Annotated in this window: 102 protein-coding genes, 1 rRNA gene and 2 pseudogenes (1 of these 105 cut by a window edge); 46 read left to right on the top strand and 59 right to left on the bottom strand. The window is 65.6% G+C overall.

What is annotated here, in order from left to right:
• On the bottom strand, positions 1–406 hold the 5' portion of the coding sequence (locus tag G6R19_RS15490; RefSeq protein WP_163166540.1) for an oxygenase MpaB family protein. Its footprint begins 515 nt before the window's first position; 406 of the gene's 921 nt are visible here — the first part of the coding sequence; its start codon is at positions 404–406; the stop codon falls past the left edge of the window.
• A 2-nt stretch (positions 407–408) separates the two neighbouring features.
• Between G6R19_RS15490 and G6R19_RS20600 the strand changes: the two are divergent.
• Positions 409–1,284: pseudogene (locus tag G6R19_RS20600) on the top strand (M23 family metallopeptidase); the annotation flags it as partial.
• A 239-nt stretch (positions 1,285–1,523) separates the two neighbouring features.
• Here G6R19_RS20600 and G6R19_RS20475 read toward each other — a convergent pair.
• Positions 1,524–1,763, bottom strand: a complete 240-nt coding sequence (locus G6R19_RS20475; protein WP_240341912.1) for a hypothetical protein — start codon at positions 1,761–1,763, stop codon at positions 1,524–1,526.
• A gap of 587 nt (positions 1,764–2,350) precedes the next feature.
• Between G6R19_RS20475 and G6R19_RS15480 the strand changes: the two genes are divergently transcribed.
• From G6R19_RS15480 to G6R19_RS15470, 3 genes are all read left to right on the top strand, one after another.
• Positions 2,351–4,282, top strand: a complete 1,932-nt coding sequence (locus G6R19_RS15480; RefSeq protein ID WP_346010086.1) for a peptidoglycan DD-metalloendopeptidase family protein — start codon at positions 2,351–2,353, stop codon at positions 4,280–4,282.
• Between the two features lie 102 nt (positions 4,283–4,384).
• Positions 4,385–4,870: a glutathione peroxidase gene (locus G6R19_RS15475; RefSeq protein WP_163166536.1), complete on the top strand. Its 486-nt coding sequence runs from the start codon at positions 4,385–4,387 to the stop codon at positions 4,868–4,870.
• A gap of 164 nt (positions 4,871–5,034) precedes the next feature.
• The gene (locus G6R19_RS15470; RefSeq protein WP_163166534.1) at positions 5,035–5,964 is read left to right on the top strand and encodes a phosphodiesterase; all 930 of its coding nucleotides are present in this window, start codon (positions 5,035–5,037) and stop codon (positions 5,962–5,964) included.
• Between the two features lie 58 nt (positions 5,965–6,022).
• On the opposite strand, the gene G6R19_RS15465 is transcribed toward G6R19_RS15470, so the two are convergent.
• Complete coding sequence (locus G6R19_RS15465) at positions 6,023–7,660, bottom strand: stealth family protein (RefSeq protein ID WP_163166532.1); 1,638 nt, start codon at positions 7,658–7,660, stop codon at positions 6,023–6,025.
• 59 nt (positions 7,661–7,719) lie between these two features.
• A complete protein-coding gene (locus G6R19_RS15460) occupies positions 7,720–8,649 on the bottom strand; it encodes a hypothetical protein (RefSeq protein ID WP_163166530.1) in 930 nt (309 codons plus the stop codon).
• Positions 8,650–8,810: 161 nt separating this feature from the next.
• On the opposite strand from G6R19_RS15460, the gene G6R19_RS15455 reads away from it, so the two are divergent.
• Positions 8,811–9,110 carry a type II toxin-antitoxin system VapB family antitoxin gene (locus tag G6R19_RS15455; RefSeq protein WP_170850843.1) on the top strand — a complete coding sequence of 100 codons (300 nt, stop codon included), beginning with the start codon at positions 8,811–8,813 and terminating at the stop codon, positions 9,108–9,110.
• Positions 9,103–9,777 carry a LytR C-terminal domain-containing protein gene (locus tag G6R19_RS15450; RefSeq protein ID WP_163166527.1) on the top strand — a complete coding sequence of 225 codons (675 nt, stop codon included), beginning with the start codon at positions 9,103–9,105 and terminating at the stop codon, positions 9,775–9,777. Before G6R19_RS15455 ends, G6R19_RS15450 begins: the two co-directional genes overlap by 8 nt.
• A gap of 70 nt (positions 9,778–9,847) precedes the next feature.
• Here the strand turns inward: G6R19_RS15450 and G6R19_RS15445 are convergent, their stop codons facing one another.
• Both G6R19_RS15445 and G6R19_RS15440 read right to left on the bottom strand, forming a co-directional pair.
• Positions 9,848–10,498: a TetR/AcrR family transcriptional regulator gene (locus G6R19_RS15445; protein WP_163166525.1), complete on the bottom strand. Its 651-nt coding sequence runs from the start codon at positions 10,496–10,498 to the stop codon at positions 9,848–9,850.
• Between the two features lie 36 nt (positions 10,499–10,534).
• A complete protein-coding gene (locus G6R19_RS15440) occupies positions 10,535–11,239 on the bottom strand; it encodes a DsbA family oxidoreductase (RefSeq protein WP_163166523.1) in 705 nt (234 codons plus the stop codon).
• Positions 11,240–11,462: 223 nt separating this feature from the next.
• On the opposite strand from G6R19_RS15440, the gene G6R19_RS15435 reads away from it, so the two are divergent.
• Entirely contained in the window at positions 11,463–12,524 is a 1,062-nt protein-coding gene (locus tag G6R19_RS15435; protein ID WP_163166521.1) for a glycosyltransferase family 4 protein, read from the top strand.
• A 54-nt stretch (positions 12,525–12,578) separates the two neighbouring features.
• The gene (locus G6R19_RS15430) at positions 12,579–14,726 is read left to right on the top strand and encodes an amylo-alpha-1,6-glucosidase (RefSeq protein ID WP_163166519.1); all 2,148 of its coding nucleotides are present in this window, start codon (positions 12,579–12,581) and stop codon (positions 14,724–14,726) included.
• 38 nt (positions 14,727–14,764) lie between these two features.
• Here G6R19_RS15430 and G6R19_RS15425 read toward each other — a convergent pair whose 3' ends face one another.
• From G6R19_RS15425 to G6R19_RS15405, 5 genes are all read right to left on the bottom strand, one after another.
• The gene (locus G6R19_RS15425) at positions 14,765–15,298 is read right to left on the bottom strand and encodes a GNAT family N-acetyltransferase (protein ID WP_163166517.1); all 534 of its coding nucleotides are present in this window, start codon (positions 15,296–15,298) and stop codon (positions 14,765–14,767) included.
• 96 nt (positions 15,299–15,394) lie between these two features.
• Positions 15,395–16,390, bottom strand: a complete 996-nt coding sequence (locus tag G6R19_RS15420; protein WP_163166515.1) for a sugar phosphate isomerase/epimerase family protein — start codon at positions 16,388–16,390, stop codon at positions 15,395–15,397.
• 1 nt (position 16,391) lies between these two features.
• On the bottom strand, positions 16,392–17,579 hold the full coding sequence (locus tag G6R19_RS15415; protein ID WP_163166513.1) for a Gfo/Idh/MocA family oxidoreductase: 1,188 nt from the start codon (positions 17,577–17,579) through the stop codon (positions 16,392–16,394).
• Entirely contained in the window at positions 17,576–18,721 is a 1,146-nt protein-coding gene (locus tag G6R19_RS15410; protein WP_163166511.1) for a Gfo/Idh/MocA family oxidoreductase, read from the bottom strand. The genes G6R19_RS15415 and G6R19_RS15410 overlap by 4 nt, the downstream gene beginning before the upstream one ends.
• Entirely contained in the window at positions 18,718–19,473 is a 756-nt protein-coding gene (locus G6R19_RS15405; protein ID WP_163166509.1) for a sugar phosphate isomerase/epimerase, read from the bottom strand. The genes G6R19_RS15410 and G6R19_RS15405 overlap by 4 nt, the downstream gene beginning before the upstream one ends.
• A gap of 152 nt (positions 19,474–19,625) precedes the next feature.
• On the opposite strand from G6R19_RS15405, the gene G6R19_RS15400 reads away from it, so the two are divergent.
• Complete coding sequence (locus tag G6R19_RS15400; RefSeq protein WP_163166507.1) at positions 19,626–20,837, top strand: ROK family transcriptional regulator; 1,212 nt, start codon at positions 19,626–19,628, stop codon at positions 20,835–20,837.
• Between the two features lie 42 nt (positions 20,838–20,879).
• On the opposite strand, the gene G6R19_RS15395 is transcribed toward G6R19_RS15400, so the two are convergent.
• Positions 20,880–21,839 carry a D-2-hydroxyacid dehydrogenase family protein gene (locus G6R19_RS15395; RefSeq protein WP_163166505.1) on the bottom strand — a complete coding sequence of 320 codons (960 nt, stop codon included), beginning with the start codon at positions 21,837–21,839 and terminating at the stop codon, positions 20,880–20,882.
• Positions 21,840–21,983: 144 nt separating this feature from the next.
• On the opposite strand from G6R19_RS15395, the gene G6R19_RS15390 reads away from it, so the two are divergent.
• Positions 21,984–23,177 carry an MFS transporter gene (locus G6R19_RS15390; protein ID WP_163166504.1) on the top strand — a complete coding sequence of 398 codons (1,194 nt, stop codon included), beginning with the start codon at positions 21,984–21,986 and terminating at the stop codon, positions 23,175–23,177.
• A gap of 342 nt (positions 23,178–23,519) precedes the next feature.
• Here G6R19_RS15390 and aceB read toward each other — a convergent pair whose 3' ends face one another.
• Together aceB and aceA are read right to left on the bottom strand one after the other, a co-directional pair.
• Positions 23,520–25,172, bottom strand: a complete 1,653-nt coding sequence (aceB, locus tag G6R19_RS15385) for a malate synthase A (protein ID WP_163166502.1) — start codon at positions 25,170–25,172, stop codon at positions 23,520–23,522.
• Positions 25,173–25,396: 224 nt separating this feature from the next.
• Positions 25,397–26,740 carry an isocitrate lyase gene (gene aceA, locus G6R19_RS15380; RefSeq protein ID WP_163166500.1) on the bottom strand — a complete coding sequence of 448 codons (1,344 nt, stop codon included), beginning with the start codon at positions 26,738–26,740 and terminating at the stop codon, positions 25,397–25,399.
• 147 nt (positions 26,741–26,887) lie between these two features.
• Between aceA and G6R19_RS15375 the strand changes: the two genes are divergently transcribed.
• Positions 26,888–28,402 carry an XRE family transcriptional regulator gene (locus G6R19_RS15375; RefSeq protein WP_163166498.1) on the top strand — a complete coding sequence of 505 codons (1,515 nt, stop codon included), beginning with the start codon at positions 26,888–26,890 and terminating at the stop codon, positions 28,400–28,402.
• A 223-nt stretch (positions 28,403–28,625) separates the two neighbouring features.
• Here the strand turns inward: G6R19_RS15375 and G6R19_RS15370 are convergent, their stop codons facing one another.
• Genes G6R19_RS15370 through G6R19_RS15360 form a run of 3 tightly spaced genes read right to left on the bottom strand, consistent with a single transcriptional unit; the run spans position 28,626 to position 31,751 of the window.
• A complete protein-coding gene (locus tag G6R19_RS15370; protein WP_163166496.1) occupies positions 28,626–29,639 on the bottom strand; it encodes a TAXI family TRAP transporter solute-binding subunit in 1,014 nt (337 codons plus the stop codon).
• Complete coding sequence (locus tag G6R19_RS15365; protein WP_163166494.1) at positions 29,632–31,086, bottom strand: HAMP domain-containing sensor histidine kinase; 1,455 nt, start codon at positions 31,084–31,086, stop codon at positions 29,632–29,634. Before G6R19_RS15365 ends, G6R19_RS15370 begins: the two co-directional genes overlap by 8 nt.
• Positions 31,083–31,751, bottom strand: a complete 669-nt coding sequence (locus tag G6R19_RS15360) for a response regulator transcription factor (protein ID WP_163166492.1) — start codon at positions 31,749–31,751, stop codon at positions 31,083–31,085. Before G6R19_RS15360 ends, G6R19_RS15365 begins: the two co-directional genes overlap by 4 nt.
• Positions 31,752–32,059: 308 nt before the next feature.
• Between G6R19_RS15360 and G6R19_RS15355 the strand changes: the two genes are divergently transcribed.
• Both G6R19_RS15355 and G6R19_RS15350 read left to right on the top strand, forming a co-directional pair.
• The gene (locus G6R19_RS15355) at positions 32,060–33,454 is read left to right on the top strand and encodes an MFS transporter (protein WP_163166490.1); all 1,395 of its coding nucleotides are present in this window, start codon (positions 32,060–32,062) and stop codon (positions 33,452–33,454) included.
• Positions 33,455–33,835: 381 nt separating this feature from the next.
• Complete coding sequence (locus G6R19_RS15350) at positions 33,836–35,113, top strand: serpin family protein (protein WP_163166639.1); 1,278 nt, start codon at positions 33,836–33,838, stop codon at positions 35,111–35,113.
• A 149-nt stretch (positions 35,114–35,262) separates the two neighbouring features.
• Here the strand turns inward: G6R19_RS15350 and G6R19_RS15345 are convergent, their stop codons facing one another.
• The 3 genes from G6R19_RS15345 to G6R19_RS15335 all read right to left on the bottom strand — a co-directional run bounded on the left by G6R19_RS15345 (position 35,263) and on the right by G6R19_RS15335 (position 37,841).
• Positions 35,263–36,120: a hydroxymethylpyrimidine/phosphomethylpyrimidine kinase gene (locus G6R19_RS15345; protein ID WP_163166488.1), complete on the bottom strand. Its 858-nt coding sequence runs from the start codon at positions 36,118–36,120 to the stop codon at positions 35,263–35,265.
• 124 nt (positions 36,121–36,244) lie between these two features.
• On the bottom strand, positions 36,245–37,162 hold the full coding sequence (locus G6R19_RS15340; protein ID WP_163166486.1) for a TIGR01777 family oxidoreductase: 918 nt from the start codon (positions 37,160–37,162) through the stop codon (positions 36,245–36,247).
• A 25-nt stretch (positions 37,163–37,187) separates the two neighbouring features.
• Positions 37,188–37,841 (bottom strand): TetR family transcriptional regulator, encoded by a 654-nt coding sequence (locus G6R19_RS15335; protein WP_275898070.1) that lies wholly within the window; start codon positions 37,839–37,841, stop codon positions 37,188–37,190.
• A gap of 175 nt (positions 37,842–38,016) precedes the next feature.
• Between G6R19_RS15335 and G6R19_RS15330 the strand changes: the two genes are divergently transcribed.
• Entirely contained in the window at positions 38,017–38,760 is a 744-nt protein-coding gene (locus G6R19_RS15330; RefSeq protein WP_163166484.1) for a queuosine precursor transporter, read from the top strand.
• A gap of 124 nt (positions 38,761–38,884) precedes the next feature.
• Here the strand turns inward: G6R19_RS15330 and G6R19_RS15325 are convergent, their stop codons facing one another.
• The 7 genes and pseudogenes from G6R19_RS15325 to G6R19_RS15300 all read right to left on the bottom strand — a co-directional run bounded on the left by G6R19_RS15325 (position 38,885) and on the right by G6R19_RS15300 (position 44,530).
• Complete coding sequence (locus G6R19_RS15325) at positions 38,885–39,556, bottom strand: hypothetical protein (protein ID WP_346010088.1); 672 nt, start codon at positions 39,554–39,556, stop codon at positions 38,885–38,887.
• 138 nt (positions 39,557–39,694) lie between these two features.
• Positions 39,695–39,823: pseudogene (locus G6R19_RS20595) on the bottom strand (type IV toxin-antitoxin system AbiEi family antitoxin domain-containing protein); the annotation flags it as partial.
• Positions 39,824–39,970: 147 nt separating this feature from the next.
• Positions 39,971–41,233: a tRNA guanosine(34) transglycosylase Tgt gene (gene tgt, locus G6R19_RS15320; protein WP_163166635.1), complete on the bottom strand. Its 1,263-nt coding sequence runs from the start codon at positions 41,231–41,233 to the stop codon at positions 39,971–39,973.
• 110 nt (positions 41,234–41,343) lie between these two features.
• Positions 41,344–42,069 (bottom strand): SRPBCC domain-containing protein, encoded by a 726-nt coding sequence (locus G6R19_RS15315; RefSeq protein WP_163166480.1) that lies wholly within the window; start codon positions 42,067–42,069, stop codon positions 41,344–41,346.
• A gap of 88 nt (positions 42,070–42,157) precedes the next feature.
• Positions 42,158–43,156 (bottom strand): DUF6707 family protein, encoded by a 999-nt coding sequence (locus G6R19_RS15310; RefSeq protein WP_163166478.1) that lies wholly within the window; start codon positions 43,154–43,156, stop codon positions 42,158–42,160.
• A gap of 87 nt (positions 43,157–43,243) precedes the next feature.
• Complete coding sequence (locus tag G6R19_RS15305; protein WP_104043177.1) at positions 43,244–43,783, bottom strand: NUDIX hydrolase family protein; 540 nt, start codon at positions 43,781–43,783, stop codon at positions 43,244–43,246.
• A 9-nt stretch (positions 43,784–43,792) separates the two neighbouring features.
• Positions 43,793–44,530, bottom strand: a complete 738-nt coding sequence (locus G6R19_RS15300; RefSeq protein ID WP_163166476.1) for a VOC family protein — start codon at positions 44,528–44,530, stop codon at positions 43,793–43,795.
• A 105-nt stretch (positions 44,531–44,635) separates the two neighbouring features.
• Here G6R19_RS15300 and G6R19_RS15295 point away from each other — a divergent pair, with 105 nt between their 5' ends.
• Positions 44,636–45,241, top strand: coding sequence for a YdeI/OmpD-associated family protein (locus tag G6R19_RS15295; protein ID WP_163166475.1), 606 nt, complete (start codon positions 44,636–44,638; stop codon positions 45,239–45,241).
• Here the strand turns inward: G6R19_RS15295 and G6R19_RS15290 are convergent, their stop codons facing one another.
• Positions 45,242–46,468, bottom strand: a complete 1,227-nt coding sequence (locus G6R19_RS15290; protein ID WP_163166473.1) for a glycoside hydrolase family 76 protein — start codon at positions 46,466–46,468, stop codon at positions 45,242–45,244.
• A gap of 136 nt (positions 46,469–46,604) precedes the next feature.
• Here G6R19_RS15290 and G6R19_RS15285 point away from each other — a divergent pair, with 136 nt between their 5' ends.
• Positions 46,605–47,444 (top strand): SDR family NAD(P)-dependent oxidoreductase, encoded by an 840-nt coding sequence (locus tag G6R19_RS15285; protein WP_163166471.1) that lies wholly within the window; start codon positions 46,605–46,607, stop codon positions 47,442–47,444.
• Complete coding sequence (locus tag G6R19_RS15280; protein ID WP_163166469.1) at positions 47,441–48,664, top strand: acyl-CoA dehydrogenase family protein; 1,224 nt, start codon at positions 47,441–47,443, stop codon at positions 48,662–48,664. The genes G6R19_RS15285 and G6R19_RS15280 overlap by 4 nt, the downstream gene beginning before the upstream one ends.
• Before the next feature lie 11 nt (positions 48,665–48,675).
• Here the strand turns inward: G6R19_RS15280 and G6R19_RS15275 are convergent, their stop codons facing one another.
• Positions 48,676–49,512: a DUF1684 domain-containing protein gene (locus G6R19_RS15275; RefSeq protein ID WP_163166467.1), complete on the bottom strand. Its 837-nt coding sequence runs from the start codon at positions 49,510–49,512 to the stop codon at positions 48,676–48,678.
• Positions 49,513–49,605: 93 nt separating this feature from the next.
• Here G6R19_RS15275 and G6R19_RS15270 point away from each other — a divergent pair, with 93 nt between their 5' ends.
• The 3 genes from G6R19_RS15270 (at position 49,606) to G6R19_RS15260 (ending at position 53,664) form a co-directional block, all read left to right on the top strand.
• Positions 49,606–50,154 (top strand): hypothetical protein, encoded by a 549-nt coding sequence (locus tag G6R19_RS15270; RefSeq protein ID WP_163166465.1) that lies wholly within the window; start codon positions 49,606–49,608, stop codon positions 50,152–50,154.
• Between the two features lie 112 nt (positions 50,155–50,266).
• Entirely contained in the window at positions 50,267–53,098 is a 2,832-nt protein-coding gene (ppc, locus tag G6R19_RS15265; protein ID WP_163166463.1) for a phosphoenolpyruvate carboxylase, read from the top strand.
• Between the two features lie 260 nt (positions 53,099–53,358).
• The gene (locus tag G6R19_RS15260) at positions 53,359–53,664 is read left to right on the top strand and encodes a hypothetical protein (RefSeq protein ID WP_163166461.1); all 306 of its coding nucleotides are present in this window, start codon (positions 53,359–53,361) and stop codon (positions 53,662–53,664) included.
• A gap of 4 nt (positions 53,665–53,668) precedes the next feature.
• On the opposite strand, the gene G6R19_RS15255 is transcribed toward G6R19_RS15260, so the two are convergent.
• The 3 genes from G6R19_RS15255 to G6R19_RS15245 form a co-directional block, all read right to left on the bottom strand.
• Positions 53,669–54,289: a VTT domain-containing protein gene (locus tag G6R19_RS15255; protein WP_163166459.1), complete on the bottom strand. Its 621-nt coding sequence runs from the start codon at positions 54,287–54,289 to the stop codon at positions 53,669–53,671.
• Positions 54,290–54,363: 74 nt separating this feature from the next.
• Positions 54,364–55,332: an RluA family pseudouridine synthase gene (locus G6R19_RS15250; protein ID WP_163166633.1), complete on the bottom strand. Its 969-nt coding sequence runs from the start codon at positions 55,330–55,332 to the stop codon at positions 54,364–54,366.
• A 98-nt stretch (positions 55,333–55,430) separates the two neighbouring features.
• A complete protein-coding gene (locus tag G6R19_RS15245) occupies positions 55,431–56,006 on the bottom strand; it encodes a TetR/AcrR family transcriptional regulator (RefSeq protein ID WP_240341908.1) in 576 nt (191 codons plus the stop codon).
• Between the two features lie 79 nt (positions 56,007–56,085).
• Here G6R19_RS15245 and G6R19_RS15240 point away from each other — a divergent pair, with 79 nt between their 5' ends.
• A complete protein-coding gene (locus G6R19_RS15240) occupies positions 56,086–56,619 on the top strand; it encodes a DUF4188 domain-containing protein (protein ID WP_163166457.1) in 534 nt (177 codons plus the stop codon).
• A 25-nt stretch (positions 56,620–56,644) separates the two neighbouring features.
• On the opposite strand, the gene G6R19_RS15235 is transcribed toward G6R19_RS15240, so the two are convergent.
• Positions 56,645–58,189 (bottom strand): PLP-dependent aminotransferase family protein, encoded by a 1,545-nt coding sequence (locus G6R19_RS15235; protein ID WP_163166455.1) that lies wholly within the window; start codon positions 58,187–58,189, stop codon positions 56,645–56,647.
• Between the two features lie 61 nt (positions 58,190–58,250).
• Between G6R19_RS15235 and G6R19_RS15230 the strand changes: the two genes are divergently transcribed.
• The gene (locus tag G6R19_RS15230; protein WP_163166453.1) at positions 58,251–58,907 is read left to right on the top strand and encodes a hypothetical protein; all 657 of its coding nucleotides are present in this window, start codon (positions 58,251–58,253) and stop codon (positions 58,905–58,907) included.
• A gap of 94 nt (positions 58,908–59,001) precedes the next feature.
• Here the strand turns inward: G6R19_RS15230 and G6R19_RS15225 are convergent, their stop codons facing one another.
• The 3 genes from G6R19_RS15225 to G6R19_RS15215 form a co-directional block, all read right to left on the bottom strand.
• Positions 59,002–59,832 carry an Fpg/Nei family DNA glycosylase gene (locus G6R19_RS15225; protein WP_163166451.1) on the bottom strand — a complete coding sequence of 277 codons (831 nt, stop codon included), beginning with the start codon at positions 59,830–59,832 and terminating at the stop codon, positions 59,002–59,004.
• Positions 59,825–64,948: a DEAD/DEAH box helicase gene (locus G6R19_RS15220; protein WP_163166449.1), complete on the bottom strand. Its 5,124-nt coding sequence runs from the start codon at positions 64,946–64,948 to the stop codon at positions 59,825–59,827. The genes G6R19_RS15225 and G6R19_RS15220 overlap by 8 nt, the downstream gene beginning before the upstream one ends.
• Before the next feature lie 74 nt (positions 64,949–65,022).
• Positions 65,023–66,549, bottom strand: a complete 1,527-nt coding sequence (locus G6R19_RS15215) for an FAD-dependent oxidoreductase (RefSeq protein WP_163166447.1) — start codon at positions 66,547–66,549, stop codon at positions 65,023–65,025.
• Positions 66,550–66,740: 191 nt separating this feature from the next.
• Between G6R19_RS15215 and G6R19_RS15210 the strand changes: the two genes are divergently transcribed.
• Positions 66,741–67,202 carry a DUF4383 domain-containing protein gene (locus G6R19_RS15210; protein ID WP_163166629.1) on the top strand — a complete coding sequence of 154 codons (462 nt, stop codon included), beginning with the start codon at positions 66,741–66,743 and terminating at the stop codon, positions 67,200–67,202.
• A 158-nt stretch (positions 67,203–67,360) separates the two neighbouring features.
• On the opposite strand, the gene G6R19_RS15205 is transcribed toward G6R19_RS15210, so the two are convergent.
• The 5 genes from G6R19_RS15205 to G6R19_RS15185 all read right to left on the bottom strand — a co-directional run bounded on the left by G6R19_RS15205 (position 67,361) and on the right by G6R19_RS15185 (position 71,138).
• Complete coding sequence (locus G6R19_RS15205; protein ID WP_163166445.1) at positions 67,361–68,005, bottom strand: DUF4232 domain-containing protein; 645 nt, start codon at positions 68,003–68,005, stop codon at positions 67,361–67,363.
• Positions 68,006–68,106: 101 nt separating this feature from the next.
• Complete coding sequence (locus G6R19_RS15200) at positions 68,107–68,865, bottom strand: YcnI family protein (protein ID WP_163166443.1); 759 nt, start codon at positions 68,863–68,865, stop codon at positions 68,107–68,109.
• An 87-nt stretch (positions 68,866–68,952) separates the two neighbouring features.
• Entirely contained in the window at positions 68,953–69,579 is a 627-nt protein-coding gene (locus G6R19_RS15195) for a hypothetical protein (protein ID WP_163166441.1), read from the bottom strand.
• Between the two features lie 154 nt (positions 69,580–69,733).
• Positions 69,734–70,807: a nitronate monooxygenase gene (locus G6R19_RS15190; RefSeq protein WP_163166439.1), complete on the bottom strand. Its 1,074-nt coding sequence runs from the start codon at positions 70,805–70,807 to the stop codon at positions 69,734–69,736.
• A gap of 121 nt (positions 70,808–70,928) precedes the next feature.
• Entirely contained in the window at positions 70,929–71,138 is a 210-nt protein-coding gene (locus G6R19_RS15185) for a hypothetical protein (protein ID WP_163166627.1), read from the bottom strand.
• Between the two features lie 236 nt (positions 71,139–71,374).
• On the opposite strand from G6R19_RS15185, the gene G6R19_RS15180 reads away from it, so the two are divergent.
• From G6R19_RS15180 to G6R19_RS15170, 3 genes are all read left to right on the top strand, one after another.
• Positions 71,375–71,719 carry a hypothetical protein gene (locus G6R19_RS15180; protein ID WP_163166438.1) on the top strand — a complete coding sequence of 115 codons (345 nt, stop codon included), beginning with the start codon at positions 71,375–71,377 and terminating at the stop codon, positions 71,717–71,719.
• Positions 71,720–71,791: 72 nt separating this feature from the next.
• Positions 71,792–72,262: a MarR family winged helix-turn-helix transcriptional regulator gene (locus G6R19_RS15175; protein ID WP_163166435.1), complete on the top strand. Its 471-nt coding sequence runs from the start codon at positions 71,792–71,794 to the stop codon at positions 72,260–72,262.
• 76 nt (positions 72,263–72,338) lie between these two features.
• Positions 72,339–73,796: an MFS transporter gene (locus G6R19_RS15170; RefSeq protein ID WP_163166433.1), complete on the top strand. Its 1,458-nt coding sequence runs from the start codon at positions 72,339–72,341 to the stop codon at positions 73,794–73,796.
• A gap of 409 nt (positions 73,797–74,205) precedes the next feature.
• On the opposite strand, the gene G6R19_RS15165 is transcribed toward G6R19_RS15170, so the two are convergent.
• The 5 genes from G6R19_RS15165 to G6R19_RS15145 all read right to left on the bottom strand — a co-directional run bounded on the left by G6R19_RS15165 (position 74,206) and on the right by G6R19_RS15145 (position 80,784).
• Positions 74,206–75,954 (bottom strand): thiamine pyrophosphate-dependent enzyme, encoded by a 1,749-nt coding sequence (locus tag G6R19_RS15165; protein WP_163166431.1) that lies wholly within the window; start codon positions 75,952–75,954, stop codon positions 74,206–74,208.
• 68 nt (positions 75,955–76,022) lie between these two features.
• On the bottom strand, positions 76,023–77,531 hold the full coding sequence (locus G6R19_RS15160) for an amino acid permease (RefSeq protein ID WP_163166429.1): 1,509 nt from the start codon (positions 77,529–77,531) through the stop codon (positions 76,023–76,025).
• Between the two features lie 11 nt (positions 77,532–77,542).
• On the bottom strand, positions 77,543–78,988 hold the full coding sequence (locus G6R19_RS15155; protein WP_163166427.1) for an aspartate ammonia-lyase: 1,446 nt from the start codon (positions 78,986–78,988) through the stop codon (positions 77,543–77,545).
• Between the two features lie 7 nt (positions 78,989–78,995).
• On the bottom strand, positions 78,996–80,051 hold the full coding sequence (locus tag G6R19_RS15150) for an asparaginase (RefSeq protein WP_163166425.1): 1,056 nt from the start codon (positions 80,049–80,051) through the stop codon (positions 78,996–78,998).
• A gap of 25 nt (positions 80,052–80,076) precedes the next feature.
• Positions 80,077–80,784, bottom strand: a complete 708-nt coding sequence (locus tag G6R19_RS15145) for a FadR/GntR family transcriptional regulator (protein ID WP_163166423.1) — start codon at positions 80,782–80,784, stop codon at positions 80,077–80,079.
• A 182-nt stretch (positions 80,785–80,966) separates the two neighbouring features.
• On the opposite strand from G6R19_RS15145, the gene G6R19_RS15140 reads away from it, so the two are divergent.
• Both G6R19_RS15140 and G6R19_RS15135 read left to right on the top strand, forming a co-directional pair.
• The gene (locus G6R19_RS15140; RefSeq protein ID WP_240341907.1) at positions 80,967–81,266 is read left to right on the top strand and encodes a type II toxin-antitoxin system Y4mF family antitoxin; all 300 of its coding nucleotides are present in this window, start codon (positions 80,967–80,969) and stop codon (positions 81,264–81,266) included.
• The gene (locus G6R19_RS15135; RefSeq protein ID WP_163166421.1) at positions 81,263–82,513 is read left to right on the top strand and encodes a HipA domain-containing protein; all 1,251 of its coding nucleotides are present in this window, start codon (positions 81,263–81,265) and stop codon (positions 82,511–82,513) included. Before G6R19_RS15140 ends, G6R19_RS15135 begins: the two co-directional genes overlap by 4 nt.
• A gap of 18 nt (positions 82,514–82,531) precedes the next feature.
• Here G6R19_RS15135 and G6R19_RS15130 read toward each other — a convergent pair whose 3' ends face one another.
• The 3 genes from G6R19_RS15130 to G6R19_RS15120 all read right to left on the bottom strand — a co-directional run bounded on the left by G6R19_RS15130 (position 82,532) and on the right by G6R19_RS15120 (position 85,559).
• Entirely contained in the window at positions 82,532–83,464 is a 933-nt protein-coding gene (locus tag G6R19_RS15130; protein ID WP_163166419.1) for a hypothetical protein, read from the bottom strand.
• 4 nt (positions 83,465–83,468) lie between these two features.
• Positions 83,469–84,086, bottom strand: coding sequence for a uracil-DNA glycosylase (locus tag G6R19_RS15125; protein ID WP_163166417.1), 618 nt, complete (start codon positions 84,084–84,086; stop codon positions 83,469–83,471).
• Between the two features lie 102 nt (positions 84,087–84,188).
• Positions 84,189–85,559: a DUF222 domain-containing protein gene (locus G6R19_RS15120; protein ID WP_240341910.1), complete on the bottom strand. Its 1,371-nt coding sequence runs from the start codon at positions 85,557–85,559 to the stop codon at positions 84,189–84,191.
• A 249-nt stretch (positions 85,560–85,808) separates the two neighbouring features.
• Here G6R19_RS15120 and G6R19_RS15115 point away from each other — a divergent pair, with 249 nt between their 5' ends.
• Positions 85,809–86,315 (top strand): hypothetical protein, encoded by a 507-nt coding sequence (locus G6R19_RS15115; RefSeq protein WP_163166623.1) that lies wholly within the window; start codon positions 85,809–85,811, stop codon positions 86,313–86,315.
• 34 nt (positions 86,316–86,349) lie between these two features.
• Here G6R19_RS15115 and G6R19_RS15110 read toward each other — a convergent pair whose 3' ends face one another.
• The 5 genes from G6R19_RS15110 to G6R19_RS15090 form a co-directional block, all read right to left on the bottom strand.
• Complete coding sequence (locus tag G6R19_RS15110) at positions 86,350–86,730, bottom strand: RNA-binding S4 domain-containing protein (RefSeq protein WP_163166413.1); 381 nt, start codon at positions 86,728–86,730, stop codon at positions 86,350–86,352.
• Between the two features lie 94 nt (positions 86,731–86,824).
• Positions 86,825–87,952, bottom strand: a complete 1,128-nt coding sequence (locus G6R19_RS15105; RefSeq protein ID WP_163166411.1) for a sulfite oxidase — start codon at positions 87,950–87,952, stop codon at positions 86,825–86,827.
• Positions 87,953–88,086: 134 nt separating this feature from the next.
• Positions 88,087–88,947 (bottom strand): SDR family oxidoreductase, encoded by an 861-nt coding sequence (locus G6R19_RS15100; RefSeq protein ID WP_163166409.1) that lies wholly within the window; start codon positions 88,945–88,947, stop codon positions 88,087–88,089.
• A 3-nt stretch (positions 88,948–88,950) separates the two neighbouring features.
• Positions 88,951–89,955 (bottom strand): aldo/keto reductase family protein, encoded by a 1,005-nt coding sequence (locus G6R19_RS15095; protein ID WP_163166407.1) that lies wholly within the window; start codon positions 89,953–89,955, stop codon positions 88,951–88,953.
• A gap of 27 nt (positions 89,956–89,982) precedes the next feature.
• Complete coding sequence (locus G6R19_RS15090; RefSeq protein ID WP_240341906.1) at positions 89,983–90,774, bottom strand: hypothetical protein; 792 nt, start codon at positions 90,772–90,774, stop codon at positions 89,983–89,985.
• Between the two features lie 226 nt (positions 90,775–91,000).
• Between G6R19_RS15090 and G6R19_RS15085 the strand changes: the two genes are divergently transcribed.
• Positions 91,001–91,399 (top strand): YchJ family protein, encoded by a 399-nt coding sequence (locus G6R19_RS15085; RefSeq protein WP_240341905.1) that lies wholly within the window; start codon positions 91,001–91,003, stop codon positions 91,397–91,399.
• Here the strand turns inward: G6R19_RS15085 and G6R19_RS15080 are convergent, their stop codons facing one another.
• The 3 genes from G6R19_RS15080 to G6R19_RS15070 all read right to left on the bottom strand — a co-directional run bounded on the left by G6R19_RS15080 (position 91,400) and on the right by G6R19_RS15070 (position 94,701).
• Positions 91,400–92,236, bottom strand: a complete 837-nt coding sequence (locus G6R19_RS15080) for a hypothetical protein (RefSeq protein ID WP_163166405.1) — start codon at positions 92,234–92,236, stop codon at positions 91,400–91,402.
• Between the two features lie 64 nt (positions 92,237–92,300).
• On the bottom strand, positions 92,301–94,340 hold the full coding sequence (locus G6R19_RS15075) for an acyl-CoA dehydrogenase family protein (protein ID WP_163166403.1): 2,040 nt from the start codon (positions 94,338–94,340) through the stop codon (positions 92,301–92,303).
• Between the two features lie 58 nt (positions 94,341–94,398).
• Positions 94,399–94,701 (bottom strand): hypothetical protein, encoded by a 303-nt coding sequence (locus G6R19_RS15070; RefSeq protein WP_163166401.1) that lies wholly within the window; start codon positions 94,699–94,701, stop codon positions 94,399–94,401.
• A 230-nt stretch (positions 94,702–94,931) separates the two neighbouring features.
• On the opposite strand from G6R19_RS15070, the gene G6R19_RS15065 reads away from it, so the two are divergent.
• From G6R19_RS15065 to G6R19_RS15050, 4 genes are all read left to right on the top strand, one after another.
• On the top strand, positions 94,932–96,389 hold the full coding sequence (locus G6R19_RS15065; RefSeq protein WP_163166399.1) for a DUF3375 family protein: 1,458 nt from the start codon (positions 94,932–94,934) through the stop codon (positions 96,387–96,389).
• A complete protein-coding gene (locus G6R19_RS15060; protein ID WP_240341904.1) occupies positions 96,382–97,254 on the top strand; it encodes a DUF4194 domain-containing protein in 873 nt (290 codons plus the stop codon). Before G6R19_RS15065 ends, G6R19_RS15060 begins: the two co-directional genes overlap by 8 nt.
• The gene (locus G6R19_RS15055; RefSeq protein WP_163166383.1) at positions 97,251–100,730 is read left to right on the top strand and encodes an ATP-binding protein; all 3,480 of its coding nucleotides are present in this window, start codon (positions 97,251–97,253) and stop codon (positions 100,728–100,730) included. Before G6R19_RS15060 ends, G6R19_RS15055 begins: the two co-directional genes overlap by 4 nt.
• Before the next feature lie 249 nt (positions 100,731–100,979).
• A complete protein-coding gene (locus G6R19_RS15050) occupies positions 100,980–101,666 on the top strand; it encodes a hypothetical protein (RefSeq protein ID WP_163166381.1) in 687 nt (228 codons plus the stop codon).
• Positions 101,667–101,714: 48 nt separating this feature from the next.
• Here G6R19_RS15050 and G6R19_RS15045 read toward each other — a convergent pair whose 3' ends face one another.
• Entirely contained in the window at positions 101,715–102,209 is a 495-nt protein-coding gene (locus tag G6R19_RS15045; protein WP_163166379.1) for an FBP domain-containing protein, read from the bottom strand.
• A gap of 197 nt (positions 102,210–102,406) precedes the next feature.
• Between G6R19_RS15045 and G6R19_RS15040 the strand changes: the two genes are divergently transcribed.
• The 6 genes from G6R19_RS15040 to G6R19_RS15015 all read left to right on the top strand — a co-directional run bounded on the left by G6R19_RS15040 (position 102,407) and on the right by G6R19_RS15015 (position 108,615).
• The gene (locus G6R19_RS15040) at positions 102,407–103,510 is read left to right on the top strand and encodes an iron-siderophore ABC transporter substrate-binding protein (RefSeq protein ID WP_163166377.1); all 1,104 of its coding nucleotides are present in this window, start codon (positions 102,407–102,409) and stop codon (positions 103,508–103,510) included.
• 10 nt (positions 103,511–103,520) lie between these two features.
• Positions 103,521–104,612 (top strand): iron chelate uptake ABC transporter family permease subunit, encoded by a 1,092-nt coding sequence (locus G6R19_RS15035; RefSeq protein WP_163166375.1) that lies wholly within the window; start codon positions 103,521–103,523, stop codon positions 104,610–104,612.
• A gap of 56 nt (positions 104,613–104,668) precedes the next feature.
• Positions 104,669–105,715 carry an iron chelate uptake ABC transporter family permease subunit gene (locus G6R19_RS15030; protein WP_240341903.1) on the top strand — a complete coding sequence of 349 codons (1,047 nt, stop codon included), beginning with the start codon at positions 104,669–104,671 and terminating at the stop codon, positions 105,713–105,715.
• 1 nt (position 105,716) lies between these two features.
• A complete protein-coding gene (locus G6R19_RS15025; protein WP_240341902.1) occupies positions 105,717–106,532 on the top strand; it encodes an ABC transporter ATP-binding protein in 816 nt (271 codons plus the stop codon).
• A complete protein-coding gene (locus tag G6R19_RS15020; protein ID WP_163166371.1) occupies positions 106,529–107,575 on the top strand; it encodes a siderophore-interacting protein in 1,047 nt (348 codons plus the stop codon). Before G6R19_RS15025 ends, G6R19_RS15020 begins: the two co-directional genes overlap by 4 nt.
• Before the next feature lie 194 nt (positions 107,576–107,769).
• A complete protein-coding gene (locus tag G6R19_RS15015) occupies positions 107,770–108,615 on the top strand; it encodes an SGNH/GDSL hydrolase family protein (RefSeq protein ID WP_163166615.1) in 846 nt (281 codons plus the stop codon).
• Here G6R19_RS15015 and G6R19_RS15010 read toward each other — a convergent pair.
• The gene (locus G6R19_RS15010; RefSeq protein WP_163166369.1) at positions 108,612–108,899 is read right to left on the bottom strand and encodes a YciI family protein; all 288 of its coding nucleotides are present in this window, start codon (positions 108,897–108,899) and stop codon (positions 108,612–108,614) included. The two genes, G6R19_RS15015 and G6R19_RS15010, sit on opposite strands and share 4 nt — an antisense overlap.
• Positions 108,900–108,969: 70 nt before the next feature.
• Between G6R19_RS15010 and G6R19_RS15005 the strand changes: the two genes are divergently transcribed.
• From G6R19_RS15005 to G6R19_RS14980, 6 genes are all read left to right on the top strand, one after another.
• Positions 108,970–109,449: a MarR family transcriptional regulator gene (locus G6R19_RS15005; RefSeq protein WP_163166367.1), complete on the top strand. Its 480-nt coding sequence runs from the start codon at positions 108,970–108,972 to the stop codon at positions 109,447–109,449.
• A gap of 50 nt (positions 109,450–109,499) precedes the next feature.
• Complete coding sequence (locus G6R19_RS15000) at positions 109,500–110,261, top strand: SGNH/GDSL hydrolase family protein (RefSeq protein ID WP_163166365.1); 762 nt, start codon at positions 109,500–109,502, stop codon at positions 110,259–110,261.
• Between the two features lie 254 nt (positions 110,262–110,515).
• Complete coding sequence (rpmB, locus tag G6R19_RS14995) at positions 110,516–110,752, top strand: 50S ribosomal protein L28 (RefSeq protein ID WP_003798559.1); 237 nt, start codon at positions 110,516–110,518, stop codon at positions 110,750–110,752.
• Positions 110,752–110,919 carry a 50S ribosomal protein L33 gene (gene rpmG / locus G6R19_RS14990; RefSeq protein WP_013602737.1) on the top strand — a complete coding sequence of 56 codons (168 nt, stop codon included), beginning with the start codon at positions 110,752–110,754 and terminating at the stop codon, positions 110,917–110,919. Before rpmB ends, rpmG begins: the two co-directional genes overlap by 1 nt.
• A gap of 3 nt (positions 110,920–110,922) precedes the next feature.
• Complete coding sequence (gene rpsN, locus G6R19_RS14985) at positions 110,923–111,228, top strand: 30S ribosomal protein S14 (RefSeq protein WP_163166363.1); 306 nt, start codon at positions 110,923–110,925, stop codon at positions 111,226–111,228.
• 639 nt (positions 111,229–111,867) lie between these two features.
• Positions 111,868–112,069 (top strand): 16S ribosomal RNA (locus G6R19_RS14980); the annotation flags it as partial.

The raw sequence follows: 112,069 nt of genomic DNA, 5'->3' as shown, positions 1-112,069 counted from the left end.
TGTAGTCGCGTTGCGCCCCAAGGTTGTCGCTGTAACTGCCCTGGACCGCTTCATGCAGCCGGCGCACCCTGCGCGAGGCGATTTCGGCAGCCTCAGTGGACCCGTATGTCACAGTGAAAATCCAGCGGATGGTGTTAGCCAACCTGATCAATGGATCCTCGCGGAAGTTTGAATGTTCGTGGACGCCGGCAAGTGCCCCGGGATGGAGGGCCTGCATCAACAGTGTGCGGATTCCGGCCACGATGGGCGACATGGAACCGTGGACAGCCCATACTGCCGAGCCGGGAAGGTGGTAACCGGGGTCATTGCCTTCAGCCAGCTTCGGCACCCAGTCGGGCACCTCGTCGGCTCTGCCCGTAAAGGTTTTTTTGACTTCGTCCTGCCATTTTCGAAGAAAACTCCGCATATATGATTGTCGCCCAAAGGGAGCCTGGCGGGGCAGGTGGTCCGTACCGCAAGGTTTTCTCAAGTAGTTACCTGCACGATAGGACGAGGTTCACAGGCTACCGGCGCTTGGTCCCGCGCCGGGTCATTAAGTTATGGAGACACACATTGGGGAATCGTCGAACTTCGGGTAAGCGAACGGATGTGCGCCGTCCACATGTTTCTGTTCTGCGCGCTCTGACTGCCACTGGTGCTGTTGCCTTATCCATCTGGTCCCTGAACCTTGCAGGCAGCGCAGGGGAGCGGGAGGCCTTAAGAGCCGCGGCTGCTGGATTTGGTCCGGAGACAACCACGTCAAGCAGCAGAGGCTCGGACGCGCTGGCTTCGGACAGTGTTGGCGCAGGGATGTTGCAGGCAACGGCCTTTACGAATCCAGGGCCACTTGTCACCTTTCCCCATGCGGCAATAGGCGGTTACCGCGGGGAGAACTCTCCGCCGCTGACGGTGGGAACGACAGGCTTCGGCAGGCCGCCGGCGGGCTTCCTGATGGCGCCGCTGACTCTGCTCAATGCCAGCTCGCCCTTCGGTTTCCGGGTGAGCCCGTTGTCCGGGGCCGCCGGCGACTTCCATCTGGGGCAGGACTACGCAGCCCCTTGTGGAACAGGCGTTTATGCGGCGGACTCAGGACTGGTGCGTGCTGCAGGCTGGCACCCTTGGGGCGGCGGCAACAGGGTGGAAATCGACCACGGCAACGGGCTGATCACAACGTACAACCACCTTGAGGCCATCTCTGTCCGTACGGGAGAAGAGATCAGCGCCGGCCAAATCCTCGGCCGGGTGGGGAGTACCGGTTGGTCGACGGGATGCCACCTGCACTTTGAGACCATCCTCGATGGCCGCCATACGAGTCCGATGAAGTGGACTCTCATGCCCGCCCGGCCCGTGGCTGGCAGCGGATCCGGTGACATGCGGAGTTACCTGCCCGGGTTTGGCTCTCCCTCCCAGGGGACAATCAGTTGGGCGTTGCCGTTGAGCCACGATCACGACGACCCTCATGAAAGTGAAGTCCGGGCAGGAACGCTTGTAAAGCCGGCCTCCCCACTTTTGCTGTGGCCTGCCGCGGCGATTGGTGCAGGTACTCAACCGACGCCGCCCAGTGCGTCTTCCCCGGCGGGAACGCCGAGTGCGTCGTCCCCGACGGCGCTACCGACCCAGCCGCCGACGTCGTCACCGACGCCCACGCCGACACCCACGCCCTCGCCGACCCCGACGCCCACGCCGTCACCAACGCCTACGCCTACGCCTACGCCGTCACCGACGCCGCCGCCGGTTGAAGTCACGCCGGTCCCGACACCCACGCCGCCGCCGGTTGAAGTCACACCGGTCCCGACACCGACACTTCTTGAAGTCATTGCGGGGCCGAGCGAACCTATGCAACCACCGTCCCCTGCCTCGGTTGAACCATCCCCGACACTGACGCCGATCCCCATCGACCCTACGGACCCGGCCGAACCTGCTGTGGTGCCTACGCCGTCGTCTGTAAATGCCACATCCCCAGCGCCCGAAATCTGTCCTGCAGAGCCGACTCCGGAAACACTAAACCTGCCCCTTGATGTATCAGCAACGGATTCGGGCAGTGGACAACTTCCTGACGGCACAACGTGTGAAAACCTTGTACGCGATCCGGCAGACCCTGCATGACGGCCCCAAAAATGCCTGAAAACCAACTCGTTTGACACATAGCAACGGCGAAAGTGGCGATGGCGAACGTCGTAGCCCGGGCACCGGAACACCTCACTCGGGAGGAAGGGACTTTTCGCCCCGAGCCCAGGTTCGGGGCTGATCACAAGCACGAAGCGGGCTGTCCACGTGCAGGCTTGGGTAGGCTACGGGCGGAAACAATTCGGCGGGCATCCACAAAAAAACCGCATTGTCCCGTTACGGGGTTCACAGGGGCCTAGCATGTATGTTCACATGGGAGTTACCGTCAAGACAGGGGCGGTCGCCACGTCCTGGAGTCAGTCTTATGGGCACTCACGCGGTTTCCGGCAAGGACGCCAAAAACCCCGGAGGGTTATGCCTGCCCGCTGCCCGTGCTGTGGCGGCCACCGGGGTCCTCGCCATTTCTGTCTGCGCTTTGAACCTTTCCGCGAGCACCCCCGAATCTAGGACTGCTACTGCCTCTGTCGTCCGCCCCGTCCCAGGAATGGGTGCCGTGGGGATTCCCCCGGGATCGAGTACTGGTTCCAGTACCGGTTTCAGCACCGGAACCAGTACTGGAACTGGAACAGGAACAGTGGTGCACGGCAGTACGGACGTGGGCGTGCCGCCGTCGGATGGCCTCGTAGCCAGCCCCGTGACTGCAAACATTCTGACCGCTCCAGACGTGGAAATTACCTTCCCGCGCCCCCTGGTAAGCAGCTCCAGCGAGAGCACACCGTCCCCGCTGGCGGTCGAGCTGACCGGGCTTGGCAGACCGCCGGCGGGTTACCTCATGGCGCCCCTCAAACTGCTGTATCCCTCATCACCCTTCGGATTCCGCGTAAGCCCACTGTCCGGGGCAGGCGGGGATTTCCATCTCGGCCAGGACTACGCTGCTCCGTGCGGCACGCAGGTTTACGCCGCTGATTCAGGAGTGGTACGCGCTGCCGGGTGGCATCCTTGGGGCGGCGGTAACCGGGTAGAGATAGATCACGGCAACGGACTCATCAGCACCTACAACCACCTTGAATCCATCGCCGTCCGCAGCGGAGACTCCATCAACGTTGGCCAGGCTATTGCGCGGGTAGGCTCGACCGGGTGGTCGACGGGATGCCACCTGCACTTCGAGACGATCCTCAACGGGCACCACGTCAGTCCCTTGAAGTGGGGCCTGATACCGGTTCGATCCGTCGGCGCCGGACCGGCTGACCTGCGGACGTACCTGCCGGGCTTTGGTGCTCCGTCACCTGGGCCGGTAACTTGGACCATCCCGGTGGGGCAGGGCAACGAACCTCCTCCGGCTCCTCGTTGGGTAAGTTCGCCGACGACGGTTGCCGGATCACCTTCTTGGACAGCATCCCCGCTGTCGCAGCTTAGGCCCGCAGACTCTGGAACACTATCGCCGAACGAGCCGGCTGCTTCGGGGACGCCGTCGCCGACGCCGAGTGAGCCTTCTGGTCCGGGTTCGCCGTCGCCGACGCCGAGTGAGCCTTCTGGTCCGGGAACGGCGTCGCCGACGCCGAGTGAGCCGGCTGATGCGGGAACACCGACGCCGACGCCGAGTGAGCCGGCTGATGCGGGAACACCGACGCCGACGCCGAGTGAGCCGGCTGATGCGGGAACACCGTCGCCGACGCCGAGTGAGCCGGCTGATCCGGGTTCGCCGTCGCCGACTCCGAGCGAGCCCGCGCCTGCCCCGATCCAACCCGCGCCGACGCCGAGTGAGCCCGCGCCTGCCCCGATCCAACCCGCGCCGACGCCGAGTGAGCCTTCTGGTCCGGGTTCGCCGTCGCCGACTCCGAGCGAGCCCGCGCCTGCCCCGATCCAACCCGCGCCGACTCCGAGCGAGCCCGCGCCTGCCCCGATCCAACCCGCGCCGACTCCGAGCGAGCCCGCGCCAACTACACCGCCACCGCCACCACCTCCACCGGCCGCACCCGCTCCGCCACCGGCCGTACCGGTACCTCCACCTCCGCCACCGCCTGCGCCGATCACGCAGCCCCCGATCGAACCTTCACCGGCACCAAGCCAGGCGCCGGCGCCGGCACCTCCGCCTCCTCCACCGCCGGCACCTGCACCTCCGCCACCGCCTGCGCCGGCACCGATCCAGCCTGCGCCGACCGAACCTGCGCCGATTCAGCCTGCGCCGACCGAACCTGCACCGCCAACGAGTCCGTCCGCGTCACCGGAACCGTGAAAGCCCAACGGGAGTTGCACCCAGGAAGTCCCAGCCCGGACCAGTACAGTGGTCCACTGGCAACGAATTCCACGCATGGACAACTTTCCGAGGACGCAGCCTGTGACCCCCTTGTACGCGATTCCACTGACCCTCAACGACGGTACCGCCACTGATTTCGGCAGATTCAAAGGCAAAGTGGTTATGGTGGTGAACGTTGCCTCCAACTGCGGGTTTACGCCCCAGTACGCGGGCCTGGAAGCACTCTATGAAAAGTTCCGGGACCGCGGCTTTGAGATCCTCGGCGTCCCATGCAACCAATTCGCCGGGCAGGAGCCCGGCAGTGACAGCGAAATTGCCGAGTTTTGCCAGCGGAACTTCGGAGTGACGTTTCCGCTAACGGTCAAGGCGGACGTCCGCGGCAGGGACCGGCACCCGCTTTACACGGAGCTCACCAAGTTTAAGACCGGACTGCTGCCCGGATTGGTGAAGTGGAACTTTGAGAAGTTCCTCGTCAGCCGGGAGGGCGAAGTGGTGAACCGCTTTGCGCCCACAGTGGAGCCCGATTCGGCGGTGGTTATTGACGCCGTCGAGGAAGCCCTCGGTTAAAAAATGCCGCTTTGGCCGAATGTGGCAGCGCAAAAGCGCAGTTCTTCTACCTTTTTCCACATCAGCTACGGCGATTTACCCAAAGTTAGCCAAATGTCTGATTGGATAAACCTTACTGAAGGGTACAAGGGAAACGCCGTTTCCCACCGACCACAGAGGCAGCAATGGAGCACATCGAGGCCGAACACCCCCGGCCACGCCACTTCCTACTCCACCTGAGCGATCCCCACTTGATGGGAGGGCCGGATCCCCTTTACGGCGTCGTTGACAGCGAAGCGCGGCTTATCCAACTCTTTGAAGAGGTGAAGGCGTCGGGGGCGCGGCCGGAGGCTGTGATTTTCACCGGCGACCTTGCAGACAAGGGCGATCCGGAAGCCTACGTGAAACTCCGGGCCATCGTGGAGCCGGCGTGCCAGGAGCTGGATGCAGAAGTCATCTGGGCGATGGGAAACCACGACAACCGGGCGAACTTCCGGAAGGGCCTGCTGGACCAGCCCGGCAGTGACGCTCCCGTGGACCACAGCTATTTCATCAACGGGCTGCGGGTCATCACCCTGGACACGTCCGTGCCGGGCTTCCACCACGGCGAACTTAGCGACTCCCAGTTGGACTGGCTGGCGCTCGAGCTGGAGACACCCGCTCCGGACGGCACCATCCTTGCGCTTCACCACCCGCCCGTCCCATCCGTCCTCGACCTCTCGGTCCTGGTTGAGCTGCGGGACCAGGCATCCCTCGCCGCGGTGGTCCGCAACTCGGACGTCCGGACCATCCTGGCAGGCCACCTGCACTATTCCACTACGGCGAGCTTTGCGGGGGTTCCAGTCTCCGTCGCCTCCGCCAGCTGTTACACCCAGGACCTTAACGTTCCTGTTGGCGGCACCCGGGGACAGGACAACGGACAGTCATTCAACCTCGTCCATGTGTACGAGCACACGATTGTGCATTCGGTGGTTCCCTTGGGCAGGTCCACGACGGTGGGGGAGTACGTTCCGCCCGAAGAGACAGCCCGCCGGCTGGAGGCCGCCGGAGTCCGTATCCCTGAAACCACCAAACAGCGGAGCAGTGCCAGGGCGGGTCTGCCCACAAGCCGTTAGGGCGCGCCCCAAGGCGCTGCAGGGTCCGTGCCGCCGGCACGGACCCTGGCTCGGCGTCCTACTTTTCCCAGGGCGCCTTGATGGGGAAGTACTTCTCCAGGAAGTCGGTCACCAGTTCGGCGCGCTCGTCGGCCTCCACCTCAGGGAAGCTGCCGTCATTCAAGCAGAAAAAGTCCATGTTGCGCTTGGACAGCAGCTTGGGCAGGTAGTTGAGCCCGGCCCGCATGGTGGTGTCCACGTACCGGACCTTCGCCGCTGTCTGGGTTACTGCGCGGCCCGTGAGCAGGGCGTAGTAGTGGTAGAAGGAGTTGGTGACGGAAATGTTGTCCGCCGCCCGGAACCGGCTCGCCGCCGTCTTCCGGAACTCCTCCGGGAACTCGCGTTCCATCCTGGCCACAACGCTGCGGCGCAGCGGGGCGGCACTGTGTTCCAGGTGCCGGGTGGTGATCCGCCCGAACCGGTTCCACAGCAGTTTGCGGTTGACACGGGCCGCGTTCTCAAAGCCGCTGCGCTCTGCAGCGTTCTCGCCCAATCCAATCCGGGTTTCCGCCTCGATGAACTTGGTGATGCCGCCCGGCGTGAAAAACAGGTCGGGACTGACCGGCCGGCCGAAGAACATGTCGTCGTTGGAGTACAGGAAGTGCTCCGAGAGACCCTCGATGTTGTGGAGCTGGCACTCCACCGCCTGGGAGTTGTGAGTGGGAAGCACCGAGGGGTCCGAGAAGAACTCCTCACTGCGCACGATGGTCACCGACGGGTGTTCCGCCAGCCATTCAGGTGCCGCTGAATCCGTGGCAATGAAGATGCGGCGGATCCAGGGAGCGAACATGTAAACGGACCTGAGTGCGTACTTGAGTTCGTTGACCTGCCGGAAGCGGGCCTCGTGGTCGTCGCCTTCGCCGAGGACCACATCTTTCTGCTGTTCCCGGCGCGCTGCAATGTACTCAGGGGAGCTGCCGTCCACCCAGGAGAACACCAGATCGATGTCGAAGCTGATATCGCTGGCGTGGTCGGCGAACATGTTCTCGATGGTCGGCCACGTGTGGCCGTAACGCTCCACGGTGCCGCGGACGGCGTCCTGCCGGAGCAGGGTCCTGCGCGTGAGGGAGTTCTCGATCGGCAGTGTGATCTCATCAGCCTTGAAGGACCAAAGTTCGATCTGTACACCTGCGGAAGCACCGAACTCGAAGCCGCCGGCCGGCTCCACCCGCGGGCGGTACAGGCGGAAGATGCGAGCCTGCCGATTGGAGGAGAGCTCCCCGTCCGCCACCAGCAGTGAGATCTTTTTCTTGGCATCCACGGTCATGGAATAGAAAGGCTCGTCCCGGCAGGCTTCCACCAGGGCGGCCCGCAGTTTCTTCCTGTCTTTCCAGTCCAAGGCAATGACGGGCCGGTCATTGTTGCCCCTGACCAGCAGGTACGCCAGGTCAGCGTTGGCCAGCACATTGCGTACGAACAGCAGGTCCTCCACCATTGCCTGGTAGGGAGTCCTGTTGTGGTTGATCAGCGCGATGCGGCCCTTATGCGTGATGACATCAGGGCGGGGGTTAAGCCGCTGCTCTGCTTCGGCTGAAGTGATCTCCGCGTGAAATTGTTCCTCTACGGATGCCTGGCCGCCGTAGTAGACCTCGTCTTGAACCGGTGCTTCTGTAATGGTCGTCTCCGTGCTCGTCAAAGTAAGCGTTTCTACCTGCATGATAGCCGCGCGGTGGAAACAGCAGGTTTCAGGCGGGGCTGCCCGGGTGCGGAACCCGGTTACGCGCCCAGTTCTTCCAGCCAGCTGCGCAGGAAAGCGCCGCCGGCGTCGTCGTGGATGACGGTGGCCTCGAGTCCCAGGTCCGAGGCGGTGAGGACAGGGTAGGGCTTGTCCGGAACGCCATCGGCAGGCCGGACATCCACATGCTTTACCGCGTGGTCGTTGTGGTGAAGCCAGTCAGCCATGGCGTAATCCGTGCGGGAATCTCCCACTGTACGCCAGGCCTGCGGCGTGATGCCTTGGGCGGCGAGCAGTTCCACCGCCCGGCTGGCGCCGAGATCCTTGCCAAGCCGCACCGACTCAATGTCTGTGGAAATGATGGTGGGATCCACCCGGTAGTCCACTTCGTCGTCGGAATTGGGGGCATGGTGGTCCAGCCTGACCACCCCCAGCCCGTGGCGGCCCATCAGGTCCATGGCGTCAGCGTCGAAAAGTTTCTGTTCGGCCAGGTAGTCGGTATCGGCCACGCCGATGTGCTGTTCCACGGACACCATGGCCCGCTTGGTCTCATCGAAGAACATGTGCGCCGCGTAGTCCTCCGCCACCAGCCGCCTGACGTCGTCACCATAGGCTGCGGGCACCGCCAGGTCCCGGTCCACGTGGATGGGACCGGGACCTGCTGACGTATAGCTGAACCACACCGCGCCTTTTTCGCAGATGGCGTGGATGACGGTACCGGCCGGAATGCCCGCAGCGATCATCGGCTCCATGACCTGCTCACGGATGAAGGCATCGGAGCGGCCGGTGTTGAAAATGACGGGAATGCCGGCAGAGGCCAGGGCAACGAGATCCCGGATGATGTCCTGTTTCACATCGCGCGTAACGGGGCTTGCAATTGGCCCGTCCACATCCAGCAGCAGCGCGAGGGAAGGCGTGGCCGGGTGGTGTACGCCTGAGGTGGAGGCGGCAGGGAACTCGGATGCTGTCATGCCTCCATTCTGTCAGCAGCACCGTTATGTCAGCACCGTGAACTCCCGGTGCCGCCCCGCATGGACCACCGCGTGTAACACTTGGTCACTGTTTGGCTACAACCTGCCCGACGGCGTGCTGGCTACTTTCGCTGGGACCATCCGGTGCCTAGGGTGGCATGGTGATATTCAAAGCTGTGGGCGAGGGACGCCCTTACCCTGACCATGGTTACAACACCCCCAAGGAATGGGCTGCGCTGCCCCCGCGTCCGGTCAGGCTGGACGAGCTGGTGACCACCAAGCGCACCCTGGACCTGGAGGCGCTCCTGGCCGAGGATTCCACTTTCTTCGGAGACCTTTTTCCGCATGTGGTGCAGTACCAGGGAACCCTTTACCTGGAGGATGGTCTGCACCGCGCCGTCCGGACCGCCCTGCACCAGCGCACGGCGATCCATGCCCGTGTACTGGTCATAGATGGCTAGGAAGAAGCAGCAGGACGTCAGCGTCCTCCACGGCCACCATGTTGTTACCGGCCCTGAGTTGCGGGCCGCATTCGAAGCGGACAGCGGCGCCGACGACACGGCGCGGGTGCGCCGCCGCGTGCTGCATGCGGTGGTGCTTGTGGTCCTCATCGGACTGATCGTGGCCGCAATTATCATCGCGCTGGCCATCATCAACGGGCGCCTGAAGATTCCTGCCGCCGAGCCTGCGCAGGAGACAGTCTCCACCTGCCCTGCGGCGACCTTCGACTACACCCCCAACGACAAGATCAACCTCAACGTCTACAACTCCACGAGCAGGCCGGGCCTGGCGCGGTCAGTGGCGGACGAGTTCCTGGCACGGAAGTTCGTTGTAGGGGCGGTGTCCAATGTCGAGGCCAGCTACCGTGGCGTCGCCGCCGTGGTGTCCGGGGCTGCCGGCCAGTCAGCGGCGTTCAGCGTCCAGCGCAACCTGCCGGGCTCGGATTACTTCCAGGACGGCAGGACAGATGGCAGCGTGGACGTGATCCTTGCCCAGGACTACGCTGCGCTGGCCCCGCCGGAGCTCGTCGACCAGACGCCAGGCACCCTTAGCTGCCCCCGCGAAAGCCGCCGGATCGCGGACGACGACAAGACGCCCGTCATCCCCTCGGCGGCACCCGCGCCCTGAGCCGAAACCGCAGATGCGCTAAAGGACCGGGTTGCTACGCCGGCCTGGCGGGACCAAAGGTGACAGGCGCTCAGCTGGCCACGGCGGGAAGGGAAGCAAGGCGGACGGGGCGGCCGGCGTCGTCGAACCTCGCTCCCGCGCCCAGCTGGATGAAGCGCACGGTCCTGGCCACCCTGGCTTCCAGTTCCGCGGGCTCGTCACTGCCCCTTGCCGCGCTGGAGGAGAGCGTGCCAAGGATCAGCTGCGCCTGCTGGCCGATGTCCGCCGTCGGCAGGTACCCCTGCTCCATCCCGTCGCGCAGGATGCCCTGCAGCAGGACGCTCAGCTCGCCCACGTGGTCCGCGAGTTTGGCAAAGGACGACGGCGACAGCACGGCTCCCATCGCCGGCCCGGGCGGCAGGTGGCGGCGGCTGAGGTCCACCACCTGGGCGCGCACGTACAGTGCCAGCCGTTCCACCGGGTTGTCCAGGCGGCCAAGGGCTTCGCGGAGCTCGGACAGGAACTTCTCCGTCTCCTCAAGGGCGTAGGAGATCAGGAGCTCTTCGATGTCCGCATAGTAGTTGTAGACGGCGGTCCGGCCCACCCCTGCATGCCGGGCCACATCCGTCATGGTCAGCCCGGGAAGGCCGTGGGAAAAGAGGAGCTCGCCGAAGGCGGTGAGGATGCGGCGCTGCGTTTCCGCGCGCTGCTCGGCGTTGCTGGCCGCTGTAATCCTAGGCATGTAGACACTTTACCGCGAAGTGTCACCAAACCGCGGTTATAGCTGCACGGAGCAGCCGTCCGGGCCGCAGGCTTCGCCGTCGGTGGAGTTCACCAGCACCAGCGGGTTGGCATCCTGCCAGGCCTGCGTCAGCGCCGCGGTGAACGTTTCGACGGGCTGGGCGCCGGAGAGACCGAACTTGCGGTCTATGACGAAGAACGGGACTCCGCTGATGCCCAGGGCGCGGCCTTCCTCGAAATCGAGCCGGACGTCGTCGGCGTACTTGTCCGTGGTGAACAGCTCTTCAGCTTTATCGGCGCTGATGCCCAGGTCGAGGGCGAGCGACGTCAGGTATCCGCGGTTGCCGATGTCCCTGCCGTGCTCGAAGTGGTCGCTGAGCAGGCGTTCCTTGGCTTCGTCCTGCTTGCCGTGGGCGGCGGCAAGATGAATCAGGCGGTGTGCGGTGAAGCTGTTCGCCACCACCACCGAATCGAACCGGTAGTCGAGGCCCTCGCCCTTGGCCTGCTGCGTGACGTGGTCAAACATCTGCGAAACCTGCTGCCGGGGCATGCCCTTGCGGCTGCTGAGGTAGTCCAGCTCGGTCCCGTCGTAGTGGTCGGGGAGGGTGGGATCCAGCTGGTAGCTGCGCCACTTCACGTCCACCGCTTCCTTGTGCGGGAAGGCAGCCAGGGCTGCCTCAAAGCGGCGTTTTCCGATGTAGCACCACGGGCACGCGACGTCCGACCAGATCTCAATCTTCATATTGGGGCCAACAGTGGATTCCCGGCCACCATTCCGAAAACCGTTGTTAGATACCGCACACAGGGTCTTGTCCGCCGGGTGGTCTTGGGCAATAGTCAGACTGTGGGTTACACGGACGCCCCGGGGTGTTGCTGTCTCCACAACTGCGGAAACCGAAGCAGGTTCCGCAGATAAAATTGCTTGGCCAGCTGGGGAGCCCGGCCTGTTCTAGGCGAGGCCACGAATGCGGATAGGACTGGTTGCAGGACCATGGATTCCGGTTCCACCGGTGACATATGGCGGCACCGAAAGGGTAGTGGACAGCCTGGCACGCGGGTTCCGCGGGGCTGGACATGAGGTACTGCTGGCAGCGTCCCCGGAAAGCAGCTGCCCCGTGCCGAGGGTTCCCGGAATGCGGCCTGCAGAACAGGGCGGGTTGAACTGCACCCTCTCGGAGCTGAGCCATGTGGTCAGGGCCTACAAGGGGCTGCAGGACGCGGACGTCATCCATGACCATACGATTGCCGGACCGCTGTACCTGCACCGCCCTGACAGGGTTCCTATGGTGACAACCATGCATGGACCGCTCACGGCTGACTCTGCTGACATCTACCGTGCCATTGCACGCAGGGGAGCAGTCATCGCCATCTCAAGGGACCAGACCTCGCATGTCCCGGACGTTCCAGTGACCAGGGTGATCCATCACGGCATGAACGTCTCCTCAGTACCGGTGGGCTCCGGTACAGGAGGCTACCTGTGCTTCGTGGGGCGGGCCTGCCCCGACAAAGGCCTGCTGGAAGCCATCATGATTGCCCGCGAGGCGGGCATGCCTTTGCGGATCGCGGTCAAGATGCGCGAGTCAGAGGAGTTGCGCTACTTCCATGAGGTCATTGAACCCCTGCTGGGACCCAACGAAGACTTTGTGGGGGAGGTCGATGACGCAGCCAAATACAAGCTGATGGGTGAAGCGCTGGCCTTCCTGAACCCCATCCAATGGTCGGAGCCCTTCGGACTGGTCATGATTGAGGCGCTTGCCACCGGTACCCCGGTGGTAGGCACGGCCGTGGGGTCCGCGCCCGAGATCATTGATCATGGCCGGACCGGATTCTTGGGGCGCATCCAGCAACTGGCGGGCTTTGTGCAGGAAGCGGAAGGCCTCAGCCGGGCAGCCTGCCGGAAGGTTGCGGAGGATCGGTTCAGCGAGGAGCGGATGGTGAATGAGCACCTATGGCTTTTCGAGAGGCTGGTTGCAGGGGAGCCGCCGGCAGGGGTTCCGGATACGGCCAGGTTGCACCAGAATCTTTAAGGGATGGTCTTGGGGATCCGCGAAAAGCCCGCCGCCTAGCGAAGGAGTGCCTTCATGACCGCATGGAACGCCGATACCGAAGCCGGCGCATCCGAATCAGGGTCGGTCACGATCGTGGAAGGGTCCTCGTTCTGCATCTCATCTGAAACGGGTGACATTAGTGCTGACGCCGGCGCAAACGGGGCATTTTTCCAGGACACCCGCATCATCTCCCGCTGGATCCTGCGGATCAACGGCGCGCTTCGTGAGCCCCTCGTCGCCCAGAAGCCCCAGCCCTTCGGAGCCACCTTTGTTGGCCGGGCAAAGTGGCCCGACGGCAGGTTCGACAGCCCCCTGGTGGTCCGGCAGGCCCGTCACGTCGGGCCAGGCCTGCAGGACGACATCACCCTGGAAAACTTCTCGGCCGAGCCGGTGGATTGCGAGATCGAGCTGCTCCTGGATGCCGACCAGGCCGATCTCTTCGACGTCAAGGGCGGCCGGACAACGCAGGGCGCTGAGGCCACGCGCGAAGTAGTTGACGGCAGCCTCGTCATCGAGGCCGGCCGCCACGGACAGCGGCGGGGAACCTCAATCAGGGCAGCAGGTGCCGACGTCGGCACCGACGGACTCCGCTTCCACGCTACGGTGCCTGCCAGGGGCAAGTGGGCCACCAGCGTTATTGTGGTGCCACTCGTCAACGGACAGCCACCGGCCGATCCTTTCACCGAGGAGCGGCTTCCACGCCACCGCGAAGGGGTACGCCGGCACCGGGCCTGGGAGGAAAACGTCCCCCAGGTCACAGTGACGGACAGCAACCTGCAGCAGGTGCTTAACCGCAGCCAGAGCGACCTGGGCTCCTTGCGGATCTTCGACGAGCACCATCCCGGCCGGGTGGCGGTGGCAGCTGGGGCGCCGTGGTTTATGGCCCTGTTCGGCCGGGACTCGCTGCTCTCCTCCTACATGAGCCTGCTGGTGAGTCCGAAACTGGCCGCCGGAACGCTGCAGACCCTGGCCGGGCTGCAGGGAACCAAGGTGGATCCGGACTCGGAAGAAGAACCGGGACGCATTCCGCACGAGGTGAGGCTGGGTGTGACTGCCGGGCTGTCGCTGGGAGGCATAGCCTATTACGGCACAGCAGACGCCACCCCGTTGTTCGTAGGCCTCCTGGGCGAGCTGAGCCGCTGGGGCCTCTCGCGCGAGATCATCCACCCCCTGCTTCCGCATGCGGACCGTGCCCTGGACTGGATTGAGAAATACGGTGACCGCGACGGCGACGGATTCGTTGAGTACAAGAGGCCCAATGACCACGGGCTGGTCAACCAGGGCTGGAAGGACTCCTGGGACGGTATCAACTTTGCTGACGGCACCATGGCAGAAGCTCCTATTGCCCTGTGCGAAGTTCAGGCGTACGTCTACTCCGCTTATATCGGCAGGTCGCTGCTTGCGCGCTGGGACGGCGATGTGGCTCTGGAACAGCATTGGGCCGACAAGGCCGCTACCCTCAAGGCTGCCTTCAATGAAAAGTTCTGGCTGCCGGACAAGGGTTATTTCGCGGTGGCGCTGGACAAGGACAAACGGGCAGTGGATGCCTGTACCTCGAACATGGGCCATTGCCTCTGGACGGGCATCGTGGACGAGGACAAGGCGCCGTCCGTGGTGGAGCATCTGATGTCGCCCCAGATGTTCTCAGGCTGGGGCATCCGCACCCTGGGCTCGGACATGGGCGCCTACAATCCCGTGAGTTACCACAACGGTTCGGTCTGGCCGCACGACTCTGCGCTGGTGGCCACAGGGCTAATGCGATACGGCTTCGTGGAGGAGGCGCGGCGGGTTGCTTCCGGCCTCATTGACGCCGCCGAACACTTTGACGGACGGCTGCCGGAACTGTTTTGCGGTTTTGACCGCGGCGAGTTCGCAGGACCTGTGCCCTACCCCACCGCGTGCTCACCCCAGGCCTGGGCTGCGGCGGCACCGGTGCAGCTGATGCGCGTGCTGCTCCGCTTCGACCCTGTCTACACCCACGGAGTGGTGCACTTGGCGCCGATCCTCCCCGAGGACATGGGCGATTTCGAGGCTGCGAACGTCCTGATCGACACCTCCCGAATCACCATCAGGGCCCACGGGACCGGCGGCAGCATTGATGGGCTCCCGCCGGGCCTGAAGCTCTTATCGGAGCCACGTCCGCCCCTGGCCTACCCGCCAAAGGCTCATCAGCACGCCTGAAGGCACCAGCATTGATGGCACCGAGGCTGGTGCAGCCGTCAGGGGACTGCGCGCTCCAGCACGAAGTCATGCTCCACGGTGCTGCCCAGTCTGAACGACTTGGTGCCGACCTTGCGGAATCCGGATTTTTCGTAGAAGCGGATGGCCTTGGCGTTCTGGCTGTTGACACCCAGCCAGACGCCCCGCCCTCCTGCGTCCGCCGCCGCGTTGAGGCTGGCGTTCATCAGTTCCGCAGCGGCACCGAGCCCGTGGTGTTCGGGGTGCACGTAGCACTTGCTGAGTTCCACCGATGGCAGGATTTCCAGCGCTGAAACCACGTCCGGGTCTGCCGCCGGCCGGTTCACCAGCAGGCTGTAGCCGCGCAGGGCGCCGCCGGCATCGATCACCAGGATGGTGACGTCCGGGTCGGCGAGGTACGCCTGGAAGTGCCGTTCGCTGAGCGTGTTGGCAAGGTGCGCCGCGATGTCCTGAGGCGACGACGACGGCGGGCACGCCAGCGGAAAGGTGACGGCCGCCAGCGAAGCCAGCGGGCCGGCGTCGTCCGTTGTTGCCTTTCGGATGGTAGGGGTCATGCAGGGATTGTACTTGGCCCGCCTTCCGAGTTTTTGTCCATGTATGCAGGGCTCCAGGCCTCCTAAGCCTGCATACCTGGACAAAAACTCTTCGGGTTACTGCTTGAAGGCGGCGTCGAAGGAGGTGTTCGACGGCGGGAAGTCGAACTTCTTCAGGGCGGCGAGGGCTTCGGGGGCGCCGTGCAGGCGGTCCATGCCGGCGTCTTCCCACTCGACGGAGATGGGGCCGTTGTAGCCGATCGCGGTCAGGGCCCGGAAGGAGGCTTCCCAGGGGACGTCGCCGCGGCCGGCGGAGACGAAGTCCCAGCCGCGGCGGGGGTCGCCCCAGGCGAGGTGGGAGCCCAGGACGGTGTTCCGGCCGGTCTGGCGAACCTTGGTGTCCTTGCAGTCCACGTGGTAGATCCGGTCCTTGAAGTCCCAGATGAAGGACACGGGGTCGATGCCCTGCCACATCATGTGCGACGGATCCCAGTTCAGCCCGAACGCGGGACGGTGGCCGATCGCTTCGAGGGTGCGGACGGTGGTCCAGTAGTCGTAGGCGATCTCGGAGGGGTGGACTTCGTGGGCGAAGCGGACGCCGCATTCGTCGAAGACGTCCAGGATGGGGTTCCAGCGGTCGGCGAAGTCCTGGTAGCCGGCGTCGATGACTTTTTCGGGGACGGGCGGGAACATGGCGACGTACTGCCAGATGGAGGAGCCGGTGAAGCCGACGACGGTGTCCACGCCGAGTGCCTTGGCGAGCCGTGCAGTGTGCTTCATTTCCTCGGCGGCACGCTGGCGGACGCCTTCGGGGTCGCCGTCGCCCCAGACCTTGGACCCCACGATGGCTTCGTGGCGGAAATCGATGGGGTCATCGCAGACGGCCTGGCCCTTGAGGTGGTTGGAGATGGCCCAGACCTTCAGGTTGTACTTCTCCAGCACGGCGAGCTTGGACTCGACGTAGCCGGGCTCGTCCCACCGCCAGGCGTCCAGGTGGTCGCCGGAGACGGCGATCTCGAGTCCGTCGTACCCCCAGCCGGAGGCCAGCCGCGCGACTTCCTCGAAGGGCAGGTCGGCCCACTGGCCAGTGAACAGGGTGTAGGGGCGGGGCATGTCAGGCTCCTTCGGTGGTGGTTGCGGCAGGCCGGGCGGCGGGAGTGAGCTGGATGGTCGAGCTTTTTGCGGCGGCCGACTCCTCGACGGCGTTCAGGATGCGCTGGACTTCCAGCCCGTCCTCGAACGACGGCGAAGGTTCAGTGCCGCCGTCGATGGCGAGCAGGAAGTCGCGGACTTCGTGGGTGAAGGTGTGCTCCCAGCCGATGATGTGGCCTTGCGGCCACCAGGCGTCCAGGTAGGGGTGTTCGGGTTCGCTCACCAGGATCCGGCGGAAGCCCTGCTCGCGGGCGGGCGCTGTGGCGTCAAGGAACCGGAGCTCGTTCAGGTTCTCCAGGTCGAACATGATGGCGCCCTTGTCGCCGTAGACCTCCAGCTGCAGGGAGTTCTTCCGGCCGGTGGCCACCCGGGAGGCCTCCACTGAGGCGACCACCCCGGAGGCCAGGGTCAGCGTTGCCCAGGCGGCGTCGTCGACAGTTACGTCTTCAAGTCCCTGGGCGCCGGGCCGGCGGCGCACGAAGGTCTGCAGGCGGCCCGAGACCTCCGTGACCTGGTCATCGAGCAGGAAGAGGACCTGGTCGATGGCGTGGGAGGCGATGTCCCCCAGCGCACCGGAGCCTGCGGTGTCCTTCGTCAGCCGCCAGGTCATGGGCGCGGACTCGTCGGCGAGCCAGTCCTGCAGGTAGGCTGCGCGGACCTGGCGGACGGTACCGAGCCTGCCTTCGGCGATCAGCTCCTTCGCAAGGCCCAGGGCGGGAACGCGGCGGTAGTTGAACCCCACCATCGACTGCACACCCCTGGTCCTGGCTGCCTGGCCTGCGGCGGTGATGGCCTCAGCTTCGGCCAGGGTGTTGGCCAGCGGCTTTTCCAGCAGCACGTGCTTGCCGGCTTCGAGGGCAGCGATGGCAATCTCGGCGTGCATCCAGCCCGGGGCGCAGATGTCCACGATATGGATGTCGTCCCGGCCCAGCACGGAGCGCCAGTCGGTGGCCGTTTCGTTCCACCCGTACTTTGCAGCGGCTTCCGAGACTGCTGCGGCGTCCCTGCCCACGAGGATTTTCTGTTCGAACGCGGGGACGTCGAAGTAGCTTGCCACGTTCCGCCACGCGTTGGAATGTGCCTTGCCCATAAAGGCGTAACCGATCATCGCTACGCCCAGCGGGCCCTTGTTGCCTGGTTCCTGGCTCATGCGGAAGCCCGAAGTGTCAGGGTTTCCGGGGCCCAGTCTTCGGGGAGCGCCGGCGACGGGGACGCCGAGCTGGCCACGTCCACGAACGTCCCGGATTCCACGGATTCATTGATGGAGACCATGGCATCCAGGACATGGTAGGCCAGCTCACCTGTCGCGCGGTGCGGGACACCTGCGCGGATCGACCTTGCCATATCCAGCACACCCATGCCGCGGCCGTTCGCCGGGCCGGTGGCGGGGATGGTGGTCCAGTCCTCGTCGCCTGCGCGCCAGAGCTTGATGTCGCCGTCGAAATAGTTGGGATCCGGCAGTGAGATAGTGGCCTCGGTGCCGGTGATCTCCACGAAGCCCATCCGCACGCGCGGAGACTCGAACGAGAACACGCTGTGCGAGGAAGCGCCGCTTTCGAACTGGGCCATGGCGGACACGTGGGTGGGGACCTCCACGGTGAACTCTTCGCCGGCTTTGGGCCCCGAACCGATCACGCGGACTTCTTTGGCCTTGGACCCGACGGCGGCCACTTTGCGGATGGAGCCGAAGGCCTGGATCAGCGTGGTGAGGTAGTAGGGACCCATGTCGAACAGGGGGCCGGCGCCGTGCTGGAAGAGGAATGCCGGGTTGGGATGCCATGATTCCGGGCCAGGGGTCTGGAACGTGGTCATGGCGGTGAGGGGGGTTCCGATATCGCCGCGCCCGATCAGCCGCAGTGCGGTCTGCAGGCCGGCGCCGAGGAACGTGTCCGGAGCGCAGCCGAGGCGGATTCCTGCGGCGTCAGCGGTTTTGAGCAGGCCCAGGCCGGATTCGCGGTCCAGCGAGAAGGGCTTCTCGGTCCAGACGTGCTTGCCGGCATTTACGGCGGCCGTGGCAACTTCCACGTGGGCGGCCGGGATGGTCAGGTTGACGATGATTTCGACGTCGGAGTGGTTCAGCGCCTTTTCCACTCCGCCCCACTCGGGGATGCCGTATTCCTTGGCGCGGGCTTCCGCCGCTTCCTCGAAGAGGTCCGCGATGACGTGCACCTTGAGGTCCGGGAAAACGGTGAGGTTGTCCAGGTACTGCTTGCTGATGTTCCCGGCGCCGATGACGGCAACGCCTACGGGACCGCGCCCGGTTGCGGCGCTCAGGGGCGATGCGGCGCTCATGCTTCTGCTCCTGCCGTGGCGGTGCCGGACTCCTGCAGGAACTTCAGGCTCTGGGCGATGCCGTCGAAGATGTCGCCGTCGTAGTCATCAAACTCCACCACTCCCGCTTCGAGCGACTTTGCTGCTGCGATGACGTCCAGGACCGCCACCTTGCCCTTGCCCGCCGGCAGTTGGGCCTTGGTGTCGGTGGTCAATGGCCCGTCCTTGATGTGGATGAACTTCACGCGGTTCCCGAGCTTGGTGAGGATGTCCACGGGGTCCTGGCCGCCGACGGCTACCCAGTAGGTGTCTACCTCCAGAACCAGCTCGGGGTCCAGCAGGTCAGCGAAGTATTCAAGGGCGGTCCGGCCCTCGATGATGGACTCCAGCTCCCACTGGTGGTTGTGGTAACCCACCCGAACGCCGTATTCGGCACCCTTTTTGGCTGCTTCGTTCAGCTGGGCGGCAGTCGCCTGGACGTCCTCCGCGGTCTGCCAGCGGTCTGCGGGAATGAACGGATCGATCACTGTGCTGATGCCCAGTTCCTTCGCTGCAGCGAAGATCTCGTCCTGGTCCTGGCTCAGCAGCGGTGCATGGCCGGAAGGTGCGGTGAGGCCGTTTTCCCGCAAAGCCGCGCCAAGCTCGTTGGCAGTGGCCACAAAGTTGTAGGGCTCAACCTGGGTGAAGCCGAGCTGCGCCACTTTTTTGATGGTGCCGGAAAGATCCTCACGGATAGCGTTCCGCACGGTATAGAGCTGGAGGGAGTAGGACATGTGCTCTCCTGAGTTTGTACTCGGTTCCGGGTTGCAGGGAGTGGTCTCGGCCACAGCCCATAGGTCTACTGCAAAGCTAGGGCTACTTTTGCTTTGCGTCAAGCAAAAGTTGACCGCGTGACATGCAGAAGTAGCCGTGCTATCTATTTCCTATGACCAAGACAGCAGGCAGCAGTACCGCAGCGTCTGAGCCTGCCACAGCCCAGGGCGGGGCGGGCGACCTGTTCCAGCTCCTCCGCGACGGTAAAGCGCGGACGCGGGCCGAACTGGCGCTGACCACCGGCCTGGCGCGCTCCACCGTGGCAGCGCGCATTGACGCGCTCATCGCATCAGGACTGGTTGGCCCTGCCGGTGAGGCGAACTCGAGCGGCGGAAGGCCGCCGTCGCGCTTTGCCTTTAACCCCGCGGTGCGCGTGGTGCTGGCGGTGGATGTTGGGGCCACGCACATGATCGTCGCCGTCACGGACCTCAACAGCAATGTCCTCGCCGAACAGCGCCTGGCGCAGGATGTCGCGGACGGCCCGGAGGCCGTCCTGGCCCGGGCGGTCAAGGAGGGATTGTCGCTGCTGGCCGTGGCCGGGCGGGATGCGGCTGACCTGGCAGGTGTCGGGATCGGCTTGCCGGGGCCGGTGGAGCACTCCACCGGCCAGCCCGTCAAGCCGCCCATCATGCCGGGCTGGGACGGGTTCGACGTCGTCTCCTACGTCCAGCGCTCCCTGCCGGTCCCGGTGCTGGTGGACAATGACGTGAACATTATGGCGCTGGGGGAGCGGACCGCGCACTGGCCCGAGGACGACAACTTCCTGTTCATCAAGGTGGCCACCGGAATCGGCTCCGGGATCATCAGCAGCGGCACCCTGCAGCGCGGTGCCAACGGTACCGCCGGCGACCTGGGCCACGTGCGGGTCCCCCGCGGCGACGACGTGCTCTGCCGCTGCGGCAACTACGGCTGCCTGGAGGCTTTGGCATCCGGTCCGGCGCTGGCTGCGGAGCTGAACCGGCAGGGAGTGCAGGCCGAGAAGGGCAGTGACGTACTGCGGCTTGTGGCGCAGGGAAACCTGCAGGCCATCCAGGTGCTGCGCCAGGCGGGCAGGGACGTCGGCGATGTCCTGGCTACAGTGGTCAATCTGCTCAATCCGTCTGTCGTGGTGATCGGCGGAAGCCTGGGCCAAGCCGGGGAACACCTGATGGCGGGTGTACGCGAGGTGGTTTACCGGCGCTCGCTGCCGCTGGCCACGGCCCAGCTTCGGATCGCACTGTCCCTCGCCGGTGACCGGGCTGCCATCCTGGGAGCAAGCCAGATGGTGACCCAACATGTGTTGGCCCCGGCAGCGATCGAGGCAACCCTTCAGGCGACCGGGTAGCCGGCTGCAAACCGCTCAACCGTCCCGGAGGCTGAAACCGGCTCAGGCGGAGATCACGCGCACGGGTGAGCCGGCGAGCCAGGCTTTCACATCCTCCAGCGCCCCGCCGTAAAACTGCCGGTAGCTCTCCCGCGTAACGTAGCCCAGGTGCGGGGACAGCACCGTGTTGGGGGCACTGAGGAGCGGGTGGCCTGCGGGCAGGGGTTCGTGGTCAAAGACATCCAGCGCGGCGCCGGCTATCCAACCTTCGGACAGGGCGCGCACCAGGGCGTCCTGGTCAACCAAAGGACCTCTTGCGGTGTTCACCAGGACGCCGTCGGGCCCGAGCAGCCGCAGCTCCGGTTCGCCCACTATGCCCTCGGAACGGGGAGACAGGCGCAGGTGGAGCGTGGCGACGTCGGAATTTCGAAAAAGGTCCGCCTTGGACACCTTCCGCACCCCGGCTTCCGCTGCGTCCTCCTCTGCCAGGTTCTGGCTCCATGCAAGGACCTCCATGCCGAAAGCCTGGCCGTAGGCGGCAATCCTGCGGCCTATCTTGCCCAGGCCCACCACGCCCAAGGTCTTGCCCGCGAGTTCGAACCCCACCGTGCTCTGCCAGCCGCCGGAGCGGAGCGAGGCGTCCTCGGCGGGGATGTTGCGCGCAATGGCCAGGAGCAGTGCCCACGTCAGTTCCGGGGCGGCGGTGGGCGATCCGGGAGTACCGCACACGGTGATTCCGAGCTCTGCTGCCGCCTCCACATCGATCGAGGCGTTTGCCATGCCGGTGGTCACCAGGAGCTGGAGGGCGGGAAGCTTTTCAAGCACCTCCCGCGGGAAGGCCGTCCGCTCCCGCATCGCAATGATGATGGTGACACCTGCCAGGGCGGACACCAGCGCGTCCTGCGATGCGAACGGCTCCCGGTAGGAGGTGACCGCCACGCCGTCGGCCTCGAGGGAGGACCAGTCCGCGAAGCCATGCGCCACGTCCTGGTAGTCGTCAAGGATGGCAAGCCGGTGCTGCATGGTGTGTCCTTCGTCCCGGAGTCTGCGGCTGTGATGTTCATCGTAAGGCAGGACCGGCACGCCGCCACGGGGAACTGCCGTGTTGGTGCCCGTGATAGCAATGGGGGTAATGAAACGAGATCAAACCCCCAAGCCCTGCCGGTGATGGCCCGCTTCCTCGCCAGGATTCCGAACACCTGGATCCTGCTGGCCTGCATCGGGCTGCTGGCGCTGAACCTTCGCGGCCCCTTTGTGGCTGTAGCCCCGGTAGTGGATGTTATGCAGGCCGACCTGGGCTTTTCCCCGGTGGTGCTGGGGCTGCTGACCAGCATCCCGGTGCTGTGCTTTGCGCTCGCAGCACCCCTGGCCTCACTGGTGGCCCGCGGGTATGGCGCCGAGTTCGCCGTGACCCTCACCATCCTGGGCGTGCTGGCCGGGGTGGTCATCCGTTCGGCCGGCGGCCCGGCACTGGTGCTGGCGGGGACAGTGGTGATTGGCCTTGCCATCACCATCGGCAACATCGCCGCGCCCCTCATCATCCGCCGCGATTTCCCGCCCTTGCGGCAGGGAACGGCCATGGGCGTTTACACGGCGGCGCTGAACGTTGGCTCCTTCCTGACCTCGATGGTCACGGCCCCGCTGGCCGAACTGGCGGGGTGGCGGCTGGCGCTCGCGTCGGTGGGGATCTTCGCTGTGGCGGCCATGGTCTGCTGGGCGCTCGCCGTCGGACTCCGCATCGCCTTTGTTCCTTCCCCCGCTGATGTCCCGGCCGGCCCCAGGGACGGAACGCGTGCCGGATCGGCATGGACCACGGCGGGGCTGACGGCTGCGTTCGCAGGCCAGGCCTTCTCCTACTACGCCGTCACTGCGTGGCTGCCCAGCTACCTCAATGACGAACTTGGCATGTCCGCTGCTGCGGCCGGAGCGGGATCCTCGCTGTTCCAGGTGTTTGCCATAGTGGGCGGCCTCGGGGTGCCGTTCGCCGCCAAATACTTCAGTACGACGACGGCGGCCGTCACCTTGGGCCTGTTGTGGACGACCGTGCCGGCCGGGCTCCTGCTGGCCCCGGAGCTTTGGTGGCTTTGGTCCGTCTTTGGCGGGGTTGCCCAGGGCGGCGGGATTACGCTGATCTTCATCGCCATCATCAAGCTGGCCCGCGACCAGGTTGCCGCCGGCCGGATGTCCGCCACCGTCCAGGGGCTGGGTTACTGCTTCGGTGCCGTCGCTCCACCCCTGGTGGGATACGTGCACGACGTCTCAGGATCCTGGACACCGGCCCTGCTGGTGATTCTGGCGTCGGTGCTGACGTTCTTCCTTGCTGCCACCCTCTCCGTGCGGCGGGTGCCCAAGGGGCGGTAAGGCGTAACAGCAGCCCGCCGTCGTCGTGCGTTCCCCCCCCAGGACGTCGTTGTGCTTTCCCCCCGCCGTCCGCGTGCTTTCCCCCGCCGTCGCCGGCCTGGCCCCCCGGGACGCTCTCTCATTTGATGCTGCTTAACGACCGACGCTCTCTCACTTTCTTCTGGAAAGTGAGAGAGCGTCCTTGGATTTGTTGCGTTAAGTGAGAGAGCGTCCGGTGTCGTGGGGGGTGGGGACGCCCGGCACCGGAGCTGCTCAGAGGGTGCTCCGTCGCCGGGCCGGCCCTCCGGATTTCGGAGGTGCCTGTTGCGGAGGGCGTGCCGGCCCGGCGGACGGAAGTCTTGGTTATGCTGCAGCGAGCTCCTCTACCGATGCGCGCTCGCGGGCTTCGGTGAGATAGCGGGCGTAGGCGGGGAGGGTGAGGAAGGACGGGAAGTCCTGGGCGAGGGTGACTTCTTCGAAGATGTCGCGGGCGTCCTCGAAGCGGTCGCCGTCGAAGCGTTCGAGCCTGGCGAATTCCTGGTCCAGGAGCTCCTCGATCCACTCGTGGGTGACGATTTCGCCATGATCGGTGATGGCCCGGGCGTAGATCCACTGCCAGAGCTGGGAGCGGGAGATCTCGGCAGTGGCGGCGTCTTCCATGAGGTTGTGGATGGCGACGGCGCCGTTGCCGCGGAGCCAGGATTCGATGTAGCGGATCCCCACTTCGATGTTGTTCCGGATGCCCTGTTCGGTGATGGTGCCCTCGGTGGCGGCCACGTTGATCAGGGCACGGTCGTCCGGGATGACGTCCTCGCGGGTGCGGTCCAGCTGGTTGGGCTTCGCGCCCAGGATGGAGTCGAACACCTCGCGGCAGACGGGCACCAGGTCGGGGTGGGCCACCCAGGAGCCGTCGAAGCCGTCGTTGGCTTCGCGGGTCTTGTCGGCGCGGACCTTTTCGAAGGTGTTGGCGTTCGCTTCGGGGTCCTTGCGGTTGGGCACTGCCGCTGCCATCCCGCCGATGGCCATGGCGCCGCGCTTGTGGCAGGCGCGCACGAGCTGTTCGGTGTAGGCGCGCATGAAGGGCTGGGTCATGGACACCTGGCCGCGGTCCGGGAGGACGAACCGTGGGCCGCGGGTGCGGAAGTTCTTGATGAGGGAGAAGATGTAGTCCCAGCGGCCGGCGTTCAGGCCGGCGGCGTGGTCGCGCAGTTCGTAGAGGATTTCCTCCATCTCAAAGGCTGCGGTGATGGTTTCGATCAGCACGGTGGCGCGGATGGTGCCCTGCGGGATGCCCAGCAGGTCCTGGGCGAGGATGAAGATATCGTTCCAGAGCCGGGCTTCGAGGTGGTTTTCGATCTTGGGCAGGTAGAAGTAAGGGCCCTTGCCCTGGGCCAGCAGGCGACGGGCGTTGTGGAAGAAGAACAGGCCGAAGTCCACGATGCCGCCCGCCACCGGGGCGCCGTCGATGACCATGTGCTTTTCCGGCAGGTGCCAGCCGCGGGGGCGGACCACGATGGTGGGCAGTTCGCCCCCGGGGCGGAGCTTGTATTCCTTGCCTTCTTCGGTAGTGAAGTCGATCCGGCGCTCCAGTGCGTCGGTGAGGTTCAGTTGGCCTTTGATGACGTTGCGCCAAGTGGGGGTGGAGGAGTCCTCCATGTCCGCGAGCCACACCTTGGCGCCGGAGTTCAACGCGTTAATGGTCATCTTCCTGTCCACCGGGCCCGTGATCTCTACACGACGGTCCTCCAGCCCGGGTGCCGGGGGAGCCACTCGCCAGGACGGATCGTTGCGAATGTGCTCGGTCTCCCGCAGGAACCTCGGGTCCTGCCCGCCGGCAATCTCGGCCCGCCGGGTCCGCCGCGCCTGCAAAAGTTCCTGGCGCCGCTCAGCAGTAGCCCGGTGCAGCTTGGCCACGAACTCCAGTGCGTCCGGAGTAAGAACCTCGTTCTGCCGGCAAATGGGCTGGGCGGTGAGAGTTATGCCATTAATCGTGAAGCTATCGGTAAAGCTGTTCATTTCTGTCTCCTTAAAGACGAAAAGGGAAGTTCGACGGCGGCTAGTGACACAAAGGAGAGGAACGCGCAAAGCCGAAGGAGCGGTGATGCGGCAGCCTGCGTAAAGGGGCCCTGTGCCCGCCCCCGACCGAGTTCTACGAGGTCTTGGGGCGGGCATGGGGATAGCAGGCAGAGCATTGCCGCTTCGAAGGCAAGGGTGACCGGTCCGCCGTCGAGGGGTGGAAATTAGTGGAACTGGCCTTCTTCGGTGGATCCCACCAGGGCCAGGGTGGACGCGTTCGGGTTGAGCGCAGTAGCGATGTCGTCGAAGTAGCCGGTGCCGACTTCGCGCTGGTGCTTGGTTGCGGTGTAGCCGCGGGACTCGGAGGCGAATTCCTTTTCCTGAAGCTCGACGTAGGCGCTCATGCCTTCGCGGGCGTAGCCGTGGGCGAGGTCGAACATCGAGTAGTTCAGGGCGTGGAAACCGGCGAGGGTGATGAACTGGAACGTGAAGCCCATGGCGCCGAGCTCGCGCTGGAACTTGGCGATGGTGGCGTCATCCAGGTGCTTGCGCCAGTTGAACGACGGCGAGCAGTTGTAGGAAAGCATCTGATCCGGGAACTCGGCCTTGACGGCTTCGGCGAACTTGCGTGCCAGCTCCAGGTCCGGGGTCCCGGTCTCCATCCAAATGAGGTCTGAGTAGGGTGCGTAGGCCTTGGCACGGGCGATGCAGGGTTCGATGCCGTTGCGGACCTTGTAGAAGCCCTCGGCGGTGCGCACGGGCTGTCCGCCTTCGCGAAGGATGAATTCCTGGTCCCGTTCGTCCACGTCGGACGTGATCAGGGTCGCTGCCTCCGCGTCGGTGCGGGCGATGACCACCGTCGGGGTGCCGGCGACGTCGGCCGCGAGGCGGGCGGCGTTCAGGGTGCGGACGTGCTGCTGGGTGGGGATCAGGACCTTGCCGCCGAGGTGGCCGCACTTCTTTTCGGAGGCGAGCTGGTCCTCCCAGTGAACGCCGGAGGCGCCGGCCTGGATCATGGATTTCATGAGTTCGTAGGCGTTCAGCGGGCCGCCGAACCCTGCCTCGGCGTCGGCAACGATCGGGACCAGCCAGTCCTCGACGGTCTGCACGCCCTCGGCGAATTCGATCTGGTCTGCCCGGAGCAGGGCGTTGTTGATGCGGCGGACCACGGTGGGCACGGAGTTGGCCGGGTAGAGGGACTGGTCCGGGTAGGTGTGGCCGGAGTTGTTCGCGTCCGCAGCCACCTGCCAGCCTGAAAGGTAGATGGCGCGGAGCCCGGCCTTGACCTGCTGCACGGCCTGGTTGCCGGTCAGGGCGCCGAGGGCATTGGTGTACTTGCCTTCCTTGTGCTCTTCGGTGAGCTGCTTCCACAGCTTCTCCGAGCCGCGGCGGGCCAGGGTGTGTTCTTCGGAGACGCGGCCGCGGAGACGGACGACGTCGGAGGCTGAGTAGTCCCGGGTCACACCTTCCCAGCGGGGGTTGGCGGCCCACTCGAGCTCCAGGGCGGCGGCCTGCTGTGTTGTGTCCTGGCCGGGCGTCTGCTGGGTGGGCTCAAATGCTGCAGTCATCGTTGATCTCCTTGATTGAGCTCCGGGATCGGTAGGCGGGAACCGCGCCTTTGCGGTTCCCGCTGGCTTCCCGGTGCGGTGTTTCTTTCCGTGATCACTACTTTTCAGCACTTCCAACAGGGTTGGTAGAGAAAAACGTGGAAAGAAATGCAGTTCTTCCCGTATTCTTCAAAAATGTCGCTTACAAGCTGGAACAGGGAAGTATCCCCACCGCAGTCGCCGGGGGCGGCGGTGGACCTGGACGTCATCTCGCTCGGCCGCCGTGTACGCCATCTGCGCAAACAGGCAGGGCTTACGCTCGAGGGCCTGAGCGCCGCCGTCGGGACAGCGCCGAGCCAGCTGAGCCTGATTGAAAACGGAAAGCGGGAGCCCAAACTTGGCCTGCTGCAGCACCTGGCGTCCGCACTCAACGTCAGCATCGATCAGCTGCTCGGAGCCGAACCGCCGAGCCGCCGGGCCGCCTTGGAGATCGAGCTTGAGCGGTATCAGCGCGGACCCCTCTATGAATCCCTGAACCTGCCGAAAATCCGCATCAGCGCGCGGCTTCCGCTGGATGTGCTCGAGGCCCAGGTGGGGCTGCTGCAGGAGCTCGAACGCAAGATGAACGAGCAGGTGGCCACCCCGGAAGAAGCCCGTCGGGCCAATGGTGAACTGCGGGCCATGATGAGGGAGCGGGGGAACTATTTTCCGGAGTATGAAGCCGAAGCGCAGAAGGTCCTCAAGGAGGTGGGTTACACCACCGGGCCGCTGAGCCAGCACGTGATCGCGGACATCGCCGAGCACCTCGGTTTCACCCTGCATCATGTGGGCGACCTGCCCCATTCAACCCGCTCCGTCACGGATTTGAAGAACCGCAGAATTTACCTGACCCAAAGCCAGCGGCAGGACCACGATCCGCGCTCTGTACTGCTGCAGGCCCTGGGACACTACGTGCTGGGACACGAAACGCCCCGGAACTACGGTGACTTCCTCGCCCAGCGGGTGGCCACGAACTATTTCGCCGCAGCCTTGCTCCTCCCTGAGCAGGCAACCGTGGAATTTCTGCAAAAAGCCAAGGCGGCGAAGGAAATCGCGGTCGAGGATATCCGGGACGCGTTTGCCGTTTCCTATGAGACAGCGGCCCACCGCTTCACAAACCTGGCCACGAAGCATCTGGGCATCACCACGCATTTTCAGAAGACGCACCAGAGCGGCATCATCTACAAGGCCTACGAGAACGACGGCGTGAACTTTCCTCAGGACCATACCGGCGCCATCGAAGGGCAGCCGTCGTGCAAGGCCTGGACGTCACGAGCCGTGTTCGATGTGCCGGACAAGTTCAGTGCCTACAGCCAGTACACGGATACGCCGTCCGGTACCTACTGGTGCACGGCGCGCACGGAACGTTCCGCCGCGGGGGAGTTTTCACTGAGCATCGGGGTGCCGTACCAGCACGTGAAGTGGTTCCGCGGGCGGGAGACGACTGCGCGGGCTGCGTCCAACTGCCCCGATCCCACCTGCTGCAAACGCCCGCCCGAATCGCTGACGTCGGAGTGGGCCGGGAACGCGTGGCCCTCCGCCCGGGCCCACTCCCATCTGCTGGCCGCAATGCCGCCGGGGGCGTTCCCCGGGGTGGACGAAACCGAGGTGTACAGCTTCCTGCAGGCGCACTCGGGAAGCTGAACGCTCTCTCACTTGATGCGGCCATTTCTCCAACGCTCTCTCACTTGATGCGGTGTTTGCCGAACGCTCTCTCACTTGATGCGTCCCTTTCGAAACGCTCTCTCATGTGCCTGCGGGAAGCTGTGGTTCGACCCGTGGACGGCGAGAAAGCGTTGCCGATTCCGATGCTGGAGGTGATGGGGCGTTGCCAATATGGGTGCTGGATATGGTGGAGCGTCGCCCTTTACCCGTGCAGCTCCCGGTAGGCAGAGGCAGCTGCCGGGTGCAGCGGCAAGCCTGCCGTGTTGATGAGGGATTCCGGGCTGAGGAACTGGACCCCCAGGCTGGACCGGGGAATGAGCTCTTCGGCGTGGCCCACCAGCAGCTCCACGGTCCGCTTCACGGTGGTGTCCGTCAGGTCGCTGCGGCAGAGCAGCAGGTTGGTCACGCCAACTGTCCAGACGGCGGGAAGGCCTTCGTAGGCACCGGCTGGGATCAGCACCCGGTCATAGAAGGCGCCGTACCTCGCACGCAGGGACGGAAGCAGCACGGAGATATCCAGGAAGTTGAGCCCCACGTCGCCATGGGCAGCAGCGATGGCGGCTGTGGGAACACCTCCGGACCAGAACAAGGCGTCCGCTGATCCCTCTCGTAGCGCCGTCAGGCCATCATTCAGCCCCAGGTTCAAAACGGTGACCGCTCCGCCGGGGCCAGCGGCACTTTCACCCGCAGCGACGGAGCGGAGGCCCGCAGCTTCAAGCAGGCGCGGTGTGGTGAGGGAAGTCCCTGAGCCTGGTTCGCCCACTGCCACCGTCCTGCCAGCCAACCCGGCAATGCTGCTGATGCCCCCGGCCTTCCGGACGACGCAGTGGACGTAGTTTTCGTAAACCCTTCCGAGAGCCGTGATTCCGACGCCGGTCGCGCCAGCTTCCGCTGCGCGTTGGGCTGCGGCATCAGCGAGGGCGACGGCGAACGTGGCCCGCCCGCTCAGCAGGTGTTCAAGGTTGTCCAAGCTGCCACCGGTGGTCAGGGCCATGGCCTGCCGAGCCACCCGGTTGCGCTGCAGGGAGGCGGCAAGCAGGCTGGCAAACTCGAGGTAGAAACCGCCCGGTTCACCCCCTGCAACCGTAACGGAGTCCAGCCGATCGTCCGCCGTGCAGCTGCCCAGTACCGGTAGCAGCAGGCCGGCGAACCCGGCCGCAACACCGGCTTTGAGGGCCGCACGCCTGGACAGCCGGCATGAGCTCAGGTCAGACATGGGGGCCGCCTGCCCTTTGGCTTGCGGCACCTTGAACTTCCGGTGCCCGCGGGAACTCAAGGGTAGCGGCCAGCCCGGAGGGCTGAGCCTCCCCCAGCAGCAGGCGCCCCCCGTTGGCGACGGCCAGTTTCTCCACGATCGTCATGCCCAGCCCATTGCCGCTGATGCCCCGGTGCTTCGGCGAGCGCCAAAACCGGTGCGAGGCATGTGCCCTTTCCGCGGGTGAAAGCCCGGGCCCGTCGTCGGACACTTCAATCGTCACAAGATCCCTGTCAACGCGGAGTGACACCGAAATGTTGGCGCGGCCCGCGTATTTGATGGCGTTGTTCAGCAGTTCTCCCACCATTTGTGCGAGATCGTCCGGGTTGCAGGCGATGAGCGCAGACTGCCAGGGAGGGCTGCCGAGGCGAACGGAGGCGCCGGCGAGCCGTGCGGCAGGTTCTACCCGTTCGGCTTCTTCCTGCAGGATGGGGAAGGGGTCAATTGCGGCCTGGTCCCCCCTGAAAAGCAGGTGGCCGGGTGCGCCGGCGGAGTCCTCCAGGGCACGGTGTTCGGCGGCCGCCAGCTTTAGCACCCCGTCAAGGATCTCCTCTACACGCTCAAGCTCAGCCACCACCGCGGACGCGGCAGCCCGCTCCCGGGAAGTTTTCAGCTCCAGCAGCAACAGGTCGATCCGCAGCCGCAGGGCGCCCACCGGATTCCGCAGCTCGTGGGAAGTGTCAGCGATCAGTTGGCGCTGGGCTTCGATACTGTCGCTTACGCTTCGTGCCATTGTGGTGAAGGAGCGGCTTAATGCCCGCAGCTCCGGTGGACCCTCCGCGGGCAGCCGGCCGCTCCGACCGGTAGTTTCAAGTTCGGCCACGGCGGCGCTGAGGCGGTTCACCGGGCGGAGCACCCATCCGGTCACCTGGGCAGCTCCGATAAGGAGCAGAGCGGCCAGCGCGGCCGCGGCAAGTCCGACGGCGAGCCAGCGCTCGCGCAGTTTCTGCCGGGCAGCGTCCTTGTTGACCTCGAGGACGGCCGCGCCGAGCACTTGGCTGGCACTGCCGAAGGAGCGGGAGATGACCTCGGAACCGGTGCCGAACGGTTGAAGTGGGGCCAGAGCGGTGTCACTGAGGTTCAGGTTTGCCCTGGCCAGGGCATCCTGGACGTCCGCCCTGTCCTCGCTCAGGCCACCGGAGCGCAATGTGCGTTCCTGGAGCCGGACCAGGATTCCTTCCCCGTAAAGCTCCGAGTATCTGTCCATCTCTGCCTGGAGTTGCGTGGCGTCGCCCCCGTCCGTCCCCGCGTCGAACGCAACCTGCGCAAGCCTGTTGAGGGCGGCGGCCCTGTTGATCTGGAGTTCCTGCGTAAGCTCCCTGCTGGCCGAAGCCAGGATGGTGGTGGAAGCGACAAGCACCAGAACGACTATCAGGATGCCCAGGATCCCCAGGACGCGGAGTTTCACGCAGGATCCGCTTCGACGCGGTAGCCAACGCCCCGGACGTTGATGATGAAGCCCGGCATCTGAAGCTTGGACCTCAAGCCGGTCAAGTGCACATCAAGGGACCGCGAGGATGCGAGGAACGCGTCGCCCCACAGCGCGTCGAGGATCTGTTCCCGCGTGACGACTGACCCCGCGTGGCTGGCCAGGAGTGCCAGCAGGTCAAATTCCGTGGCCGTCAGCGGAAGAGTCTGCTGGCCGAGGACGGCCACCCGGCGTTCGAGGTCAACTTCGAGTTCCCCCAGTACGATGCGCTGCTGCCTGGTGTCCCTGGCGCGGCCCGTCCGCCTGGTGACCGCTTCAATGCGCGCGAGGAGTTCCACCAGCTTTACCGGCTTGACGAGGTAGTCATCGGCCCCGGAGCGCAGGCCCAGCACCACGCTGCGTTCGTCGTCGCGTGCCGTGAGGATCAGGATGGGAACGGGGGTGACCTGGCGGAGCTTGCGGAGTACCTCGAGGCCGTCCATGTCGGGAAGCCCCAGGTCCAGCAGGATGACCTCGAACCGCCGGTGCTCGAGGAGCGCGTCGGCGCCACGGGAAACCCTGCTGGACGTATGCCCGGCGGAAACCACGGCCGCCTCAAGGGCGGATGCCATGGCGTCGTCGTCTTCGACGATGAGAACATCCATGCCAGTTCCTGTTCCGTTTAGTCTGTGTGGTTCCCCCTGCCTGCCTTTGGAGGTTACCCTCTCGGCCAGTTTCCGTCCTGCGGCCTGTCCGCCCGGACACGGCCACCCGCGAAGAAAACTTAAGGAAGTGTTAGGAAATCGGCTTTCGCTTGGGCTGTGCCCTGGCTCACGAATAGCTTTGGTGAAGTCCTCAGGCTTCAAGGGGACGTTCAACGTCGAGGAGGAACCATGAGCAATGCTGCCATGGACAGTACGAAAGTCAGGTCGGAGCGCACAGCGGGGGCCGCGCATCCAAGGAAGGTTCAGCGATGAGCACCCAACAACTTGCAACAACGAGCGAGGCCGCGCAAACGCGCCGGGCAGTCAGCAACATCCTCAAGGGGTCGGCCGGCAACCTCGTGGAGTGGTACGACCTGTACGTTTACACGGTCTTCGCAGCCTACTTCCAGGCCCACTTCTTCAACTCGGAAGATGACCTTCAGGCCGGCCTTGAGGCAATGGCCGTCTTCTCGACGTCGTTCCTGATGCGGCCCATCGGAGCCTGGTTCTTTGGCCGCTACGCCGACCGGAAGGGCCGCAAAGCGGCACTGACCCTGAGCGTGACCCTGATGTCCGCAGGTTCTTTCGCCATCGCGATCCTGCCTACCACGCAGCAGGTGGGTGTCTGGGCCTTGGTCCTGCTCATCCTGATCCGCCTGGTCCAGGGTTTCTCCGTGGGCGGCGAGTACGGTACCAGCGCCACCTACATGTCCGAGGCCGCAACGTCCAAACGCCGCGGCTTCTTCTCCAGCTTCCAGTACGTCACCCTGATCGGTGGCCAGATGCTGGCGCTGCTGGTTCTGGTAATCCTGCAGAACGCCATCCCCAAGGAGGATCTCACCGAGTGGGGCTGGCGCATTCCCTTCGCCCTCGGCGGCGTAGCGGCGCTTGTAGTCCTCTGGCTTCGGCGGTCAATGGAAGAGACCGTCTCGGAGGAGCAGGTACAGGCTGCAAAGACGCCGGCCGCAGCGGGAGTTGCCCAGCCCGGCACAATGAAGCTCCTGTTCACGCAGTACTGGAAGCCGTTGCTGATCTGCATCGGCGTCACCCTCGGCGGCACGGTGGCGTTCTACACCTACACCAACTTCATCCTGAAGTTCATGAACGATACCTCTGGCATCGCGAAGACCGACACGTCCGTGATCAACTTCTGGGCATTGTTCATCTTTATGCTCCTGCAGCCGGTTTACGGCATAGTGTCGGACAAGGTGGGCCGCAAGCCGCTGCTTCTGTGGTTCGGCATCACGGGCGTCCTGTTCACGTGGCCACTGCTCTCCACCCTGTCCAACACCAAAGATCCGTTCACCGCCTTCCTGCTGATGCTGGGCGGGCTGCTGATCGTGGGCGGCTACACGTCCATCAACGCCCTGGTAAAGGCTGAACTCTTTCCCGCTTCCATCCGTGCCCTCGGCGTCGGACTCGGCTACGCGATTGCCAACTCCCTTTTCGGAGGCACAGTTCCGCTCATCGGTGCCGCGTTTCAGAAGGCCGAACGGGTGGACCTGTTCTTCACCTACGTCACGGTGGCCATTGCCATCTCGCTGGTGGTCTACATCTTCGCCCTGAAGAACAAGAAGGCCACTCACCTGGACCATGAACAGGGCCACGCCTGGGTGCAGGACCGCAAGGACGGCGACAAGGACAAGGACCTCCTGGGCGTCTAGCGTCCCGAGGGAGAACCTCAGGGAGGACGACGGCGGGCGGCCACCCGCCGTCGTTCCCTCACCGCACCAGAATGCTCTCTCAGGTTCTGCAGCAAATACCGGGACGCTCCATCACTCTCTTCAGGAAAGTGAGAGAGCGTCCCGGGTTTTTCTGCGTTAAGTGAGAGAGCGTCCTGGTGGAAGGGGTCGCGGAAGGGTACCCGCGGGCACGGCGAAGGCGCGGGCGGGCGAGACCAAATCGAGTGCAAAGCGTGACCGAACAGGCATCGTCCCGTGCCGCCGTCGCTGTTTCACTGAGAGGAGGCGGATTCCCGCCTTGGCATGCCGGGGGAGGCAACAGAGGTGTTTCGTTTTCAGCGGATGATTGCGTTGGGTGCCCTCATGGGACTGGCAGGGTGTGCGGTGCCACCCCCGTCGCCGGCGCCGCCGGAGCTCCTCGCGGCCGACGGCGTCGAGCGGGTCTTGGTGGACCGCGAGGACTACGCCGCTGAGTTGCGCTCCTTCCGGGCTTCCGCGCTCATCCTCGGCGCAGCGCTGTTGGTTGACGGCGGGGACGGTGCCAACGGGAACGTGGTGTCCTCACCCGGAAGCCTCCTGATTGCCCTCGCCATGCTCCGTGCCGGTGCCACCGATGGGACCGCGACCGAGATGGACAGCATCCTGCAATTTCCCGTTGAGAAGCGCGATGAGGCCATGAACTCGGTCCTCCGCTCGCTCGAAAAGTTCGACGGCGACCCCGGCACAGTGGATGAGGACAACCCGCCGCGGAAACCGGTCATGCACTCCGCCAACGGGCTGTTCGTCGATAAGGACGTGCCCGCCGGGCAGTCCTTCCTGGATACGCTGGCCCGGCACTATGGATCCGGCGTGTATCCGGTGGATTTCAGCGACGAGGGTACAACGAAGCCCGCCATTGATGCCTGGGTGAACAGGAATACCGGCGGCAGGATCAAGGAAGCCCCGGCACAGTACGACCCCGACAACACCTTCAGCCTGCTCAACTCTTTGTACTTCGCCTCCGCCTGGAGCACACCGTTCGATCCGAACGACACCTCTGACCTTCCCTTCACGACAGCCGCAGGCGAGGAAATCGCTGTGCCGGCAATGCACAACGAAATCAGGATGAAATATGCGGAAGGCATCGGCTGGGAGGGTGTGGATCTTCCCTACGCGGACGGTTTCGTCATGCGGCTGGTCCTGCCCGCGGAGACGGCCGCTCCCGATGGCGCAGCGGCTTCGGCTGACACTCCCGCCCCTGCGGCCTTCGGCGCGGAGAAACTTACGGAAATCGCGGACGAGTTTGATATGGCCCGGCCCGCGTCCGTCCGGATCCAGCTGCCGCGCTGGGACCACAGGTCCAGTTTTGATCTCCGCAAGGTCTTCGACGCGCTGGGACTGAAGAAAATGCTCGGCACCACGGAGGACTTCAACAACATCCAGCCGCAGATGATGATCACCCAGGCCGCCCAGGCTGCCAACATCACGGTGGCCGAAAAGGGCACCATTGCGGCCGCGGTGACCCAGATCAACGGAATGGCAACCAGCGCCCCACCGGAGCCCGAGCGGATCATCGATTTCGACCGGCCGTTCCACTACCAGATCATCCACGTTGAAAGCGGGCTGCCGCTGTTCATGGGAACTGTGGCCGACCCCAGGTGAATGGACGTCCGGGACCGGCCGGCCGTCGTCCGCGTCCTCAGACGCTCCATCAGCTAATGCAGCAAAATGAGGCACCCTCTCGCACATGTGCAAGAGGGTGCTGGAAAAACGCGCATTAAGTGAGAGAGCGTCCGGGGTTCAGTGGCGGGTTAGCCGGCGCCGCCCTGCCAGAGGGCATCAAACGGCGCGCCCGAAGCTACGCGGTTCCGGATCCCGGCAGTGACAAACGCCTTTGCTGTCCGGGCAGCCTGCAGCGGCGCCGCGCCCTTGGCCAGCTCAGCCGTTACTGCAGCGGCGAGGGAGCACCCGGCGCCGGACACCGCAACGTCCCCGACCTTGGGCGCGCTCAGCACCTCAAGTGTTTCGCCGTCGTAGAAAACGTCGACGGCGTCGGGGCCTGCCAGCCGCACGCCCCCCTTGGCCAGTACTGCTGCTCCGCTGAGTTCGTGGATGCGCACAGCCGCGGCCTTCAAGGATTCGACGTCGGTGATCTCCAGCCCGGACAGGGACTCGGCTTCAAAGTGGTTCGGCGTCACGAACGTGGCCAGCGGGAGGATCTGCGCCTTCAGCGCCTGGTCCGTGTCCAGTGCGTGCCCGGGCTCCTGGCCCTTGCAGATGAGGACGGGGTCCAGGACCACGTTGCGGAACCGGCCGGCCTCGAGGGCACCCGCCACGGTGCTGATGGTGGCCGGACTGCCCAGCATGCCGATCTTCACCGTCTCCAACACTGACGGCGCGCCGGATTCCCGTCCGTAGGCCGCCGTCGTCGCCTCAAGTTGGTCGGCGATCACCTGCTGGTCAACGGGCACAAAGCGGTGGTTCCAGCTGTCGTTCGGGTTGAAGGAGACGATGCAGGTCAGGTTGGCGATGCCAAAGACGCCGAGCTCCTGGAAGGTCTTCAGGTCGGCCTGGGCGCCGGCGCCGCCGGTGGCCTCAGAACCTGCGATCGTCAGGACGACGGCCGGAGCGGCAGCGGGGGACTGGACATCGGCGGAAACAGAAGTCATGGCACTATCCTGCCATCCGGCGTCGCCCGCCCGCCTTGTATGCCTGAACAGCAGGCGGTGCCGCCGGTGGTCAGGGCTCCAAAGGAGTTCCTGCCGGTTCTGCCTCTGTGCCGAAGCGGCCGGGTCATGATGTCCCTTTGGCGATCTGCAGGAGCGCCCGGCCCAGTTCAGGCTGGCTGTAGACGAAACCGGAGTTCAGAAGCTTCTGCGGCTGGACCCAGCGGCTTTTCAGGACCAGTTCGGTCTCCGTCCGAATCAGTATGGCGCCAAGCCTCAGCAGCCAGGCCGGAGTGGAGATGCCGAATCGGACTCCATAAGCGCGGCGGACCATGCGCATAAGCTCGCGGTTGTCCACCACATCGGGTGACGACACGTTCACGGGGCCAACAATGTCCTTGCGGGCATGCACAAAGAGCACGGATCGGTACAGGTCCTCCACGTGGATCCAGCTGAATTTCTGTGTGCCCGGGCCCATCCGGCCGCCCAAACCCAGACGGGCCAGGTTGGCGACAGGCTGCAACGCCCCGCCGCCCGGGCCCAGGACGATGGCAATCCGCAGCGGAATCTTCCGCGTCCCGGGTGTCACCGCGGCTTCCAGTTCCGCTTCCCACGCGCGGGCCACATCCACCGAAAATCCCGTGCCCAGTTCCCCGTCCTGTTCAGTCTGGGGTCCATCCGTGGCATGGCGGTAGATTGTTCCGGTGCTCGCGTTGAGCCAGGTCGACGGCGGCTGCCGGCAAAGTGCCACGGCCCGGCCAAGTGCCGCCGTGGTGGAAACGCGGGACTGCAGTATGGCTGCCTTGTTCCGGCCGTTGTAGCGGCAGGAGACCGAGCGGCCAGCGAGGTTCACCAGGAGCTCCGTTCCTTCGAGCACCCTGGCGATGGCGCCGTCGTCATCTTCCCACGTGGCCGACGGCGAACTCTTGGCGCCCTTGCGGCCAACGGTGCGCACGGTCCAGCCGTCCTGCTCAAATCGAGCCCGGAAATATCTGCCGATGAAACCGGATGCTCCGGCCAATACCACCGTTCTGGTGCTGCTCATCTTTCCCCCTGTGTTTTTTCGGTAGTTAGCCGCGGATGCTGCGGCTCAAGCTGAGGACATCGTCCAGGATCTTGCTGACGCCGGGGATCCGTGCCAGTGCGAGTCCCCTTGTGACCAATGGAACCGCTCCGTCCACCAGCCGCCGTGTCCGCTGCTGCCCTTCGGACGTGTCGTAGACCCAGAAGAGGGTGACGCCCATGTAGCAAAGCCACAACAACTCCGGGAGGTCGGCCCTGACCTTTTTCGGTGCCGGAGGCTTCGCCTCCTCAACTGCCCTGCGGAAGATGTCCAACGAAGCCTCTCGCGCAGCCGTCGAGCCGGCAGCGAAGGGATTTACCGGGGAGCTGGGACGGATGGCCGTCGCTACGAAGTCGGCGCCAAACCGGTGGTAGGGGGCCATAACGTCCAGGCCGGTGTGGAGGGTGGCCTTGAGCCGGCTCGTGAGGTCAGCGGTATCCTCAAGCGCTTCGGCAGCCTTGTCCGCATGCTCCGCCTGGACCTGGAGATACAGCTCATGGACCAGATCGTCCTTTGACGCGAAGTAGTAGTAGGCGTTGCCCACCGAGACGCCGGCTTCCGCGGCAATGGCCCGCATGGTGGTTTTCGCGAAGCCGATCTCCCGGAACATCCGCAGCGCGACGTCCGCTACCAGCCGGCGGGTCTGCTCGCTCTTGGTCACCTGCGGCTCCCTCCGTTTTGAACATGTTCAAGAAGTATCGCACGAATTTGAACGTGTTCAGATTCGGCTTCTCCTTGCACTGTCGTTGGATGGGACAATTGGGCTGACAGTGCTAATACAGCCGGCGGCCTTCCCAACTCCGGACGCCGAGCGAACCACTATGAACGGACCTCCCATGCCCTCAGCCTCAGGCCACAACGCCCTGCCCGAAACAACCCCGCCAGGCAGCGCGGCCAAGTTCGCCGCGATCGGTTCCCCCTACTTCGGGATCATGCTGGCGTCCATGGCGGTGGTGCTCATCCTGTCCAACATCGGTGCGTCCAAGGGTGTAGCCATCGGGCCGATCATTACGGACGGCGGCTTCTTCCTCTTCCCGCTGGCCTACATCCTGGGCGACGTCATCAGCGAGGTCTACGGCTTCAAAGTGGCCCGCAAGGCCATATTCACCACCTTTGCGCTGTCCGTCTTCGCGTCCCTCTGCTACTGGGTGATCATTGCCCTGCCCGGTTTCGACGACGAGTTCGGAACGTCAAAGCAGGCCGCGCTGGAAGGCGCCTTGGGCCCGGTGCCGCAGATTGTGCTGGCGTCGCTGCTCGCGTTCCTCGCAGGGCAGACCATCAACTCGTGGATCCTGGTCAAGATGAAGGCCCGCTCGGGTGAGAAGTCCCTATGGGCGCGCCTTATGGGTTCGTCAGGCGCCGGCGAGTTCGTGGACACCCTCATCTTCTGCAGCATTGCAGCGTCAGTCATTGGCATCACCGACTTCGGAACCTTCGTGAACTATGTGGTGGTGGGCTTCGTCTACAAGACCCTGGTGGAGTTCATCTTCGTGCCGGTGACGTCGCTGGTGATCGGTTGGGTCAAGAAGAGCGAGCCGAGCTACGGCGTTCCTGCCGCCTCGGCGAACGGCGCGGTGTAGCGGCCACCCGCCGCAGCTGAACATCGGGGGTTGCTCCCGCCTTCTGTTCGGCCGGTTCGACGGTTCCCTGCACACTCGACGGGCGCACCCGTCGAGTGTGCAGGGAACCGTCGAAACGGGGGCGTCATTCGTCCTGGGAACCCTGGGCCAGCGCCCGCAGTACCCGGTACTTGAACTCCGCCTCGTTGAAGAGGTGTTTCCACTCAACCCGGAGGAAGGTCCAGCCTTCTTCCATGAGGGCCTTTTCCCTTCGCCTCTCCTCGTAAATCACCTCTTGAGTTGGCCGGTATTCGAAGTACTTGGACTTGCCGTCAAACTCAAGAGCCACCTTCCGGGCAGGCCAGGCGAAGTCCAGGCGGTGATGGCCCACGGTTGTATGCACCACATACTGCAGCTCCGGCGCCGGGATCCTCAGCCTGTGGATGAGCTCCCGGGTGAGGCTTTCTCCTGCCGACTCTGAACGGGGGTCAACCAATTCAAGGGCCCGCCGCAGGGTAACGACTCCGTTGCGGCCTGCCAGCGCGGCGCATTGCTCTCTTAGGAGTGGAAGGTCAGCGCCCAGCCTGGCAGCGTGGTCTATCAGGATGATTGACTGGCGAAGATTGAACATCAGACAGCAGTCCACCACTGTGCGCTCCAACGACGTGCACGGCAAGCCTTCCACAAACGATACCTCCCGGCTGTTGAGCTTCCTCGTATGGGCAAGTACACCCCGCCCGTGCGAGATTCCGGACGGGCGGCCCGACTGCGTCAGGTGCACCACTTCGTCGACGTCCCACAAGTGAAGCCGCCGCAAGCTGGCACTCGAGGTGTGGCTGTAAACAAAGCCGCCTGCCGACGTCGTAAGTGTTCCGTGTGCGTGCGCATGCACAAGCTGCCGACGGCGTCCCGACGTTTTCAACGCAGTCCACCAACTGCCACGCGCGTAACAACCGCGCCGTATACGCACCAGGACTCCTTTGCGGACCAGTGCCGCGATGGCCCGGGCGTTCAACCCTTGCTCCAGGAGTTCATTGGTCCGCCAGAAATTCGCCGTGGGAGAAAGCTCAACATGGCCGTTCATGGCTCCAGCATTGCCGCGCCCCACCTCAGACGCCCAGTCAGGGCAACGCTATGTGGACAAGCCCGGATCGACGGTTCCCTGCGGACACGGTCACTCGGGACATCGAGTGGGCAGGGAACCGTCGAATAGGCGGTAGGCAGTCCCGGCTCAGGAGTAGTACTGCCCCAGCGTCTCGGCCTTGAAGTCGAAGAACGTGCCGGCCTCGATGGCCAGGCGGGCGTCGTCCACCATCTTCACCACGAACCGCTCGTTGTGGATGGAGATCAGCGTGGCGGACAGCATTTCCTTGGCCTTGAACAGGTGGTGGATGTACGCCCGCGAATAGTGGGTGCACGTGTAGCAGTCGCAGCCGTCCTGGAGCGGGCCGAAGTCGCGCTTGTACTTGGCGCCGGACAGATTAAAACGCCCGAAAGGTGTGTAGAACGCCGAGTTCCGCGCTACCCGGGTGGGGGAGACACAGTCGAAGGTGTCGGCGCCGTTTTCGATGGCGGTGAAGATGTCATCCGGCTCGGAAATGCCCAGCAGGTGGCGGGGCTTGTCCTCCGGGAGTTCCTCGTTGCACCACCGCACGATGGTTCCCAGGTTCTCCTTCTCCAGAGCCCCGCCGATGCCGAACCCGTCGAACGGCATGGCGCCCAGGTCCCGGCACGCCTTCCGCCGCAGGTCCTCGTACTGCGCACCCTGGATCACGCCGAACAGCGCCTGGTACGGCTTGCCCAGCCGGGACGAGGTCAGGCGGAAGTGCTCCTCGATGCAGCGCAGTGCCCACAGCCGCGTCCGCTCCAGGGATTCCTCCTGGTAGCCGCGGGAGTTCTGCAACGTGGTCAGCTCGTCAAAGGCGAACATGATGTCCGCGCCGATCTGGTGCTGGACCTGCATTGAAATTTCGGGGGAGAAGCGGTGCTTGTCGCCGTTCAGGTGCGATTTGAACCAGACGCCGTCGTCGTCGATGTGGGCCAGGCGCTCCTTGCCTGGGGCGACGGCGTCATCCGGCCCGGAGGCGTCAACGGACTTCATGTCGATGACCTTTTTGAACCCCGAGCCCAGGCTCATCACCTGGAATCCGCCGGAGTCGGTAAAGGTGGGCCCCGGCCAGTTCATAAAGGCTCCCAGCCCGCCGGCTTCGTCGAGGATGTCCGCGCCCGGCTGCAGGTACAGGTGGTAGGCGTTGGCCAGCAAGGCCTGTGCACCAAGGCCCGACATGGATTCCGGCAGCACGGCCTTCACGGTGGCTTTGGTTCCGACGGCGATAAACGCCGGAGTCTTGATCTCACCGTGGGGCGTGGTGATGGTCCCGGTGCGTCCCAGGAATTGGCCGCCGTTGGATGCGACATGGGCGGCCGACGGCGGGCACGTTTCGGCCAGGCGGGTGCCTACCCGGAAGCCGAACTCAGACTGCCGCGCCACCAGGCCAGCGGACGCAGGCCCGGGACCGGGGTCAGTCGCAGCGGCAGAAGGGGAAGGAGCAGAAGCAGGGTTGGCTGGCACCGTACCAGTGTGCCAGCAATCGCGCGGCTCCCTCAGCTCACCGGTTCGGATGTGGGGTAGTTCTCAGCCCGCCACGAGTCCCAGGAGGTGCGGATCGCATCGAGCCTGGCAGCACCCAGGCCATACGTTGAGGCGATCACCATGGACCCGCCGTCGGGCCGGACGTCCTCGATGGCGAGCTGGTCAGCGACCACCAGCAGACCGTCACCATGGTCCGCGTAGCTGTGGACGGTCAGTCCCACCTGATGGTTGGTCCGGTACCAGACCTTTCCGGAGATCTCCTCACCGGTGGCCAGGGTCAGCTGGTAGTTGTCACCACGCGCCGGGAGCTCGGACAGGCCGAGTTTTTCGATGGCGGAACCCGGTCCGCCCGGTACTTGCAGGAACAGGGTATGGCGCTTGCCGCGCGGGTGGCGTTCCAGGGCGAAGCGGAGCTGCTGCAGGAACGTGAGCCAGCCCTGCGTGATGTCCTCGTCCCAGGCCGCCCACTCCGAGTTGTGGTCCACGGCAGCCCGCGTCACGCTCACCAGGGTTCCCTGCGGAACTGGCCTCAGCTCGAAGACATCCCCGCCGTGGACTGTCAGGCTGGTGTGGTCCGGTGATTCCTCCACGTCCGCGGAGAAGTAGATTTCCTTGATCTCGGCGTCCAGGTCCTCGGCTTGCCAGCCATGCCATTGGGCGACTTTGGACGGTTCGCGCAGCATTGTCCAAACCTGCGGCGCGTCAGCATTGATCACCACGCTCAGATTGTTAGTCATAGCCCCGAATGTACAACTCCCGCCGGGCGGCGGGTAGGGGCAATTGCTTCAGTCAGCCCCGCAGCGCCGAGGGCGCCCAGCGGCAAACTCAGGAGCGGACAGCCTCGAGTTCGTTGCTGATCCGGCGTTCCAGTTCGCCCAGCCCGATGGTTTCCGAACCCCCGTGGGCCCGGAGGAACAGCAGGGATTCGAGCCGCAACAGCCGCCATTCCCGCTCGGCATCGTGGTTGGAGTTGTCGATGGACCGAAAGATTTCTTTGTCATACAGGTTGGGCTCGTTGAGCGAGCGCTGCCGGACCTTTGCGGCCATCCTCGCCTTGAACGGATCGGTCTCCTGGTTTTCCGGCGTACGGATCAGCCGTTCGTAAACCTCTGCCCGCTCCTTTTGGCCGTCCTGCCGGCAGATGTAGCTGGACAAAGCCAGGGACGCTTCCACCGAGGCCCAGCGGCCGGGATTCCCGTCGTAGGGCAGGACGTTAAGCAGGTCCGCGACGGCCAGGGAGCCGTCGGCGTCCTTGAGGGTGATAAAGAGTTCGTGGGCCAGGTCACTGAGGTCCTTGAGGCAGCTGCCGGACTTGAAGTTGACGCCCTTGGCCAGCCGGTCAGCCAGGAGCAGCACCCCCATCGCGTCCGGGTGGGCTTCCGCCGCGGCTTCCACCACCGATTCCGGCGTACCTTTCGCGGCGGGGATCAGGGCGAGTTCCTCCTCGCTGGGTCCACTCGCCGCCGGCGGAACCGGGGGCAGGGGAGGTACGACGACGGCGGGAGCCGCTGGTGCCGCGGCGGGAGTTTCGCCGGGCTGCTCCTGCCCGGCCTCCTCCGAAGGCCGCCCGGCCAGCGGAAGCTGCGTCACGGCGTCGGCCTCTTCGTCAGTTACCCTCACGGTGGTGCCAACGGCGATGCGCAATGTCCCGCCGCCGGCCAGGCTGGCAAGTACCACGGCGGGGGCGCCGAAATCGTCCGATTCCAGCTCCACCTGGTGGATCTCCGCTGTCCGTTCACCGTCGGGCAGGAGGATGTGGTCGCCGGTGGTCAGGGTTCCAGCCTGCTGTTCACTATGGTGCCGGGCGGCTGGTGTTTCGGTCATGGGGGTCCTTAAGTTCTCTTGCGGTCCGCCCTACAGTCTACAAAGGAGGGTGCCGAAAGTCCGGGACGCCGGGTGTGGCCGAGGGTGTCAGAACCCCACACCCGCGAAGGCCAGCGCCTGGCGGATCAGGCCGCCGCGCCCGCCGGTGAACTCCACCTGGACACCGGGACTGAGCACTTCCTCCGGGGTCATCCAGGTGAGTTCAAGGGCGTCCTGGCGGGGTTCGCATTCGCCGGTCACGGGGATCACGTAGGCCAGGGAGACGGCGTGTTGGCGCTCATCGGTGAAGCCGGTCTGGGATGGGGCGGGGAAGTACTCCGCCACGGTGAAGGGGACCGGGCTGATGGGCAGTTGCGGGAACGCCAGCGGGCCGAGGTCCTTCTCCATGTGCCGGAGAAGGGCTGCGCGGATGGTCTCGCGGTAGATGACGCGGCCGGAAACAAGGGACCGCACCATGGTGCCGTCCTCGTCAGCCTGGAGAAGGGTTCCGACCTCATTGACGAAGCCCAGCGGATCCAGCCGGACAGGCACAGCCTCAACGTAAACCATGGGCAGCCGCCCGCGCGCCTCAAAGAGGTCTTCTTCGGAAAGCCAGCCGGGATTCGGGTCAGGAGTGCGCACGTTCATGGTTAAGTTCTACCCCATGGGACGCTGCTCGGAGATCCATACGGTGGCGGGCACGTGGGGCGCGGCGCGCCCCACGTCCGGGCTGGGCACGTGGAGCGTCCTGCCAAAGGCCTCCTCGGTAATGCTGGGGTGGAACCCGGCAGCGGCAAGCCGTTCCCGCAATGGTTCCAAGCCGCCGTCGTACTCGAAGCCGAGCCCCGAGCGTGGATTGCCCGACGCCGGACGCACCAGTAGTACGCCGCCGTTCTTGGCGGTGAAGTCTGCGGTCTCGTCGGCGTCCGGCACCGGGCGGGGGCGGGCGCCGATGTGCCGTAGCGTCTGCCCAGCGGCGGCGGGATCCTCCGTGAACCAGACCCCGACGACGGCGAGGGCCGGGTCAGCTCCGCCTGCCTGGTCGGCGCCGGGGGCAGCTTTGTCAGCCACGAAACTGAAGCCGTCCGGCCCGGTGATCCTGCAGGCTTCACCATGGTCTGCGGTGATGATTTCCGCGGGGGTGGTTCCTTCATCCTGTGCGGAGAGGTTGGTGCGGCGGGCGAATTCAGCCACGTCGCCCACCTCCACTGCCAGCGCTGTGCTTCCGTCCTCGGCTGCTCCTTCCGGTACGCCATGGAGGGCAAGGCGGCCCGAGCCTGCGTCGAAGACGCGGAACCCGGTATCGCCCTCGGTCAGGACCAGGCCAAGGGCGGTGAGAAGCCGCTCCCAGTCGTCAATCCTGGCGGTGAAATGAAGCGGGCGGACGCGGAGCATGGCTTCCCCTTCCCATAGTTATCAGGACTTTGGTGCCATCCTGCCACGTGCTCCGCCCGGTGTCGCCGCTCTTGTGCTGGCAGACGGCAGGAGCAGAATAGGGCCATGGCTGTTGAACTTGAGGAACTGCTGGTGCCTGACGCCTCCGCCTGGCGCAGCTGGCTGGAGGAACATCACAAAACCAGCCCGGGTGTCTGGCTGGTCCTGCACAAGAAGGGCGGAAACGTCACCGGGCTGGACTATGCGGCTGCCCTGGACGAGGCGCTCTGCTTCGGCTGGATCGACGGCCAGGCCCGGCGCCGGGACGCGGAAAGTTCCTTCCAGCGCATGACGCCCCGCGGCCCCAAAAGCCCCTGGTCGGCCAGGAACGTCACGTATGTTGCCCGGCTGGATGCCGACGGCCGGATGACCGACGCCGGGTGGGCGGCCGTGAACGCGGCAAAGGAAGATGGCCGCTGGGATAAGGCCTACGAGGGACAGGCAAACGCCGAAGTTCCGGCGGACCTGGCAGCAGCGATAGCCGCGGTTCCCGCCGCGCAGGCCATGTTCGACGTCCTCACCAGGACCAACCGCTTCGCCCTGATCTACCGGACCAACTCGGTAAAGCAGGCCGCCACCCGGGAACGGAAAATCGCCGGGTTTGTGGAGATGCTGGCCCGCGGGGAGGCGCCGTACCCCCAGAAAAAGCGCCCGCCGGGAGTGTCACAGTAGTCAGTCGGCGATGGTGATCGAAGCGGCGGCCTCGAACGCCATCCAGGCCTGCAGCTGCGTGGAGAGTTCGACGACGGCGCCGGGCGGGTAGGTGGCGTCCGCGGGAGCGGCGGCGTGCATCGAGAAGATGTACCGTCCGGGCCGCCCCGTGCTGCCGGCTCCTTCGCCTGGGGCAGCAAGCCGCTTCCCCTCCCAGAACGCCCCAGCGGTGTCGAATACCAGCCGGGCAGCTGTGGCCCTGGTCCGCTCGGGAAGCCGGGCATCGACGGCGGCGAGGGCAAGATAACGGCACAGGATCCCGGTGAAGAGACCGCCGTCGCCCGTTCCCTCGCAGCGCAGCGCCGTCCGGCGGGCACCGGCGGTGCTTGGGACTGCCGGGGCATGCTGCACCGGAACCGTCAGCAGCCGTGCAACCCCCTCCACCACGTCGGCCGCCCTGGCGAGATTCGCGTCTCCGCCGAGTTCAAGCTGCGCGCCCAGGACCGGGCCCTGGTTGTAGGTGTAGACCGCCCTGTCGATCACCACGTTCCCTTCCGGGTCCAGCCGGGCTCCGTCCAGGTAAAGGCCCTGGTCCGGATCAAAGAGGGTGGCGTCCAGCCAGTCCAGCAGCGACTGCGCCTTTGCGCGGTGGCCGGTGCGGGCGTAGTAGAGCGCAATGGGCGCTGTGGCGGGGGTGTTCTTGAAGTCCCGTTTTTTACTCCAGAAGGCACCCCCGCCCAGGTCGTCGGTGCAGGCGGCGTCGAACTGCAGGGTGAGGGATCTGCGGACGCCGGCGTTGCGGCGGCGGCCCGGCTTGCAGGTTTCCTCTGCCAGCCCGTCGAGCCGGAGGACGGCGAGGGCGAGCCAGGCCATGTCGTCGTAGTAGTTGTTTACGAACGTGAAAGCGTTGCGCAACCATACTCCGGTCACCAGCCGGGAAGCGAGGCTGCCGGCACTGGGTTTGCCGGCACCGTTGAATCTTGCTGCAGGTATGGCGCCGTTGCGCAGTTCCCGGCGGCCCGCATCCACCAGGCAATCGGCGTAGTGGGCTTGCCACCAGTAATGCCAGGGATGGAGCAGTGTGCCCTTCAGGCCGTCCCGCCAGGCAGGAGCGGGCCACTTCACCGTGCCGAGGTGCGTGCCGGGCAGGAAGAACAGCTTCCTTCCGAACAGCGCCGTCGCCGACCGTGCGGCCTCGTTGGCCCTGTCCGCCCAGTCAACGGGAGGGGAAGCATCCGCGGAAGTCATGGCTTCCACCCTAGCCGGGCACAGCGGCATGCCGGCGGAGGGCCGATTAGTGCGGGCCCACCGTAATTTCAGTTAACATGCACTAACTAATGCTTCGCGGTTTCCTGCCGAAGCAGTCACGCATCAAGGAGGATGTATGGACGTTCCAGGCAGCGTTGCGTTGGTTACCGGAGGCGCCTCGGGCTTGGGGGCCGCCACTGCCCGCAGGCTGGTCGACGACGGGGCAACAGTAGTGCTTGTTGACCTTCCGTCCTCGGCGGGCGCGGCCCTCGCGGAGGAGCTCAACAGCAGATCGTTGAGCAGCATGGGAATCAACGGCCCGGCCGGGAGTCCGGCGGGGAGCCAGGGAAAATCCGCCGTCTTTGTGCCCGCGGACGTGACGAGCGAAACGGACGTACAGGCCGCCGTCGATACCGCCACCGCCCTCGGACCGTTGCGGATTGTGGTGAACTGTGCCGGCATCGCCACCCCGGGGAAGGTTCTGGGCCGGGAGGGCGTGCTTCCGCTGGAGGCGTTCAACCGGGTCATCCAGGTCAACCTGGTGGGGACGTTCAACGTGTTGCGCCTGGCGGCAGCGGCAATGGTGTCCACCGAGCCGGCCACCACAATCCTGGGTGGCCCCGAACGCGGTGTCATCATCAACACCGCGTCCGTGGCTGCTTTTGAGGGACAGATCGGCCAGCCTGCCTACGCTGCTTCCAAGGGCGCTGTGGCGGCCATGACCCTGCCCCTCGCCCGGGAGCTCGCGCGCTCGCTGGTGCGGGTGGTGGCCATCGCCCCGGGAATCTTTGAAACGCCCATGATGGCGGGGTTGCCGCAGGAAGCGCAGGATTCCCTGGGGGCCCAGGTGCCGCACCCCTCGCGCCTGGGCAAGCCCGACGAATACGCCAACCTGGTGGCGCACATCGTGGACAACGCCATGCTTAACGGTGAAACCATCCGTCTTGACGGCGCCATCCGCATGGGCCCGAAATGACAAGCGCCGCCCGTGAAGCCGCTGAGACCAAGTCCGGCTTGCCTTCGGCCGACTTCTTCGACGTCGAATCGCTGCTGAACCAGGCCGAACGGGAGAAACTGGCCGAACTCCGGGAGTTCCTGGCAACGGAGATCGCCCCCTACGCGGGGGAGTGGTGGAACAAGGCTGAGTTTCCGGCGCACATCCTGCCCAAACTGGCAGCCCTGCAGCTCAGCACCCCGGCGCAGCGCGGTTACAGCCACCTGTTCGCCGGACTGGTGATCGCCGAGATGACCCGTGTGGACACCTCGATCGCCACCTTTTTCCTGGTCCACCACGATCTCTTTGTGGAGTCCCTTTACGCCTTCGGCACCGCGGACCAGAGGCAGCGGCTGCTCGAGGACGCCGCCAACCTGCGCATCACCGGAGCCTTCGCCCTGACCGAACCGGACCACGGCTCCGACGTCGCCGGAGGAATGGAGACCCGCGCCCGGAGGATCTCATCCACCACGGGAAAGCCCGACGACGGCGGGGACGCATGGGTGCTCAACGGCGCCAAGCGGTGGATCGGCAACGGGACGTTCTGCGACTACATGCTGGTCTGGGCCCGGGACGAAGCGGACCAGTCAGTACGGGGCTTCATCGTGGACGCCACCCTGCCGGGGGTCAGCCGGTCCCGGATCGAAAACAAGATAGCCCTGCGGACAGTCCAGAACGCCGACATCGTTTTCGACAACGTCCAGGTGGCGGAGGCGGACCGCTTCGCTGCCATTAGTAGCTTCGAGGACACCAACGAGCTGCTGCGCGGCTCACGCATCATGGTCGCCTGGCAAGCGGTGGGCCAGCAGCTGGCAGCGTTCGACGTCGCCCGGCAGTACGCCGTCGAACGCCACCAGTTCGGACGCCCGCTGGCACAGTTCCAGCTGGTCCAGCAGCAGCTGGTGACAATGCTGGGCAACGCCGTGGCGAGCATGGCCATGATGGCGGGACTTGCCAGGCTGCAGGACGGAGGCGCGGCCGACATGCCGCACGTGGCCCTGGCCAAGTCCTACCTCAGCGCCCGGATGCGGGAGACCGTGGCGCTGGGCCGTTCGATCCTGGGTGGGAACGGCATCGTGACCGACTACCGGATGGCGAAGATTTTCTCGGACGCGGAAGCCATCTACACCTATGAGGGGTCGTTCGAAATCAACACCCTGATCGTGGGCCGTGCCGTCACGGGAGTCTCGGCCATCGTTTAGTCCTGGGTGGGTTAGCTGCCAAAATCGCTGGGCGGATAGGGCTGCATCTCGCCCGCCTCGACACGTATGTCCAACGAGTTGTTCTTCACGGGCATGGGGCAGGTGCCGTAGGGGGTGAAGGCGCTGGGATAGTTGATGGCGCGGTTGAAATCCAGGACCACGGACCCGTCCGGGCGGGGCCGGGTCAGGGCGAGCTTGCGCCAGTCATCGGTAGTATCGCCGTTGGTTTCATCGTGGAACGTCACGGTCAGGGCGCCGAGCTTTTCCTCCTCCGCCTGCAGCCGGAACTCGTGCCCGCTGCCGGGAAGGCGGAACACCACGTCGCCCACCGTGCGGTGGATGCCGTCCACCAGGGGGTTGGCCGTGGCGATCGGCACGTCCACTGGCTCGGGGTAGGGCTCGAACTTCCCGGTCACCTCCCAGCGGGGGTCGTACGGGTAGGTGGGAACGCCGTCGAATTCGGTGAAAACGGGCGACCCTGCGTCCCGGGTGCGGAGGGCGTACCGGCCTCCCCGCATGGCCAGCTCAACCACGATCTGCGCCCCATCAATTCCGCCGAATTGGACCCACATCAGCGACTCCTCGTCGGCGAGGGCGGCGGAAACGGTGCCATGGACCGGTTTGCCAGACTCCACCAGTGACAGCCCGTCAGCCGGCACTGCGGTGAGTGTCGCCGTCGTGCCGTCCGTTGACCACAGCCCGGGCGCCAGTTCGACGGCGGCGGGGGAGTCCTCCAACCACTGGAAGGAGGTGAGAGTCAGCCAGCCGTGGCGGGTGGCCAGGGCCTTGTTCCGGTTGTCGCGGAAGCGCTGCCAGCGCTCCACTTTGGCGGCTGGAATGGTGCTCATGGTTCCTTTCGGAGGTCGGCTTGCCCCGGCTACAACCGCGCATGGCAGGCGTTCATTCCGCGGCAGGCCTGTCCGCATTGTTGAATAGGTGGCGTGGATATTTTGGCGGGCGTAAGTAGTGAGTGGCTCAAGTGGTTGACGTGGATTGCTGCACTGGCTTCCGCGGTGGTGGTGCTGCTGTTGCGGCGGCCGCGGCGTCCGGATCTGGCCCTGTTCGCCGGCGTCCAGGTATTTATTGCCGCCAGCCTCGCAGCGGGCATCTACGTCCTGAACCATCTGGGCGAAGGCCGCTGGGGCGGTGATGAGGAAGCCAAAGTCGATCCGCCGTCGCTCTCGGAAACTCCCATGGTGGGGCAGTTCCTGGAACCGCTGGACGGGACACTCAGCGGTGTGGCCGATGTCGTCAACGAGTTTGTGGACTTCCGTGCCGCCTTTCCGGTGGCGCTGGACTTTTTTGTTGCGGCCGGCTGGGCCCTTGCCGCCGCCGTTCCGGTGGGGCTGTGCGTCCTGATCGGCAACGCTGTGGAAACCAAGCGCCGGAAGACTGAATTTGCTTCCTCCCAAAAGGAGCTGGCACAGCTGCGGGCTGAGCTTGAGCGCGTGAAACACCATGTCGGTTACCCGGCGGACGACATTATCTGAGACGGATTCCCCCGAGCCGCCGGACTGCGGGTAGCATCTTTAGCTAGTTACGTGGCTCACAGTATCCAGCGCAGTGTACGAGCCAAGTCCGAACCCTCGAAAGATAGTTTCCATGGCTCACACTGCAGCAAATCCCGAAACCGACCTTGCCTCCGAACTGAGGGCAGACGTCCGGCGCGTCTCCACTCTGCTGGGCGAATCGCTGGTCCGCCAGCACGGACCCGAGCTTCTGGACCTCGTGGAGCAGGTGCGCCTCCTCACCAAGGAATCCAAGGAAGCTGCCCGCGGCGGTGCGGATGCCACCGGGCCCTGGAGCGCGCACGACGTCGTTGCCCAGGTCCGCGAACTCCTCGGCTCCCTGCCCATCGAGCAGGCCACCGACCTGGTCCGTGCGTTCGCCTTCTACTTCCACCTCGCCAACGCCGCTGAACAGGTCCACCGCGTGCGGGGCCTGCGGACCCGGGAGGAAAAGGACGGCTGGCTCGCGAAAACCGTCAACGAAATCGCCGAACAGGCCGGCCCCGGTGTGCTGCAGGAAGTAGTCAACGGGCTCGATGTACGCCCCATTTTCACCGCGCACCCCACCGAGGCCTCGCGCCGTTCGGTGCTGGACAAGATCCGCAAGCTCTCCGACGTGCTGGCCCAACCCACCGCCGAGGGCACCACGGCCCGCCGCCGCCAGGACCGCCAGCTCGCCGAGATTATCGACCAGATGTGGCAGACCGACGAACTCCGCCAGGTCCGGCCCACTCCGGTGGATGAAGCCCGCAACGCCATCTACTACCTGGGCGGCATCCTCACCGACGCCATGCCCGAAATGCTGACCGAGCTGGCCGAACTGCTGGGCGAACACGGTGTCAGCCTCGCGTCCCAGGACGCCCCCATCCGCTTCGGTTCCTGGATCGGCGGCGACCGCGACGGCAACCCGAACGTCACCGCGGCCGTAACCCGGGAAATCCTGCAGATCCAGAACCAGCACGCAGTCCGGATCAGCATCGGCATGATGGACGAACTGATCTCCATCCTCTCCAACTCCACGGCCCTCGCCGGCGCGGACAAGGAACTGCTCGATTCCATCGACGCAGACCTGAAGAAGCTGCCCGGACTGGACCGGCGCGTGCTGGAGCTCAACGCCCAGGAGCCCTACCGCCTGAAGCTCACCTGCATCAAGGCCAAGCTCATCAACACCGGCAAGCGGGTAGCCGCAAACTCCAACCACGAACACGGGCGGGACTACAGCGGAACCGGCGAACTCCTCGCGGACCTCGAACTGCTGGAGCTCTCGCTCCGCAACCACTCGGCGTCGCTGGCTGCGGACGGCGCCCTTGCCCGGGTCCGCCGCGCCGTCGCCTCCTTCGGCCTGCACCTGGCCACCCTGGACATCCGCGAACACGCCGACCACCACCACGACGCCGTGGGCCAGCTCATGGACCGGATCGGCGGCCCCGGGCTGCGGTACGCGGAACTGAGCCGCGGGGAACGCTTCGAAGTCCTCGGCTCCGAACTCGCGTCCCGCCGGCCGCTGTCCGGCCACCCGATCAAGCTCGACGGCGCCGCTGACGGCACGTACGACGTCTTCCGTGAAATTCGGCGTGCCCTGCGCGCCTACGGCCCGGACGTCATCGAGACGTACATCATCTCCATGACCCGCGGCGCCGACGACGTGCTCGCCGCCGCCGTCCTGGCCCGCGAAGCCGGTTTGGTCAATCTCTTCGGCGAAAAGCCGTACGCAAAGATCGGGTTCGCGCCGCTGCTGGAAACGGTGGAGGAGCTCCGTGCCTCCGCGGAAATCGTGGACCAGCTTCTGTCCGATCCCTCCTACCGCGAGCTTGTGCGCCTCCGCGGGGACGTGCAGGAGGTCATGCTGGGCTACTCGGACTCCAACAAGGAATCCGGCGTGATGACCAGCCAGTGGGAAATCCACAAAACCCAGCGCAAGCTGCGGGACGTCGCCGCCAAGCACGGCGTGCGCGTACGCCTGTTCCATGGCCGCGGCGGATCGGTCGGCCGCGGCGGCGGACCCACCTACGACGCGATCCTGGCCCAGCCCAACGGCGTCCTGGAAGGCGAAATCAAGTTCACCGAGCAGGGCGAGGTTATCTCGGACAAATACTCGCTGCCCGAGCTGGCCCGCGAAAACCTCGAACTGTCCCTCGCCGCCGTGCTCCAGGGTTCAGCCCTGCACCGGGATCCGCGCACCTCCGCGGACCAGCGCGAACGGTACGGGCACGTGATGGAAACCATTTCCGACGCCGCCTTCGAGCAGTACCGGAAACTGATTGATGACCCGGACCTGCCCGCCTACTTCCTGGCCTCCACGCCCGTGGAACAGCTGGGCTCCCTGAACATCGGTTCCCGCCCGTCCAAGCGCCCGGATTCCGGCGCCGGGCTTGGCGGCCTGCGTGCCATCCCGTGGGTGTTCGGCTGGACCCAGTCCCGGCAGATTGTCCCCGGCTGGTTCGGCGTGGGTTCGGGCCTCAAGGCCGCCCGCGAGGCCGGGAACTCCGCGCAGCTGGTGGAGATGTGGGAGAACTGGCACTTCTTCCGGTCAGTGCTTTCCAACGTGGAGATGACCCTCGCCAAGACGGACCTGGACATCGCGGGGTACTACGTGTCCACCCTGGTGCCCAAGGAACTGCACCACATCTTCCGGGCCATTCGCGAGGAATATGAGCTGACCGTGGCCGAGGTCCAGAACCTGACGGGCGAGAACCTGCTCCTGGACGCCCAGCCCACGCTCAAACGCTCACTCGAGATCCGTGACCAGTACCTCGACCCCATCAGCTACCTGCAAGTGGAACTCCTCCGCCGTGTCCGCGCGGAAGCTGCCGAGGCCGCTGAGAAGGAAGACGGCATCACTGGAGCAGAGATTGACGAACGCCTGCAGCGGGCCATGCTGATCACGGTCAACGGCGTGGCGGCCGGACTTCGCAACACCGGGTAACCCCAACCCTCTCTGACTTGATGTGCCCTTTTCCCCAACCCTCTCTCACTTGACGTCGCGTTTTCACGGACGCTCTCGCACCCTGAACTGAAAGCAATTCATAATGATGGGGCGTTTGGGCATTTCCTGCATTGGGTGATGGGGCGTGTGAGGGTTTCCAGCATCAAGTGAGAGAGCGTTTGGGTTTTCCAGCATCGAGTGAGAGAGCGTTTGTGGTTTTCCCGCATTAAGTGAGAGAGCGTCTGGGTAGGGTTGGAGGCATGCCATCGTTCCAAACCCGCTTGAAGATCACAGGCCTGCGCCCCGGCATTCCGCCTGAAGCCGTTATGGATGCAGCGGTGGAGGCGCTGGAAACCCGCCACCACGTGGAGTCGAACCAGCTGCAGATTGCCGGCGGAGTGCCGCAACTGAACCTGCGATTCCTTGTTGAGGCGACCGAGTACAGCGGTGAGAACCAGCAGGCGCTGGAATCGGCAGCCATGATGCGCGACGCCGTTGAACGCGTTGCGCTGACCGGCTCGCTGATGGTGCTGCGCCGCAACAGGGGCCGCTGGGCGCCTGTCTAAAGAGCTACGCCAGGGGAGGGTCCGGCTCCTCCACCGGCGAGCTGTTGCCCCGGCGCCGCGTCACAATGATGCCGACGACGACGCCGATCACCAGTCCCAGCGCCACGCCGATCAGCGAGCTGGCCCAGAAGGGCAGGCCCGTGGCGGAACCGGTGAAGTAGCCCAGGCCCACCAGCCAGCAGGCCCAGAGCAACGCCCCGAGCCCGGCGCACAGGCTGAAGCCGCGGACCGAAACGTTCGCGATCCCTGCAGCGGCAGACGTGGCAAGCCGTCCGCCCGGAATGAACCTGGCGCCAATGATGGTCCCGTATGTGGATGAACGGCCGGCCTTGGCGATGGCGTCGTGGATTCCGGAGTGCACGCGCCGGCCCCATCTCCAGCGGTCGAGGACGTGGCTCAGCCGCTTCCTGAACAGCTGGAACACCACAACATCGCCCAGCCAGGAGGCCACGGCCGACAGGGCCATCACCAGGAACACATTGGCCCGGCCGTCAGCGGAAAGCGCTCCGCCGGTAATCACCACCATCTCGGACGGGACCGGCGGAAAGATGGCGTCGCCGAGCACGATGGGGATGATCCAGAAATAGATCGCCGTCCCCCAGCTGTCAGCGCTGCCGAAGTCCATTGCCACAAAGGTACCCCACTTTGGTTCGGCCAGGCCGGGGAGTCAGGGGTTTATGCGGGCGGCCGGTGCATGCTTCAGGTACGGCTTCGGGTTGCTTCGCTGAGCTGCAGGCGGCTGCGGTACTCCACCGGCTTCCCCGAGATGGGGTCCACGAACCGGATGCCGCGGGCCAGGAGCTGCAGGGGCTTGGTGTAGTCGTCCGGAGCCTTGTCCAGCAACTCCGGGTAGAACGAGTCATTGACGATTCCCAGCCCCAGGGACGCCATGTGCACCCGCAGCTGGTGGGTCTTTCCGGTGTGGGGTTCCAGCCGGTACAGCGCACGGCGCGCGGGACTGCCGGGTGCCGCAGCGGCGGCGGAAGCACCGCCGTCGAACGTTTCCAGCCGTTCAATCCGCGTTTCGGCGTTGGGCTCGCCGTCAATCACCTCGGCCAGCAGGTAGCTGCGGGACTTGGTCATGCGGTTGCGCACCACCACGGGAAATTCGACGGCGGGATACCCTTCGGCAGGCTCTGCGGCGGACACGCACTCGTAGTTTTTTTGAACCTGGCGCTTTTCGAAAAGCACCTGGTACTTGCCGCGGGTGCCCGGGTTTGTCGAAAACAGCAGGACGCCGGCCGTCATGCGGTCGAGCCGGTGCATGGGAATCAGGTCCGGCAGGTCCAGCTGGTTCCGCAGGCGCACCAGGGCGGATTCCTGGATGTAGGTGCCGCCGGGGGTGGTGGGCAGGAAATGGGGCTTGTCCACCACCAGCAGGTGCTCATCCTGGTGCAGGATGCCCAGCTCCACGGGAATGCGGGTTTCAGGCGGCAGCGTCCGGTAGTACCAGATAAATGTATGGTCCTCCAGCGGCGTGGAGCGGCTCAGCGGGGTGCCGCCCTCACCAACGATCTCGCCGGCGTCGAACCTGTCCTCGATGCCCTGCGGATCAATATGCCCCCAGCGGTGCATCATGTAGTCCATCGCCGTCTCCCACGGGCCCTCCAAGGGAAGGCGCAGGCGGGTGGCGTTGACGCCGTCGCGCACGGGGAGGGGGGATTGCATCACCGGACAATTCTACGGGGTGCGGCTGTTGCCCGAAGTGCTCCTGGGTCTGTCCACGTCCGAAGACCTTGGCCGCTTCTTGCGGCTTGCGGTCCCTTTCAGGCAGCCCAGCCGCGGGCGATGGCGTCGAGGGCTGCGGTGTAGGCAGCTTCCCAGTCGGCGTCCGGCGGGCCCACGTGGGCGAGCTCGAGGCTCACCAGGCCGTGCACCTGGCCCCAGATCGCGAATGCGGCCACCTCAACCGGCGCCGGCAGAAGGACTCCCTCGGATTGCGCGGCGGCGACGGCGCCAAGGAGGGGTTCCATGGCACCGGCAGCCACCTCGGGGCTGGGCCGGCAATCAACGTATGCCGCCAGCGCGCCGCCGAACATCAGCCGGTACAGCGCGCGATGCTCCAGCGCCCAAACCCGGTAGGCGGATCCAAGCTCACGAAGACCACCCGGTGCAGCGGCGACCTGCGAGTCCCGGAACGACCTGAACCCGCCATCCACCACCGCCGTCAAGAGCTGGGACTTCCCGCCGAACAGGGAGTAGACGGCAGTAGTGGAAGTCCCTGCTGCCGAGGCCACATCCCGCAGGGTTACCCTCGCGGGGCCGTCGCGGTCCACGAGTTCAGCTGTTACGGCCAGCAGTTCCTGCCTTAGGGAATCGTTGTGCACCACGGGTCTTGCCATGGGGCCTATTGTTTCATAACCTTGTTCCGTAACGGGGTTATGAAACGGCGTTACGAAAACCGAAACCAAGGAGCTTCCCATGGCGCAGACCGTTTTTTCTGGCCGCTATACCGCCGACCCCGGCCGGGAATCAGTCACTGTCTTCCTGATCGGCATGCGGGCAAACCGGTGGTGGAAGGCGGGGACGGTTGCGAAGGTCGCCGCCGCGATGCCGCGGATGCTCCAGCACCTGGCGGGGAACCCGTCGTCGGGAATGCTGGGCTATGAGCAGTGGTTCGGCCGGACCACCATGCTGCTCAGCTACTGGGAGAGTCCGGACCATCTGCGGAAGTTTGCCGCGGACCGAGAATCCCCCCACCTGGAACCCTGGCGCCGTTTTATGAAGGAAACTGCCGGAAGCGGAGATGTGGGCGTTTGGCATGAGACCTACCAGGTGCCTGCGGCCGGGATAGAGGCCATCTACAACGGGATGCCCCTGTTTGGGCTCGCCAAGGCCACCGCGCATATCCCTGTTGGGGCGGGGACTAATACCGCGAGGCAGCGGATGGGCAGGTCCGCCGCACAATCCGCGGCACCGGCTGCCGCACCGTCAAGCCGCGCACGGCAATCCTGACCCCCGTCAGGCAATAGCGACGCCGTCACGCAATAGCGCCGGCGGGCGCGTCCTTGAGGGTCCGGCGGAGCTGGGGGGCGGCGTCCAGCCGGTCCTGCGCCGACCGCAGGGCAAGCACCGCGGTCTCCAGCTTCTCCGGCGGCAAGGTAAATGGCACCCGGAGGTAACGTTCGAAGGCGCCGCCAACCCCAAAGCGGGGCCCGGCCGCGAGCCGGATCCCATGTTCGGGTGCGATGACCGTCAGCGCCGTGCTGATGGGCGCAGGCAGTTTGCACCAGATGGACAGGCCACCGGAGGGGTACGCCGTTTCCCACTCCGGCAGGTATCCGGCCAGCAGTTCCAGCAGGGCGGCACGGCTGTCCCGCAGGGCAGTAAGCCTGGCCGGCAGCGGCTCGTCCAGGGCCCGGACGAGATGCGCGCCGGCCAGTTGTTCCATAACAGGTCCGCCCAGGTCCAGGGAGGTCCGTGCCGCAGCGAACCGCTGGATCAGGTCCCCGGAAGCCCGGATCCAGCCGGTGCGGAGACCTGCCCAATGCGACTTGCTGAGCGAGCCGATGGTTACCACTGTTGGACTGAAGGCTGCCACCGGAGTGGTCTCGACGCCGTCGAGGTTCAGCTCCCGCAAGGTTTCGTCCACCACCAGAGTTGTTCCCGCGGCGGCCGCGGCCCTGACCAGGAGGCGGCGTTGGAGGTCGGGCATCACTTGTCCGGTTGGATTGTGGAAGTCCGGCACCACGTATGCGAGTTCGGGCCGCTGCTGCCTCAGGGCGGCCTGAAGTGCCTGCATGTCCCAGGCTGGAGTACCCCGCATGCCGTCACCGCCCCTGGCCGGGGCGCAGGAGAATGCCACCGGAGTTGCCCGGCAACCGGCGGCGCGGATGCCGTCAAGGGCGTTCGGGTAGCTGGGATGCTCCACCAGCACCCTGTCCTGCCGCCCGGCCAGGGCCCGGAGGATGATGGTCAGGGCGTGCTGCGCGCCAGACGTCACCAGGATCTGGTCCGCCGTAGTCGGTGCCCCGGCTGCCGTGTACCGGGCCGCTATTGCCTCGCGCAGGGGGAGCAGGCCGATGGCGTCATAGCCGAATCCCGGGAGCAGGGCCGGAAGTTCGGTGAGGGCTGCGGCGAACGCGCGGTGTACTACCTCTCCGCTCGCGGGAAGGGACGCGTAGGCGAGATCGATCAGCCCCTCCGGCGCGGCCAGTCCGGGTGCCGCGAGTCCCGGTGCCGCGGATCCCGGCCGTGCCGGCGCTGGACCAACAGGCATTGGGCCGGTGAGCAGCGTGCCGCCGGCCGGCGTCGTGCGTGGAATCCGGGTCCGGCTCCTGCTGCCTTGGCCGCTGGTCAGGAACCCCTGCTCCCGGAGGAGGCCGTATGCCGCCGTTACGGTGGTGCGGCTGACGCCCAGGGATTCGGACAGTGCCCGCTCGCTGGGCAGGGCGGTGTCCAGCGCCACCCGGCCGTCCAGGACCAGGAGGCGTACGACGTCGGCCAGCTCCCGGTAGGCGGGCGCCGCGCCAAGGTGCCACGTTCCGAGAAGGCGGGCAAGGGCGGCGGCGCTGAGAGGGGACATAAGGCCAGTATCCCAAACTGGCTATGGAATTCAATGCCAGTGGTCTGCGACAGTGGTTCCCATGTTGACCCGCAGACTCCTCCAGCTCTTCCTCGGCCTCGCCATGTACGGAATATCCCTCGCCCTGTTCATCCGGGCCGGACTGGGCCTGGACCCGTGGGACGTCTTTCACCAGGGCGTCGCCGGGAGGACCGGGCTCAGCATCGGCCTGGTGGTCATCATCGTGAGTTTCCTGGTTCTGCTTCTCTGGATTCCGCTGCGGCAGCGGCCGGGTTTCGGCACCTTGTGCAATGCAGTGCTGGTGGGCGTTTTCGCAGACATCGGCCTTGCCCTGATTCCGGCTTTCTCCCACTTGGGCGGGCAGGCCGCCATGCTCGCAGGGGCCGTGCTCCTGAACGGCATCGCGTCCGCCTGCTACATCGGTGCCCGGTTTGGGCCCGGCGCACGGGACGGCCTGATGACGGGGCTGGCGCGCCGCACCGGATGGTCTGTCAGGTTGTCTCGCACCCTGATTGAAGTGGTGGTCCTGGCGGTCGGCTGGCTCCTCGGCGGTTCGGTGGGAGTGGGCACCGTCGTTTACGCCCTCGCGATCGGGCCCCTGGTCCAGCTGCTGCTCCCGGTGTTTATGGTGCCGGCCGCGCTGCCGGCGGAACCTGATTTACAGGGCCGGGACGACGCCGGCTCCGTTACTCCCGAACCACTGGCCAGCAACGGCTAGTGGAACTCCCGGACGGGCTTCCCAAACAGAACTCCCGGGTCCGGGCAGGGCTCCCTGCCCGGGACCCTAAGGCCAGGACGCCGGCGCGGCATCCCTACGCCTGGAGGGGCTGGCACTTGGGGCAGAAGTAAATGTCCCGTTCTTCCTCGCCATTCAACTTTCCCAGGACGCCCCGCCGGATCGGCGTTCCACACTTTAGGCAGGGCTGGTGCTCCCTGCGGTACACCCAATAACCGGGCCGCCCGGCCATTCTCCCTACCGGCAGGCCTTTGGTGTTGAGGATGGTGACCCGGCGCCCGGGGCCGAGGTTTACTTCGAGCAGCTGCTTGGCGTCGATCATCATGGTCCGCACATCCTGGACGGCGGACACCGGGGACGCCGGATGAACGCCGGACAGGAAGCAGGCCTCACAGCGGTAGATGTTGCCGATCCCGGCGAGGTTGCGCTGGTCCAGCAGGGCGACACCGATGGGGACGTCCGGGGCGGCTCGTACCCGCCGCTCCGCTTCGTCCAGGTCCCAGTCCGGCCCCAGGAGGTCAGGGCCCAGGAACCCCACGATGGAGTCCTCATTGGCCGTGGCCACCACTTCAACGATGCCAAGGGAAAATCCGACGGCATCCGCCACCGGCGTGCGCAGCACACACCGGGCGGTGTATCCCGGCTTACGCCACCTGCCACCGGGCGGGTAGACCTGCCAAGTGCCCTCCATTTTCAGGTGTGAGTGGATGGTGAGTTTTTTGTCCTCCGGACCCACCACCCGCATGAGTAGGTGCTTGCCCCGCGGCACGACCTCCGCAACCGTCCAGCCGGCCAGGTTCAACGTGGCGAAGCGGGGCACCCGGAAGTCGGATGCAATCAGTTTCTGTCCCGCCAAAGCCTGGTGCAGCTGGTGGGCTGCCCGCCAGACCGAATCCCCCTCAGGCACGTATCCTCAGCCCCTTCGGCGTGGAGTACGCCCCGGCCGAGCTGAGCGCCGCGGCAACAGGCGTATCCAGGATTCCGTGGCCGTTCACCTTCTCCATGATCAGCTTGTCGACGGCGCCGCGGGTCACCACACTGACCAGTGCGGAGCCGGCGGCGGCGAGGATGGCGTCGTCGTCGCTGAAGGCCAGCAGCGTTTTTCCACCCCGTTCCACGTACAGGACCAGCGCCCCGTCCACCAGCACCACCAGGGCACCCGCCTTCCGCCCGGGCCGGTGCCCGGTTCCAGCGTCGTCGTGAAGGGCCGGCCAGGGGAGGGCTGCGCCGTAGGGGTTGGCGGGATCGGTGGCGGCGAGGGCGAGGGCGGCAGGCTCGGGCTTGGCGAGCTGGGTGTCTTCGGAGTACGAACGCAGCCGGTCAACGGTGGCCGGCACGGCGAACTGGGCTGCCCCCAGGTGCTCAATGAAGTAGCCGCGGCGGCATCGGCCCGCTTCCTCGAGCCGTGCCAGGACTTTGTACATCAACCCGAACCCGCCAAGGATCTGTTCTGCCATCACCGAGCCCCGGGTGACCACGCCGTAGCGGTCCAGCAGGAGCTCGGCAGTGGCCCGGGCGTGGATGGTCGGGTCCAGTTCGGGCTGCGGGAGCGCGGACCAACGGCCTGCTGCCAGGGGAGGCGTGGCCGGGCCGGCCGACGTTCCGTAGCGGCCACCGCCCATTCCTGCAGACCCCATCAGGCCGGTCCCGTGGGACCGGCCCAGCCGGCTCAGGCGCGGTGCCCGCGCCCTCGGTGCACGGGCCACCTGCCGGTGGGCAGTGTGCCCACCTGCGATCAAGGCGCGGACGGGAGCGAACGTGTCACCCGTAATGCGGCCAGCCCACGCCAGGTCCCACAACGCAGTGACAATCTCCTGGTCACTCAGAACCGAGTCCATTCCGCCGGCCACCTCAGTCAGCTGCCGGAAGAAGTAGCCGCCGCCGTTGTTTCGGAGGTGCTCCAGGAGCCGCTGCTGGGCGTCGCCGGGTTCGTAGTCGATGGCCGGGTTTAGGGTCAGCTCTGCGGAGTCGGCCAGGTGCAGGCTGATCCAGCCGTCGTTGCCGGGCAGCGCTCCGGCTCCGGACCACAGCACCTCGCCGGTGGCCATGAGTTCGTCCAGCATGGCCGGCTGGTAATTGGAGACCCGGGATGCCAGGACCAGGGGCTCCCAGGCGGAGGCCGGAACCGGAACACCGGAAAGCTGGTCGATGGCTGTGACGATGCCGTCCAGCCCGCGCAACCCCGGCTGGCCGCGGCCTGCACCGGGGGTACGGACATGTTGCCAGGCCGGCAGGAAACGGCCGTAGGCGGACGCGTCGACAGGCTCCACCTCTGCCCGCAGTGCTGCCAGCGACCGGCGGCGCAGTTTACGGAGGACCTCGGCATCACACCACTCACTGACCGTGGCGGGATGGAGTGGCTCAGCGGGTGCGGGGTTCGCTGCAGAAGGGCTTGCCTCAGCAGGCTCGGTAACAGCAGGGGTGGCAGCAGCGGCATCGGCAGCTGCCGGGTCCGCGTCAGCCGGGTGCACCTCAGGCGGGCCTGAATGGGGCCGGAACTCGCCTTCCACCACCCGCCCGTCAGCGGCGAGGCGCTTGAGGGCGGTGCTGACCACTGCCACGCCCAGGCCCAGCCGGGTTGCCGCTTCCGCCGCGGTGAAGGGACCGTGGGTGCGGGCGTAACGGGAGACGAGATCCCCCAGGGGGTCCGCCACTGGTTCAATAAACGCGAGCGGCACGCCCATGGGAAGGGGAACGCCGATGGCATCCCGGAGCCGCGCGGCGTCTTCAACGGCGGCGAAGCGTTCCACGCCGCCGATGTTGACCTTGATGGCGCGGTTGGCCCGCTGCAGGGCGAGCAGGTGGCCGGTGGCGGAATCGGTGGTGGCATGGGCCAGGTCTGCTGCAGGCGCCTGGGCCGCATGCTCGGCCGCAAGTTCGGCATCTGTTGGTTCCGCAACGGCCGCATCCGCCGCCGCAAATTCCCCGCCAGCGGGCTCGGCGGCTGCGGGCTCACCGCCTTGGAGCCTGGCGGCTGCCTCCTCTGGGGCCAGGGGACCAAGCAGGCGCAGCAGGTCCGCTACACCTTCCACTCCCCGCGCGCGCCGGTCCGGTGCCAGGCGCTGCAGTTCCCGTTCGGTGGACTCGATGACCCTGGCGTCCAGCAGTTCGCGGAGCTCCACGCGCCCCAGCAACTCGTTGAGGAGGGTGGAGTCGAGGGCCAGGGCGGCGGCACGGCGCTCCGCCAGGGGGGAGTCGCCCTCGTAAAGGAACTGGGCAACGTACCCGAACAGGAGCGACTTCGCGAACGGCGACGGCTGCGATGTGGTGGTCTCCACGATCCGAAGCTCGCGCCGTTCCACGGACGCAGCGATGTCTTTGAGCGCCGGGAGATCGTAAACGTCCTGCAGGCATTCGCGCACTGTTTCCAGGACGATGGGGAACGTGGGGTACTTCCGGGCGACGTCCAGCAACTGGGCGGACCGCTGCCGCTGCTGCCACAGCGGCTGCCGTTTGCCCGGTGTCTGCCGCGGCAGCAGCAGGGCACGGGCGGCACATTCGCGGAAGCGTGAGGCGAACAGTGCGCTGCCCCCGACTTCTGCCGTGACGATCTGTTCCAGTTCCTCGGGGTCGAACAGGAACAGTTCGGCCCCCGGCGGCTCGTCCTCCATCATCGGCACGCGCAGGACGATCCCGTCGTCGGCGGCCATGGCGGAGCCGTCCATGCCGTACCGCTGGTTGAGCCGCTGGCCCACCGCAAGCGCCCAGGGTGCATGCACCGGGATGCCGAAGGGGCTGTGGAGGATCACCCGCCAGTCGCCCAGTTCGTCATGGAACCGCTCCACCACCAGTGTGGTGTCGCTGGGCACCACCTCGGTTGCCTGCTTCTGTTCACTGAGGTACTGGATCAGGTTGTTGGCCGCGAAGGCGTCCAGGCCGCTGGCCTGGCAGCGTTCGGTGGCGGGTCCGACGTCGGACGCTGACAGTTCACGCACGAAGGCGCCAAGGGCACGGCCCAGGTCCACCGGGCGGCCGAGCGAATCGCCCTTCCAGAAGGGAAGCTTGCCGGGCTGGCCGAAGGCGGGGGAGACCAGCACGCGGTCGTGGGTGATGTCCTCGATCTTCCAGCTGGTGGCGCCGAGGGCAAAAACGTCGCCCACGCGGGATTCGTACACCATCTCCTCGTCCAGCTCGCCCACCCGCCGGCCGCCCTTGGGGGCAGGGGCGGGCTTGCCGTCCGTGGAGGGCGACGCCGATCCCTCGATTTCGGTGCCGATGATGTACACGCCGAAGAGACCGCGGTCCGGAATAGTGCCGCCGGAGGTGACGGCGAGGCGCTGGGCCCCGGGCCTGCCTTCGATGGTGCCGGCGTTGCGGTCCCAGACGATCCGGGGACGCAGTTCGGCGAATTCGTCGGAAGGGTAGCGGCCGGCCAGCAGGTCCAGGGTTGCCTCGAACGCCGACCGGGGGAGGGACGCGAAAGGTGCCGAACGGCGGACAGTGGCAAACCATTCCTCGACATCGATGCTGCCCAGTGCCGTGGCAGCCACGGTCTGCTGCGCCAGGATGTCCAGGGGATTCGCCGGGATGCTGAGGCGCTCGATCTTGCCGCCCAGCATGCGTTCCACGGTGATGGCTGTGTGCACCAGGTCTGCCCGGTGCTTGGGGAACAGGACGCCCTGGGAAACTTCGCCCACCTGGTGGCCGGCACGGCCCACCCGCTGCAGGCCGCTGGCTACCGACGGCGGTGATTCCACCTGCACCACCAGGTCCACGGCGCCCATGTCGATGCCCAGTTCCAGTGATGAGGTGGCCACAACGCACCGCAACCGGCCGGATTTGAGGTCGTCCTCGATCAGCGCCCGCTGGTCCTTGGAGACCGAGCCGTGGTGGGCGCGCGCCAGCACCGGGTCTGCCCCCGCGGAGCTTCCCGCCTGGGCCATCATGTGGGCGGGTGTGGCCGTGGAAACAGGGGCCCCGGGGGCCGTCTCGAACGCCGCTGGCCCCGCCGGCACAGGATCATCCCAGCCTCCGCCCTCCGTCAGCAGCTGCCGTTCCACGTAGATCTCGTTGAGGCGGGCCGTGAGCCGTTCGGACAAGCGGCGGGAGTTGGCGAAAACGATGGTGGACTGGTTGGCCAGCACCAGGTCAACAATCTTTTCCTCCACGTGCGGCCAGATGGAGGCCTGGGGCTGCAGCCCGGAGGCGGGACCGGAGTCGAACGCTCCGGCGGCGCCCTGGAGGTCGGACATGTCCTCCACCGGCACGGAGACGGTAAGGTCCCAGTTCTTCTTAGCGGGCGGGGCAACAATTTCCACAGGTGCTGAACCGGCCAGGAACTGTGCCACCAGTTCCCTGGGCTCCACCGTGGCGGAGAGCCCGATCCGCTGGGCCGGTTTGTTCAGCAGGGCATCCAGCCGCTCAAGTGAGACGGCGAGGTGGGCCCCGCGCTTGGTACCGGCCACGGCGTGGACCTCATCGATGATGATGGTGTCCACATCGGTCAAGGTTTCCCGGGCCCTGGAGGTGAGCATCAGGAACAGCGATTCCGGCGTGGTGATCAGGATGTCCGGCGGGTTGCTCAGCAAGGCCCGGCGGTCAGCCGTTGTGGTGTCTCCGGAACGGACGCCGACAGTGATCAGGGGTGCCGGCAGCCCCAGCCGCTTGGCGGTCTGCGTGATGCCGATGAGCGGGGAGCGGAGGTTCCGTTCCACGTCAACGCCGAGGGCTTTCAACGGCGAGATGTACAGGACCCGGGTCTTGCGTTTGGGCGCCCGGGGGCGCCTCCCTTTTGCCGGCGCCTTTGGTGCCTCCGGTGCCGGGGCCTCGGGGGCGGCTGTTGATCCTGACTCCAGCAGCCGGTCCAGCGCCCAGAGGAACGCGGCGAGGGTCTTTCCGGAACCGGTGGGAGCGACCACCAGCGCGTGCGATCCGGAGGAGATGGCCTGCCAGGCGCCGTTCTGGGCTGGCGTCGGCTCCGAGAAGGCGCCGAGGAACCAGTCGCGTGTTGGCCTGCTGAACTGGGCCATGGGTGCCTCCGCGACCGCACCCCTGCCACCGGCTGCGGGCTGTTCCTGGATCATGCCTCCATCATGCCCCAAGCCACCGACAGGCCGGCTTGCAGCTTTCCCCTGGTCCCGGCTCAAGTGGTCCCGGCTCAAGCCTTTCCTGCGCGGGGGAGATCCTTGGTGGCAGGACCCTCCAGGAGTTGTCCTTCATTGGTGAAGCGGGAGCCGTGGAGCGGGCAGTCCCAGGTCAGCTCGCTGTCGTTCCAGTGGAGGATGCCGCCCATGTGCGTGCAGACTGCCGACAGCTTGCATGTGGTGCCGTTGACGGTGGAAACGGCCACCGGTTGTGTTCCCTCGCGATAGACCTTGCCCTCGCCGTCGGCCGGGACAACAGGGGCCGGCTCGGCAGCGGGCTGTTCCTTGCCTTTCTTCAGCCCCTCGGCGGCCAACTGCCCCCAGCCCGTTGCAAGCTTGGCTGCCACTCCGGCATTGAGGGAAACGGCTGACGCCGCGGCTGCCGGCGAACTGACACGGCGGTGGATGGTATTGGCCCAGGGCACGTGGCCGCCAAGGATATCGGCGGAGATTCCCACGGCTGCGGCCACTGCGTTGGTCATGCCCCATTTGTTGTAGCCGGTGCCGAAGTAGACGTGGCCCTTGCCCCGGGGAAGCTTGCCGAAGAACGGCATGAGGTTGACGGGCATGTAGTCCTGCGCGGACCAGGTGTGGGTTACCACTGAGCCCGGGTACTGCTGCACGGCCCAGTCCACGAGGCTGCCGAGCTGGTGCTTCTCGGACCGTGCCCGGCCTACGTGGTGTCCGTGCCCGCCCACCAGGAGCAGCCGGCGGCCGTCCACTTCGTAGTCGCGCAGGGAGTGCGTTGGCTGTTCCACCGAGATGTACATGCCCGGGGGAGGAGCCTGGTCCTCCTGCAGCTGAAGCGCCGCTGCATAGGAGCGGCTCGGCTTCAGCTTGGCGAAGTAGAGCCCGCGATCAAGGACGGGAATGCCGGTGGCAAGCACTACCTCGTTCGCGGTGACCGTGCCGTGGTCCGTGTGGATGGTGGCCGGGCCGCCCCCGGTAACGTCCTGCAGCCGAACGCCGCCCACCACGGATCCACCGCGGCTGCGGATATCGGATACCAGCGTGTCCAGGACTTCCACGGGGTTAATTTGGGCCTGGTTTGCCAGCCGCACTGCTCCGTGGACGGGAAACGGCAGCCCGGGGTCGCGCACGTATTCCATGTCCAGACCGGCGGTGGTACCGGCACTGACCTCTTCCCGCAGCTTTTCCGTGCCCTGCGCTGAAGCCGCGTACGTGTAGGCGTCACGGGTCTGGAACGGTACCTTGTGCTCTTCCATATACCGCAGGAGCCAGGCCTGGCCTTCGAGGTTGCCGTCCACGTAGGCCTGGACCTGTTTCCGGGAGTACTGGCGGGCCAGTTGAGCCAGGAATGTTCCCTGCAGCAGCGTCACCTTGGCGGTGGTGTTCCCGGTGGTCACAGCACCTGGGTACCGTGCCTCGAGCACCAGGACGGTTTGCCCCGAGCGGGCCAGCAGGAGTGCGGTCACCAGGCCGGTGAGTCCGGCGCCGGCTACCACGGTGTCGTAGCTGCTTCCAGGCTCGAAAGGATCAGAGGTGAAGGTCTCCGCGCGGTCCAACCAAATCGACGTCATCCCAGTTCAGCCTGCCTTTTGGTCCTGGCCCTGACGGGCCGTTTGTGATGTGTCTGTTATAGATCCTGATCTATCCGTGGCGTATTTGCTAAGTATACTTATGATGTCGGTGTTTAAGTCTATGGTTCAGGCACAACCCGGCAGCCATGATGTGAACGTTAACGACAACAGCAGGAGTGATCATGACAAGCATGAGTTCCGACGGTCGCACCGCAGGCCGTACAAACATCCAAAAAGCAACCCTTGCCGTGGGCGCAGTGTTCCTCCTGGTGGGCGTCCTGGGCTTCATCCCGGGCATCACCTCGAACTACGAGACCATGGGCTTTGCAGGGCATCAATCCGAGGCCCTGCTCCTGGGCATCTTCCAGGTGTCAATTCTGCACAACATCGTCCACCTGCTGTTTGGGGCTGCCGGCATCGCCATGGCCCGCAGCGCTGCACAGTCGAGGAATTACCTGCTCGTCGGTGGCGCCATCTACCTGGTCCTCTGGCTTTATGGCCTGTTGATCGGGCTGGAGTCGCCGGCCAACTTCGTCCCGGTCAACACTGCGGACAACTGGCTGCACTTTGTCCTCGGTGTCGGCATGATCGGCCTGGGCGTCGCCCTTTCCCGTGGCACCGCCCGCGCCGGACGTCCCACCACCGCACACTAGGTGCATCGACAGAGACATCAACAACGCCCCACGGGCGGAACCAACTGCAGGCGGGCCGGGCATGTTGCCGGACCGCCTGCAGTTTTCTGTAGCCACGACGCAGGTTCCTCACCGCGGAAACAGACCCCGGAAGGGATGGGGACCGCGCGTGGAATCGGCTAAGCGGGCTGGAACGCCCCAATGGTCAGCAGCGTAATTTCCGCGTTGCTGCAGGCCTTGGTGGGCTGCGGCAGGAACAGGGATGCTGTGTCCTCCGGCGGGTAGATCCGGTAGCCGGCAGCATCCACCATGGCGCAGTCCGGGTAGTTCCCCGCCTGCGTATAGCGCAGCACTGCCGAGCCTGTCTGGCCGGGGGCCAGCAGGATATCGGTTGGGGCCGCGGCTTCATCACGGGTAGCCGGGGCACCGATGGGGGCGCCGGCAGCATCGGCAGCCAGGGAAACGCCGGCAAAACCCCGGAGGACACAGGTTTCCGGGCCTGTGTTGGTGAGGTTGAGCTTCATAAAGACGCTGCCTGCTGCTCCGCCGCCTGACGCATCAGTGGCGGCGGAGAGGCCGGCCGCCTTGCAAAGGGCCGGCGCCCCGGGCGTAGCCGGAGCCGGAGCAGTTGCGGTCGGCGTTTCCGACGGCGTTTCAGACGCCGCCGGCGCTGCAGACGTTGCGTCGGGGCTGGCAGAGCTGCTGCCCGGTTCCGTCGTCGCCTGCGCTTGGGGCCCGCTGGGGCCGCACCCGCTGAGCATCAGTGCCGCCGCCGCGGCCGCCGTCGTTATGGCCAACCCATGTGAAATTCGCTGAGACCTCATGGCACCACCTTTGCGGCACTGTTTGGCCGCGTCAATGATGCCACGAGGCCATGGGGCATTTTGATGCCCGGATCGTGATGATCCGGGCACCAAAGCCCTTCCTACCTGGCTGGCGCCTCCGCCGGGGTGTTCCGGCGCGCACCGCTGCGCAGGAACGCCGCGCCGCCGAGCACCAGGCCCGCGACCCCCGCTGCGAGTCCGGCCCAGCTGCGGGCGTCAGCTCCGCTGTCCGTCACCGACGCCTGCTCAGTGGACGCGGATGCCGTGCTGTGGGATGCCGTGGCAGCGGCTTCGCCATGTCCATCGGTGCCCGCAGCTTCGGTGACCGTAACCGACGGCGCAGGTGCCTCCAGGGAGTGCGGGTCCTGGCCGTCCTTGGCAATCTCCGACCAGTCCGTCTGCCCCGTCTCACAGGTCTGGAGGGTGGGGAAATACAGCGTGGCGCCGGCCGTGTCAGGGAGTTTTACCGAAAGTACCAATGCGTCGCGCAGCTCATGGGGCAGTGGACTTTTGGCGGTATAGACAATGCGGCTGGTCCGCTTGGTGATGGAGGTGCCGTCGGCGAATTTCTTCGGCTCGGCGAGCTGCTCCGTCACCTTCTCCACGGTCCAGTTGGGGTTGACCGTGGGCTGGGCATCGTTCAGTTCCTGTGGCAGCGTGATGGCCACCTTGGTGGTGCCCGACGTGTCGCAGCCGTGCGGGATGCCGAAGGTAAGCAGGGCGTAGGAGCCGGCGGCGGTTTTGTCCGGCGTGACGCCGACGTGGGCCGAGGCTCCGCCCGCCGCGGTGAGCAGCAGGGCTGCCGCGCCTCCGGCGGCAGCGGCAGTTTGCAGGGTACGGCGAAGAGCTGAGGGTTTCATGGTGTGCCTTTCTGGCGCACACCCGGAGTCGGTGGAACCGGGCGCGCAAAAAGTATCGGTGCCGCCGCCGGCAGAGGGGCGGCGGTTCTAGCGGGAGGGCACGACGGCGGAAGGCGGGCCGCGGCGGCTGTCCTGCCTGAGGTTCCGCCAGGGACGCAGCGGGGCGGCAGCGGTGGGAAAGGCAGCCAAAGGTGGCGGGACGGCGTCGGACGCCACCGCGTGGGGGAGTGCTGAAAGCGGCCTGAGCCAGGCAGCCAATGCCCAGAGGGCCGTCTCGCCCTTGGCGAGCAGAACCGCGCAGCCCAGCGTCGCCAGGGCGTGCGCGGCCAGCATCAGGGGCCCCGACGCAGCTTCGGTACCAGCGAGGTGGGCGGCTGGAGTGACGATGTCGGTGACGGGAAGGTGGCCGGCATGAGGGGCGGCGGCCCCTGTTGGCGCCGGGCCCGCCGCGACAGGGGCGGAAGCCGTAAACACGCCGTGCAGGGCCAGTTGCCCTCCAGCCAGCAGGGCGGCCATGGCCGGAAATCCCAGCTGGAGGCGGGTGGCGGCGGTACTGGCGAGGCCAGTCAGGGCCAGGACTGCCAGCAGGATGACAGGGGCAGGAAGCCCGCCCCCGCCGGCCAGGTGGGCGCCAGCGGCGAGCGTCAGGATGACCGTGGCCACCGCCGACGAGCGGAGGAGGTGGAAGGGAATGCGGGTACCGTGCGTTCGCACTGCTCTCCCTTCCCACTGACGGAACCATGCACCGCTGAGGGCGGAGCCGGCTTGATGCTAAACGATCAGATTCTAGCGGTGATCCGTCACTGACCCCGAGCCGGAAGGGGGCCGGGCCGGCGTTGCCGGAACCGTCAGCGACCCGCGGCGACAGTCAGCGGGTACCGGCCAGGAGTTCGGCGAGGACCTCCGCCGCGGTGTCGTGTTTGAGCAGGGGCGCCGACTGTCCGGCCCACAGGGACATCAGGTTTGTGTTTCCCTTGGCCGCAGCCTGCGGCCGGAACCGGCCGGTGAGCCAGTTCTGGACGGGGAACGGGGCAACAGAGCCTGCTTCTTCAAGCTCGGCGATGATGCGGTTGGGGATGCCGCGCGCCAGCCGGCCGCTCAGGGTGCGGGTCAGTACTGTGCGGGCTCCGGCGGCGCTTTTCAGTAGCTCGCGGTAGGCGGGCACGGCGGCCGACTCGCGGGTGGCTAGGAACGCGGTTCCCACCTGCACGGCCTCGGCGCCCAGAGCCATTGCCGCCGCGAAGCCGCGGCGGTCGGCGATTCCGCCGGCCGCGATCACCGGGATGGATACGGCGTCAGCCACCTGCGGGACCAGGGCGAACGTGCCCACCAGGGATTCCTCCGCGGGCTTCAGGAAGGACACCCGGTGGCCGCCCGATTCCATGCCGCTGGCCACCACGGCGTCAACGCCGCCAGCCTCCAGCGCCAGAGCCTCCGCGACGGTGGTGGCGGTGCCAAGGACCTTGATGCCGCGGCGGTGCGCCTCCTCCACCACATCCGGAGCGGGCACGCCGAACACAAAACTGACGACGGCGGGACCCGCCTCCAGCGTGGCCTCCACCTGCTCGCCGTAGTCCGGCATGTACCGCGCCGGCATGTCCGGAAGGGGAATGCCCAGTTCCTCGAAATAGGGCTTCAGGGTGGCCGCGTAGCGGTCGAATTCCTCCTGCGGAACAGCCGCGGTCTCGGAGCCGTTGGGCACCCACAGGTTAAGGGCAAAGGGCTTCGCTGTGGCCGCGCGAAGTTCGGCTGCCGTCTTTCGGATGGCACCGCCGTCGTACCCGTACAGGCCGTAGGAACCCAGCCCGCCGCCGTCGCTCACTGCAGCGGTGAGCGGCACGGAGGAGACGCCGCCGAACGGGCCAAGGACCACGGGGACCTCAATCCCGAGAAGCGCGGTGACCCTGTTGGTGGAGGCGGAAGGGGACGGTGCGGCGGTCATGGCAGGCTCCCGATGGTTGTTTGGCTCGGCTCGACCCCAGTCTTACAGCCCGCCGTGCTTCGCCCAAGTCAGTCAGTTTCCGGTCCGCTGCAGAAGTGGCAGTCGTCCGGGCAACTCTCCGTCATGACTCGGCGGCCAGCAGGTCGTAGCCGTCGGAGATGTGGAAGAGCCGTCGCCCGCCGACAGTCGTCGTGACCCAGACCACGTCTCCGTCCGCCGTCCGGTCATCCACCAGCCCGGCGTACACCTGGCGGCCGTTCCTGCTGAGCTGCACCGGTTCGCCCACCTGGACTTCTTCCCAGCGGGCCGGGCCCTTGACGCGGTTCACCATCGAAGTCACGCTTCTTTCTGACTTGAGCTCGTTGATTGAGTGGACCGGCGGTTTGCTGCCGGTCCACTCATCAAACCGCTCACCTGCCGCACACCTCAATGGAGGAGTGGCCACGCCGATGGATGGGTCTTTGTGCAGCCCACCAAAGCGTCCATAAGAGCGGCTGTGAGGTGTACCGGCCGCTCGGGGCGGGACTAGACTGCAGGCGTAGATGTCGGCGACCTTGAGGAGTACTTATGGAATACACCCGAAGCCAGCAAGAGAAGGCACTTCCCGCCGGTGAACTTGGACGCAGCCACATCGGCCAGACCATCAGCTTCCAGCCGAACGAGTTCACCGTTGTGTTCGGAAAAATCGCTGGAATTGCCCGGACCGAGGCGATGGTTTACCTGTCCTTGGAAGGCGTGGGCAACGGCACGCATCTGAAGGATGAATACGACCTGCCGCTCACGCATGAGGTCTACCTGCCGGTGGATGTCCTCACCAACGCCGAATCCACCATCAAGGATCTGTTCGGTAAGGTCCAGGAGAACCTGCGCGGAACGGGCCACAAGGGCGAGGACCACACGGACCGGCTCTAGCGGAACGAACGAAAGGAAAGCCCCAGCGGCAGGCGCCGCTGGGGCTTTCCTGTCCGTGCCTATGATGAGCCAATGGAAAGTGAGCAGCGCGGGCATTCAGCGGAGGCCGTGGACCATCGGGCCCTCGCCGTAGCGCTGCTGGATATCTCTGCAGATGTGCGCCGGAAGTCGCACGAGGATACCGGCGTCCGTCCGCTGCCGAATGGAGCGGTGGACATCCTGCGTGTGGTCGAGGGCAGCCCGGGAATCACGGTGGCGGAGGTGGCTGCGAGGCTCGGCCGGCAGTTCAGCAACGTCAGCGTCCAACTGCGCGAGCTGGTGGCCGCCAACCTGGTCACCCGGTTGAGGGACCCCAGCGACAAGCGCTACGTCACCCTGCATCCCACCGAGGAATCGCAGCGGATCAGGGCAATTCTTGAAAACTCCTGGGCCGGGGTCCTGGCTGCCTCGGCGTCGAAACTGCTCCCCGGCGAGCAGCAGCAGCTGGCGGCCAGCCTCCCCGCACTGCAGCGGCTGGCAGGTTTCCTGGCAGAGAAGGAGTGACGGAAATCTCGCGAATCATGTTGGGGGCAATAGTTATACTTTTATAAGTATTACTACGAACGAAACGGAATCAAGCATGGCTACGCAACTGGCAACCGCCCCTCCGGATCTGGCCAGGTCCACCGCCCCATGGGGAGCCTTGATCTTCCTGGCCCTGGCCCAGCTCATGGTGGTGCTCGATGGCACCATCGTTAACCTCGCGCTGCCCCAGTTGCAGCGCGAGATGGGCATCAGCGATTCCACCCGCGCCTGGGTGGTCACGGCCTACGCGCTCGCGCTTGGCGCCTTCCTGCTGCTGGGCGGGCGCATCGCCGACTTCTGGGGCCGGAAGCGCACCTTCATGGTTGCCGCTGCAGGGTTCGCCGTGGCATCACTCCTGGGCGGGATCGCGCAGGAAGCCTGGGAGCTGATTGGAGCCCGGGCTCTCCAAGGACTGTTCGCTGCCCTGCTCGCCCCCGCAGCCCTTGCCCTCCTGACGGTGGCCTTTCCCGGCGGCAAGGATCGTGGAACGGCCTTTGCCATCTTCGGTTCCATCAGTGGCGTGGGTGCCGCTATCGGCGTGCTTTTGGGCGGCTACCTCACCGATTACGTCTCCTGGCGCTGGTGCTTCTTCGTCAACATCCCGATTGCGGCCATCGCGCTGGCCGGTGTTTGGGCCAAGGTCCAGGAAAGCAAAGCCGGAGGATCCACTAAGTACGACTGGCCCGGCGTCGTCCTGGCAGCACTTGGCCTGGGTTCCCTCGTGTACGGCTTCACCAATGCTGAGCACGGCTGGGGAACTCCGGAGGCATGGGGTTTTATTGCGGCCGGCGCAGCCCTGCTAGTGCTGTTTGTCCTGGTTGAAAAGAAGGCAAAGCACCCACTGCTGCCGCTGCGGGTGGCCACTGAGCGCAACCGGGCAGCGGCTTTCCTGGCGTCCTTCCTTTCAGGCGCGGTGCTGATCGGCGGCATCCTCTTCATCAACTTCTACCTCCAGATTGTCCTGGGGTTTGCACCCTTCCTGGCCGGCGTAGCCTCGCTGCCCATGACGGTGGTCCTCATGGTGACGGCGGGTATCGCCGCAAAGAACCTGCCCCGGCTGGGTGCCAGGGTTCCCACTGCCCTTGGGCCGGTCCTGATTGCCGCTGCCATGCTGTGGCTCACTCAGGTTTCCGCCGACGGGACTTACCTGGTCAATATGCTCCCCGCCCTGCTGCTGCTCGGCGCAGGCCTTGGCCTGGTGTTTGTCCCGATGCAGAACCTCGCCCTCTTTGGCGTGGACAAGGATGATTCCGGCGTTGCGAGCGCCTTGGTGAACGCCTCCCAGCAGGTGGGCGGCTCGCTGGGCATAGCACTCTTCACCACCCTCGCGGCCTCTGCCACGGTGGCGGCCGGGGGAACGGGGCCCGCTGCACTCTCGGCGGGCTACTCCCTGGTCTTCCTTTGGGCCGCAGGCGTTGCCATCCTCATCGTCCCAGTCGCCCTGCTCCTGATCGACATTAACCGCAAGACCTTCAGCGGTGCGGCGTCGGACACTCCGGCGGTGCACCTCTAGGACTGGCAACCGCTGGCCACTGCAGCCCAACCAGGTAGCGCTAAGTGTCGTTTTGAACCCCCAAAACGACACTTAGCGCGACTCAGTTGGGTGGTTTCCTCGTGAGGATGGGGCGGTGACTGACCCCAAGACGCCTGATGCGGCCGCATCCCCGGACCCGGCGAAAAAGCACACAAGGAACCTTGACACGACGGCGAAGCCGAACGATTGACGTATCGCCAAGATCCAAGGCAAGTCGGGGTTCCAGGGGACGTTCAACGACAACGCGTTCTGCGATTCCTTCGATACCCGGCTCTAGCAGCCCCAACCCAACCGCAGCGGACGACGGTGGCGACTCCCGCCGTCGTCCGCTGCTATGTCAGGACGCTGCCCCGCCAGTGCCGCCTGGCCTGAATTTCTGAGCGCGGGCTCAGTACGCCTTCACACGCTGTTCGACGACGAGGTGGACCAGGGCAAAGACACCGTCATCGTCGATGGCGGCAAGGGCGGCATCCAATGCGGCCGGAACGTCCCGGTCGTCGGTCACAGTAATCCCAAAACCCCCGAATGCCCTGGCCATCATGCCGAAGTCGGGGTTCTTCAGCTGGGTTCCGGAAACCCGTTCCGGGTAGTGCCGTTCCTGGTGGGTTCGGATGGTGCCGTACTCCTGGTTGTCCATCACGATGACCAGGGGCGTGGCGCCGTACTGGGCGGCGGTGGCCAGTTCCTGGCCGTTCATCAGGAACTCCCCATCCCCGGCTATGGTGACCACGCGGCGCGACGGTTCTGCCAGCGATGCTGCAATCGCGGAGGGTACGGAGTAACCCATCGAGCCGTTGCGGGCGCTGATCATGGAGGCGTAGCGGCGGGTGGGGAAGTAGCGGTGCGCCCAGTTGGTATGTTCACCGGCCCCGAAAGTCACCATGGCATCCTCGGGCAGCCTCGGCACGAGGTTGGCCATCAAGGTATCCATCCTGGCCTTGCCTGCCGACGGCGCCGCAGGGGGCAGCGCGGCAAACTGCTCCTGCTCACCCCGCATACGCTCCGTCCACGCCTTCCACTCTTCCTTCACCGGCAGGTCGATACCGGCAAGGTCACGCACAAAGGCTTCGGGCTTGGCCAGAATCTGCCGGGAAACAGGGCCGGAGCGGCCGCGAAGCGAGGGGTCAACAGTGACCAGGAAGTTCATCTTTTTCCAGTCCTGCCGGCAGACGAACCCGTCCGTAATCACGTCCCCGGGCACCGTCCCCACAAATACCAGCAGGTCAGTCTCCTCAAACAGGTCATACGTGGGGCGGGGGCGGCCGTAGCCGATCGGACCCACGTAGGACGGCGAGTCGAAGGACACCGTTCCCTGCGTCCGCCACTCTGCTGCTGCCGGAATGTGGTGCCGTTCCAGCCATTCGGTCAGGTGGTCCGCCGAGGCCTGGGTCCAGTCGTTGCCGCCGGTGACGAAGAGCGGCTTGCTGGACCGTGCCAGCGCATCCTGGAGGGCTGCGGCGTCCGTGCTGCTCATGCCTCCGGCCGCCACGGGAATCGCGGGGTGCAATGCCGGGTCGATCTGCTGCCGGATGATGTCCTCCGGCAGGCCCACCACCACCGGGCCCGGCCGTCCGCTCATTGCCGCGAACATCGCCTCGGCCACAATCTCGGACGCACGCTCGGGATGGTCCAGGACCATTACCCGCTTGGCGCCGGTGTCGAACCAGGCCTTGATATCGAACTCCTGGAAGGCTTCGCGGTCCCGGTGCGCGAACGGGATCAGGCCAACGAAAAGCAGCATGGGAGTGGAGTCCTGCCAGGCGGTGTGCAGTCCCACATGCGCGTTGGCCGCGCCGGGGCCACGGGTCACCATCGCGACGCCGGGCCGCTGGTGCATCTTCCCGTCGGCCTCAGCCATGTAGGCGGCGCCGCCTTCGTGCCGGCACACGATCGTTTCGACGTCCGAGTGGTGCAGTCCGTCGAGCACGTCGAGGAAGCTTTCACCCGGAACCACGAAAGTGCGTTCCACGCCGTGGGCCACCAGAGAATCAACGATCACGTGTCCGGCAGATTTTAGGGCTGTGCTTTTTCTTGTGCTGGGCGCATCCGCATGGCCGGTCCGGGAAGGGTCTTCACGGGCAATGACGACGGCGGCGGGCTGGGTGGGGGATGCGATTGCGTAGGTTTCCGGTGTCATGGGCTTTCTTTGGCTGCTCGGATGTGGCTGTTCGGATGTGGCTGGTTTTCGATGGCGGAAGGTGTGGTTTACCTGAAGGTCTCCGCTGGCGGGTTGGCGACCACCGGGGAGAGGCCGGTGAAGCCTTCGCGGGTTTCGGCGATGTCGCGGATGCGTTTGCGGCAGGTGTACCAGCCGAAGACCATCAGGACGGAGGCGATGGCGGTGACGAGCATGGTCAGGGGGGATTCGATGAAGACCATGATCAGGACCCCGGCGAGGAAGAGGATGGAGAGGTAGCCGGTGTAGGGGGCGCCGATCATGCGGAAGGAGGGGCGTTTGAGCCAGCCTTTGTTGGCCCAGCGGTGGAGTTGGATCTGGCACAGGACGATGGTGGCCCAGGTCATGATGATGCCGACGGAGGCGACGTTGAGGACGATTTCGAAGGCGTCGGCSGGGACGAGGTAGTTCAGCGGGACGCCCAGGAGGGAGACGCCGGCGGTGATSGCGATGCCGCCGTAGGGGACGCCGGCTTTGTTCATGCGGGAGGCGAATTTSGGGGCGGAGCCGTTGACGGACATGGAGCGCAGGATCCGGCCGGTGGAGTAGAGCCCGGCGTTGAGGGAGGACAGGGCGGCGGTGAGGACGACGAGGTTCATGATGACGTCCACGCCCTGGATGCCGATGGAGCCGAAGAAGGTGACGAAGGGGCTGACGCCTTTTTCGTAGGAGGTGTAGGGCAGCAGCAGGGCCAGGAGGATCACGGAGCCGACGTAGAACACCGCGATGCGGAAGACCACGGAGTTGATGGCTTTGGGCATGATTTTTTCGGGGTTTTCGGTTTCGCCGGCGGCGGTGCCGACGAGTTCGATGGAGGCGTAGGCGAACAGGACGCCCTGCATGAGGATGATCATGGGCAGCAGGCCGTTGGGGAAGATCCCGCCGTTATCGGAGATGAGGCTGAAGCCGACCTGTTGGCCGTCCACGGGGGTGCCGAAGATGACGAAGTAGGTGCCCACGATGAGGAACACGACCAGGGCTGCGACCTTGATCAGGGCGAACCAGAATTCCATTTCGCCAAAGACCTTGACSGAGACCAGGTTCAGGGCCAGGACGACGACGAGGGCGATCAGGGCCCAGGCCCATTGCGGRACGGCSGCCATCCAGGGGATGTAGTTGCCGAAGAAGTTCATGTACAGGGCCGCGGCGGTGATGTCCACGATGGTGGTGGTGGCCCAGTTGATCCAGTAGAACCAGCCGGAGACGAACGCTGCTTTTTCGCCGAAGAATTCCCGGGCGTAGGARACGAAGGAGCCCGAGGAGGGGCGGTGGAGGACGAGTTCGCCCAGGGCGCGCAGGATCAGGAAYGCGAAGAACCCGCACACGGCGTASGCGATGACCAGGGACGGGCCCGCGGCGTTGAGCCGGCCGCCGGCGCCCAGGAACAGGCCGGTACCGATCGCACCGCCGATCGCGATCATCTGGATCTGCCTCGGTTTGAGGTTCTTGTGGTAGCCCTTGTCCTCGGCATGCAACGCCGACTCAGAAGCATGCGCCTGCGGCGGCACTGTGTGGTCTGTGATGGGGGAATTTGTCATGGGGATGTCCTTTAAGATGCCGATTGGTTCGGGGCAGAAACCGGTTTGCTGAGGTTGGCGAGGCGTTCGGGGCTGAGGAGTTCCTGCAGTTGGGTGCTGGTGAGGAGTCCGTGTTCGAGGACGAGCTCGGCCACGCCCTTCCCTGTGGCGAGTGCTTCCTGCGCGATGGCGGTTGCGGTGGCGTAGCCCAGGTGGGGATTCAGGGCTGTGACCAGGCCGATGGACTGTTCCACGGTAAGGCGGAGGTGTTCGGTATTGGCAGTGATGCCCCGGATGCAGCGGGCCGTGAGGGTGCGGCACGCGGCTTCCAGGTGGGAGATGCTCTTGTGGAGGCTGTGGACGATGACGGGTTCGAAGGCGTTGAGCTGGAGCTGCCCGGCTTCGGCGGCCATGGTGATGGTGACGTCGTTGCCGATCACTTCGTAGGCAACCTGGGAGACCACTTCCGGGATCACCGGGTTGATCTTGCCGGGCATGATGGAGGAACCGGACTGCACGGCCGGCAGGTTGATCTCGCCGAAACCGGCGCGCGGGCCGGAGGAGAGCAGGCGGAGGTCGTTGCAGATCTTGGAGAGCTTCACGGCTACGCGCTTCAGCACCCCCGAGAGGTGGACGAAGGCGCCCACGTCCTGGGTTGCTTCGATGAGGTCCGGGGCGGTGACCAGCGGGAGGCCGGTGATGTCCGCGAGGTGCCGGCAGGCTGCCTCGGCATAGCCCAGGGGTGCGTTCAGGCCCGTGCCGATAGCTGTCGCGCCGAGGTTGATTTCGTGGATCAGGAGGTCGGCTTCGGCAAGACGGAGCCGGTCCTCGCCGATGGTGATGGCGTAGGTGCCGAATTCCTGGCCCAAGGTCATGGGCACGGCGTCCTGCAGCTGGGTGCGGCCCATTTTGACCACCGTGCGGAACTCCAGGGCCTTTGACGCGCAGGCTTCCTCGAGTTCGGCCAAGGCGTCCAGCAGTTCCCGGGCGGCAAAGATGGTGCCCAGTTTTACTGCCGTGGGGTAGACGTCATTTGTGGACTGGGACAGGTTGACGTGGTCGTTGGGGTGCAGGCGGGCGTAGTCGCCCTTGGGGTGGCCCAGGATCTCCAGGGCACGGTTGGCGATGACCTCGTTGGCGTTCATGTTCGACGACGTTCCGGCGCCGCCCTGGATGACGTCCACCACGAACTGGTCGGCAAGCCGTCCGTCCAGGACGTCCTGGCACGCCCGCTCGATGGCGTCGGAGCGTTCGGCGTCCAGCAGCCCAAGCTCGCGGTTGGTGCGGGCGGCTGCGAGCTTTACTGCTGCCAGGCCCCGGACCAGGTGCATGTTGGATGACAGCTTCTGGCCGGTAATGGGGAAGTTCTCCACCGCCCGGAGGGTGTGTACGCCCCAGTAGGCATCGGCGGGGACGTCGCGGTCTCCGAGCAGGTCGTGTTCCGACCGGACGGGCGCGGCGGTGTTGATCGTTGTCATGGGGTCCTTACAGGGCTTCGTTGACGGGTATGGACATTGATGATTTGGGCAGGAAGTCGGCAGCCTGCAACAGGCCCACCTGATGGCCGCCGCCAAGAACGGCTGCGGTTGCGATTGACGAGAGCGGCGTGGTGTCCACGCCCAGCGCGTCGAGGAGCTTGACCGTGGCCGGCATCCTGGCGCGGTCGCCGCCGTCGGAAATCTTCACGGCAACGGCGGCACCGTCCGGCAGGCCCACCAGCTGCACGCCTTCGAAGCCGTCCTTGGCTACTGAGCCCGGGAGCAGGCGCATCAGCGCGGTGACGTCCCGGCCTTCCCCGGCCACCATGTCCGGGTGACCCTGCATGGCGAGCCCGACGGCGCCTTCCGCGCTTTGTGATGCCGGCCCGCCGTCGTTGTCCGCGGCAGCCTTGGCAATCACTCCGAACGCACGGGCCATGCCCTGTAGCGTGAGGGCAAACAGCGGGGTGCCGCAGCCGTCGGTGCTGACGGCGAGTGGTTCCTCGTCTGTCAGGTCCAGGACGGTCTTGGCAACCAACTGCTGCAGCGGGTGGGACGGGTCCAGGTAACCCTTGACCGGCCAGCCGTTGATTTTGCAGGTGGCAACCATCGCGGCATGCTTGCCCGAGCAGTTCTGGGTGAGCTGGGTGGAACGGCCCCCGTTGCGCAGCCACTCCTCCCGCTCACCCGCCCCGTAGGGGAGGTCCCTGCTGTTTTCGAAGTCACTAACGCTCAACCCGTACTGTTCCAGGATGCGCAGGGCTCCCTGGCGGTGCTTTGCGCCGCCCGAGTGGCTTGCCGCGGCCAGGGCGAGCAGATCAGCCGGCAGCTCGAGGCCCGCGCGCACCATGGCTACGGCCTGCAGCGGCTTGAGCGAGGACCTGGGATAAAACGGCGCCAGGGGAGCACCCGCGGCCGCCACTGTTGTGCCGTCAGCTTCAAGTGCGATAGCGGACCCGTAGTGGATGCTCTCCACCAGTCCGTCGCGGGTGGCAGTGACCAACGGCGTGTGCTGCGGGAGGGCGGCAGCGCTGAGGGCAGGTGAAAGTGCAGGGGAGAGCATGGATTCCTTGGCTGGTTGGCTGGGGCTAGCTGTTCAGGATGGATTCGAGGGCAACGCCGACGGCGTGCAGGTGGTGGGCCATGGCCGCGCGTGCTTCCTCGGCCGAGCCCGCCTCGATGGCGGCCAGGATGTCCTGGTGTTCGATGTCTGAGGCGTGCTGCCGGTCCGCCACCATGTTCAGGGTCTCGGACTGGTGGGCCAGGGCGCCACGGATGTCCGCCACCACGCTGGCGAATACCTTGTTGCCGCTGGCACGGGCGATGGCGGCATGGAAGCTCGAGTCCAGGGAAACCCAGGACTCGGGGTCGGTTTCGGTGGCCATGGCGGCGACGATGTGGCGGAGGGTTTCCAGCTCTTCGTCGCTGCGGCGTTCCGCTGCCAGTCCGGCTGCGGGTACTTCGATATGCGGGCGGGCTTCGGTGAGGTCCCGGGCTGAGTACTGGCCCAGCGTGAGATCGTTGGCCACTTTGTTGGCGACAACGAACGTTCCCTTGCCCGTTTTGGTGACGGTGAGGCCGAGGGCGGTGCAGGAGCGGAGCGCCTCCCGGATGACTGACCGGCTAACCCCGTACTGCTGGGAAAGCGTGGCCTCCGAGCTCAGTTTGCTGCCTACTGCCAGCCGTCCCGACTCGATGTCCTGCCGGATCGCATTGAACACCGCTTCGGCAGCACTAAGCCGGGCGAGCGGAAGGGCTGCAGGCTGTCCTGCTGTCCGGCTGTCTGACAGGTTCACGCCTTAAATATGGCAGGGGTCACAGCTGCTGTCAATGCGGGGCGTGTGGCGGCCTATCCTGTTGCGCGGCTGCAGCCCGCACCCACGCCCTCGGGAAGGCGGTTATTGCCCTGTTCCGGCACGTTCGTTCCGGTGACGTCCTATACAGGGAGAATGGGCCGCTATAAAGTTTGTGAAGCGCATTGATCGGAACGCTCGTACCGAAGGGAACGGTTATCAAAACCTCCTTCTCCAACAACCTTGCGGCGGAAGTCCGTGCACGGCGTGCCGCCCTCCGGCTGACGCAGCACGATCTCGCCCAGCTGGCCGGGGTGTCGGAGCGTTTCGTGCGGTTCGTCGAACAGGGGAAACCCAGCGTCCAGCTGGACTCACTTTTGGCGCTGCTTGGGACGCTTGGCCTGGAGCTGCAGTTGACTACACGGACACGTACTGCCGCCCTTCACGACAGGACGGCGGCAGCTGGCCAGCGGGAGCAGACATGAGGCACCGCATCGCCGACATCTACAAGGCAGGCGTCCTCGCCGCCCGCCTTGAACGGCACGACGGCGGTACCAGGTTCAGCTACCTGGCGGGCTACCTCAGCGCCGGTGGACCCGCCGTCGCCACTTCCCTGCCGCTCGCTGGCGAACCTGTGCTGTCCAGTGCGGGGGCCGCTCCGCCCTATTTCACCGGGCTGCTGCCCGAGGGCCGCCGCCTTAACGCCCTGCGTCGATCCATCAAAACCAGCGCGGACGACGACCTGTCCCTTCTGATCGCGGCCGGCGGCAACCCGGTGGGGGACGTCCAGATCGTCGGCCACGGTGAACCCTTGAACCCTGATGAGCACGCGGTCCGCCTGGATCCACGCAGGCCGGTCGATTTCGACCAGTTGCTCGGCGACCCTGACCTGATTGATCCGGTAGCCCTGGCCGGGGTGCAGGACAAGTTGTCCGCCGGAATGATTTCCGTGCCGGTGGCCACCACCGGGCGCCAGTTCATCCTGAAGCTCAACGCGCCGGAGTTCCCGCATGTGGTGGAGAACGAGTACGTTATGTTCCGCTACGCCGCCAAGCTTCGGATTCCGCTGAGCCGCGTCCAGCTGATCCGGGATGTTGCCGGCCGGCCGGGGCTGTTGGTGGAGCGTTTCGACCGCCTGCCGCTCCCGGAGGCAGGGCCCGATGCCGTGCGGCGCCTCGCCGTGGAGGACGGGGCGCAGGTGCTGAAGCTCTACCCGGCGGACAAGTACAACGTGGGGTACGGCCAGGTGTGCCATGCGCTCGCGGACTACTGCTCAGCACCGCTTCCCGCCCTTCGAAACCTGGCGATCCAGGCGGCCTACGCATGGCTGACAGGCAACGGAGATCTGCATGCCAAGAACGTTTCCATGGTCCAGCAACCCCACGGGGAGTGGGTCATCGCGCCGGTGTACGACATCCCCTCCACGGTGGTTTACGGTGACAAGACTCTGGCCTTGACCGTGGACGGGAAGAGGACCGGGATTTCGCGCCGCCACTTCCTGGGCTGGGCCAAGGAACTGGGACTCACCGACCGGGCGGCTGCCCAGGTTCTGGAGATTGCGCTGAAGGCGTCTGGCCCGCTGATCGTCGATCTGGAGGCCGGAACCGCGTTCCGTGCCTTGAAGGCGCCCGGCCGAAAGGGTAACGACGACGGCGGCTCACCGTTTCCCGAGATGGTCACCAGGGCCTGGGTCAAGGAGTTGAAGCACCGCCGGAGGTTGATGGAAGGCTAAGCCGGGCAGCGCATGCCGTCATGAACCCTCGTACCAGCGCAGTACGCGCAGAGCGCGAAGGGTGTTCCAGCGGCTTGGTTGTCCGTCGCCGTCCTCCAGCGGGAAGTGGACCTTGCCGGGGTGGGTGTTTTCCAGGAGCCACCTGCCGTCCGGTTGTTCCTTTGACCGCAGCACCTCCACCGCTTCTTCGAGGCGTTCATCGCGGGCGCCGCCGGCGGCACGGAAATAGTCCAGCCCGCGAAGGACGTCGTAGAACCAGCGGGTGGGGTAGGAGAACTGAAGCCAGTCCCGGCTAATGAGCTCCCCGCTGGACTCCCGCCTCAGCAGCCGGCGATCCAGGAGATACTCCTCGGCGCGGCGCCGGGCCTCCCGGGATTCGGCGTTGCCTCCCGTGCTCCGTTCGTGCTCGAGAAGTCCGTCCAGTACGCAGATAGTGGTGTGGAAGGAGGAGCGGGTGGAGCCTCTCTCCGCCTCACAGTTCCAGCCGCCGTCAGCCAGTTGTTCGCGGGTCAGCCGCTCCACCACTGCGTCCACGTTCTGCCCGAAGTACGCCCCGAGTGCCACGGTCATTCCGTTGATGCACGGTTCCACTTCGCCGTCGAAGAAGAGCTGGTTGCCTTCCTCCCAGCGGCAATTCGCGCGGACCAGCGCAATAGCTTGCCGGGTTTCCCGGCTGGAGGGGTTCAGGCCGAAGTCGCGCAGGAGCAGCAGACTGTAGGTGGTCGCCGTCCATGGCTGACCATCGGGGTCGTCGTCGTAGGCGGGCCAGTAGGTACCGCCCGCCCATTGCCCGTCCGTGCCCTGCAGGGCGAGGAGCCTGGCGCCCCATCCGTGGTTCGCTACCCGCTCCCGCTCGGCCTGAATTTCCTCAGGCGACGCGTCGGTGAGGTCGCGCAGGACCTGCCAGCGAATGGCGGGGTCGGAGTCGAGCAGCCAGTCGATCACGTCCACTGGGTCAGAGGTGCTGGATGCCTGCCCGCTGCATCGCGTCTTTGTAGATGTCTACGCTCTTGGCCAGAAGCTCTTCCTGCTTCGCCTCGGAGACAGCGAACGCCCGGCCGCCCAGGGCCGTAGCCTTGTAGATCTTGATGCCGCTGTTCTTGAGCGATGAATGGTAGGTCTTCTCGAACAGTGTGAGGAAAGTGGAAGCGTCAGTGCCGTGGGCAATGATGGCGGAAACGCGTGAGTTGATCTTCAGGAACTGGCGGAACGGGCGCAGGCCGTCGGTCTTTTCCTGCACACTCAGCGCCGACGGCATACCCGGATCGCGTACCCACGGATAGGCGTTCCACGGCATCACGTAGCGGGGTTCGAGCTCAGCCAGTTCGTAGATCTGGGTGGCCCGGCGGGCCGCTTCGTCGTCGTTGTAGTGCGAGACGAAGCCGGATTCGGTGCCCTTTCCAGGGCTGACCTGCAGGCTGACGATCCGGCATTCATCCTCGTCGTGCACCGGGTCGATGTAGGGGACGGTGGAACCCGGCTTCTTTTCCATCAGTTCGTCGCAAAGCTGGGTTACCTTCGCGATGTTCGGTTCCTGTAGCAGGGCTTTCTTTTCGTCCCAATCAATCGTCACGATTTCTCCCTCAGCAGCAAGGCGTCCAGAATCAGGCGTCTTAGGCCACTCTACGCTTCCGCGCATGGAGGAGGGCAGGGGAAATTGAGGCGCACCACGCCGTTACGCCGCCGCTCCTACTCTGTGGGCACTTTTGAGGGCCTTGGTGCGGAGCAGTAATTGACGTCGACGGCGGGACCGCCGCTTCCCAGCCACAGTCAAGGCTGTGCCGGGCAGGGGCGGGGCACTGGACCGGTAGGTGTGCCCGGTTGGAGTTTGGAGTTCGACTGAGTGTCGGGGTCCCGGTACGGGTTTTGCTGTCCAGCCTGGTGCTTCTTTGGTGTGGTTGCAGGCTTCGCAGAGGCCTTGTCCGTTTCGGCTGGTGGTGGGGCCGTCTTTGTGCCAGGGGGTGATGTGGTCGTGGTGGCGGATGGGCGCATCGCAGTAGGGTGTGCGGCAGGTGTCGTCCCTGATTTGAATGAACCGGCGGAGTCCAGGTGGGAAGAGCCGTGCCGTGGAGTCCATCGCGACCAGTTCCCCATCGGTCGGGGCGGTGTAGAGCCTGCGGAGCCAGACCTTGAACTCGGCACTCTCCGGGGTTGCTGCTGAAGGCTCCGCGGCGCCCGTGTTCCCAGAACCCGTTGCTCCCGTGCCCGTTTTTTCAGCAACTGTTTCCCTGCCTACAGGCTCTGAGCCAAACGCTGCCATGACCGCTTTTCTGGCCCAGCTGCCGGGGACGATCCCGTAGCCGGTGAGTCTGGCTGGTTCACTGTCGCCTTGGAAGAGGGTGTGGTCGGTCATCACCAGCTGGATCTCGACGCCGTTGATCCCGCCCGGGGTGCCGGTGAGGCGTTCGATGAGGGCGTCGGCCATGATCGCGCCCTTGGGACGTTSATCGCCGGAAGACTTMAGGGCGTCGGCGTGGCGGGTGAGGGCTGCATAGGCGGCGACGCCCTGCGCGACCGGAACCAGCGCGGTCAGGTAGGCCATGGTGTCGGGCGCAGGGCGCAGGCTGACGGTGCGCTCGGAGACGGCATGGGACGCCCGCTTCGCGACAGACTGAGGGTCGCGCCGGTAYGCYGCGGCACGGACGGCGCCGGTGATGGCCCSGTCCCCGGCTCCGGTGAGGGTGCCGGTGTCGGCGGCGAGCTCTTCGTCCACGGCGGCCCGGTCCTCGGCGGACAGGCACGCTGTTTCCTTCACGACCAGGGTGGCGCGCCACTCGTTCAGCTGCCCGGACTCAAGCGCTGCGAGGGTGTGGGGCATCTCGGTGACCAGGGCTTGCCCCAAGCCCAGCAGCCGGCCGCCACGGGATGGGGACTCGCGGCGGGCCAGGGCGACTTCCGCTCCCACCCCTGCACCGAGCTCATCAGCCGGGACACCCGCCGCGGCCTGTTCTTGTCTCCTCACGAGGCTGTAGGCCGCAGCAATCCGAGCCTGCTTAGCAGCGGCGGCCGCCTTCAGATCCTCCAATTCCCGCAGCTGGTCAATCATCCCCGGGGCATCAGGCGCGGGACGGATGGCCGCCACGGTACGCACGGCATCAGCAACCCGGGGACCAGGAAGACTTCCCTTTGCCTGAGTCGCTTCCTGACCCCGGGTTCCCGACGACGCTGTTGCTTCCATGGACAAAGTCTTCCACCCGGGCCCGGCAAAAGCAGATGCCCGAGGAGCTATGTGGATAAAGGCGGAATTGTCCCGCTGGTGTGCGGCCCAGTAGAAGGCGTGCTGTTCAATATAGGGATGCAGTTCACCAGGAAGGGCCTGAAAGATGACGGCTTTGCGGGCTTCAGGTCATTTCAGGACCTCGACGTTATGCGGGTCCCGCAAGGTACGGGCCTCTTCGCCGTTATCGCACCGGAAGGGTTCCAGCCGGAATTCCTGAAGAAAAGCACCGCCGGCGTGTTCAAAAAGAAGGACCCCTCACTGCCGGAACCCGCGCTCGCAGCCGAATGGGTGGATGCCGCCGCGGTGCTCTACCTGGGGAAAGCCGGTCCGGGCAGCAAAGGCAACCGCGGACTCCGGCGGCAGATCCAGGAGTTCCTGGACTTCGGGCAGGGCAAGCCGCCAGGGCAGTGGGACGGCCGCCTAATCTGGCAACTCAAGGACGCCGGGCAGTTGCTGCTCGCCTGGAAGGAACTGCCCGCCGAAGGCTTGAACAAGGCCGAAGCCGAATACCACACGGCCTTCATTGAGGACTACGGGCACTTGCCGTTCGCGAACCTGGTGCGGGCACGGGTCAAAGGCTAGGCAAGACTGCCATCAGACTCCGGTCCAGGCGGGATCATGCCCCGCGAAGGCGTTCCATCTCGCGCCGGTCTTTCTTGGTGGGCCGGCCCGCGCCACGGTCACGCTGCGGCAGGCCCAGCGCCGGGGCAACCGGCCGCGGCGGGGTGTGGTCGGTAAAGCAGTGGGATGCGGCCTCAGCGCCTACGCGCTTGTTGATCAGCCGGCGCACTTCGAGGATCCGTTCGTAACCGGACATCCGGACCGTCACGGTGTCGCCGTTGACCAGTGTTGCCGAAGCCTTTGCCGGGCTGCCGTTCAGCCGCACATGGCCGGCGCGGCATGCGGCCGTAGCCGCAGAGCGGGTCTTGTAGGCCCGGATGGCCCACAGCCACGCATCGATGCGGACGCTGGCGGGGGAGGAAGGAAGACTGGTCATGGCTGGCACCGAGTATAGCCCCGGCGCCCCGGCCCAGGAGACAGCTGTCCCGACCGGGGAACCAGGCCTCCCCCCCTTGCCTATATAGCGGCCGCTACTCAACCCTTACGCTGACGCGTTGCACCACGTTGTTGCCCAGTCCCTGGTAGTTCCAGTTCTGCTCCAGGGGCTGGCTGGCACCGCTGGCATCCGTGGCACGGCAGGCGAGCACATGCTCCCCCGGGTCGGCTACCCACGGGAGCGTCCACTTGCGCCACGCGAATCCTCCCGCGGGTTCTTCCAGGTGCGCCGGCAGCCATTTGTCATCGATGCCCACTTCCACAGCAGTCACCGCCGCCTGCCCGGACCAGGCGCGGCCTTGCAGCATCACGGGTCCCCGGGGCAGCACCCGCTTGCGGGTAAAGAATTCCGGGATGCCCGGCGGCACCATCAGCGAACGCACCCTGATCCGCGAAACAGGCGTCCCGGCGTCGTCCGCTGAATCCTGGTAGCGGTATGCGACCTGCTGCTGGTAGCCCGCGAAGGGGGCAGTGACTACCTCGATGGATTCCACCCACTTCACGCTGGCCATGCCATACCAGCCGGGGACCACAAGCCGCAGGGGATAACCGTGCTGGGGCGGCAGTTCGTTGCCGTTCATTTTGTAGGCGAGTACGACGTCGGCGCGCAGCGCTTCCCGGATCGGCAGGCTCCGCGCGTAGTGGTGGGGGACGCCGCCCTGGATCCCGGCATCCGCGCCGGTGAAGACCACTTCCACGGCGTTCTGCAGTACCCCCGCCTTGCCGAGGAGGTACGCGAGGGGAACGCCGGTCCAGTGTGCGGTGCCCACTCCTTCAAGGACCCAGGGCTGGCTCATTGGCCGGGGGGAAAGGAGCGACCGGCCGTTGCCCGCGCACTCCAGCGTGACGGGAACGGTGATGGCGGGATCCTTCCGCAGGGCCGCCATGCTCAGCTCCAGCGCCCGCTCCACCGCGCCGCTGATCCGGAGGTGCCAGGCGGCAGGATCGATGTCGGGGATGTCGAAGTGCGTGAGGATGTAGTGGAGTCCCGGCGGAGTGACGTCACGGCGGAGGGCCTCCAGCGGCATGGAGTGGTTTCGGGCGCCCAGCTGAAGTTCCTCCGGAGTGAGCGGGCCGGTAGTGGGCCCGGCCGGCGCCGCGGCCGGTGCGCCGGAACCCTCAGCTGGAGGCGTGGACTGCAGGTTGTCGTGGATCTGCTTCATGGCGCTGCGATTCTGCTCGGCGGGGATTGTGCAGGGCTGGATGATGCCTTGCCACAGGTTTACGCCCGCCCCGCCGGCACGTCAACGGCTTCCACTGGCAGCGCGTCAACGGCCCGCCCCGGCAGTGTGGACAGCTACAGCTGCGGACGGGTCAGGAACTCCGCCAGGCTGAGGGGATCCTGGCCGGTCAGCCCGTGCACATCAGAAGACAGCCCCGCCAACTCGCCGGCCGCGATAGCCGTGTAGGTGCTCACCCACGCATCCAGTTGCCATTGCGGTGCGCCGTAGGATGCTCGCGATGAGTAGGCCTCCTCCACTGTTTCCGGATGGTAGCCCACGGTCCGGCCCGTTCCTGCCGTCAGCACCTCGGCAGCCCGCGACAGGGAGAGCTCCTCCGGGCCGGTCAGGTTATAGGTATTGCCCTTATGGATGGCAGGGTCGCGCAGCACGGCAAGGGCACACCGGGCAATGTCCTCGCGTGCCACCCCGGAAAACGTGCCCTCGCCGGCGGGTCCGCGAATGACGCCGTCCTCACCGGTCATCAGAGGGAGGAAGTCGAGGTAGAGGTTGTTCCGCAGGAAGGTGAACTCCATTCCGGAAGCCTTGATGTGTTCTTCCGTGGCGTAGTGGTCGCGGGCCAGGGTGAAGGTCGAGTCCGGTGCGCAGCGGTAGATGGAGGTGTACACCACGTGCTCCACCCCGGCGCCGGCAGCAGCATCAATGAACGTGAAATGTTCGTCCAACCGGTCCTCGGCCTCCGCGGCGGACACCATAAACAGCACCTTGGCGCCGTCAAGGGCCTGGCGTGCTGCTTCTGAGTCTGAATACGTGCACACCACCGCCGCGGCGTTCTCCAGCTCGGGCGCACGTGCGGCGTCCCGCACCAGCAGGCGCTGGGCGGAACCAGCCGCGGCGAGCTGCCGCGCCACCATTCCGCCCAGGCCGCCGGTGGAGCCGGTGACAGCGAGGTCCGGCAGTTCCGGAGTGGATTCCACCGGCTAGTGTTCCCGCTTGGAGGGGGACTTGGTCTGCGCGGGATCACGTTCGGCAAGGGAGCCGATGGCGTCGTCGATCTTCTTCAGGACGTCCGGTTCCAGCCTTACCCCTGCCGCCTCCACGCTGTCCGCGATCTGCTCCGGCCGGGACGCACCAATGATGGCCGAAGCGACGTTCGGGTTCTGCAGCACCCAGGCGACGGCAAGCTGCGGCATGGAGAGTCCGGCTTCCTCCGCGATGGGCTTGAGCTCCTGGACCCCGGCCAGGACGTCGTCGCGCATCCAACGTTCGATCATCTTGGCACCGCCCTTCTGGTCCGTGGCCCGGCTGCCGTCAGGGGCGGGCTGGCCGGGCAGGTACTTTCCGCTGAGGACGCCCTGGGCCATGGGGGACCAGACGATCTGGGACACGCCCAACTCCTCGGACGCCGGCACAACCTCGGCCTCGATGACGCGCCACAGCATGGAATACTGCGGCTGGTTGGAGATGAGCTGGAAACCGAGCTCCTTAGAAAGGGCGTGGCCTTCGCGGAGCTGCTCCGCCGTCCACTCACTGACGCCGATGTAGAGCGCCTTGCCTTGCCGGACGATGTCCGCGAACGCCTGCATGGTCTCCTCCAGCGGCGTTTCAAAGTCGTAGCGGTGCGCCTGGTAGAGGTCCACATAGTCCGTCTGCAGCCTGCGCAGCGAGCCGTTGATGGATTCCATGATGTGCTTGCGGGACAGGCCCAGATCGTTCTTGCCCTTGGGCCCGGTGGCGCCAAAGACCTTCGTGAAGATTTCCAGGGACTCGCGGCGCTCGCCCTTCAGGGCTTCGCCGAGGACGGTTTCCGCAGCCGTGTTGGCGTAGACATCCGCCGTGTCAAAGGTGCTGATGCCTGCATCGAGGGCTGCCCGCACACACTGGGAAGCGACGTCGTTCTCCACCTGGGAGCCGTGCGTGAGCCAGTTGCCGAAGGTGATTTCCGAGACTTTGAAGCCACTGTTTCCGAGGTATCTGAATTCCATGGGTTTCACGCTAACCCAGATGGTTGCTCAGGGTAAGGGCTGTCTGCCCTTATGTGGGTTACCCGTGGACGCCTGGCGGTCGACGCCGGTTCCCTTAGCGGTTGAATTTTTCGAAGAGGCGCCTTTGACTGCCTGCGCCGGTCCGGACAATGACACCAGGGACCCCGTGTCCAACGGCGACAGCGGCCGCGGAGCCTGCGTTTTCTTGAACGACCGCGGCATCCGGCCCGGGCCGTGGGTGTCCAGGGCAGACTCCACGAGCGGAGCCACCTCCACCACCTTGTCGGCAGGCACCCGGGGATCGGGCAGGTCCCGAACAGACAGCTTGATTTCCGGTGCGGCCGCCCGAGCCCGCGCCATTGCCCTGGCATCCGCCTCAGCAACAGCGGAGGCCCAGTCCTCCGCGAGGACGGGAGGTTCGCGGCGCGCGGCCGTCAGCGCGGGGTGACGTACGACGGCGGTGCGCAGCGCCGAACGCACGTGTGCCGGCTTCAGCGCGGAGCGCCATTCCCGGCGCTGGCGCTTGGCTTTCGGGGCTTTGGCGGCGGGCACGCTCCCACCGGCGGGACCCGCAGCGGAAACTGAAGCGCCGCCGTCGGGCTCTGCCCTGAAAGGGCCATCAAGGCGGCCCAGCGGGACGCTTTCATTGCGGGACCGCCTGCCGAACAAGGCCATCAGTGTGACCGCTGCAAGCCGGCCGATCCCCGCCAGCACCAGCGTGATGACCCCCAGCAGGAAGAGGACCAGGAACATCAGGAAAGCCATTCCCACAGTCCCCAAAAAGGTCAGGTTGAGGATGAGCGTATCCGGATTTTCCACGTCATCTCTCCTCTCTGCCGGCCGTGAAGCCAGCACCTGCGCCCCTCCGCCAGCAACAGCTCCTTCTCCACCATACGGATTTTTGCCTGGCCATGCCGACGCGCGGAGCGGTGCGTCCCGGGTTGTTTCAAAGCTGTTATGCCCACTGGCAGGCTGCTGGGGCGCCTATAGTCGGACGGGAACCACGGCATGCACTGCGCGGCCGGAAGCAGGAAACAGGAGCACCATGGCGGAGGACACACGAAACACGAACTGCATGTGCCTGTCCGGCGAGCCGTACGCGATGTGCTGCGGACGGTTCCACTCCGGCACCGCAGAAGCGGCAACGGCAGAACAGCTCATGCGCTCCCGTTACAGTGCGTTTGTACTCCTGGACGGGCCCTACCTGCTGCGCACCTGGCACCCGGACCAGGCCCCGGCCAACCTGGACCTTGATCCGGACCTGCAGTGGCGGCGCCTGGACATTGTCTCCAGCAACCGCGGGGGCCCGCTGGACGTGCAGGGGACGGTGGAGTTCAAAGCCTGGTTCCGGCACGGCAACGAGCGCGGCACACATCACGAGGTCAGCAGGTTCGTGCGGGAAAACGGCCGCTGGTTTTACCTGGACGGGGAAGTTCTGGCCTGACTACCCGTTGTCGTAGTCCTCGTCCGGAGTGAAGCCGGCCCGGTCCACCTTGCGGTGGAACCGCATGCCTGCCAGCCCGCCCAACACGGCGCCTGCCAGTGCCACCAGGGCCACCACAACGGCCGCGATGATGCTGGTGGTAGTGAGCTGCCCTTCATTAATGGGAATGCGCGGGAAGCTGTTGAGGTTGGCCAGCACGTTGAACTGCTGCCCGAACACAAGGCCCAGGATGGATACGAGGACGGCCGCGATCAATGCCCAGATCCACACCATGAGGCCTTGCTTGGCACCGTTGAAGCGTGCCATGCGTCCGGCGACGTAACCGCCGCAGTAATAGGAGAGGAGCAGGATGACCAGCAGCACAATGATGCCCACCAGGCCAACGGTGCCCTGGTTCTGGGCCGCCTGGTTCACTGCCTCGTTGACGTCGGTGTTGGTTGCAAGGCCCACGGCCGTCCCGGCTGCTGCCACGAGGGCGGTCAGCAGCACGGCCATGCCGGTGGCGGTCAGCCAGCCGAAGAACGCAGAGCCCACCTTGATGCCGCCGAACCGTTCCTTCTCCCGGGCGACGGCGGTCTTCCGGTCCGTAAGGTTCGGATCAACAGCAGGTGCCGAGGCCGCGGGAACATAGTCGCGCTCCGCGGAGGCGCCGGCTGAGCCGGTGTGGCCAGCCGGTACCCGGTCGTAGGTAGAGGTGGGCGTGGTATCCGCTGCCGGCTGCTGGTCGTAGCTGCGGGTGGCATCATCAGCCGCGGCGGCACGGTAGCTTCCGCTCCGGTCAGCGTCCTCCCGGGCGCGCCGTGGGGGCAGGTTCTCTGGGTCCGTTGAGCTGCTCATGGGTCAACTCAATCACCGGGCCGCGGAGATAGCAAGGATGCTTACTATTTTGTGACCGGTGGCGTCAGCGGTAGTTACGGTGCAGGTTTTCCCTTTGCGAGGCCCCGGGGGAGGCATCCGCGATCCACGGGCCGGTGCCTTCCGACTGGTCCAGTACGCCTGCCTCCAGCCACCTGTGGTCACCGGCGAGGACCCTTCGGGTCAGGCGGTGGTCGGCGTCATCAGTGTTCCGCCACAGCTGGTCGAAGTACTCGTCGACGCGCACGCGGGCCTGCTCGCAATACGCTTCCGCGAGCTCGTAGGCGCTCGCGGCCTTTTCCGGTGCAGTATGGAGCAGCATCTCCGCCCGTGAACAGCACGCCGTCATGGCGAACAGTTCCGCTCCGATGTCCACCACCCGGCCCAGGAATGCCTGCTTGCGTTCCAGCTTTGCCTGCCACCGGCCCATGCCATAGAACGTCTGCCGGGCAAGGCGCCGCGACGAACGCTCCACGAACCGCAGGTGCTTGGCCAAGCGGCCAAACTCGCCGTACGAGCGCGGGTCCATGCCCGCCCCCGCCACCAGCTTGGGCAGCCAGCGGGCGTAGAAGCCGGAAGCGCCGACGGCGGCCTTGGCCTTGTCGGACAGGCTCGCGTCCATGGAGGCAAGGTCGCCCGCGGCGGCAAGGTGCGCATCCACGGCTTCCCGGGCGATCAGCAGGCGCATAATCTCCGAGGAACCCTCAAAAATCCTGTTGATCCGCAGGTCCCTCAACTGCTGCTCGGCCGGTACCGCACGTTCACCGCGCGCCGCCAGCGATTCCGCCGTCTCAAACCCGCGGCCGCCGCGGATCTGTACCAGTTCGTCGGCTATCCGGCAGCTGATCTCCGTCGACCAGAGCTTCGCAAGGGCGGCCTCGATCCGCACGTCCTTCTGGCCGGCGTCGGCAAGTTCGGCGGAGAGTTCGAAGACGGCGTCCAGGGCGAAGGCGGACGCGGCGATGAAAGCGATCTTCTTGCCCACGGCCTCGTGCTCGCCCACCGGCCTGCCCCATTGCGTCCGGGCGTTGGACCATTCCCGTGCAATCTTGAGGCTCCAGCGGCCTGAGCCGACGCAAAGACCCGGGATGGAAAGCCGGCCCGTGTTCAGTGTAGTAAGTGCAATTTTCAGGCCCTGGCCCTCTTTGCCCAGCCTGTTGGCCGCCGGGACGCGCACCTGGTGGAACCGGGTCACCCCGTTCTCGATGCCCCGCAGGCCCATAAACGAGTTCCGGTTTTCCACGGTGATGCCGGGAGAGTCCATCTCCACCACAAAGGCGCTGATGCCGCCCTTGTGCCTGGTGCCGTCCGCATCCGTGCGGCCCGGCACCACGGCCATCACCACCACCAGTTCGGCGATCACCCCGTTGGTGGTCCAGAGTTTGACGCCGTCCAGAAGGTAGGCCTCGCCGTCGTCCGTGGGCGTCGCCGTGCTGCCCATCCGGGCGGGATCGCTGCCCACGTCAGGTTCCGTCAGGAGGAACGCGGTCACGGCGCCGGCGGCGCAGCGCGGGAGGTATTTCCGCTTCTGCTCGGCAGTGCCAAAAACCTTCACGGGCTCGGGCACGCCGATGGACTGATGCGCCGAAAGCAGGGCGCCGAGGCTGGGGTGCACGCTGCCCAGCAGGGCCAATGCCCGGCCGTAGTACACCAGCGACAGGCCCAGGCCGCCGTATTCCTCCGGAATCTTCATCCCGAAGACGCCAAGGTCTGCCAGGCCCTGAAGGTATTCGTCAGGGATCTTCGCCTCGCGCTCGATGACCCGGCCGTCCATGGTCTGCGCGTATTCGGTGAGGCGGGCCATAAACGCCTCACCCCGTTCAACACCAACCGGGTCAGGGCTGGGCCAGGGATGGACAAGGCTAAGGTCGAAACTGCCCAGGTAGAGTCCCTTGGCGAAGCTCGGGCGGTCCCAGCCGGTTTCGCGGGCGGCCTCGGCGACGGCGCGGGCCTCGTCCGCGGTGACGCTCCCGCCGATCTTGCCCGCGGGAACAGGGGTCTCCTCCGCCGGGGCGTCTGTTGCTGCGCTGTTGGTGGTGGAGCTGGCAGGGGTGGTCTTCGAGGGGCTGTCAGTGGCGGAGCTCATGGGTTATCTCCTTGGCCGGATAGCTTTCGTAGCCAGGTCCGCCGGGTTGGAGAACCCTTCAGCTGTCTCTCAAGATTACCCGCGGGTAGGTTCCTGTGCTAGGGGAGGACTGCCCGGGAAAGTCTCCGGCGGCGTCGAATGCAGCTGCGTGGTGCACCAGCCGGTCCCAGCCCGCGTTGATGCCGTGGACCACGGCCAGGAGCGACTTCGAAACCACTGTCCACCCGAGCTTTCCAGTACCCAGCAGCACCAGCGCCACCAGCCCGGCCGTGAGGACGAAGGCGGCCAGGATAAAGGCGAACACCAATGTGCCCGCGAATACCAAGGTGGCGGTTTCCACTGCGCTTAGATCGAACTGCATGAGTCCCCCTGCTGAAACGTTGCTTTGGTCGAAATCAGTAGCATGAGCGTAGGGGTAGACGGCCTGCCCAGCCAGAGCCGCAGCAGGCTTAACGAGCTCTTGATATTGGATCGAGATACTACGGCGAAGTAGGTCACGGAGCGGTCGCGGCCGCCTGCGTTAACCTTGTTGTTGGCAGTTTTCCGTTTGGAGCCCCTGCCCTGCCCACCCAAACAGCCCAAGGAGAGTGTGTGCCCCGCTCCGCCAGGTCATCCGCTGACGCCATCAGCGCCCGGCTTCGGGACCTCGAACTCCTCACCAAAGGACCCGCCTGGGCCCTGACGCGCTCGGCGCCCTGGGTGATCGCGGTGCTGCAGGCTTCCTTTACCCGCACCCGGCCGCAACTGCCGCTCGAGGAGTTCCATGCCGACGTCGACTCCTTCCTTGAGGAGCTCCGCCGGCAGGAACCCGGCCTGGGCGGCGGCGCCAACGGGAAGGCCTTTGGTGACGAGTGGACGCGCCGGCAGTTCCTGACACGGCGGAACCAGTCAGGCCAGATCGTCTACGAAGTCACCGAACCGGCCGCGCGTGTGCTGGCGTTCCTCGACAGCCTCTCCAGCGAGCGGTCCACCCTGAATGGTTCACGCCTGGGCACGTTGCTGGGTGACGTCGAGAAGCTCGCGAACGAGACCAATCCGGACCAGAGTGCCCGCCTCGAGTCCCTGGAAGAGGAGATCGAAGAGCGCCAGCAGCTCATCCAGGACATCAGCTCCGGCGAGTTCGACGGCCTGCTGGATGACGACGAGGCAGTTGAAGCTGCCGGAAACATCCTGGACCTCGCCGCGAGCCTTCCCGCCGACTACAAAAAGATGCGTGACCGGATCGAGGAACTGGTGGGCGGCCTGCGCAACCAGATCATCGAGGAGTCGCTGACCAAGGGCGCCACGATGGCGCAGGTGCTGGAGGCCGACAAACGCCTCCGCCAAAGCCCGGAGGGCAGGACGTTCCGTTCCTTCACGGCGTTTTTGGAGGACCCGCAGCAGCAGCTCAGGTTCCGGTCCGCGATCGGCGAGGTCCTGAGCCGGCAGTTCGCGGACGACCTCTCACCCGAGGACCGGGAAACCTTGAAGAACCTGGTGGCCGAACTCCGCCAGCAGCACAGCCAGATCCAGCGGATTTACGGCAAGCTCAGTGAAAGCCTCAATACCTACGTCCAAAGCGATGACTTCCGCCAGTCCGTCCGGCTCCGGCAAGTGCTCCGCGAAGCTGAGCAGGCGATCCGTTCCCTTCCGTACGAACGGGAACGGCCGGGGCTGGTTCCCGGGCCCGTCCTCTTTAACGCGGGGTTCGAGTCGCTGTCAATGGTGAAGCTCTTCGACCCGGACGAGTTCGCCGCACCGCCGAAACTTGCCGACCCCATTGCCTTCAGCGACTTGGACCGCGTGCGTTCGCCGCGGACTGCCAAGGCCAAGCCGGAGGTTATCCGCTCTGCCATGGCCGGTGCTTCCACCCTTTCCGAGGCGTGGCAGCAGCTGCCGCCGGAAGAGCAGCACATCAACACCATCCGGGCGCTCCTCTCGCACGCACTGCACGCCGGGGCAGGCTTCGACCGGGACGCCGTGGATGCCCTGGACTTCGAACAGATTGACGGCACCAAGCGCAGGGCCTACCTGCCGCTGGTCACGCTCGCAAAGGATTCAGATGACTGAGGTTTCAAACGCTACGAGCCCAGCGCCCGATGCCGCCCAGGGAGTGGCATCGGGCCTGTCGGAGCCGCGCGCTGAGCTGATCGAAGATCAGCCGCGCGGCGAAGGGGCGGGGGCAGCATCGGGCACTGGGTACCCCGGACCGGTCTCCCCCCGCGACACTTTCGTCGACGGTGCCGCCCTCTTCCCCGGCGATACCGGCGTGCTGTCCATGAAGGTGCGGCAGGCGCTGGTGAAGCTCCTCAAGGGTCCCTACGTTGACGGCGGCCGGGACGAGAAGCTCTGGACGGTCCTGCTGGACAACCAGATAATCCTGCGGAGCCGCCTCTCCGAGTTGTTCCTCACGATGCAGCTGGACCATGACCGGAAGATCGCCGTCCTGCGCCCGGTCGACCCCGACGCCATCGGCGGCAGCACCCGCTCCAGCATCCTGCGGCAGCAGCGTGCGCTCAGTCGGGTTGAAACCATCGTCCTGCTGAGGATGCGCCTGCTGCTGGACCGGCACGTCACCGCGCAGACAGACCCAACGATTACCCGCGAGGAAATCGCCGACCTTATCACCCACTACCAGCCTGCAGGCCAGCAGGACGCGTTGCGTGACTCGGACGTGGTCACCAGGGCCATCACCAAGCTCTTGGCCCGCCAACTCCTCCTGCCCACGGGCCTTGACGACGTCTACACCATCTCCAACGCCTTGCCCCTGGCCCTCCCCTTCGAAAACATCGGCGACATCCCAGCCCACATAGAAGCCCTGGCAGCAGCCACCACAGACCCCACCGGCACCGAAGCGCTCATAGAGCTCGACCGGGACCCGGCGGTTGGGCCGGTTGAAACCGAGGACGCCACCGAAGCGGAGGATGCCGAGTGAGCATTGCAACCATGCTGCCTTTGGGCGAGCTGACGAACCCGGGGCAGATGCGCCTTGCCCTGGTGCAGGTGGTCAACTGGGGAACGTTCCACGGAGCCCACACGATGCACGTGGACCGGAACGGCACACTCCTGACCGGTAACTCGGGCGTGGGCAAGTCGACGCTGTTTGACGCCATGCTCCGGGTTTTCGATGCAAGGCCCAGGTCCAACGAGGCCGCTGCCCAGCGTTCAGGCGGCGCAGTGGAGGACAAACGGACCACGTTCACGTACATGCGGGGCAAAGTGGGCGACAAAGCTGTGGGGGAGGGGTCCGCGAGTGCCTTCCAGCGGCCGGGCGCCACGTGGTCCGCCGTCGCGCTGACGTTCGACAATGCGGCCGGCACCCGGGTGACAGTGTCAGCATTGTTCGACCTGCCGAAGAACGGCACGGAGTCGAGCGTCGGACGGTTCTACCTCGTTGACCACCAGCCGCTGGACCTGGAGGCGCTCGAGGGCATCGCGGACAAGCGCTTCACCAAAGCTGCCCTGGAAACGATTTTTCCGGACGCCCAGGTCTTCGATGTGCACAAGGCGTTCGCAGAGCGCTTCCGCCGGCTGCTGGGCATCAACTCGGACCAGGCCCTTCCGCTCCTGCGCGTTATCCAGGCGGGCAAGGGCCTGGGCGGCAGCGTCAACACCTTCTTCCGGGACCAGGTCCTGGATGCTCCGGCTACCCTCGCGGCGGCGGATGACGTCGTGGAGGAGTTCAGCAACCTGATGTCCATCCGGCAGCGGCTGGAGGACGTCCGGCAGCAGCGGGACCAGCTTGCCCCGGTGCCCGGACTGAACAGGGAGTACGCGCAGGCGCTGCTGGACGCGAACCGGTTGCGCGACCTCGCCGGGGAGGAGTTCGAGGCCTACAAGCAGCAGCTCGCCGTCACGGTCCACCAGAAGATGCTGGCCCGCTTCAAGGAGCTGGCCCAGGCGAAGGCCAAGGAGCTAGGCGCAGAGCGCGCAGTCCGGGACGGCCTGGCGAAGGAGCTGCGCCAGCTGGAGACGGAGTACAACAACCAGGGCGGCAACGCCATCTCCGCCATTGAGCAGTCACTGGAAAACGCCCGGGTGGGCCTGAAGCTTCGCCAGCAGGTGGAGGAAGCGGCACGCCAGGCGCTGGCCGACGCCGGCCTCCAGCTTGAGTGGACTGCCGGCGGCTGGGAGCAGGCGCACGAGCAGGCAGCGGCAAGGTCGGCCGAGCTCAAGGACGATTCCCAGGCCCTGCAGGACCTCCGTTTTGAAGCCTTCGACGCCCACGCAACGAAGAAGCGGGAGCTGGCCGCGGCTGAGCAGGAGCTCGTGTCGCTGAAGACACGCAAGTCGCTGCTGCCGCCGTCGAGCATTGAAAACCGGGCCGCGATCGCCGCCGCCACCGGCATCCCGGAGGACCGGATGCCCTTCGCCGGTGAATTGATGGACCTCGCCGAGGGGGAGGAGAAATGGCGCCCCGCCGCAGAGCGCGCGCTCCGCAACCTTGCCACCACGCTGCTCGTGCCGGGCGAGCACTTCGCCGCGGTGACGCGCTACCTCAACGACCACAACGTGCGCGGCGCGCTGCGGGCAGTGGACGTTTCCAAGCCGCTTTCCGGGGGCGCGCTGGCGTTGGAGGACGTGCGCGACGGCGACCTGCTTACCAAGCTGGACATCCTCACCACGGGCGTGGCGAGCGAAGCGGGGTCTTGGATCCGGGAGCGAATCGCGCTGGACTTCGCCTACCCGTGTGTGGAGGACCCGGACGAGCTGGCGGTGCTGGACCGGGGCCTCAGCCTGGGCGGCGTGGTGAAGCGCAACCGGCACACTGTGGAAAAGGACGACCGGTTTACCAGCCGGCAGGATTACGTCCTCGGGTTCGATAACGCCGCCAAGCTGGAGCTGGTTGCCGGCCAGGTGGAGGACCTCCGGCAGGAGGTTGCCAAGGCGGCAGAACTGGCGCAGACCCGCGAGGACTCGCACCAGGGGATGAGCCGGCAACTCGACGCCCTGCGCCGCATTGCTGAGGATCACCGTCCTTGGGAACAGGTGTCCGCGGCAGTTGCGGCCGACGAGCTTGCCAGGATCGAACAGCGGTTGAAGGATGCCCTGGCAGCGCAGGCAGATCTCGAGCCCCTCCGCGCCACCATCGAGGAGGCGCGGCAGAAGCACCAGTCCAGCACCGAGGCCGCCGCTGTCCTGCAGAGCGAGTACAAGGCATTGGACCGGCAACTGACGGCTGCCGATTCCCTGCTGGAAGCTGCGCGGGACCGCCTGGCCCAGGCGCCGCCGTCGGACGCCACCGTCACCGCGCTGGAACCGTACTTTGCCGGTTTCGGTGATGTGACGGAGATGCATGAGCTGGACAACCTCGCCAACCGGGTCCGGACCGCCCTGCTGGCTGAACTGCATGCAGCAGAGTCGCGCGGGCAAGCCACGGCCGAGCGTCTGACGAGGATTTTCGAGGGCTTCGTCCGCGAGTGGGGCAGCGCCATTTCGGCCGATCATGGCACCACCATCGGTGCTGCCGGCGAGTTTGAAACCCGCTACCACGCGATTGTCAGCGACGGGCTGCCCGCCCAGGAAGCGGAATTCCGGCAGTTCTTCAACCAGCGCACCCACGAGTCCTTCAGCACGCTGCTGCATCTGCTCGACGAGGAACGCCGCTCCATCACCAGCCGTATCCTCCCGCTGAACGGCATTCTTTCGCAGGTCAACTTCCACGAGGGCAGCTTCTTGGAGCTGGATATCAAGCAGACGCTCCCTCCCTCCGCCAAGCAGTTCAAGGACGCCATCCAGAACGCGCTCAAGGCCCGGCACACGCGGCCGGCGAAGCCCGAAAGCGGCAGGTCCGGCGACACCAGCGGGGAAAGGGACGACGACGCGGAACTCACCGCCCGCTACAAGTCCCTGGAAACCCTGGTGAAGCGACTGGGCTCGCAGGCGCCGGAGGACCGGCGGTGGCGGGCGGAGGTGCTGGACGTGCGCGGGCACCTGTTCATTCAGTGCAAGGAGCACCGGGAAGTCGCCGGGACGGGGCCGGGCAAAAAGGGCGGGGCAAAGAAGACCGAGGTCTTTATGCACGCGGACACGGGATCCATGTCCGGGGGCGAGCGTCAGCGCTTCACGGCCTTCATCATGGCCGCCGCACTGAGCTACCAGCTGGGCATCGCAGAGCAGGGCTTCACCACGTACGGCACCGTGATGATGGACGAGGCTTTTGTGCTGGCATCCGAGGAGTTCGCCGGCGCCGGTATCAAGGCGCTGCACGAATTCGGGTTCCAGCTGCTGCTGGCCGCCCCGGAAAACGTCATCGACCTGTCCCGGCACCTTGGCTCGGTCACCGAGATCCTCCGCGACAAGCGCACCAACCGTTCAGGCGTGCTGACGGCGCCCGTCATCCGGCCGCGGCCGGGCGAAGAAGGAGCCTGGCGCTCGGAAGCGAACCCGGTGGACATCGTTTTGCGCTAGGAACCTTTCCCAAGCCACGCGGGGTCGCTCCCTGCCTAATAAAGCCCAACATCGGGCCGACTATGACCCGCGTTGCTATATAACAAGTTGATGGATTTATTGCCCGGGAGCTGTTGAAAGGCGTTGTCCCGGTGCCATGCTGGTCGGCATCAAACACTTGCCGTCGTCCTCCCGCCGGGCAGTTGTGGAACGCTGGGTCCTGCATCTGACGCCTGACGGGTTGGCGGCCTTCCCTTGAAAGGCACCCAAATGCGCCCAGCACACCGCACCACCACCTCCATGGTGCTGACCGCCGTCGCAGCCCTCACCCTCACGGGCTGTGCGGCCGGCAGCACTGCCGGGGACGGCGGTTCCTCCACCGGGCCTGCTGCCCAGGCAGTTACGCAGAGTCCCCCTGCATCCATCATTCCGGCCGCTACCTCTTCTCCCGTTCCCAAAGGGCCGGTGACCTTCACGTTCGAAGATGGCCGCCTGTCCTTCGCCCACCCGGAGGGCTGGCGCGTGGAGCATGAACAGGTTTCGGTATCCCCGGCAGTGGAGACTGCGACGGTCTACGATGCCGGCGGCAACGAGCAGGTCGCCATCTACTACAGCCAGGTCGGTGACGCCACGGCCGGCAATGTCTCAAGGTTCATACTCGAGACGGACCCCGTGCCAGGCTTGATCGGGGCTGCGGTGCCCACGCCCAGTTCGTCGTTCTATGTTGATCACGCTTTTGGCGCTGCTACTTACCGCATGGGGCTAACGGCGGGATCGCCGGTCTCGCCGGACGGGCAGGTGCAATACGGGCTAGTGATGCTCGGCGACCGCATTCTGACCGCAGACGTGCTTTTCGACGGTCGGCAGTTTGCGAACGACGAGGCGGCCAAGGAGTGGTACTGGGGTGATGAAGGCCGCTCCCTGAAAGCTTTGCTGATGAGCTTCACTTACCGCTGACCGCCGTGCAAGAGGAACCTTCCCCCGCGGGGAGGGTTCCTCTTGCTGTTATTTGGCCTGCACCCGCGACACGAACTGGGCGGTGCGTTCCTTCAGTCCGTCAAGCTGGCGAAGGACGACGGCGACCGGGTCAGGATTGATCTCGTTGGCCGGAGGTTCCTTGCGGACATTGCCGCAGCACAGGAAGTCGGCGCAGATCAGCGTTCCGACAGTATTGCCGTTGCGGCCGGACGGGCCGGCGCGCCTGGCGACCCAGAGGAGGACGTCCTCCTTCGAGAAGACGTCCCGGCACAGTTCGCACAGGACGGAGCGGTTTTTCCGGGCACCGCCTTCGGGTGCGCGAAGCAGGATGCCCGTGAGCCCCTTGGGGTCCGGCACTACCAGATAGCCGCGGAGCGGCATCTTTTCGTCCCGCCACCCCAGGAAGTCGAGGCTGTCCCAGTCGAGCGAGTCAAAGTCCTTGGGCAGGGTGAGCTTAGCCGCTTCGGAGCGGCTGGCATTAACGAAGGATGAGCGGATTTGTTGAGGCGTGATGGATTGCATGGTTGAGCTTTCGAAAGATAGGAGCCCCGGGAATACGGGGCCATCCTGCCAAAAGCTGCGGGCGGTGTCCAAGGAGCGGAGGAAGTGACAAAGTGTGTCCTTTGTCACGAGGAGGAATAAGTGACGTAAATGTTGCGTAATGGCCGCCAAGGTAGGCTAGCCTAACTTAAGTTCGCTTCATTCACTTAAGGAGTTTCGTGACTTCCCCCCTCTTCCCCGGGCCCAGCGCCACCCGCCGCACGCTGTTCAAGTCAGCCGGCAAGGCTTCGGCTGTTCTGGCCGCCGCGGCGCTCACCCTCTCCGCCTGCGCCACAGGCCCCGCCTCCTCCACCACCGACGCCAGCGCAGCCAGCTCCAGCAGCGCACAGTTCCCCGTGACTATCGAGCACGTTTACGGCAAGACCACCATCGAGGAGCAGCCCACGCGCGTTGCCACCGTCTCATGGGTCAACGACGACGTCGCCATCGCCCTGGGCGTTGTGCCGGTAGGCGTTCCCAAGAATGAATGGGGCGGGAACGACCAGGGCTCCACCCCCTGGAAGGATGCAGCACTGGAAGACCTCGGCGCCGGCTTCGGCTCCGACAAGGCTCCTGCCCAGTACTCCGAAGCTGACGGCATCAACTTCACCGAGATCGCCAAACTCACCCCGGACGTCATCCTGGCCGCCTACTCGGGCCTCACCGAAGAGGACTACAAGAAGCTCAATGAGATCGCGCCCGTCGTGGCCCACCCTAAGCTGGCTTACGGAACCTCCTGGCAGGACTCCACCTCCATCATCGGCAAGGCCCTCGGCAAGGACGCCGAAGCCACCAAGCTGATCTCGGACACCGAGGCCACCATCAAGGAGAAGGTTGCCAAGTACCCGCAAATTGAGGGCAAGAGCTTTATCTACGGCAACCTCGAGCCTGCCAAGGGCGACGGCGTCAACGTCTATACCGCCAATGACAACCGCCCCCGCTTCCTCTCGGAAATCGGCATGAAGCTCGCTCCGGTGGTTGACGACAACTCCAAGGGCTCCGAGAAATTCTTCATCCCGTGGTCCGCAGAAAAAGCCAACGAGCTTCAGTCAGACGTGTTCGTGACCTGGGTTCCGGATGCCTCCACCACTGACGCCATCAAGTCGGATCCGCTGCTCAGCCAGATCCCGGCCATCAAGAACGGCGCACTGGTTGCCGACTCGGATAACACCCTGACGCTGTCCATCTCCGCGGCTTCCCCGCTGAGCCTGCCGTGGTCGCTGGACACGTTCCTGCCGCAGCTTGCGAGCGCAGCGGATAAAGTCACCGGCGCAGTGAAGTAAGCAACGTTCCATGACGCACAGTACGACGACGGCGGCCCCCGGGCAGGGGGGTGCCGGCACCTCACTGCCGGCACAAGGACCTAACGGCCCGTCCCGCGGTCGCGCTCTCGGGGGGAAGCGCGCCGCCTGGCTGCTGGCCGCCGTCGTCGTACTTGCACTTTTGGCCGGGGCCTCCCTGGCCATCGGCGCCAGGGGACTGCCCTTGGGCACTGTATGGCAGGCGTTGACCGCGTTTGATCCCGCCAACGGCGACCACGCCGTGGTGCATGCCCGCATCCCGCGGACCGTCCTTGGCATCCTCGCCGGGGGAGCCCTCGGCCTTGCGGGCGCAGCCATGCAGGGTGTGGCCCGCAATCCGCTGGCCGATCCCGGCATTATGGGCGTGAATGCCGGGGCTGCCCTGGCTGTGGTGACAGGTATCTACGTTTTTGGTGTTGCCACGTTCTCCGGCTACATCTGGTTCGCGTTCGTCGGGGCCGCAGTTGCGGCGGTCGTCGTCTATCTCATCGCTTCCCTGGGCAGGGACGGCGCCACCCCCGTGAAGCTCGCCCTGGCAGGCGCAGCGCTGAACGCGGGCCTGTTCTCGCTCATGAACGTCATCCTTGTCTCCAGCCAGGACACCCTGGACAGGTTCCGCTTCTGGCAGGTGGGCGGCGTGGCAGGACGGGACTGGTCCGTAGTGCTGCCCGGCCTGCCGTTCCTCGCCGCCGGGGCGCTGATTGTGCTGGTGACCGGCCGTATCCTCAACAGCCTGGCGCTCGGCGACGACATTGCCCGCGGCCTTGGCCAGCGGGTAGGCCTGGTCCGCGGCATCACCGCCCTCGGAATCGTGCTGCTGTGCGGTTCGGCCACCGCGCTGGCCGGCCCCATTGGTTTTGTTGGCTTGGTCATTCCGCATGCCGTCCGTTTCCTCACGGGCCCGGATTACCGCTGGATCCTGCCGTTCTCGCTGGTGCTGGCACCGGTGTTGCTCCTCGTCGCGGACATCATCGGCCGCGTGGTACTTCTTCCGGGCGAAGTCCCGGCCGGCATCATGACCGCCCTCATCGGGGCGCCGGTCTTCGTCTGGCTTATCCGCCGGGGCAAGGGGGCGGGACTATGAAAACCCCCGTTGCGCTATCAGTTACGGCTGCCAAACCGGGGCCCAAGGGACCAAAAGTGATAGGACAACGCCGGGGGAGGCTGCTGCTGAACCGGACCGCCATCCTGGCAGCCGCCGTCGTGATCCTGTTCGCTGTTTCCATCCTGCTGGGCAGCTACACGGTCACCGTCCCGGACTTCTTCAAGATCCTCTTCGCGCACCTGACCGGCGGCGACAAGATCCCCGGCGCAAGCTTCATCGTGATGGAGAACAAGCTGCCGAGGGCTGTCATCGGCACCATGATCGGCCTCGCGTTCGGCCTGGCCGGCGCCCTGTTCCAGACCATGCTCCGCAACCCGCTGGCCAGCCCTGACATCATCGGCATCAGCTACGGCGCCAGCGCTGCAGCGGTGGTGTCCATCGTGGTGTTTGGTGCCACCGGCGCGGCGGTCTCCGGTGCTGCGCTCGGCGGTGCGCTCGGCGTGGCCGCCGTTATCTACACGATCTCCAGTGGCGGGGTGATGCGCGGAACCAACCGCGGCGACGCCGCCGGCAACCGGCTCATTTTGACGGGCGTGGGAATCGCCGCTGCCCTGCACGCCGTGGTGAATTTCCTGATGACCCGTGCGGATATCCGCACCGCCGCGGACGTCCTCGTCTGGCTCAACGGGTCCCTGAATTCCGCCAACTGGGACCGGGCCGGCGTGCTTGCCCTCTCCCTCGCCGTCCTGATCCCGGCAGTTGTTGCCATCGCCGGGCCCTTGCGCATTCTGGAACTCGGACCCGACGCTGCCGCCGGGCTGGGCATCCGGGTAGGTGCCACCCGCCTGGCGCTGGTGATCATTGCGGTGTCGCTGGCAGCAGTTGCGACGGCGGCGGCCGGCCCGGTCTCCTTCGTCGCCTTCCTGGCAGGGCCCATTGCCCGGCGCTTCACCGGTAAAGCCAGCCTCCCGGCGTCGGCATTGGTTGGTGCCCTGATTGTCCTCGCCGCAGATTACGTCGCCGCTAACCTCGCCCCCCTCTTGCTGGACGGCACGGCGCTGCCGGTGGGTGTCATCACCGGCGCGCTCGGCGCCCCGTTCCTGCTGTGGCTCCTGGTCACGGCCAACCGAAAGGATGCCTGACGTGGCAATTCTTAACGCCAAGGACCTGACGCTCAAATACGATCAGCGCTGCGTGGTGGACGGGCTTACCGCCGAAATTCCCGAAGGCCGCGTGACCATGATTGTGGGAGCCAACGCCTGCGGGAAATCCACCCTCCTTCGCGGCCTGTCCCGGCTCCTGAAACCCGCGGCCGGCGCCGTGACCCTGGACGGCAAGGACATCCACTCACGCCCGGCGCGGGAACTGGCCCGCACCCTTGGCCTGCTCCCGCAGCATCCCACCGCACCCGACGGCATCCTGGTCCGCGATCTGGTGGGCCGCGGCCGGTACCCGCACCAGGGTTTCTTCCGCAGCTGGAGCGAGGAGGACGACGCCGCGGTGCAGCGCGCGCTCGAAGCAACCGACACGCTGGCCCTCGCCGGGAGAAACGTGGACGAACTCTCGGGCGGGCAGCGGCAGCGGGTCTGGATTGCCATGGCCCTGGCCCAGGAAACCGAGGTCCTGCTGCTGGACGAACCCACCACGTACCTCGACCTTGCCCACCAGGTGGAAGTCCTGGATCTTGTGACAGACCTGAACCGCCAGCGCGGCACCACCGTGGCCATCGTGCTGCACGACCTGAACCTCGCCGCCCGCTATGCAGACAACGTGATCGCCATGAAAGGCGGCGCCGTAGTGGCAGTGGGCGCGCCTCAGGACGTGGTCACCGAAGGGCTGGTCCGCGACGTCTTCGGCCTTGAGTCGCGCGTCATCCCGGACCCTGTCTCCGGAACCCCCCTGATCATTCCCATCGGCCGACACCACGTCCCCGCCAACGAACTGGAGCTCGTTTCATGAAGACCCGCGATATTGCCGCCGCCTCCACCGAGCCGATGACCCTGGCATTCGAAGTCACAGTTTCTTCAGTGCAGGAACTCAGCCCCAACTTCCGCCGGATCACGTTCGGCGGGTACTCGCTGCGGGACTTCGGCGTCAACGGCGACACCCTCGACCTCCGGATCAAACTTATGATCCCGTCCCTCGCCGCGGACGGCACGGAACTTCCCCTGCCGGCGTTCGAAATGAGCCGCGCCGGCTGGTACCGCGAATGGCTGGCCATGGACCCGGCAGTTCGCGGTTCCATGCGCACCTACACCGTCCGCCATGCCCGCCTGGACACCGTATACCCGGAGATCGACGTCGACTTTGTGATGCACTTCGACAGCCATGGTAACGGCGGGCCCGCCGCCAACTGGGCCCTCAATGCCAGGCCCGGTGATGCCATCACCCTTATTGGCCCGAACAACCGCGCCGCGCAGTGCCTGACGGCGGAGGCCTACGGCGGCATCGAATGGCGGCCCGGACTGGCGCAGCGCATTCTCCTCGCCGGAGATGAGACGGCCGTCCCTGCCATTTCCGCCATCCTGGAAGGTCTGCCCGAATATATGACCGGGCACGCCTTCCTGGAGGTCCCCGAGGCAGGCGACTTCCTCGAACTGTCCTCGCCCGCCGACATCGAGGTCACCTGGCTCGCGCGCGGTGCCGCGATTGGACGGTCCCGGCCGCACGGCGAGCTGCTCGAGGAAGCGGTGCGCAAGGCGGTTCCGGTGCCCGGGTGGGTGGCCATCAAAGCCGCTGACGGCGCCGCTGGACCGGAGCCGGAGGACGTCAACGTGGACGTGGACATCCTCTGGGAGACACCCCAGAGGATGGAGACGGACGAAATCCAAGCCACCAAAAACCCGGACATGCCCGCCGGTGCCATGCCGTTCTACGCCTGGATCGCCGGTGAAGCTGCGGTTATCAAGGACATGCGGCGGTACCTTGTCCGCGATGTTGGGATCGACCGGAAGCAGGTTGCCTTTATGGGGTACTGGCGCCAGGGCAAAGCCGAGGGCTAAGCCCTGGGTGGGCCGGTTGCGTCATTTTGCCGTCGCTTAGACACCTCCTTGCGCTCCATTGCGGCCGCGGGCGGCCTTCACTTCGCTCCAGTCGGCGATGCGCTCCTACGCAAAACAACGCAACCGGCCGTGCCTCGCTTACCTAAGCTTCACTTCGGCTTTCCCTGGGCTCTATCTGATGGGGTTACGTTGGGCTGGTGCCTGAAACTTTGCTTCCTGATTCGGGGCGGCGGGTGTTTGTTGCTCTTGGAGACTCCTTCACTGAGGGGGTCGGGGACCGGGACGAGCGGTTGCCCAACGGGGTCCGGGGCTGGGCGGACCGGGTGGCAGAGAAACTTGCGAAGGCGCAGCCTGGGTGGCGGTACGCGAACCTGGCGATCAGGAGCAAGCGGCTCCGGCACGTAATTGGCGAGCAGCTGGAGCCTGCGCTGACGATGCGGCCCACCCTGGTCACGCTCTACGCCGGCGGCAACGACATCCTGGACCTGAAGACGGACATGGCCGTGCTCATGGACGACTATGAGAAGCTCGTGGCGCAACTGACGGATACGGGCGCCACCCTGGTGCTCTTTACGGGCTTCGATGTCAAAGTTTCCGCGCTCCTCGAGCCCTTGAAGAAGCGCAACACCTTCTACAACCAGAAAGTCCGGGCCATCGCAGCCAAGTACGGAGCCGTGCTGGTGGACTATTGGTGCCTGGACGCTTTCCATGACCGCCGGATGTGGGACTCGGACCGGCTCCATATGTCCAAGGCCGGACACAAGTACTTGGCGGGCCAGGTGCTGGACCAGTTGGGCGTGCCGCACAAGATCCGGCTCAAGGACTGGGAACCCCCGGCCAAGCTCAGCCTCCGGGAGTGGGAGCAGCACCAGCGGCGCTGGATCCACGACTGGGTCCTGCCGCTGTTCGGCCGGAAACTGCGCGGCGTCACGCTAGGTGACCAGCTCACGCCTCGCTGGCCGGAACCGGTGAAGGTGCCGCCAAAGGGCGGCCTGAAAAAGCTCGCCGCCAAATACCCGGCAGGTAGTGCTTGGCGCTAACTGTCCAGCAGGTTCTCGAAGCCCGATGCCACCCTGGCGGCGTGGAACTCCACTACTTCGAAGTCGGCAACGCCATTCGAATAGAACGGGTCCTGGGCCAGGCTGGCGTCAAGCGTTGCCCGGTCCGCCCTGGAGAGCAACATACCGCCCGTCCGCGGGACCTTGCGCCCTGCGGCGATGAACACGCCGTCGTCGAAAGCCTTTTGCAGCCAGGCGATGTGCGCGTCGTTGTGGAAGTCCACGATGTCCTGGGGGACCCGGTAGCTCAGTGAGACAACATACATGCGCCCAGCCTACCGGCCGGCTCCGCCGCTACTTGAAGGATCAACCGCCCTTTTCTCGTAGAATGGGCGCATGACCGAACCCCGCTGGCTTACTGCCGACGAACGCCGTGCCTGGCTGGCCCTGGTAAGCATCAATACGCTCCTGCCGGCGGCCCTCGACACCAAGCTCCATGCAGCGGGGAAGCTGTCCCTTTTTGACTACACGGTCCTGGCCATGCTGTCTGAGGCGGAAGAGCGGTTCCTGCCGATGAGTGAGCTCGCTGCGCGCAGCAGCGCGTCGTTGTCGCGGCTTTCGCATGTGGTGACCAAGCTGCAGAAGCGGGGGTGGGTGGAGCGGCGTCCGCATCCGCACGACGCCCGCGTCACCACGGCCCATCTCACCGAAGAAGGCATGGCGACCATCGTGGGCCTGGCACCTGGCCATGTTGAGACGGTTCGGGACCTGTTCCTGGACGCCCTGACGGAGCAGGATGTGCTGGATCTGGCGCGTATCGGCGAGAAAGTGGTGGGCCGGTTGGACGCTGACCATTGGATTCTGCGGGAAAGCTAGGCGCCATGGCACGGTTGGTTGCTCCCAGCAACTGATGGCAAACTAGCCGAATGGATTTCACTACCCGGTACGTGGCCCTTGGTGACTCCTTCACGGAAGGTGTGGGTGACGACGATCCCACCCGCCCCAACGGTGTCCGCGGCTGGGCAGACCGTGTGGCGGAGCAGTTGGGAGCCGCTGACCCCGGCTTCGGCTATGCCAACCTCGCTATCCGCGGAAAAAAGCTTCGCCAGATCCTGGCTGAGCAGGTGGATGCCGCCGTCGAACTTAAACCCACCCTGGTGAGCATTTACGCAGGTGCCAACGACATCCTGCGCCCAAGGATCGACATCGATAACCTCCTGGTGGAGTACGACGACGCCATCGCCAAACTGCGCGCCGCCGGTGCCGCCGTGGTCATGTTCACCGGTTTCGACGCCCGGGGTTCGAAGGTCTTCAGCACGACGCGCGGTCGGACAGCCATCTACAACGAACTGGTCCGCGGCATCGCCGGCGATCACGGCGCTTTGCTGGTGGACTACTGGCGCTTCAGTGAGTACTACGACTGGGGCATGTGGGCGCAGGATCGGATGCATATGTCCGCGGCGGGCCATGCCAACATGGCCAAGCGCGTGCTGGACGTGCTGGAGCATGACCACTCCATCGATGTCCCGCCCATGACCCCGGTTCCTGAGCTCAGTGGCGTGGATGCCATCCGGGCAAACGCCCGCTGGTTCCGTGAGTATGCAGGCCCCTGGGTTGTCCGGCGGGTCACCGGGAAGTCCTCCGGTGATGGCTTGAAACCAAAGTACCCCCAGCTCACCCGGCTCTAGCCGCCGGCCCTCCTTATACACCCTTCGGGGCCGGATTGGTCTTTAATTGCGTGAACTCGTAGACTTGGTAGGCGCTAAGTGCGCGGAGCGTGCGCAATTGCTCCGGTTGTCCGGTAATTTCTCCAGGGCGGCCGGTAGTTAGGGGCTCAAGTTGCGTGACTAACCGTTGCCCTTGTTTATTTTTGGGTCGCCCTTAGCAGCATGGTCCAGCAACAGATATGCGGATCATTACTTTCAATTCTTGAGGAGAAGTCATGGCAGCACACTGCCAAGTGACCGGAGCCGAGCCGGGCTTTGGGCACAGCATTTCGCACTCGCACCGCCGCAACAAGCGTCGGTTCGATCCGAACATTCAGAAGAAGCGCTACTGGGTTCCGTCCCTGCGCCGTAATGTCACGCTGCAGGTTTCTGCAAAGGGCATCAAGACCATCGACGTACGCGGCATCGACGTTGTCGTCGCCGACATTCTCGCTCGTGGGGTGAAGCTCTAGTGGCCAAGGACAAGGACGTACGTCCGATCATCAAGCTCAAGTCGACCGCGGGCACGGGTTACACCTACGTAACCCGCAAGAACCGTCGTAACGATCCGGACCGCATGGTCCTGAAGAAGTACGACCCCAAGATCCGCCAGCACGTCGAATTCCGAGAGGAGCGCTAAACCATGGCTAAGAAGTCCAAGATTGCTCGCAACGAGCAGCGCAAGGTCATCGTTGAGCGTTACGCTGCAAAGCGCCTCGAGCTGAAGAAGACCCTGGTTGACGAAAACGCAACCGACGAAGCACGCGAAGCAGCCCGCCTGGGCCTGCAGAAGCTGCCCCGCAACGCGTCCCCGATCCGTCTGCGTAACCGCGACATCATCGACGGCCGTCCCCGCGGTACCCTCCAGAAGTTCGGCATCTCCCGTGTCCGCTTCCGCGACATGGCCCACAAGGGCGAACTCCCGGGCATCACCAAGTCTTCCTGGTAATTCAGCCCCGCTGAAACCAGCTGCTTGAGAAAGGGCCGGCAACCACACGGTTGCCGGCCCTTTCTGCTTTAACCGCCCGTCACTGTGGTGCAGCACATACAAAGGAAAGTCCGACGGCGGGTGACGGGTTTGGGTGCCGACCGCCGGTTTTGCCGCGGAATGACGGGGAAGCGGGCCGCCCGGGAGGGGATTTGCGGAGCAGCCCGAGGGGGTGTATTGTTTTCTAAGTCGCCGCGAGGGAGACAGCGAAGAGCTGGTTACCCCGGGCGGCCAAAACCCCCAAAATCAATACCAATTCTGGTAGGGCTTTCGAGCACCTCTGGAAGAGGTGGGGACGACTTCCCACCGACGAGGATCCTGAAACAAGGATTTGCGCCGGGGCGGAGGATCGGGTAAGTTTGAAAAGTTGCTCCGGAGCGATCCTGAACCGTTGGGTTGGGTGGTGCCGGGTGTGTCTGTTGTTTGAGAACTCAATAGTGTGCCAAGTTTGTTGATACCGATTTGTTTTATGAATTGGTTGAATTTGCCGGGCTGCCCGCCCCTGTGGGTGGTCTGGTTTTTACAGCTGGTTTCAAATTTTTGCTGTCTGGTTGCCGCGTTTTCCCGTGGTTTCCTGGTGGTTTCTGTTTTTGTTTTACTTCAACGGAGAGTTTGATCCTGGCTCAGGATGAACGCTGGCGGCGTGCTTAACACATGCAAGTCGAACGATGATCCGGTGCTTGCGCCGGGGATTAGTGGCGAACGGGTGAGTAACACGTGAGTAACCTGCCCTTAACTCTGGGATAAGCCTGGGAAACTGGGTCTAATACCGGATATGACTCCCCCTCGTCTGGGGGGGGGG

Source organism: Arthrobacter sp. Alg241-R88 (assembly GCF_900537115.1).
Lineage (GTDB): Bacteria > Actinomycetota > Actinomycetes > Actinomycetales > Micrococcaceae > Arthrobacter.
The sequence above is the reverse complement of the archived record's forward strand: the minus strand, read 5'-3'. Positions and strand labels throughout refer to the sequence as shown.

What these genes read in the sequence shown, in the direction of transcription:
- G6R19_RS15155 (WP_163166427.1), bottom strand. Translation starts at nt 78,988, where the DNA reads ATGACAACGATCAACACCGCCGCGCCCGTCCGGTCGGAACACGACCTG.
- G6R19_RS15220 (WP_163166449.1), bottom strand. Translation starts at nt 64,948, where the DNA reads ATGATCCAGGAACAGCCCGCAGCCGGTGGCAGGGGTGCGGTCGCGGAG.
- G6R19_RS15250 (WP_163166633.1), bottom strand. Translation starts at nt 55,332, where the DNA reads ATGCAATCCCCCCTCCCCGTGCGCGACGGCGTCAACGCCACCCGCCTG.
- G6R19_RS15205 (WP_163166445.1), bottom strand. Translation starts at nt 68,005, where the DNA reads ATGAGGTCTCAGCGAATTTCACATGGGTTGGCCATAACGACGGCGGCC.
- G6R19_RS15095 (WP_163166407.1), bottom strand. Translation starts at nt 89,955, where the DNA reads ATGGAATTCAGATACCTCGGAAACAGTGGCTTCAAAGTCTCGGAAATC.
- G6R19_RS15415 (WP_163166513.1), bottom strand. Translation starts at nt 17,579, where the DNA reads ATGAGCCAGGAACCAGGCAACAAGGGCCCGCTGGGCGTAGCGATGATC.
- G6R19_RS15020 (WP_163166371.1), top strand. Translation starts at nt 106,529, where the DNA reads ATGAAGACCCGCGATATTGCCGCCGCCTCCACCGAGCCGATGACCCTG.
- G6R19_RS15080 (WP_163166405.1), bottom strand. Translation starts at nt 92,236, where the DNA reads ATGAGCAGCTCAACGGACCCAGAGAACCTGCCCCCACGGCGCGCCCGG.
- G6R19_RS15165 (WP_163166431.1), bottom strand. Translation starts at nt 75,954, where the DNA reads ATGACACCGGAAACCTACGCAATCGCATCCCCCACCCAGCCCGCCGCC.
- G6R19_RS15245 (WP_240341908.1), bottom strand. Translation starts at nt 56,006, where the DNA reads ATGGCAAGACCCGTGGTGCACAACGATTCCCTAAGGCAGGAACTGCTG.
- G6R19_RS15315 (WP_163166480.1), bottom strand. Translation starts at nt 42,069, where the DNA reads ATGACTAACAATCTGAGCGTGGTGATCAATGCTGACGCGCCGCAGGTT.
- G6R19_RS15460 (WP_163166530.1), bottom strand. Translation starts at nt 8,649, where the DNA reads ATGACAGCATCCGAGTTCCCTGCCGCCTCCACCTCAGGCGTACACCAC.
- G6R19_RS15135 (WP_163166421.1), top strand. Translation starts at nt 81,263, where the DNA reads ATGAGGCACCGCATCGCCGACATCTACAAGGCAGGCGTCCTCGCCGCC.
- G6R19_RS15230 (WP_163166453.1), top strand. Translation starts at nt 58,251, where the DNA reads ATGTTGACCCGCAGACTCCTCCAGCTCTTCCTCGGCCTCGCCATGTAC.
- G6R19_RS15110 (WP_163166413.1), bottom strand. Translation starts at nt 86,730, where the DNA reads ATGACCAGTCTTCCTTCCTCCCCCGCCAGCGTCCGCATCGATGCGTGG.
- G6R19_RS15200 (WP_163166443.1), bottom strand. Translation starts at nt 68,865, where the DNA reads ATGAAACCCTCAGCTCTTCGCCGTACCCTGCAAACTGCCGCTGCCGCC.
- G6R19_RS15430 (WP_163166519.1), top strand. Translation starts at nt 12,579, where the DNA reads ATGACCGCATGGAACGCCGATACCGAAGCCGGCGCATCCGAATCAGGG.
- G6R19_RS15370 (WP_163166496.1), bottom strand. Translation starts at nt 29,639, where the DNA reads ATGTCTGACCTGAGCTCATGCCGGCTGTCCAGGCGTGCGGCCCTCAAA.
- G6R19_RS15150 (WP_163166425.1), bottom strand. Translation starts at nt 80,051, where the DNA reads ATGCTCTCCCCTGCACTTTCACCTGCCCTCAGCGCTGCCGCCCTCCCG.
- G6R19_RS15290 (WP_163166473.1), bottom strand. Translation starts at nt 46,468, where the DNA reads ATGACTTCCGCGGATGCTTCCCCTCCCGTTGACTGGGCGGACAGGGCC.
- G6R19_RS15355 (WP_163166490.1), top strand. Translation starts at nt 32,060, where the DNA reads ATGAGCACCCAACAACTTGCAACAACGAGCGAGGCCGCGCAAACGCGC.
- G6R19_RS15395 (WP_163166505.1), bottom strand. Translation starts at nt 21,839, where the DNA reads ATGCAGCACCGGCTTGCCATCCTTGACGACTACCAGGACGTGGCGCAT.
- G6R19_RS15260 (WP_163166461.1), top strand. Translation starts at nt 53,359, where the DNA reads ATGCCATCGTTCCAAACCCGCTTGAAGATCACAGGCCTGCGCCCCGGC.
- G6R19_RS15360 (WP_163166492.1), bottom strand. Translation starts at nt 31,751, where the DNA reads ATGGATGTTCTCATCGTCGAAGACGACGACGCCATGGCATCCGCCCTT.
- G6R19_RS15425 (WP_163166517.1), bottom strand. Translation starts at nt 15,298, where the DNA reads ATGACCCCTACCATCCGAAAGGCAACAACGGACGACGCCGGCCCGCTG.
- G6R19_RS15115 (WP_163166623.1), top strand. Translation starts at nt 85,809, where the DNA reads ATGCAGTTCACCAGGAAGGGCCTGAAAGATGACGGCTTTGCGGGCTTC.
- aceB (WP_163166502.1), bottom strand. Translation starts at nt 25,172, where the DNA reads ATGAACAGCTTTACCGATAGCTTCACGATTAATGGCATAACTCTCACC.
- G6R19_RS15005 (WP_163166367.1), top strand. Translation starts at nt 108,970, where the DNA reads ATGACCGAACCCCGCTGGCTTACTGCCGACGAACGCCGTGCCTGGCTG.
- G6R19_RS15255 (WP_163166459.1), bottom strand. Translation starts at nt 54,289, where the DNA reads ATGGACTTCGGCAGCGCTGACAGCTGGGGGACGGCGATCTATTTCTGG.
- G6R19_RS15435 (WP_163166521.1), top strand. Translation starts at nt 11,463, where the DNA reads ATGCGGATAGGACTGGTTGCAGGACCATGGATTCCGGTTCCACCGGTG.
- G6R19_RS15075 (WP_163166403.1), bottom strand. Translation starts at nt 94,340, where the DNA reads ATGAGCTCCGCCACTGACAGCCCCTCGAAGACCACCCCTGCCAGCTCC.
- G6R19_RS15235 (WP_163166455.1), bottom strand. Translation starts at nt 58,189, where the DNA reads ATGTCCCCTCTCAGCGCCGCCGCCCTTGCCCGCCTTCTCGGAACGTGG.
- G6R19_RS15175 (WP_163166435.1), top strand. Translation starts at nt 71,792, where the DNA reads ATGGAAAGTGAGCAGCGCGGGCATTCAGCGGAGGCCGTGGACCATCGG.
- G6R19_RS15445 (WP_163166525.1), bottom strand. Translation starts at nt 10,498, where the DNA reads ATGCCTAGGATTACAGCGGCCAGCAACGCCGAGCAGCGCGCGGAAACG.
- G6R19_RS15045 (WP_163166379.1), bottom strand. Translation starts at nt 102,209, where the DNA reads ATGCAATCCATCACGCCTCAACAAATCCGCTCATCCTTCGTTAATGCC.
- G6R19_RS15050 (WP_163166381.1), top strand. Translation starts at nt 100,980, where the DNA reads ATGCGCCCAGCACACCGCACCACCACCTCCATGGTGCTGACCGCCGTC.
- G6R19_RS15285 (WP_163166471.1), top strand. Translation starts at nt 46,605, where the DNA reads ATGGACGTTCCAGGCAGCGTTGCGTTGGTTACCGGAGGCGCCTCGGGC.
- aceA (WP_163166500.1), bottom strand. Translation starts at nt 26,740, where the DNA reads ATGACTGCAGCATTTGAGCCCACCCAGCAGACGCCCGGCCAGGACACA.
- G6R19_RS15480 (WP_346010086.1), top strand. Translation starts at nt 2,351, where the DNA reads ATGTTCACATGGGAGTTACCGTCAAGACAGGGGCGGTCGCCACGTCCT.
- G6R19_RS15105 (WP_163166411.1), bottom strand. Translation starts at nt 87,952, where the DNA reads ATGAAGCAGATCCACGACAACCTGCAGTCCACGCCTCCAGCTGAGGGT.
- G6R19_RS15295 (WP_163166475.1), top strand. Translation starts at nt 44,636, where the DNA reads ATGGCTGTTGAACTTGAGGAACTGCTGGTGCCTGACGCCTCCGCCTGG.
- G6R19_RS15440 (WP_163166523.1), bottom strand. Translation starts at nt 11,239, where the DNA reads ATGAAGATTGAGATCTGGTCGGACGTCGCGTGCCCGTGGTGCTACATC.
- G6R19_RS15405 (WP_163166509.1), bottom strand. Translation starts at nt 19,473, where the DNA reads ATGTCCTACTCCCTCCAGCTCTATACCGTGCGGAACGCTATCCGTGAG.
- G6R19_RS15410 (WP_163166511.1), bottom strand. Translation starts at nt 18,721, where the DNA reads ATGAGCGCCGCATCGCCCCTGAGCGCCGCAACCGGGCGCGGTCCCGTA.
- G6R19_RS15390 (WP_163166504.1), top strand. Translation starts at nt 21,984, where the DNA reads ATGGCCCGCTTCCTCGCCAGGATTCCGAACACCTGGATCCTGCTGGCC.
- G6R19_RS15345 (WP_163166488.1), bottom strand. Translation starts at nt 36,120, where the DNA reads ATGACTTCTGTTTCCGCCGATGTCCAGTCCCCCGCTGCCGCTCCGGCC.
- G6R19_RS15340 (WP_163166486.1), bottom strand. Translation starts at nt 37,162, where the DNA reads ATGAGCAGCACCAGAACGGTGGTATTGGCCGGAGCATCCGGTTTCATC.
- G6R19_RS15240 (WP_163166457.1), top strand. Translation starts at nt 56,086, where the DNA reads ATGGCGCAGACCGTTTTTTCTGGCCGCTATACCGCCGACCCCGGCCGG.
- G6R19_RS15185 (WP_163166627.1), bottom strand. Translation starts at nt 71,138, where the DNA reads ATGGTGAACCGCGTCAAGGGCCCGGCCCGCTGGGAAGAAGTCCAGGTG.
- G6R19_RS15310 (WP_163166478.1), bottom strand. Translation starts at nt 43,156, where the DNA reads ATGACCGAAACACCAGCCGCCCGGCACCATAGTGAACAGCAGGCTGGA.
- G6R19_RS15375 (WP_163166498.1), top strand. Translation starts at nt 26,888, where the DNA reads ATGCAGTTCTTCCCGTATTCTTCAAAAATGTCGCTTACAAGCTGGAAC.
- G6R19_RS15215 (WP_163166447.1), bottom strand. Translation starts at nt 66,549, where the DNA reads ATGACGTCGATTTGGTTGGACCGCGCGGAGACCTTCACCTCTGATCCT.
- G6R19_RS15305 (WP_104043177.1), bottom strand. Translation starts at nt 43,783, where the DNA reads ATGAACGTGCGCACTCCTGACCCGAATCCCGGCTGGCTTTCCGAAGAA.
- G6R19_RS15210 (WP_163166629.1), top strand. Translation starts at nt 66,741, where the DNA reads ATGAGTTCCGACGGTCGCACCGCAGGCCGTACAAACATCCAAAAAGCA.
- G6R19_RS15170 (WP_163166433.1), top strand. Translation starts at nt 72,339, where the DNA reads ATGGCTACGCAACTGGCAACCGCCCCTCCGGATCTGGCCAGGTCCACC.
- G6R19_RS15180 (WP_163166438.1), top strand. Translation starts at nt 71,375, where the DNA reads ATGGAATACACCCGAAGCCAGCAAGAGAAGGCACTTCCCGCCGGTGAA.
- G6R19_RS15190 (WP_163166439.1), bottom strand. Translation starts at nt 70,807, where the DNA reads ATGACCGCCGCACCGTCCCCTTCCGCCTCCACCAACAGGGTCACCGCG.
- G6R19_RS15280 (WP_163166469.1), top strand. Translation starts at nt 47,441, where the DNA reads ATGACAAGCGCCGCCCGTGAAGCCGCTGAGACCAAGTCCGGCTTGCCT.
- G6R19_RS15035 (WP_163166375.1), top strand. Translation starts at nt 103,521, where the DNA reads ATGACGCACAGTACGACGACGGCGGCCCCCGGGCAGGGGGGTGCCGGC.
- G6R19_RS15300 (WP_163166476.1), bottom strand. Translation starts at nt 44,530, where the DNA reads ATGCTCCGCGTCCGCCCGCTTCATTTCACCGCCAGGATTGACGACTGG.
- G6R19_RS15420 (WP_163166515.1), bottom strand. Translation starts at nt 16,390, where the DNA reads ATGCCCCGCCCCTACACCCTGTTCACTGGCCAGTGGGCCGACCTGCCC.
- G6R19_RS15010 (WP_163166369.1), bottom strand. Translation starts at nt 108,899, where the DNA reads ATGTATGTTGTCTCACTGAGCTACCGGGTCCCCCAGGACATCGTGGAC.
- G6R19_RS15350 (WP_163166639.1), top strand. Translation starts at nt 33,836, where the DNA reads ATGGGACTGGCAGGGTGTGCGGTGCCACCCCCGTCGCCGGCGCCGCCG.
- G6R19_RS15000 (WP_163166365.1), top strand. Translation starts at nt 109,500, where the DNA reads ATGGATTTCACTACCCGGTACGTGGCCCTTGGTGACTCCTTCACGGAA.
- ppc (WP_163166463.1), top strand. Translation starts at nt 50,267, where the DNA reads ATGGCTCACACTGCAGCAAATCCCGAAACCGACCTTGCCTCCGAACTG.
- rpsN (WP_163166363.1), top strand. Translation starts at nt 110,923, where the DNA reads ATGGCTAAGAAGTCCAAGATTGCTCGCAACGAGCAGCGCAAGGTCATC.
- G6R19_RS15330 (WP_163166484.1), top strand. Translation starts at nt 38,017, where the DNA reads ATGCCCTCAGCCTCAGGCCACAACGCCCTGCCCGAAACAACCCCGCCA.
- G6R19_RS15450 (WP_163166527.1), top strand. Translation starts at nt 9,103, where the DNA reads ATGGCTAGGAAGAAGCAGCAGGACGTCAGCGTCCTCCACGGCCACCAT.
- G6R19_RS15060 (WP_240341904.1), top strand. Translation starts at nt 96,382, where the DNA reads ATGACTGAGGTTTCAAACGCTACGAGCCCAGCGCCCGATGCCGCCCAG.
- rpmB (WP_003798559.1), top strand. Translation starts at nt 110,516, where the DNA reads ATGGCAGCACACTGCCAAGTGACCGGAGCCGAGCCGGGCTTTGGGCAC.
- G6R19_RS15465 (WP_163166532.1), bottom strand. Translation starts at nt 7,660, where the DNA reads ATGCAGGTAGAAACGCTTACTTTGACGAGCACGGAGACGACCATTACA.
- G6R19_RS15070 (WP_163166401.1), bottom strand. Translation starts at nt 94,701, where the DNA reads ATGCAGTTCGATCTAAGCGCAGTGGAAACCGCCACCTTGGTATTCGCG.
- G6R19_RS15400 (WP_163166507.1), top strand. Translation starts at nt 19,626, where the DNA reads ATGACCAAGACAGCAGGCAGCAGTACCGCAGCGTCTGAGCCTGCCACA.
- G6R19_RS15085 (WP_240341905.1), top strand. Translation starts at nt 91,001, where the DNA reads ATGGCGGAGGACACACGAAACACGAACTGCATGTGCCTGTCCGGCGAG.
- G6R19_RS15275 (WP_163166467.1), bottom strand. Translation starts at nt 49,512, where the DNA reads ATGAGCACCATTCCAGCCGCCAAAGTGGAGCGCTGGCAGCGCTTCCGC.
- G6R19_RS15470 (WP_163166534.1), top strand. Translation starts at nt 5,035, where the DNA reads ATGGAGCACATCGAGGCCGAACACCCCCGGCCACGCCACTTCCTACTC.